We start from the raw sequence: 113467 nt of genomic DNA, 5'->3' as shown, positions 1-113467 counted from the left end.
GCCCGCCGCTCGCCGGAACTGGCCCTGGCGAATGCCCGCGCCCGGCTGGAACGGATCGACGACCGCGCCCACCGGGCCCTCGTCGTGGATCTGCGCCGCAAGGAAGATCACGTCGCGCAGTTGGCCCGCCGCCTCGTCGTGGCGAAGGAGACCGGGCTGGAACGCGCCCGCGCCCTCGAAGCCCGCCGCCGGGACCGCCTGAATGGCTTAGCCGCCCGCCTCGCGCAGGCGGGGTCACACGATATCGAGCGTCGCCACGCCCGGCTTCAGGCGTTCGGACAACTGCTCGGTAGCCTGAGCTATCGCGCCGTCCTCGACCGGGGCTTTGCCCTGGTCCGCGATGGCGAGGGTCAGCCACTACGCCGGGCTGAAGACGCCGAGGCCGCACAGCGCCTCAGCCTGCAATTCGCGGATGGCACGGTCGAAGCGTTGCCTGCCAAGACGAAGCGCGCGCCCCGTGCCAAGGCGAAGCCGCCAAGCCAAGCCTCGCTGTTCGAGGGCTAATCGCGCACGCGATAATGGTAGCGGTACAATTCCCTCTCGAAACCGAGGCCCGCGTAAAGGGCGACGGCAGGTGTGTTGTCGGCTTCGACCTGAAGGCAGACGGCCTTTGCCCCCGTCTCCGCGCCCCAGCGCATCAGCGCAGTGACCGCCCGGCGAGCCAGTCCGCGCTTGCGGAGATGGGACGGCACGGCCACCGACTCGATGACGAGGAGATCGCCGTCGCGCACACCGAAGCAGATGGCTCCGGCTTCGCCGGGGCCTGCTACCGAGACGAAGGCGCGGGGAAGGACGATGGCATCGGTCACTATGCGGAAGGTGCGAGCTGCCTCCAGATCGTTGTTGCTGACTGCATCACGAACCGCCAGCCAGGCCGCCGAGGGTGCGTCCGCAACGGTGATCCATGACTCGTCCGCCTGCGGGAGCCCCGTGATCTCACGGTAGAGGGTTCGCGTCTCACCGATGGCCCGGTAACCCCGGCGCTCAAGCCCCGGCAGCATCTGTGCCGCGATGTCCGACACCCGGAAGATCGGTCGCCGCCCGAGGTCGGCATAGATCGCTTCGCTGGCGAGGATCGCTGCCTCGGGATTGCCAGCCCCGCGTAAGGGATTGCACGAGTTAATTCGCTTCGACGGCCCGCCGGCCGCACGCAGCAGATAGCCATGGACGAGAATGTGACGCGGGCTCGGCCAAGCGTTGAGGCACGCTTCCTCGACCCGCCAGCACAACTTTTCCATGATTAACCTATTTTATTCCGTCCATAAGGTGTCGCACCTCATTGAACTAAGTTAATGCCGCGCGATGTCCGGCGCATGACCGGACAGCCCCCAGACATCCTGTTTTGCCTTCACTTTCTCGGTGGGAGTGCCGGGACCTGGGATTCTCTTGCCGGGGCTCTGGGCGGAACGCACCGGCTCATCCCGCTCGATCTGCCGGGCTTCGGCGCGGCGTGCGACAGCACGGGCTATTCCGTCGATGAGATGGCGGATGCGGTGAGCGCATCCATTGCGGGCATGGCTGCGGGACCATTCCGCATCGTAGGGCACAGTATGGGCGCGAAGGTCGCTCTGACCCTCGCCCGCCGGGCCGAGGATGGCGATGCCGTCCTGCGCGAACTCGCCGGTCTCGTGCTGATCTCGGGCTCGCCGCCGAGCCCGGAACCGATCCCCGAGGATCGCCGCGACCACATGCTCTCATGGATCGACGCTGATGAAGAAAGTCGGCGACGCGAGGCGCAGGCCTTCGTTCGCGCCAACGTCGCCAGTAATCTTGAGGCTGAGGTCGAGATTAAGGCCGTCGAGGATGTTTTGCGTGCCGCGCCTTCGGCATGGCGTGCGTGGCTGACCTCCGGCGCGAACGAAGATCTCTGCGAGCGGATCGGGGTGTTGCGCCTCCCCGTCCTGATGATTGCGGGTTCGGAAGACGCCGATCTCGGGCCTGATGCGCAAGCGGCACTGACGCTGCCGCATTGCCCGAACGGGCGCCTCGTCACGGTGAAGGGCGTCGCGCATCTCCTGCCGCTCGAACGGCCCGGTGAACTGGCGGACCTGATCCGCGAACCCGTGACGAGGGTGTCCGAGGCATTGCCCGGTCCCGAAATTCCTGCCGAATACGCCTCTCTGATTGCCTCCGACCGGGTGAATTCACGCTTGCGCGACGCGTTGCTCGACCGGGCGAAGCCCGACGATCCCGCCTACGCGCCGAAGGCGCTCGATGCGGTCGAACTCGCGATCCTGCGTGCCGTCTTCGCGCGCGTGCTGCCCGTGTCCGGCCTCGATGCGGCGGCGCGGCTCGATGCACGACTCGCCACCGGAAGCGGCGATGGCTGGCGTTTTGCCACCCTGCCGCCCGATGCGCAGGCCTATCGCGACGCCTCGCGCACGCTCGATGCGGCGGCCCGTGCCGCCCATGACCGTCCGTTTGTCGTGCTCGACGAGGCGCAGCAGGATGCGCTGCTCACCCTGGCGCAAAAGGGCGATTTGACCGTTGGGTCTTCCCTCGGCGGCCGCCTCGACGCTGCGCAGATTCGCTTCTGGTTCGAAGATGCCCGGTCCGACGCCGTGCGCCTCTACCTCGCCCATCCGGCCGCCCTGGCGCGGATCGGCTTTTCCGGCATCGGCGCAGGCGGCGATCGCCCCGAGCCGATCGCATCCGGCCTGCCGGGCTTCGTCCGCACCGGTCTCGATTCACCCGAACCCTGGGAGCCCCGCACCGGGGAGGCCGCACGATGAACCTCGACTTGATGCGGACCTACGCCGATGGCGACACGGTGGACGCCGTGGTGATCGGCACCGGGGCGGGCGGCGCCCCCGTCCTCGCCAAGCTCGCGGCGGCGGGCCTCTCAGTGGTCGCGCTCGAAGCCGGCCCGAATTTTCGGCCGGAAGGTTTCGCCTTCGACGAGACCCTGGCCGACGAGATCTACTGGACCGATGAGCGGCTCAGTGGCGGCGACACGCCGGAGGCGTTCGGCGGCAACAACAGTGGCACGGGCGTCGGCGGTTCGACGCTGCATTGGGGTGCTTTCGTGCCCCGCGCCGATGCGCGCGATCTACGCCTCTTCTCCGAGACCGGCGAGGGTTGTGACTGGCCGCTCTCGCACGCGGAGCTGGTCCCCTATTACGAGCAGGTCGAAGGCTATCTCGGCGTGTCCGGCGCGCAGAGCTATCCGTGGGATGCAGCCCGCCGCTATCCTCTGCCCCCCGTTCCACGCAATGGATCGGCCGAGTTGATGGCAGGAGCCTGCGAGGCTCGCGGCATTCGTTGGGCTGACGCGCCTGCCGCCCTCGTGTCGCGGGATTACGCTTCGGAAGGTGGGCCTCAGCGTCATGCCTGCATCAATTGCGGCTTTTGCCACCAGGGATGCCGGAACGGCTCCAAGGCGAGCATGGACGTCACCTACCTTCCACTCGCCGTGTCACACGCTGCCGAGATCCGGCCCGAAAGCTTCGTCACGGGCTTCGAGCGCAGCGGTGACGGGCGGATCACGGCGGTCATCTACAGCCAGGGCGGACGCGAGAAGCGCCAACGTTGCCGTGCGGTGTTTCTCTGTGCCGGGGCGGTGGAGACGCCGCGTCTCCTCCTGCACAACGGCCTCGCCAATGGCAGCGGACAGGTCGGCCGGAATTATATGGGCCATGTGGCGACGCAGGTCTGGGGCACCTTCGACCACGAAGTGCGGATGAATCGGGGCTACCCGTCCTCCCTCATTACCGAGGATTTCCTCCGGCCCGAGGGCGCGGATTTCGCGGGCGGCTACCTGATCCAGAGCCTCGGCGTCGTGCCGTTGACCTTCGGTAACTCCGTCGCTCGAGGGCGCGGGCTGTGGGGCAAGGCGCTCACCGATTACCTCGACCGCTATAACCATTTCGCGGGCATCGGCATCAATGGCGAGACGTTGCCGAGCGAAGCCAACGTTCTCACCTTGTCCGACGAGGTCGATGCGCGCGGGATGCGCAAGCCCCGGATCGACTTCGGCTACGACGGCAATGCCGACCGCCTCAACGCCCACGCCACGAAGGTGATGCGGGACCTGTGGGAGGCGGCGGGCGCCAAGGACATCTGGGTTCTGGAACGTGTCGCCCACACCCTCGGTACCTGCCGCATGGGCCATGATGCCGATAAGGCGGTGGTGGACCCATACGGCCGGAGCTTCGAGATCGACAATCTCTGGATCAGCGACGGCTCGACCTTCCCGAGTTCGCTTGCGGCCAACCCGGCGCTCACGATCATGGCGCTGGCGTTGCGGACGGCGGATCGGTTCTTGAACCAGCGGCCGTGAAGGCTTCGCAGTCCTTGCGGGCAACGCTCGCAGGGACTGATTGGGCTTCTAGCGCGCGATGCCTCCGCGTATCTCCGCCAAGCCGCGCCGCTGATTGCCCTGCGCGTCGAAATTCTCCGGCGCGAGCCAGGCTTGAAAGGCCTCACGCAGGCGAGGCCATTCGGCGTCCGTGACCGAGAACCAAGCGGTGTCGCGCGAACGGCCCTTCACGATCACCGCATTGCGAAAGATGCCTTCGAAGGTGAAGCCGTAGCGCAGGGCCGCTGCCCGCGAAGGCGCGTTGAGGCTGTCGCATTTCCACTCGTAGCGGCGATAGCCCAATTCATCGAAGGCGCGTGCCATCATCAGCGCCATGGCCTCGGTCGCGGCGGGCTTTCGCTGCAGGCTCGGCCCGAAATGAAGATGGCCGACCTCGATGACCCCGTGAACGGGCTCGATCCGCAGATACGAGGCAATGCCCAAAGGCGCGCCGGTTTCGGCGTCGAGGATGGTGTGGAACAGCGGGTCGTCCCCTGCCGCCTGCCGTTCCAGCCGCTCACGATAGGCGGCTTCCGTATCCGGCAGATCATCGATCAGATAGGTCCAGCTCCGACGATCGGGCGCGCCCGCGAAGAGCGCGTAAAGAGTGCTCGCATGGGCCGCCGGATCGAGCGGAACGACTTGGCAGAACCGGCCGCGCATGGGCGTGCGCGGCGGCCTCAGCCGGGGGGACCAATCGGGGAGATCCCGACCGATGGGTTGGCCATAGGCGTTCAGGCGCTGGGGCGAATCTGTCGAACTCATCCCAGCAGCTTAGCGCTTTCAGGCCATTTCGACTGCAACCGGTTGCGGCCCGGCGCGATAGGCGGCGGAGGCTTCATCCGTGAACCAGCAGGCCGCACGGTGGCCGGGGGCGATCTCGGCTTCCGGCGGCATCTCCATGCGGCAGCGATCCTCCGCAAGGAAGCAGCGCGGCGCGAAGGGGCAGCCCGGTGGGCGGTTGGCGAGGTCGGGCGGGCTGCCCGGGATGGTCTGAAGCCGGCTGCCCTTGTCCATGGCACCCTCGGCACGGCTGCGCAGCAAGCCGATCGTGTACGGATGGTGAGGATTGCGTACCACCTGCCGGGCAGTGCCGGTCTCCACGATCTTGCCAGCGTACATCACCGCGATCCGGTCCGCGACCTCCACCGCCGCCCCAAGATCATGCGTGACGATGACGATGGACAGGCCGAGATCCCGCTGCAACTCCCGCAGCAGAAGCAGCACCTGAATCTGCACCGTGGCATCGAGCGCGGTGGTCGGCTCATCGGCGAGCAGCACCTGGGGCCGGCAGGCCAGGGCCAGGGCGATCATCGCGCGCTGACGCATGCCCCCCGACATTTCGTGCGGGTAGTTATCGAGCCGCCGCTCGGGGCTCGGGATGCGCACCCGCTCGAACAAGGCGAGCGCCCGCGCCCGCGCATCGGCAGGCGAGATCTTTTCGTGGCGATGGATCGCCTCAGTGATCTGGCGGCCGACCGTGTAAACCGGATCGAAGGCCAGCAGCGGCTCCTGGAAGATCATCGAGACATCGCCGCCCCGGAAGTTGGCCAGCGCCTTCTTGTCGAGAGCGAGCACGTCCTGCCCCGCCGCGAGGATCTTGCCTTCGATCTTGCTGCGCCCGGCAGAGAACAGCCGGAGGATCGCGCGCAACGTCACGCTCTTGCCGGAGCCGGATTCGCCGATCAGCGCGAGGGCCTGACCGCGTTCGACCGTGAGATCGACGCCATCGACCACCTGCGTCTTGCCGAAGGCGACCCGCAGGCCGGACAATGCGACGGCCGGGCCGTCCTGTGTCTGTGCCGTACTCATGCCGCGATGGCCTCCGACGGGGCGGCCGAGTGGCCGGAGCCCGGCTGGCGGGCGAGGCATGCCACCCGGTGCAGGGGCATGACGGGGCCGAGCGGCGGCTCGATCGAGGAACAGACGCTTTCCGCCAGCGAGCAGCGTGGGTGAAAGCGGCAACCGGAGGGCGGATCGATCGGGTTCGGCGGATCGCCCACAAGCAGCGCCTCCTGCGTCCGGTTGTCGGGATCGAGGGAGGGCATCGAGGCGAGTAGCGCCTGCGTATACGGATGCGCGGGCGCGGCCAGAACCGAATCCGACGGGCCGATTTCGGCGACGCGGCCGAGATACATCACCATCACCCGGTCGGAGATGAACCGGACCACGTTCAGGTCGTGGCTGATGAAGATGTAGGTGAGGCCGAATTCGGCCTTGAGGTCGAGGAGCAGGTTCAGCACCTGCGCCTCGACCGATTTGTCGAGGGCCGACACAGCCTCGTCCAACAGGACGAGGCGTGGCTCCAGGGCGAGTGCCCGGGCGATGTTCACCCGCTGCCGCTGGCCGCCGGAGATCTCGTGCGGATAACGCCCCGCGAAGCGCTTCGGCTCCAGGCCGACGCGGGCGAGAAGGGCGCGGGCGCGCTCGATCGCCTGACGACCGGGCACGCCATTCACCTTCGGGCCGAAGGCGATGGATTGCTCCACTGTCATGCGCGGATTGAGGGAGGCGTAGGAGTCTTGGAAGACCATCTGCGCCTGCCGCCGGTAGTTGCGCCAGGGCATGGCGCGCCCGCCGATCGGCTGGCCATCGTAGAGCATCTCGCCTGAATCGTGCTCGATCAGGCCCATAATGAGCTTGGCCGTCGTGGACTTGCCGCAACCGGATTCCCCGACGATGCCGAGGGTCTCGCCCTTCAGCACGTCGAAATCGACACCATCGACGGCGCGCACGACGCGCTTCGGCCCGGTGCCCTTGCGGACGGGGAAGTGCTTGATGAGTCCAGACACTGAAAGCAATGGCTGAGCGGGGCCGCCGCGATCTGCGGCGAAGGGATCGGGGCCGTTCGGGATGACGCTCACTGGCGGATCTCCATGGCGCTGCGCAGCCCGTCTGAGAACAGGTTGAACGAGATCGAGACGATGAAGATCGCCAAGCCGGGCAAAGCCGCGACAAGGGGGTTCACGTAGATCGCCGTGCGCAGAGTGTTGAGCATGAGGCCCCATTCCGGCTCCGGCGGGCGCACGCCCAGACCGAGGAACGACAGGCCCGAGGCGAGGATCATCGAGACGGAGATGAGGCTGGTCGAATAGACGAAGATCGGCCCCACCACGTTGCCGAGCACCTGCACCCGCATGATCGTCAACGCGGATGCGCCGGAGAGCTTGGCGGCGTCGATATAGTCGCGCCGCCTGATGCCGGTGGTGACGCTCTCCGCCACGCGGGCGATCTGCGGGACGAACACGCAGGTCAGGGACACGATGGAGTTGAAGATGCCCGCCCCCAGTGCCCCCGACAGGGCGATGGCGAGAAGCACCGAGGGGAAGGCGAAGAATACGTCGATGGTGCGCATTAGAATCGTGTTCGTCCACCCGCCGACATAGCCGGCGAGGATGCCGATGCTCGACCCGATGACGAAGGCGATGAGCACGGGCGTGACGCCCATGAACAGCGACAGGCGGGAGCCGAGCATCAGGCGGCTGATCATGTCGCGGCCGAGCTCGTCGGACCCTAGCCAGTAGGTGGCATCACCCACAGGCTTGAGGCGGCGCAGCATGGAGCCCTTGTACGGGTCCATAGGCGTGATCCACGGCGACAGGATCGCGATGGCGACGACGATCAGGATGATCGCGCCCGCGGTCATCGCCACGGGATCGCGGACGAGCCGGTGGCCGACATGGCCCCAGAAGCCCCGCGAAGGCGCGTAGACCTCCTCCGGGGTCGGTTGGCCGGTCGCGAGGGAGCCGTCGAGGGAGGCGGTGATCGGTGTGGTCATGGCCATGCCTCTGTTCAGCCGCGCTCGATGCGCGGATCGAGGGCGGTCTGCATCACGTCCACGATGAGGTTGAGGGCGACGAAGAACATCGCGAGCACGAGGATCGAGCCCTGCAGCAGGGGTAGGTCGCGCTGGAAGATCGCCGCGTTGAGAAGGAAGCCGGTGCCCGGCCACGCGAACACCGTCTCGATCAGGATCGAGCCGCCGAGCAGATAGCCGAGCTGAAGGCCCATGATGGCGAGAGCTGTCGGCGCGGCGTTGCGGACGACGTGTTTGAACACGCCCCACTCGCCGAGCCCCTTGGCCCGCAGCGCCTCCACGAAATCCTGGCTGAGGATATCGGCGACGAGCGCCCGCACCGTACGCGCGATGATGCCCATGGGGATCACGGCCATGGTTATGGCGGGGAGCGCGATGTAGCGCAGGTGCTCGAGGTCCGGGCGCCAATTGCCCGATCCATCGGGTCCGGCGCCCGTGGGCGGAAGCCAGCCGAGTGTCGCGGAGAACACGATCACCAGCACCATGCCGAGCCAGTAATGCGGCACGCTCACGCCGAAGACCGACAGGGCCGAGGCGATACGGTCGAGCAGCGAATTGCGCTTGTAGCCCGCCACGAAGCCGAAGAACGTGCCGAAGGTGAAGCCGATCAGCGTGGCGACGCTCGCCAGGATGAGCGAGTTCACCACTGCCCGCGCTACCTCCTGTGCCACGGGACGCCCGGTGGCGATGGAGACGCCGAGATCGCCCTGGAGCACGTGCCACAGCCAGATCGCGTACTGGACCGGCAGCGGCTTATCGAACCCGTAGGCCGCACGCATCTCATCGATGGTGGCTTGTGTGGCATCGGCCGGGAGCACGGCGCTCAGCGGATCCCCGGGCGCGAGATGCACGAGAAGGAAGCACACCACGCTGACGCCGAAGGCGACCGGGGTGACGGTGACAAGACGTTTTAAGATGTAGAGAAGCATCGGCCTTACATTCGATGATCGAACTTCTGAAATCCTCCGCCGTCATTGCGGGCGCCAGCGAAGCCATCCAGGTCGGCGGGACGTCGAAAGATCGTGGCAGATCCCTGGATGACTTCGCTTTGCTCGCAATGACGGCGAGGGTTTTTAGGATTGCGCGGTGTTACTTGCCCGCCGTCGCAATCGTGATCTTCGAAAAGTCCTGGAACCAGTTCTGGGCCTGCACGAAGCCTTTCACCTTCGGGCTCATGGCGCGGGGGTTCACATCGTGGGTGATCATCACGAAGAGCGCGTCATCCACGTATTTCTCGTGGACCTTCTGCAGCACCTTCAGCTGAGCGTCCTTGTCGAAGGTGTTGCGCACCTCATCGAACAGCTTGTCCATCGCCGGGTCGCAGTAATAGCCCCAGTTGGTTCCATTCGGCGGAGCGAGGTTGCATTGCAGATGGCGGATGAAGCCGGTGAAGGGATCCTGGATGAAGTAGGAATAGTTGATCGCAGAGACACCGCGGGAGATGTCGGCCTTGGCACCCGCACGCCAGATGTTGATCAGCGTGTTCCACTCCACGACCTGATATTCGACCTGCACGCCGACATCGGCGAGGTTCTGCTGGACGAACTCATTCATCGGCAGCGGCTGCATCTGGCCGGAGCCCGAGGCAGAGATGGCAACCTTGAGCTTCAAGGGCTTTGCGGTGCTGTAGCCCGCTTCCGCAAGCAGCTTCTTGGCTGCCTCGGGATCGTACTTGATGTCGAAGGTCGGGTGGCCGAACCATTGGTGCTTCGGCGGCATGAAGCCCTTGGCCGGGATAGCTAGGCCGCCGAGCAGTTCCTTAAGGCCGTCGCGGTCGATGGCGAGGTTCACTGCCTTGCGTACTCTCACGTCGTTCCAGGGCGAGCCCTCGACGCGCGAGAGGTGCCACGTCCAGTTATGCGGATAGGCGTTCGTGACGATGGTAAAGCCTGCGCCCTTGAGCGAGGCGACGGCATCCGGGGCGGGGGCCTCGATCCAATCGACCTGGCCCGAGCGTAGGGCGGCGACGCGAGCATTGGCCTCCGGCAGCGGCACGAGCACGAGCTTGTCGAGCTTGGGGACCCGGTTCTTGTCCCAGTAGGCCGGGTTCGGCACCATCTCCGCGCGCTCACGGGGAGCGAACAGGGTCAGCTTCCAGGGGCCGGTGCCGGAGGGATGCTTGGCGAACTCGTCCCAGGACCTGCCGAGCTTCTCCCATTGCGCGGGTGAGGACATCATCACCCAGGCGATCTGATAGGGCAGCGTCGCGTCGGGCGCCTTCGTGACGAGTTCGACCGTCAGCGGGTCGATGACCTTGTAGCTCGCGACGGCGGGGATACGCGTCTTGCCCTGCGCGGACTGGCGCGGATCGTATTGCGGAGCGTCGCTCTTCAGCAGCTTGTCGAGGTTCCAGACCACCGCGTCGGCCGTGAAGTCCGACCCATCATGAAATTTCACCCCAGGGCGGAGCTTGAATGTCCACTTGGTCTTGTCGTTCGGATCAACGGTCCAGCTTTCGGCGAGGCCGGGCACGAGGTCCGAAGCGAGCTCGGCGCTCGACAGATCCCAATTGATGAGGCCGTCATAGACCGTATAGCCCATGAACCGCATGCCCTCGCCGCCATTGTCGGTCTGGCCGGTGGTGAGTGGGATATCGGAGGCGGTCATGCCGATGCGCAGCACGCCTTGCGCGAGAGCCCGGAGGTCGCGGCGAGCAGAGCGATGCTGGCCAGCGCCGCACGGGCGCCGAGTCGAGGAAAAACAGCGGACATGGATTTCGGGCTTGCTCCTGGCCCCGGGCATGTCGCGCCCGGTCGGGACAGTCCCAATGCAAGCCCGCGGCCAACCCGCAGCTTCCGAAATTCCAGACCTTTAACTGCCTAAAGCGCAGGCAACAGCATCTATGCCTAAATAATAGGCATTCTGCTGGCCTTTTACGCCGGCGACGGTCGTGTCAGCTGACTCTCAAAGGGGCGTGCTGTAACATTGCGCACAGTTCGAAGTTTCCATCGAGGAACTGATGCAATTCGAAGGCGGCTCACAACGTCTTCGTCTTGCTTCGCAACCATCCAACTCCTATTTCTCACCCACCGGCCGTGCTGCCGGCTTCCTGTTCGATTTTACCTTCATACCCCTGGCTTACAGGCGAGCCTGAGGCTTTTCGGCATCTGGCGGCGAAACTTTTTCTGATTTTACGACATTTGTTGCGAGTTAGCGCCGCATTGCTTGATTGTCCCGTTGCATTGCCGGACGTGGCCGTGCCATGGGCTCGCTACTCCCTATCGTGGTTCGACCCGAGCGCTCTCTTCCGCGCGAGCGCTCGGGTCGAACCATCGGCAAGTTCGATGGTTTGAAAGGGTCCCATGCCTCGGGGACGGCATGAGGATCAGTCACCAGCTTTCGCTGACCGGCCGACAAGCCGGCCGTCCCCGCGAGACGCGTGACGCACCTACGAGAAAGGCCAGATGAGCGCATTCGACTACAGGAACTTCAACGACCGTCGCGACAACTCCGCCGCTGCCAAGGCGGCCTTGTTGGCCAAGTTCAAGGCCCGCCCTCCGGCGGATGATCCCGAGGTCCAGGCCCGCGCCCAGCGAGCGCGCCGAAGTAGCCCGCGCCCGCGACGAGCGCGCCCGCGAGCGCGAAGCCGCCCGCATCGAGGCCGAGCGTAAGGCCGCCGAGGAGAAGCGTCTCCGCGAAGAGAACGAGCTTGCTGCCCGTCTCGCCCGCGAAGCTGCCGAACTGGCGGCTGCGCAGGAGCGCAAGTCGGCCGAACTCGAAGCCAAGAAGGCCCTGCGCGATGCGCGCTATGCGGCCCGTAAGGCGAAGGCCAAGGTCAAGCGCTGAGAGGCATGGCCTGCCCGGTCCAATCGGACCGGGCTCGGTACAATCCAAGCCTATCCGAGACCAGAACGCCGCCCGCTTTGCGGGCGGTTTTCTTTGCGCGATAGGCGGCGACTGACATTCGCCTGTCCGCGCAATTTTTTCGTTTCGGAAAGCTTCACCGTTCCGCAGACTGGACTATCTACCCATTCACAGGGAGCGGCCGGCAAGCGACATGAAGCGCATCGGACAAGGGATTGGCATCATCATCGGCCTTATGGCCTTCGGCATGACCGCCGCCCAGGCCGAGCCGCCCATCCGCAGCGCCGAGGATGCTGTCTGCCGCGCAGAAGCGAAAGCGCGCGTGTTTGCAGCGCCCAACCCTCGCAACCTCCCCCTCGAGGAGGTTGGCAAAGGCATCTACTACAAATGCATGGAGCGCATTGGCGGTAAGCCCGCGCGAAAGCGCGGACGCCGCCACCACGCGGGGTAGAGAATCGTCAGGCGTCGAGCGGCGCGCCAATCCGGGTACGAAGGATCTGCTTCAGGCTGCGGTCGCCGCCCTCCTTGTCCACGGCTGCCATGAGCCGCAGCAATTGGCTGAGGGGAGTCGTCCGGCTGCGGACGGCCTCGGCGATCTGATCGGCGAGGCTTTTTCCGCGGAAGCTGAAGCATGGCTCGCTCGCGAAGTCGCGGGTCTGAAGCATGCGCGGCGGTCCTTCGAAGGATTCCAGGGGCGGGCGGGTCGCTAAACCTTTCGGCCGCTCTCGGCTAGCCCTTTCCCGAGTTTTCCATAGCCGGCGTTTTAGGCCGTCACTGCGAAGGCACAGGGTCGCTTGCTGTCGCGAACACCTGTCGCGACGCGATAAACACTCGCATTGTCAGCAGTTTGGTCGGCCTCGCGCTTCGCACGCGAGGCACCACGACGCGCGAAATCGGCCTGCGCCGGACGCGGGACAAGCGCGCGAAAATCGCACTACTTCTGCGACAGGAATGTGTCGTCGAACGACTCTAGCAGGTGTTTTGGGTCGCGAAGGACGGCGATGCAGCCTGCCGCTTTCAGGTCGGATTCGGGGAAACCGCCGCACAGGACGCCGATCGTGCGCAGGCCTGCCTTCCCCGCCGCCTCCGCATCGTAGGGCGTATCGCCCACCACGATCATCTCGCCGGGCGCGATACCCGGCAGCTTCTCGATGGCTGCTTGAAAGATGTCCGGATGCGGCTTCGAGCGATCGGCATCGTCCGAACTCGTCGCGACATCGACGAGGTCAGCGATTCCGAGAAGATCCTGATAATGCTCAACCTCATCCTTTTTGCCGGAAGAGGCCAGCGCGATCGTAAGGCCTGCCTGCCGCATCCTCTCGAAGAGCGGACGCACGCCCGGGAAGGGCCTGACTTTGTCGAGGTAATTGCGTTTGAACAAATCCGAGCGGTAGGACTCGATTTCCTTGCCCTCGCGCTCGATGCGCTCTTTCGGGAGAAAGACGGGCATAAGCTGATCACCACCCTTGCCGATCTGGCGGCGAACCTCCGGCTCCGCCGTCTCGACGCCGAAATGTTGGAAAGCCTCCACCCAGGCTTTGGCGTGGAGATCGACGCTGTCCAGCAGCGTCCCGTCGATATCGAAGATTATCGCCCGCATTCGTGCCACCACCCTCACCAGCGCGGACAACCCCAGGTGAAGCGGCGGTGTTCCTGCCACACAACGACGGAGGCCCGCCCCTATACAGGGCGGGCCTCGCGAAACCGTCGGTTCGTCAGGGTGACTAGTGGAGCGCAGCGCGGCTGCGCGCGGGCTTCGCCTTGACCGATGCAGCGGCGACGGCAGCGCCAGCAGTGGCCTTCGGCTTGGTCAGCTTGGCGGCGGGCGTCGCGGGCGCGGCGGCCTCGACGGTCTTCGCCTTAGCAGCGGCGGGCTTGGCGACAGCGGGCTTAGCAGTCTTGGCCGCAGAAGGCTTGGCAGCTGCCTTGCGAACAGGCTTCGCAGCGGACTCGGCTACGGGCTGCTCCACTACGGCGAGTTCGGCCTCGGCGCGGATCCAATGAAGCTCGGCGCGGCCGTGAACCCGGCCCTCGCCTTCCCAAATGTAGTAGGCGCGCTCGCGCACGGCCTGTTCGTTGATCTGCATGTCGGTCTCCAGACGGACCCGGCACCCACGCGACCGCTCGGGTCGTTCGAGACGGCGGCTCCGCGTTCCTGCGCTCTCTCCCGCCGGGCCGGTGCCGATCCGCCGGAGAGCGCCATGCCCCGACGATCCCGCCCGTTGGTTAAGGGGCCGTTAAGCCCGCGCCGTCGCACCGCCGGGCATACGCCCGAGGCGCGGTTGTGAAATTTGGGCCGGCGGTCCACATGGAGGTCGTGCGTCCGCGACGCGCGACACCACTTTCCCCGCCGGCCTTGAACCGGCGCAGCGGAGCCCGCTCATGTTCATTCAGACTGAAGCCACGCCGAACCCCGCCACCCTGAAGTTCCTGCCGGGCCGGGTCGTGATGCCCGAATCGACCTTCGAGGCGCGCGATGCCGATTCCGCCACCCGCTCGCCGCTGGCCTCCGCGCTGTTCGCAGTGCCGGGCGTGTCAGGCGTCTATTTCGGGCACGATTTCATCTCGGTGACCAAGGCCGAGGACGGCTCCGAATGGCCGCAGGTGAAGCCCGCTGTGCTCGGCGCGATCATGGAGCATTTTCAGTCCGGCGCCCCGGTCATGAACGAGGGCGCAGCCGGTGATGCCGACGACGCTGGCGAAGAATTCTACGACGAGGCCGACCACGACACCGTCGTGACGATCAAGGACTTGCTGGAGACGCGCGTGCGCCCGGCCGTGGCCGGCGACGGCGGCGACATCACCTTCCGTGGCTTCAAGGACGGCGTCGTCTACCTGGAGATGAAGGGCGCTTGCTCGGGCTGCCCGTCCTCCACCGCCACCTTGCGTCACGGCGTGCAGAACCTGTTCAAGCACTTCCTGCCGAGCGTGCGCGAGGTTCAGGCGGTCTGAGACGTTTTGCCGGGGCAACCCGGCAAAACGGACGATCCGACAGGGGACAGAGCCGGTCGACGGCGCTGACGGTAGGGCGGTTCTGTTCTATGCCATACCATCCGCGCCCTACGGCGCGATGGGAGTTGGCGTGCGAGTACTGGCCATCGATACGGCGCTGGATGTCTGCGCCGCCTGCGTGATGAGGGGCAGCGAGGCCGAACCATCGGCGTCGGAATCGTTGCCGATGGTGCGCGGACATGCCGAAGCGCTGTTGCCGCTGATCGAACGCGTGCTTGCCCGCAGCGAGGGCGGCTTCGCGGGGTTGGACCGCATCGCCGTCACGGTCGGCCCCGGCAGCTACACGGGCCTACGTGTCGGCCTGTCGGCGGCACGGGCCATCGGCCTCGCCACCGGTCGCCCGGTGGTCGGCGTCGGCACGCTCTCCGCCCTCCTTGCGCCGCTTCTGGCCGATCCCGGCGAGGGTACGCTCGCCGCCGCCATCGATGCCCGCCACGGCGCGGTCTACGTCCAGGCGCTGACGGCGACGACGGGCGAGACACTCGCGCCGGTCTACCTCCCGGTCGAGGAGGCTGCCGCGCGGCTCGGGACCGGGCCCGTCACCCTTATCGGATCCGGCGCCCCGCTGGTCGCCCAGGCGCTCGCCGCACGGGGTATCCCCGCCAGCATCGCGGGCACGGGGGCGCCCGACATCGCTGCCGTGGCGCAGCTCGGCATGGTGGCCGATCCCGGACACGCCCTCCCCCGTCCCCTCTATCTCCGTGGGCCGGATGCGCGCCCGCAGGATCATGCCCGGGTCGCACGACAATGAGCCGCCCTGCTTCTCCGTTCTGGCCGCTGGAATGGTGGATGGCGTGGTGGGACGCGCTGACGCCTCCGCCGAGCGTGGCACCCCTTAGTGACGCCGCCCAGGCAGGCGCGCTTTCCCGCCTTCATGCCACCGCCTTCGCAAGGCCGTGGGAGGCTCATGAGTTCGAACGCATCCTCTGCGAGCGGTCGAGCTTCGCCCATGGGCTCTTTCGCGGAGGAACGTTGCAGGGCTTCGTCCTGTCGCGGCGCGCCGCCGACGAGGCCGAGATCCTGACCGTTGTGGTCGCCCCGCCGCTGCGGGGCGGCGGCCATTCCCGCAGCCTCTTGCGCGAGCACCTGAACGGCCTTGCCCTCACCGGCACGACCCGAGTGCATCTCGAAGTCGATGAGGGCAACGAGCCCGCCCTGAAGCTCTACCGGCGAATGGGCTTCAAGCAGGTCGGTGCGCGGACGGGCTATTACGCCAAGGCTGATGGAAGCCGCGCCACGGCGCTCACCATGTCGGCCGAGCAGTGAGCGCGTGAGCCGCCTGGGCCTCGCATTGCGGCTTGCTGGCCTCGCCCTCGCCTTCCTGGTGCTGGCGCCGCTGCACCTCGTGGCGTTGCGGGTGCTGAAGCGCCGCAGCGGGCTTGCGCCTGTTTTGTTCCACCGCACGTTCCTGTGGCTGTTCTCGGTACGCGTGATCGAGAGCGGCACGCCGCCCGCCCCCGGCGAGGCCGCGCTCGTGTTGTCGAACCACGTCTCGTGGCTCGACATCATCGCCATCGGCGCTCTGCGCCCCTTGTCCTTCGTGGCGAAATCCGAGATTCGCGGCTGGCCGGTGATCGGGCTTTTGGCGATTCTCCAGCGAACCCTGTTCATCGACCGTGCGCGCCGGGCTGCCACCGCGACAGTGAGCGCCGCCATGGGGCATCGTCTCGCGAACGGCGAACTCGTCGTGCTGTTCGCGGAGGGTACGACCGGCGACGGAACGAGGCTCCTGCCGTTCCGCTCGTCCCTGGTCGGCGCCGCAAGGGCCGCGCTTCAGGCCGAAGGCGACCGGGGCCGGGTCAGGCTTCAGCCGCTCGCCATCACGTACCCCCGCCGCAATGGCTTGCCGGTGGTTCGCTCCGAGCGCTCGGAGATTGCATGGTACGGCGACATGGAACTGGCGCCGCACCTCGCAGCCTTCGTACAGGGCGGGCCGATCGACGTTCACGTTGTCTGGGGTGCGCCGATCCTGTTCGATGCCGAGAGCGATCGGAAGGTCGCTACCGCCGCCGCCGAGGCGGAGGTCCGCCGGGCGATCCAGGGGGTCGTGACCGGGCGCACCGGTCGGGAGCCTGTGACCGTCCCGGCGCCCGCGTCGGATCTCGGCACGATGGGCGGGCTGTCCGCCGCCTGACCGGCCGCGTTTTCTGTGCTAGAGCCCGGCCGACAGAAACCCGCCCCGAACCGGAAATCGGCCCGTTGAAGAAAGCCTACGTCAAGTCCTACGGCTGCCAGATGAACGCCTACGACGCGGCCCGCATGGCCGATGTGCTGGGCGCCGAGGGCTATGCCGCCACCGACAGCGTCGATGATGCGGATGTCGTGGTGCTGAACACCTGCCACATCCGAGAGAAGGCGGCGGAGAAGGTCTATTCCGAACTCGGCCGCCTGCGGGTGTTGAAGCAGGAGCGCAAGGCGCAGGGGCTCGACACGCGCATCGTCGTCGCGGGATGCGTCGCCCAGGCAGAGGGCGCCGAGATTCAAGCGCGCCAGCCCGCCGTGGACGTGGTGGTGGGGCCACAGAGCTATCACCGCCTGCCGGATCTGCTGGCCCGCTCGGCCGGGGGCGCGTGGTCGATACGGAATTCCCGATCGAGGACAAGTTCAACCACCTGCCCGCTCGGCGGAGCCTCGGCTCGTCGGCGTTTCTCACCGTGCAGGAAGGCTGCGACAAGTTCTGCGCCTTCTGCGTGGTGCCCTATACCCGCGGGGCCGAAGTGTCCCGTCCGGTGGCCGCCATCCTCGCCGAGGCGCAGCGCCTCGCGGCGGGCGGGGTGCGTGAGGTGACGCTGATCGGCCAGAACGTGAACGCCTACCATGGCGAGGGTGCGGACGGCGCGCCGGTCGGCCTCGCTGCGCTGGTGCGCGACGTGTCGCGCATCCCCGGCATCGCACGCATCCGCTACACGACGAGCCACCCTAACGATTTCGACGACGATCTCGTGCGCGCCCATGCCGAGGTGCCCGCGCTGATGCCCTACCTCCACCTGCCGGTGCAGTCAGGCTCGGACAGGATCCTCGCGGCCATGAACCGCAAGCACACGGCGGACGCGTATCGCCGTCTGGTCGATCGCGTGCGCGCCGCAAGGCCCGACATCGCCCTGTCGTCGGACTTCATCGTCGGCTTTCCCGGCGAGACGGATGAGGATTTCGCCGATACCCTCGCCCTGGTGCGGGATATCGGCTTCGAGAGCGCTTTCTCATTCAAGTACAGCCCCCGCCCCGGCACTCCGGCGGCGGATCGTGCGGACCATGTGCCCGAGGCCGTGATGTCCGAGCGGCTGGCCGAGTTGCAGCGTCTGCTCGATACCCGCCGCCATGCCTACCAGCAGGCCGCCGTGGGGCAGGTCTTCGACGTTCTGGTCGAGAAGGCCGGTCGCTATCCCGGACAGGTGGCAGGCAAGACGCCGCACCTCCTGGCAGTGCAGTTCGACGCTCCGCAGGACCATATCGGTCGGATCGTACCGGTTCGGATCACCGAGGCCGGGGCCAATAGCCTGTTCGGCGAGTGCCTTCCGGAGGCTGCCGCCGCGTGAGGATGCCAAACGTGAGAATGTGCGCTTGAGTGCGGCTGATGGTGGACGCGGGGGCATGCCCCCGCGCGGACGGCCCCCGGATTGGGGCGGCCCGGCCAGGATGAAGCGGTCGAAGTGCCGCTGACCTTCGACGATAACCGGCTCGCAAGCCTCGTCTTCGGCCAGTACGACCAGAACGTCGCGCATATCGAGCGACGCCTCGGCATCACTGCGACGGCGCTCGGCAACCATCTCGTCATCAAGGGCCCGGCCGATGCGGCTGAGAAGGCCCGGCGGGTCTTCCAGAAGCTTTACGCGCGCGTGCGCGCCGGAGGCAGCACCTTGAGCCTCGGTGATGTCGATGGCGCGATCCGCGAATCGACGGCACAGGCGAACCTGTTCCCGGCGGCCGAACTCGCCGCGGAAGCGGACAAGCCGCATTTCGACCAGATCGCCACGCGCCGCCGCGGTGCGGTTCGGGCGCGTAACCCGGCTCAGGACGCCTACATCAAGGCCCTTCGCAGCAACGAACTCGTCTTTGCCGAGGGGCCTGCGGGCACGGGTAAGACTTGGCTCGCTGTGGGCCATGCCGTGTCGCTGCTGGAACAGGGCCACGCCGAAAAGCTGATTCTCTCGCGACCGGCCGTCGAGGCGGGCGAGCGGCTGGGCTTTCTGCCCGGCGACATGCGCGAGAAGGTCGATCCCTATCTGCGCCCGATCTACGATGCGCTCTACGACTTCATGGAAGCGCGCCACGTCGACCGTGGCCTGCAGACCGGCCAGATCGAAATCGCACCGTTGGCCTTCATGCGCGGGCGCACGCTCACCAACGCGGTGGTGCTGCTCGATGAGGCGCAGAACACCACCTCCATGCAGATGAAGATGTTCCTGACCCGTCTGGGCGAGGGATCGCGCATGATCGTGACCGGCGACCCGAGCCAGATCGATCTGCCGCCGGGCCAGAAATCCGGCCTCGTGGAGGCGGTGAATGTCCTCAATGGTGTCGAGGGCATCGGCCGCGTGGTGTTCAAGGACGTGGACGTGGTGCGCCACGACCTCGTTCGCCGCATCGTCACCGCCTACGAGCGCGCCTCCCACGGCGAGGCCGAGGCCGACCGCAACCCAAATCCCCGCCGCCGGCCCCTCGCCTGATGAACGACCATGACATCGACCTCGCGGTCGAGGACGACCGGTGGGACGAAGCCATTCCCGACCTCGAATCGCTCGTGATCCGCGCGGTCGAGGCGGGGCTCGCGATCGCCCCGGAGAAGCCGAAGGGGAGCCTTGAGGTCAGCGTGCTGCTTGCGGACGACCCGACGGTTCAGGATCTCAATAAGACCTGGCGCGGCAAGGATAAGTCCACGAACGTGCTGTCTTTTCCGGCTGCGCCGCAGCCCCTGCCGCCGGGGGCGCCGACACCCTTGGGTGATGTGGTCCTTGCCTATGAGACGATGGTGCGCGAAAGTGCCGAGCAGGGAAAGCCGCTCCAGAATCACCTCGCCCACCTCCTCGTCCATGGGACCTTGCACCTTGTCGGACAGGACCACGAACTCGGCGAGGCCGAGGCCGAGGCGATGGAAGCCCTCGAAATCGCAGCCCTCGCGACTCTGGGCATCCCAGACCCCTATGCCGACTGAGCGGGTAACCACCCTCCCTTCCTTGATCCGAGAGACATGAGCAACGATCGAAGTCGCGGCGCGGCCCAGGCCGCGCTGAATGCCCCCGAGGTTGACGCCCCTCAGCGTGAGCCCTGGTACGACCGCCTGCTGCAGGCCCTGCACCTGAAGCCGCGGGAAACGCTCCGCGAGGGGCTGGAAGAGGCCCTGGCCGACACGGACCAGAGCGAGACCGGCCTGTCGCCCCTGGAGCGGGCGATGCTCAAGAACGTGCTCGGCCTGCACAAGGTGCGCGTCGATGACGTGATGATCCCGCGAGCGGATATCGTCGCCGTCTCCAATGACACCAATCTGAGCGATTTGCTGAAACTGTTCCGCACGGCGGGGCATTCCCGCCTGCCGGTCTACGGCGAGACCTTGGACGACCCGCGCGGCATGGTGCACATCCGCGACCTCGTGGATTTCATCGCCGCCAAGGCCGAGCCCTCGGCTCGCCGCCCGGCCGCGTCGCGCGTGGCCACCCCACCCGCAGAGACCCAGACCGGCGAAGACGCCGCGCCTCCGCCGCGTCCCCGCCGCCCGGCCGTTCGGGTGCCGCGCTCGCTCGATCTCGGCAAGGTCGAGCTCGCCACGACGCTTGCCGCCGCGCGAATTCAGCGGCCGGTCCTGTTCGTGCCGCCGTCCATGCCCGCGATCGACCTGCTGGTTCGCATGCAGGCGACCCGCACCCACATGGCGCTCGTCATCGATGAGTACGGCGGCACCGACGGACTCATCTCCATCGAGGATCTGATCGAAGTCGTCGTCGGCGACATCGAGGACGAGCACGACGTGGCTGAGGCCAAGCAGGTCCAGCGCGTCGAGGGCGAAGGTGACGTGTTCGTGGCCGATGCCCGCACGCCGCTGGCCGAAGTGTCCGAGGCGACTGGCATCGATCTCGCGGCGGCTGTCGGCGACATGGCCGAGGAGATCGACACGCTGGGCGGCATGATCGTGACGCTGGCCGGGCGTGTGCCCTCGCGCGGTGAACTGATCACCGGGCCGGGCGACCTCGAATTCGAGGTATTGGATGCCGATCCGCGCCGTTTGAAGCGCCTGCGCTTCCATAAGGGTCCTGCTCGCATCGCGGCGGTGGTGCCGCTCGCCCTGCCGCCGCCCTCATCCCCGCCGACCGCAGAGCCGCCGCGCCCGTGATCGGGCGGGCGGACGGTCTGGCCCGCGACGCTGTGCTTTCCGACAGCCCTTCCCGCCCCCGGTTCGCCGGGGGCGTCGGCCGTTTGCGCGGATGGCGGCTCCTCGCCTGTGCCTGGGGCGCGGGAGCTATCGGGGCTCTGGCGATGCCGCCCTATGGTTTCCTCCCGGCACTCGCCGTGTCGCTCACTTTGGCTGTCTGGATGATGGATGGCGCGGGGCTTGGTCGGAGCCGGAAGGGACGGCTCGGTCCGGCCTTCCTGCTCGGCTGGGCCTGGGGGTTCGGTTTCCTCACGGCGGGCCTGTGGTGGCTCGGCAAGGCCTTCCTCGTCGAGGCTGACGAATTCCTTTGGGCGCTGCCGCTCGGCGTGATCGGGCTGCCCTTCGGACTTGGGCTGTTCTACGGGGCAGGGTTTTCGTTCGCGGGAATCCTCTGGTCGCGCGGCCCTTCGCGGATCGCCGCCCTCGCCCTTGGGCTCAGCGGCTTGGAATGGCTGCGTGGCCATGTGCTCACGGGGTTTCCGTGGAACGTGCTCGGTATGGCGCTCGGCCAGAGCCTGTGGCTCATGCAGAGCGCGGCCTACCTTGGTCTGTATGGCCTGACAGTCCTGGCGGTGCTGATCGCCGCCGCACCTGCGACGCTGTTCGACGGTGGCTCTGCGCTGCGCCGTTTCGGCCCAACGGTCGCTGCGGTCGCCGTCTTAGCCGGGCTCGGCTTTGCGGGCTTCGAGCGGCTTCGCGCCCCCGATCCCACCGTGCCCGCCGTCAGGCTACGCCTCGTCCAGCCGAACTTGCAGCAGGACGCGAAATTCCGCCCGGAGAACCGGGACGACATCGTCGATCGCTACATCGAACTCAGCGAGCGTCCGCCAGAACCCGGTGATCCGGCACCGACGCATATCGTCTGGCCCGAATCGGCTTTACCCTTCCTGATTCAGCGGGAAGCGGACACGCGCGAGCGCATCGCCGCCGGTCTGAAGCCTCATCGCGTGTTGATGACCGGCGCCGCCCGCACGGACGAACCGCTGCCGGGCGAACGTCCGCGCATCTACAACGCGATCATGGTGATCGAGGCCGATGGCACGATCACCGACACCTACGACAAGGTGCATCTGGTCCCCTTTGGCGAGTATCTGCCGGGCTTCCTCGATGAAACTTTGAGAGCGCTGGGGTTGAGGCAATTCGTGGCGATTCCCGGCGGCTTCACCGCGGGCAATCCGGCGACACAGCGCATTCTCACCGTGCCGGGTCTGCCGCCCGTCGTCGGGACGATCTGCTACGAAGCGATCTTTCCCGCTGCGATCCGCCCCGTGGGCCAGCCGGTCGATGCGGCCAAGCCCCCGGGCCTGATCTTGAACGTCACCAACGACGGCTGGTTCGGCGATACGCCGGGGCCACGTCAGCACCTCGCTCAGGCCCGCCTGCGGGCCGTCGAGGAAGGGCTACCGATGGTGCGCGATGCCAACACCGGCATCTCCGCGGTGATCGATCCGCATGGTCGCATCCTCGGCCAAACGAAGATCGACGTCGAAACCTATCTCGATGCTGATCTGCCGGGGCGGATCGAAGGCGGGACGCCCTACGCCCGGTACGGCGATTGGCTGTTTGCCGGGATGTTGGTGATCTGCGCGGGGCTCTCCCTCGCGGGAAGGGAGAGGGTGTGACGACAGGTCGTCGAGTCGGCGTGGGCGGCTTCGTGCTGGGCCTCGCGATGATGCTGGTTGCCTTCAATCTACGGCCCGCGCTGAGCACGGTGGGGCCGCTGCTCGGCTTGATCCGCGAGACGACCGGGCTGACCGCTGGCGGGGCGGCCACGCTCACTACCCTCCCCGTTTTGTGTCTTGGCCTCGCCTGCGCCCTCGCCGCCCCGGTGATCCGCCGCCTCGGGCCGGATCTCGGCGTGCTGACGGGCACGCTGCTCGTCGCCATCGGCCTGGCGCTGCGCGGCTTCGGCACGCTGCCGTTCCTGTTCCTTGGAACCGCGATCGCTGCGACGGGAATCGGCTTCGCGAATGTGCTGCTTCCGGCCCTGGTGAAGCGGGACTTCCCGAACAGCGGTGGGTCGATGACCGGCCTCTACACCATGACCCTCTGCCTCGGCGCGGCTGCGGGCGCGGGCGCAGCGGTGCCGGTCGAACGGGCGCTCGACGGCTGGCCCGCTGCCCTCGCCGTCTGGTCGATTCCCGCCATGCTGGCGGCCATCGCGTGGTGGCCCTATGCCCGCCGCAGCGGCCCGGCCAAGCCGCCGCAGGTCGGTCGGCTTCTGCGGAACCCGCTGGCATGGCGGGTGACGGCCTTCATGGGCCTGCAGTCCTCCCTCGCCTACATCCTGTTCGGCTGGTTGCCGCTTCTTCTGCAGGGACGCGGGCTCGATCCGCTCCATGCGGGGCTGTACGCTTCCCTCGTCACCCTGTGCCAAGCACCCGGCGCCCTCATCACCGCCACGCTCGCCGCGCGGGCGCGGGATCAGCGCGGTTGGATCGTCGGCATTCCCGGCATCACCGGCCTCGCCTTCCTCGTTCTCGCCTTCGGAGCGGATGGCTTGCGCATCCCGGCGGCCTGCCTTCTGGGTTTCGGCGTGGGCGGCTGCTTCGGGTTGGCGCTGACGCTGATCGTGCTTCGCGCCGCCGACGCGGGCACCGCCGCAGGCTTATCGGCGATGGCTCAGGGCATCGGCTACCTTTTCGCGGCGTTGGGCCCTCTCGCCTTCGGTTTGGCCCACGAAGCAACGGACGATTGGGGCGTCGCCGGGCTGCTGTTCTTCGGAATTTGTGTTAGCGCCATCCTCGCGGGCTTACCGGCTGGGCGAGCGAAGACGGTCTCCGCCACGGGCTGAGGCAAGCTTTGCCGTAATTGTCTGTGCGTTTTGTCGCTTTGGTCTCAATTGCGCGTGATCGATTCAGGTCGTGGCACGTTCATGGGTCAGGAAACACTTTTACAGGGTGGACTGAATGACTCGCGGAACTTACGGCCTCGCTTTCGCCTCGGCGCTCGCGCTTGGCCTGACGATGATGCCGGTGGGCGCGCAGGCACAGGGTCGCGGTAACGCCTTGTCGGGCGGCGGCGTCTCGGCCGGCGGCTACGGTGCCAACCAGATCGGAATGGGCACCGGTGGCGTGAACAATGGCGTTGGGATCGGCGGCAACGCCATTAGCGGCGGCCTGAACCGCGGCGGCTTCAACGGCGGTCTCGCCGGTCGCGGCTTCAACAATGGCGGATTTGGGCGTGGCGCCGGGATCGTCGGCGGTGGCGGCTACAACCGCGGCGGCTACGGCTTCAACCGTGGTGGGTATGCCTACAATCGTGGCGGTTATGGCTACAACCGCGGCTACTATGGCCGTGGCTACGGCCGCAGCGGTCTCGGCCTTGCGGCAGGGATCGGCCTCGGGACCGGTATCGGCCTCGCGGCGGGCGGTCTTTACGGCGGCGGGTACGGCTATGGCTACCCGGCCTACGGCTACAACGACGGGTATTACGGCTACGATTACGGTCCGTCCTACGGCACGGTCGGCTACGCGCCGGTCGCGACGGAAACAGTGGGTGCGGACGACGATTCGGCGATCGAGGCCTGCGCCCGCCGCTTCAAGACCTACGATCCGCAGAGCCAGACCTACATCGCTCGCAAGGGTGTGCGTCGCTCCTGCCCGTAAGCTGACAGCATAATTCAAAAAAGCCCCGCGCGGTTCGACCGCGCGGGGCTTTCTTTCGCGAAGGGCGTCGACGATCGGCAGATCGTTGATGCCCTTCCGCTACTTACTCCGCAGCGACCCGCGGGGCGTTCTCGGTGTAGGTCTCGGGCGCCAGGCGCTTGCCCGGAGCGGCCCGGCCCGGCAGCGGCGGAAGGGCCTTGGCCTTCTCCAGGTCGATGCCCGCGCCCTCGGCGACGCGACGGCCGTAATCCTCGTCGGCATGCCAGAAGTGCCAGACCATCCGAAGCTGGATCGGCTCGGGGCACTGCTTCATGTCGTTGACGAGGTTGGCGATCAGGTCCTCACGCTCCCAATCTTCGAAGGACCGGTAGCGCACACCCGCCTGGGTGTAGTCGTCCTCGGTGCGCGACGTCTGATAGCGGCCGAGACGGCCCTCGACCGGCTGGTGGTACTCGGTCGTCTTCGGCGCCTCGCGCAGGCCCTCGGCCAGAGTCGACGGCTCGTAGTTGATGTGCCGGTTCGGACCGGTGCCATCGACACCGTAGGTCATCTGACCGTCCCGCTGGTTCGAATAGACCTTCACGCCGGGCTGCGGCGCGTTGATCGGCAGCTGGAGATAGTTGGCACCCACGCGGTACCGCTGCGTGTCCGAGTAGGACAGCGTCCGACCTTGGAGCATCTTGTCGTCGGAGAAATCGACGCCATCCACGAGCACGCCCGTGCCGAAGGCCGACTGCTCGACTTCCGCGAAGAAGTTATCCGGCACCCGGTCGAGCACCATGCGGCCGACGGGGAGCAGCGGGAAATCCTCGACGGGCCAAAGCTTGGTGTCGTCGAGCGGATCGAACGACAGGTGATCGTTCGGGCCGTCCGGCATGATCTGCACGCAGAATTCCCACTCGGGGAAATTGCCCGCCTTGATGTTGTCGTACAGGTCGCGGGTCGCGTGGCCGACATCCTTCGCCTGGATCTCAGAAGCCTGCTGCGAGGTCAGGTTGCGGACGCCCTGCTTCGGCTGCCAGTGGAACTTGCAGAGGACGGCCTCGCCCTTGTCGTTCACCAGCTTGTAGGTGTTGACGCCAGAGCCTTCCATCTCGCGATAGTTGGCCGGGATGCCCCACGGCGACTTCAGGTGCGTCACCATGTGGATGGCTTCGGGATGCTGGGCCACGAAGTCGAAGAAGCGCCACGCCTCCTGCCGGTTGGTCACCGGATCGGGCTTGAACGCGTGGATCATGTCGGGGAACTTGATCGCGTCGCGGATGAAGAAAACCTTCAGGTTGTTACCTACGAGGTCCCAGTTACCATCGACGGTCTTGAACTTCACCGCGAAGCCGCGCGGGTCGCGCTCGGTCTCCGGAGATTCCTTGGCGCCTGCCACGGTGGAGAAGCGCACGAACATCGGCGTCTTCACGCCGGTCTCGTTCAGCACGCGGGCGCGGGTGTACTTCGAGGCCGGCTCGTCACCGATCTTGCCGTAGGCCTCGAACCAGCCGTGAGCGCCTGCACCGCGCGCGTGAACGACGCGCTCCGGGATCCGCTCGCGGTCGAAGTGGGTGATCTTTTCGATGAACTGGTAGTTCTCGAGGGTCGCCGGGCCGCGCTCCCCGACCGTGCGGGTGCTCTGGTTGTCGCGGACCGGATGGCCCTGGCGGGTCGTCAGGATCGGGCGTTGATCGCTCATGCGTCTCGTCTTTCCTTGGGCCGAACCGAGCCGGCTGTGCAGATGCCGTCTCAAACTGGAACCGTTCCGGGGAGGTTATGTACCCGGCGGGACGATCTGACAAATGCATCGTCGCAAACGCTGTGATAGACGCTGTCTATGAACCTTTCAGGACTGTCCCTGCGCGACTTGGAATATGTGGTCGCCGTCGCGGATGAGAGCCACTTCGGCAGGGCGGCAGAACGCTGCAACGTCAGCCAGCCGACACTCAGCGTACAAATTCGCAAACTTGAGGACGCCCTGGGTCTTGCGCTGTTCGAGAGATCGAACCGGCGCGTTCTTCTGACCGAGGCCGGGCAGGCCATCGTGCGGCAGGCGCGGACGGTGCTGGCCGAGGCGCAACGTCTGCTCGCCCTGGCATCCGAGGGTCGCGGTGCGCCGCTCACCGGGCGGCTTTCGCTCGCCGCGATCCAGACGTTGGGGCCATATTTCTTTCCGCTGGTCATGCGGTCGCTGCGCGAGGCCTTCCCTCTCCTCAGCCTGTCCCTGTCCGAATCGCGCACCGCCGACATCGTCGAGGGGCTGCGCGAGGGCCGCATCGACGCCGCCCTGGTTTCCCTCCCGCTCACACAGGCACGGCTGACGCTCTCGCCGCTGTTCATCGAGCCGTTCTTGCTGGCCTGCCCGGCGGAGCACGCGCTGGCACAGGGCGGCGCCCTCTCGGCAGGCTCCGTGGCCGGGCCCGACCTGCTCCTGCTCGATGAAGGCAACTGCCTGCGCGACCAGACCATCGCGGCCTGCGGCGCGGGGTCTTCGGCCGGGCGACATGCCACCAGCCTTGAGACACTCCGCTCGATGGTGGCCGCCGGGGCGGGCTACACCCTTCTGCCTGCGCTCGCGGTGCCGTCGATGCCCGACCCTAGCGGCCTGACCGTGATCCGCAGTTTCGACGTGGACGGCCCGGGCCGCACCATCGCGCTGGCGTGGCGAACGAGCGACCCGCGCTCGGCGGGGCTTGCAAGCTTGGCCGCCTTCTTCCGCGCCCACGCCCCACCGAGGACAGCGGCCTGCCGCGACGCGGCTGCTTGAACGCGAGAGCCGCAGGGCTCTATCTCCCCATCGCCGGAAGGGGCGGGAGGATATCGATGCGGCTAGTTTTGACAGCGCTCCTCGCGACGGTGAGTTGGGGCGCAACCGCCCTCGCCGCGAACCACGATTCGGCCCCGGACGTGTTCGCACGCATCGATGAGATCGACCGCGCCTCGCTAGTGATGACGGTGGAGACCGGCATCGTTCCACGCCCGCTGGGTCATACGATCGCTCTGGCGCTGGATCGTGTCGCGTCCGATGCGGAGAAACCCGGCGCGTCCAGGCCGGACGACTACCTGCGCATCGAGCCGCTGATCATCGCCATCGCCGGTCCCGACGCCACGCGGATGCATGCGGGACGCAGCCGCCAGGACATCATCCCCACCGTTCTGAAGCTTGAACAGCGCGACCGGTTGCTGGACCTCGCCGCGGCTCTGGCCGACGCGCGGGCGAGCCTTCTCGCCTTGGCCGAGCGGGAAGCCGCGACCATCGTTCCGGCCTACACGAACGGCGTCCAGGCGCAGCCGACGACCTACGGGCATGTCCTGCTCGCCTACGCAGCCGCAATGGCCCGCGATTCGGACCGCCTGAGGGAAGCCTGGGCCCGCACCAATCTCTCGCCCTTGGGCGCGGCGGCCCTCGGCACGTCGAGCTTCCCCGTGGATCGCAAACGTCTCGCAGCACTCCTCGGCTTCGATGCGCCCGTCGAGAATAGCTATGACGCGGGACAGCTCGCGCCGATGGATCTCGGCTTGGAACTGACTGGCATCGCGGCCAACCTCGCGACCACGGCCGGAAGCTTCGCGCAGGATCTCTATGCGCAGTACCACCAGACCAAGCCGTGGATCCTGCTCCGTGAGGGTGCCCTGACCGGGCCGAGCAGCATCATGCCGCAAAAGCGGAATCCGGTTGCGCTCTACAGCCTGCGGATGAATGCGAGCGATGTGGTCGGTGGCGCGATGGCCTTCACCGTAATGGCGCACAACGTCGATTCCGGGATGCCGGACTACAAGCGCAACCAGACGATTCCGCCCGCGCGGACGCTGGCCCTCGCGACCGAGATGTGCCGCCGCTGGGTGTCGGTACTCGATGGACTCGTCGTGGACCGGGATCGCGCGGCGGCGGAAGTCGCTGCGGATTACTCCACCACCACCGAGCTCGCCGACACGCTCCAACGGGAAGCAAACGTCCCATTCCGCCTCGGCCACCATTTCGCTTCCGAACTCGTCACCTACGGGCGCGGCCGCGATCTGCGCCCGGCCGACCTTCCCTTCGACGAGGTGCAGCGGATCTATGCGGACGCCGCCCAGGCGCCCGGCCTTCCTCAGGACATGCCGAAGACGCTTCCGCTGACCGAGGCGCGCTTCCGCGAGGCCCTGTCGGCCTCGGGCATGATCGCCGCGGCCAAGGGGTTGGGAGGACCGCAGCAAGCCGAGGTGACGCGCATGCTAGGCGAAGCCCGCGACAGGCTCGCCACCGACCGCACTTGGCTGGCCGATAAGCGCAACGGTCTCGCCAAGGCACGCTCTGGGCTCGACACGGCCTTCGCGGCTCTCGCGAATGGCGGGTGACAGGGGGCGCGCGGCGGTGTAGCGGGCGGGACGCCCGTCCGATCCGGCGGGATTGCCTCCCCCGATTGCCGTGCCCTCCCTCCGCACCATCGGCCTCTGGCTCGCGCTCGTCGCGGCCTCGGCCCTCATCGCCTACGGCCTGACGGTCGCGCGGTTTCCCGCTGCCCTGCTCCTCGGTCCCATGATCGCGGCCATCGCCTTCGGCGTCGGGGGCTCGCATCTGAATGTCCCGCGCAGCGGCTTCCTCGCGGCCCAGGCGATGATCGGCTGTCTCGTCGCCCATGCGGTGACGGGGCAGATCGCCCAGACACTCTACGAGGACGGCTTCGTGATCGTCGCCGTGGTGCTGGTGACGGTCGCCTTTTCCGGCCTCGTCGGCTGGGTGCTGACGCGCCTGCGCGTCCTGCCCGGCACGACAGCGGCCTGGGGGTCTTCACCGGGCGGCGCCTCGGCGATGGTCGCCATGGCCGAGGATTTCGGGGCGGATCCCCGCCTCGTCGCCTTCATGCAATATGTCCGCGTCGCGGCCGTGGTCTTCTCGGCTTCGCTGGCGGCGCGGTTCCTGATGCACGATGCCCCGCTCGGCGCGGCGGCGGGTGCGGGCGATGCCTCGGAATTGAGTTCCGTCGCTGCGACGCTCCTCGTGGCGGCCGTCGGCGCCTTCGTCGCGCTGAAGCTGAAAGTCCCCGCAGGGGCGCAGATCGGACCGATGGTGCTGGGCTCCGTGCTCCACGCCACCGGGCTCGTGCGCATGGCGCTGCCGGTGACGATCCTCGAACTCGCCTATGCCTGCATCGGTTGGTATGTCGGCCTGCGCTTCACCCGCGAGACCCTGCGGATGACCTTCACCGCGCTGCCCGGCATCCTCGTGGCGACCTTCACGGTCATCCTGCTCTGCGCGGGCTGGGCCTTCCTGCTGACGCTGATCCTGCCTATCGACCTGCTCACCGCCGTCCTGGCGACCAGCCCCGGCGGTCTCGACTCGGTAGCGATCATCGCCGTAGGCTCGCAGGCCGACGTCTCGTTCGTGCTGGCGGTGCAGACCCTGCGGCTCTTCGTGGTGCTGCTGACCGGGCCGCTTCTCGCGAAATGGATCAGCCGTTCGGTGAATGAGGACGCGGCCCCGTGAATGCCCTTAGGCTGGCCTTCCTCAACTCCTGGCGAGGGCTGATCCACGGCGCGCGCACCGAGCGGGCCGTGCGTCAGGAATTGCTGCTGCTCGCCGTCGGCGCGCCCCTGGCCCTGGCGCTTGGCAGCACGCTCTGGGTTCGTGTCGCCCTGCTGGCGAGCCTGCTCCTGATGCTCGCCGCCGAATACCTGAACACGGCGATCGAGAAACTATGCGACCATCTTCACCCTGACCGTCATCCCCGGATCGGCACGGTGAAGGATCTCGCCTCGGCGGGCGCGTTTCTGGCGCAGATGACGGCCCTGCTCGTCTGGGCGGCCGCGCTGATGGAACGTCTGGTCTGAGCGGGACGGCCTCGCCTCATCGGACGTAAGGGTCTATGCCGCGTGGCTCGGAACCGAACCGCAGCCGATGACCGACTACATCAAGAAGATCCTCACCGCCCGCGTCTACGACGTGGCGATCGAGAGCCCCCTCGACCCGATGCCGCGCCTGTCGCGCCGCCTCGACCGTCCGGTGCTGCTGAAGCGCGAGGACCTGCAACCGGTCTTCTCGTTCAAGCTGCGGGGCGCCTACAACAAGCTCTCGGGCCTCTCGCCCGATCAGGTCGCCCGCGGCGTGGTCTGCGCCTCGGCGGGAAACCATGCCCAGGGCGTTGCGCTCGCAGCGGCCAAGCTCGGCGCCCGCGCGGTGATCGTGATGCCGCGCACCACCCCCTCCATCAAGGTCGATGCCTGCCGGGCGCGCGGCGCCGAGGTGGTGCTTCATGGCGATGCCTTCGATGAGGCGCTGGCCGAGGCCCGCCGCCGGGAGCACGAGGACGGGCTCACCTTCCTTCACCCGTTCGACGACGAGGACGTGATCGCGGGCCAGGGGACCATCGGCAAGGAGATCCTGCAGCAGCATACCGGCCCGATCGAGGCGATCTTCGTGCCCGTGGGCGGGGGCGGCCTCGCAGCGGGCATTGCGACCTTCGTGAAGTACCTGCGGCCTGAGACGAAGGTGATCGGGGTCGAGCCAGAGGACGCGGCCTGCATGAAGGCGGCCCTGGAAGCGGGCGGCCTCGTGGACCTGCCCTCGGTCGGCCTGTTCGCGGACGGCGTCGCCGTGCGCCGGGCGGGCGAGGAGACTTTCCGCCTGTGCCGGGCGCATCTCGACGGGGTCATCACCGTCGATACCGACGCCATGTGCGCGGCCGTGAAGGACATCTTCGACGACACCCGCGCCGTGTCCGAGCCCTCCGGGGCGCTCAGCCTCGCGGGTGCCAAGCTCTATGCCGAGCGAGAAGGTGGGACCGGCACGCTGGTGGCCGTGTCCTCGGGCGCGAATCTCAATTTCGACCGTCTGCGCCACATCGCCGAGCGTGCCGAGATCGGCGAGCAGCGGGAAGTGTTGCTCGGTGTCACGATCCCGGAACGGCCGGGCGCCTATCGCGACTTCATCAAGGCGCTGGGCCCGCGCGCCATCACCGAGTTCAACTATCGCCAAGCCCCCGCCTCCGATGCGCAGATCTTCGTCGGCATCAACCTCGCGGGGGGCAAGCGGGAGAAGCAGGAGTTGATGGGCGCGCTGCGCGAGGCTGGCTATCGGGTGCTCGACATGAGCGACAACGAGATGGCCAAGGTCCATGTGCGCTACATGGTCGGCGGTCGCAGCCCCGGCCTCGGCCACGAGCGGCTGTTCCGGTTCCAGTTCCCGGAGCGGCCTGGCGCGTTGATGAAGTTCCTCGACGCCCTCGGGCCGGGCTTCGACATCACCCTGTTCCACTACCGCAACCACGGCGCCGATTACGGTCGCGTGCTCGCGGGAATCGACGTGCCGCCCGGCGACCGTTCGCGCTTCGACGCGGCGATCGAGTCGTTGGGCTATCCGGCCACGGACGAGACCGACAACCCCGCCTACCGGCTGTTTCTCGACGGGGGCGCGTGAGGATCCCTCACTCGTTCTTGGTCTCGACGGACACTACACCGCCCGCCTCGCTTAGCTTGCGCTCGATGAGAGCCAGCGCCGAGGGTGGGAGGGCGGCGAATTGGATCGTCACCACCTCGTGGTCGGCATCCTCCGAGGGCAGCATGACGAACTGGCGGATGCGGGACGCGTAGTCGCCCGTGATCGCGTGGAGCGCGTCCAACGACATGGTGCCCCGCTTCACCGTCAGGCGCAGGCGGTGGCCGCGCATCCGGTCGCGCCAGCGCTCCTCGATCGGCTTCACCCCCGCCAGGATGCCGACCACGATCGTCGTCGCTGCGAGCGCGGGCACATAGAGCCCCGCCCCGACCGCAAGCCCGATAGCCGCCACCGCCCAGAGGCTCGCGGCAGTGGTGAGGCCCTTCACCACTTCGCCCTTCAGCAAAATCGTCCCCGCGCCGAGGAAGCCGATTCCCGACACGACCTGCGCTGCGATTCGCGAGGGATCGAGCACGACGTTGTGGGTGCCGAGCACGTCTGCGAAGCCGAAGGCCGAAACGAGCATGATCAGGCACGAGCCGGTGCAGACCAGCATGTGCGTGCGCAGGCCCGCCGCCCAAAGGAGGCGCTCGCGCTCAAGCCCGACCACGCTGCCGAAGGCGGCCGCAGCCGCCAGCCGCACGATCATCTCTCCATTGCCGATCACGGGCGCGCTCCTCGAACGATCAAGCCGGGCCGAGGGCGGCCTTCTCGATCTCGTAGGCGGCGCGTACAGCCGGCGCGCCGTAACGGCGTTCCAGACGGCGGATGGTGAAATGAGCACGCGCCGTCGCCTGAAAATGGTTCATGAAGACGGTGTTCACCGCCGCGCCACCCACGGCACCGAGCACCGGCACCGCCTGCGCAGCGACCTTCTCGGAGACGACGATGCCGAACCGGGCGGCGACCTGCGCCGCAAAGCGCATCAGCGCCGGTCCGGACTGATCGGCCAGCGTGATGGTGCCAGCGTATTTGGCGGCTTCGGCCATCGTCTTGGCGAGGGCTGCCCGAACCGCGAAGTAGCCGCTCTCGGTCAGGGTCGAACCAGCCTCAGACGCGGCCAGCTTGCCGCCGCCGAGGGCGAAGACCTGGATGCAGGCGAGCGCGCCCTCCGGCGTGTCAATGTCCTCACCCTCTTCCCGCGCGATTTCCGCGATGGAGCGGAGCATGATCGTGGTGGAGACCGGGGCTCGACGGCGATGGTCGCGATGCCGAAAGCGCCGCCGAGGGCGCCTGACATGGCTGCGAGAGCGCGGTGGCGCCCCTCGCCCGAGCCCATGATGCGCTTGAGAAGCCCCTCATCGGTGCTGCGCGGCACGGGCAGGCCGTTCGCGGCGAGCGTGGGGGCGTTCTTGGGCAACGTTGCGAGGGCGACGCGGATCGCGGTCCGCAATGCCGCTTCGGTACCTTTGGCCACCGCATCCATGACCGGAGTGGGCAGCGAGCGGCCCAGCATCTCGATCGGCGTTCCCGCCGCGGCTGAGAGCCGCGCCGCGAGACCCGGCCGCTCCAGCGCCTGTACCGCCTTCCGCAGGGCGGCGAGGTCTTCTTCGAGCATCACCGGAGCCGCCGTATCGGCGGGTGGAAGGATCTCGCCAGAGAGGATCACATCGCCGCTCGTCATGGCACCACCGCTCAAGTCCAGGCCCCTCGGTTAACGCGCCTACGCGGTCTTCGGCTCACCGGCCTGCGGTCCCGCGGGGGATGGAAGCGGGGAGACGCCATGCGGGTTCCCTTCCGCCTCGGGCTCTTTCGGGCCCGTGCGGCGTCCGACTGCGACGCACAGGGCCAGCACCGGAATCCCGATCAGCGACGTGAAGACGAAGAAGGCCGGGTAGCCGATGGAAGCGACAATGAAGCCCGAGGCGCCCGCGATGAGCTTCCCCGGCAGGGCGTAGAGCGAGGAAAACAGGGCATATTGCGTGGCCGCATAGGCCGGGCTCGTGAGGCTCGACATGTAGGCGATGAGGACGATCCCGGCGAAGGACCCGCAGAAGTTCTCGACCGAGATCGCTACGATCAGCCGCCAGATCTCCGGCGCACCCGCCGACAGCCATGCAAAGGAGAGGTGCGAGGCCGCCGCCAGGAACCCGCCGAGCAGCAGCGTCGGGAACAGGCCGAGCCGCGACAGCGCCCAGCCGCCGACGAAACCACCTGCGATCCCGACCCAGACTCCGTAGAGCTTCGTGACGGTTGCAATCTCCTTCAGATCGAAGCCGAGATGCCGGTAGAGCGGGCTTGCCATGACGCCCGAGAGGAAGTCCGGCAGGCGGAACAGCGCGACGAGGAGTAGAATGGCGTAGAGCGCCGGGCCGAAGCGGCCATGCAACTCGGACAGAGGCTCCACAAGGGCGCGGCGGGCCGACCAGAAACGCGAGACGGGCTTCGGCTCAGCGGCGGCGGCGGCAACCTTACGATCATAGGGCGGGGCCAGCAGCGCGGCGGTCAGCCCGACCAGCATCAGGCCGGCCATTGTCAAGTAGGCGACCTGCCAGCCCCCGAGGCGGCAATGAACAGGGCGCCCGCCCCAGCGGTGATCAGTCCGAGCCGGTAGCCGAGATTGGAGGTGGCGGCGAGAATGCCCTGCATGTCGCTGCCCGCCGCGTCGATGCGCCAGCCGTCGATCACGACGTCCTGGCTCGCCGCGCAGAAGGAGACGAGGAAGGCCCCTAGGCCGAGCAGGGCGAGGTCGGTCTTCGGATCCGCGAAGGCCATCACGAACAGGCTGAGTGCCGTGGCGATCTGCGTCGCCACCATCCAGGCGCGGCGGCGGCCGAGATGGCGCGCGAGGACCGGCACATCCGTCCTGTCGATCAATGGAGCCCACAGGAACTTCAGCGAATAGGGCAATGCGACGTAGCTGAAGAGACCGATGGTCTTCACATCGATGTCGGAGAAGGCCAGCCGCAGGGTGAACGTGCTGAGCACCAGCAGAAGGGGCAGGCCGGACGAGAAGCCGAGCGCCAGCATTAGCAGGATGCGCTTGTCCTCAACGATGTCGCGCAGCCGAAAGCGGCGCGTTTGCTTGTGAGCGGCAACGGGCATTCGCTGGAACTCCTCGACCTGCTCGCTCTTATCAGGCAAAATCGTGGCGACGTTGCGCCGAGCGTGTTTTGCCCGGAAGGCTGGCCGCGCCATCATGGTCAACGCCTGCTTAACGGGCCTTTTACTTCGGAGCGGCATCACCGGGTGATGGGGCGAAGTGGATGAGGCGTTGAGTAACGGGTCCGAGCGCGGTCCACCTATCGTGAGCCTTTCGGCGGCATTCGCTGCGTCGCCTTCGCCGATGCTGGTTGCCGATGCGCGCGCGCCCGACCACCCGATCCTCTGGGCAAACGATGCGTTCCTGCGCCAGACCGGCTATCCCGCCGACGAGGTGCTTGGCCGCAATTGCCGCTTTCTCCAGGGGCCGGATACCGACCGCAGCAGCGTCGAGGAAATCCGCCAAGCCATCGCAGCGGGCCGCGCCGTCTCTGTCGAGCTTCTGAACTACCGTAAAGACGGTACGCCGTTCTGGAACTCGTTCACGCTCACGCCCGTGAACGACGAACAGGGCTTAGCGTTCTTTGTCGGTGCCCAGGTGGATACGACCCTGGCGCATACGAATGCCGAGCGCACCATTGCCCTCGGCACCGCGCTCGACCGTAAGACGGCGATGATCCACGAGATCGACCATCGGGCGAAGAACAATCTGCAGGTCATCTCCTCACTGCTCCTGCTGAAGGCCCGCCGAACGGTCGGGGGAGAGACCCGCGAAGCCCTGGAAGGCATGGCCGAGCGCATCGGGGCGCTGTCCGTCGCCCATCGTCTGCTCTGCGCGGGCGAGGATGGCAGCCATTTCGAGCTGACCGAGTTCGTCAGCGAACTCGTGTCGGAATTCGAAGCCGGCATGGCCGATGATCGCGTTCGAATCGATAGCGACGTCGATACCGTCACGCTCCCCGCCTCCATGGCAGCGCCGCTCGCTTTGATGCTGCACGAACTCGTGGCCAATGCCCTTCGCCACGCCTTCCCCGGCGGCCGACACGGACGGATTTCGATCTTCGCCAAGCGTGCCGAAGTCGGCCTCTCGATCGCGATCAGCGACGACGGCATCGGGTTCGACGTGGCGGCGCAGAACGAAACCGGCTTCGGCCGCAGCCTCGTAGAGATGGTCTCCCGGCAATTGCGCGGCACCGTCCGCTGGCTACCCATGGGCAGCGGCACGCGGGTGGAGATCGCCATCCCCCTCCGCGTCGCCTGAGATCAGCCCGAGACGAGCCGTTCCGCCCGTTCCCGCTTCAGCCGGTACAAGGCCTCCAGGGCCTCGCGCGGGGTCAGTGAGTCGGGGTCGATCCCATCGAGCATCAGCGCAACGGAATCGTCGACCGGTTCGGGCGTGGGTTCCGGTGGGGGTGGCGGCGAGAGAGTCGCGAAGAGCGGCAGATCGTCGATCCGCGCCCGAGCCGAGCGCCCGCCCTGCGACTTCTCCAGGCTCTTGAGGATAGCGCCCGCGCGCGACACGACGCTCGCCGGCAATCCGGCAAGGCGGGCGACCTGAAGGCCGTAACTGCGCTCGGCGATGCCGGGCACGACCTCGTGCAGGAACACGACCCCGCCCCGGTGCTCCGCAACTTTGAGCGTTGCGTTGTCGATCCGCGCCAGCCGGTCGCCGAGGGCGGTCAGCTCGTGGAAGTGTGTCGCGAATAGAGCCCGGCAGGCATTGGCCTCGTGCAGATGTTCGAGACAGGCCCAGGCGATGGAAAGACCATCGAACGTCGCCGTGCCGCGCCCGATCTCGTCGAGGATCACCAGGGATCGCCGGGTGGCCTGATTCAGAATCGCGGCGGTCTCGACCATCTCAACCATGAAGGTCGATTGCCCCCGCGCGAGGTCGTCGGCCGCGCCGACGCGGGAGAATAGCCGGTCGACACGACCGATCTGCGCGGACGTGGCAGGTACGAAGGCACCCATCTGCGCCAGCACGACGATCAGCGCGTTCTGGCGTAGGAAGGTCGACTTGCCGCCCATGTTGGGTCCGGTGATGAGCCGGATGCGGCCCCTCCCCTCGCCGGACAGGTCGCAATCGTTCGCGATGAACGGCTCGCCCGTGCGGCGAAGGGCGGCTTCCACCACCGGATGGCGACCGCCGGAAATCGCGAAACTGAGGGAATCGTCTACGACCGGCCGCCGCCAATCGCCTTCCACCGCCATCGCCGCGTGGCTCTGCGCCACATCGAGAGAGGCAAGCGCCTCCGCCACAGCGCCGAGGCTCGCCGAAGCCGAGACGACGGCGCCCGCGAGATCGTCGAACACCTCGCTTTCCAGGGCGAGCGCCCGGTCTGCGGCACCGGAGATCTTACGCTCCAGCTCGCCGAGTTCGACGCTGGTGAAGCGCATGGCGTCCACCATCGTCTGCCGGTGCACGAACTCCTTCTGGAGCCCCTTCAAGCAGGCCTCACCGATGGATTGCGGCACCTCGATGAAATAGCCGAGCAGATTGTTGTGCTTGATCCGGAGGGTGCGGCAACCGGTCTCCTCGGCGTAGCGGGCCTGAAGGGCCGCCACGACCTTGCGCGAATCCTGGCCGAGCAGACGCGCCTCATCGATCTCCGCGAGGAAGCCCTGCCTGACGAAGCCACCATCGCGGCGCGACAGGGGGAGTTCGTCGGCGAGCGCGGCGGTCAGAGTCCGCGCGAGTTCGGGATCGACGCCTGATAGGGCACGGCCGATCTCCGCGAGGGCCGCCGGAAGTTCGGGCGCGGCGCTCAAGGTCTCGGCGATGGTCGAAGCCGCCGCGAGACTGTCGCGGATCGCGGCGAGATCACGCGGCCCGGCCCGCCCGAGCCCGATGCGCGACAGGGCACGCGGCAGGTCGGGGGCGGATGCCAAGGCCTCGCGGCAGGATTGTCGCAGGGCCGGATCCTCCACGAGCCGCGCCACGGCCTCCTGTCGCCGCGCGATGCGTGTGAGGTCGGTGAGCGGCCCGGCAAGATGCTCCGCAAGGAGCCGCGCGCCGTTCGCCGTAACCGTCCGGTCGATGGTGGCGAGCAAGCTGCCAGTCCGCTCGCCCGAAAGGGTGCGGGTCAGTTCGAGGTTTGCGCGGGTGGCGGCATCGATGGCGAGGGTCGCGCCAGTTTCCCCACGGCTTGGCACCGCGAGCGGCGCGCGGGCGGCGAGCTGCGTCCGTGCGATGTAGAGCAGCCCCGTTCCCGCCGCTGCGATCTCCGCGCGGGTGAACCGGCCGAATCCGTCGAGGGTCGAGACGCCGTATTGATCGCGGATGCGCCGCTCGGCCGCCGCCGGTTCGAGCTCCGCCTGCGCCAGCGGGACAATGGCCGCCCGCGTGTCCTGCCACAATCGAGCTAGAGCCGGGTCGGCGTGGATCGCCTCGGACAACACGATCTCGCGGGGATCGTGCCGTGCGATGGCGCCGGGTAGCTCGCCCGCCGGAACCTCGCTCAGGGAGAAGCGGCCGGTCGAGATGTCGATGGCAGCAAGCCCGTAGACGAAGCCGCTCTCGGACGCCTTCTGCCGGCCGATGGCCAGGAGCAGGTTGGCGCTTGCCGGATCGAGCAGCCGGTCCTCGGTGATGGTGCCGGGCGTGACGAGGCGGACCACCTCCCGCCTCACGACCGATTTCGGGCCGCGCTTCTTCGCTTCAGCGGGATCCTCGGTCTGCTCGCATACAGCGACCCGGTGGCCGAGGGCGATCAGTCGACTGAGATAATCGTCCGCCCGATCCACCGGCACGCCGCACATCGGGATCTCCGACCCTGCATGCTTGCCGCGCTTGGTGAGGACGATGCCGAGCGCCCGCGATGCGATCTCCGCATCGGCGAAGAACAGCTCGTAGAAATCGCCCATCCGGTAGAACAGGAGGCAATCGGGGTTGGCCGCCTTGATCTCGATGTACTGCGCCATCATCGGCGTGGCGCCGACCGGGTCGAGACCGCCCGTTTCCTGCGGTGCTTGAGGGAGACGAGATGTGCGGCCCATGCCGCGCTTCTATCAGAGCGCTGGCTGCGAATCAGTCCCGACGCCGCGCTTGGCTGGGGACGTTGTGGCCCGGCACCCTCGGCGCCGGGCCTGTCTTACGAAAAACTCAGTAGCGCGGGCCACCCGTGGTGTTGCCGAGCTGCTGCTTGTAGCCGGGCTGCTGCGGGTTACGGGCATTCGGATCGCCATGGCGCATGGTGTTCATGCGGCGCATCCGGCGCTGGTGCCGCGTCGAGTGATGGCGGTGCATGTGGTAGTGATGACGGCGCATCGCGGCCTGCTCCACAATACCGTCCTGGGTGAGGCCCGTCTGGACCGGCACCGGCGCGGCCTGGGCTGATCCGGCGAAAAGCGCACCGAGGACGAGCCCGGCGGCGAGAGAGGTACGAAGAGAGATCACGGTGGTCCTCCGGACGAGAATGTCTGGCGGCGGCGTAAGGCCCCGGGATCGCTGTAAGTTCCCTCGCTGCGAGCAAAAAGAAATATGATTTTCTTATACTTAGGCAGGGATTAATCGAGAACGAGCCTATCCAGATCCCGATCCAAGGTCCTCCCCCTTGAAGAAGGCGGCGAGCGCGATCGAGACAGCTTCGAAATCTTCGTGCTGAATCCAATGCGTGGTATCGGGAAACCAGCGTATCCGGCCACGATCGCACAGATGCAGGCTCGCTTCCGCCAGGCCGGGTTGAAGGGCGTGATCGCGTTGGCCCCAGAGAATCAGGGTCGGCATCGTCACGCGGGCCGGATCGCGGCGGGGTAGCCTGACGAGCGCACGGTACCACGCCAGCATGGCCGTCATCGCGCCCGGCCGTGTCCAATCCCGCGCATAGGCGTCGAGTTCGGCCTTTGTGAACGTGCCTGGCTTGCTGGTCTGATCGAGCGCCCGGCGCAGCGCCTTCGCGTTATCAGCCACGAGCCAGCGTTCGGCGAAGCCCTGCATCTGAAAGAAGCCGACATAGAGGCTGCGTAGCCACTGGCCGGGATGCCGCCGGATGTAATCGCGCACGATGCCCGGATGCGGAGCGTTGAGAATTGCGAGTCGGACAACGTGTTCGGGAAAATGGCTCGCGACCCACCACGCGACGAGGCCGCCCCAATCGTGCCCCGCCAGATGGAATCGCTCCGCGCCGCAGGCCGCCCGAGGGCGACGACATCCTCGGCCAGACGATCAAGATGATAGGGCTCGATGCCCCCCGGCTTGTCACTGAGACCGTAACCCCGTTGATCGGGCACGATCACCCGGAAACCCGCCTTCGCCAGCGGACCGATCTGCTTCTTCCAGCCCACCCAACTCTCCGGGAAGCCGTGAAGCAGGATTACGACCGGCCCGTCTGCGGGCCCAGCTTCGGCCACATGCAGATTCACCTCGCCCAGATCGATCTGGCGGAAGGCAATCTCGGGAGGGTGGGACGGATCGTGAGGCATCACCTATCTCGACGCCCATGCCGCTCTGAGCGTTCCCTTTGCGACAATCGCGGGCTTTCCCGCTCGTCTCTGGAACACGGCCGATTGCGTGCCGCGCGAGCCTCGCACTACAGCCTGTCACCAAAGAGCCCAGGGAGGACATCATGAGCGGGACGGGCAAAATCGCGATTGTCACCGGCGCCGGAACCGGTGTCGGAAAGGCTGCGGCCGTGGCGCTTGCGGGCGCGGGTTGGAAGGTCGTGCTCTCCGGCCGCCGTCGAGAATTGTTGGACGAAGTCGCCTCCGCGATCGGCGCGGAGAACACGCTCGTCGTGCCGACCGACGTGACCGATCCCGAATCGATCCGCGCCCTGTTCGACACGACCGTGCAGACATTCGGCCGCCTCGACATGCTGTTCAACAATGCCGGGATCGGCGCACCGGCCGTGCCGCTGGAGGATCTCCCTCTCGAAACGTGGCGTCAGGTTGTGGACACGAACCTGACAGCGATCTTCCTGTGTACGCAGCATGCCTTCCGCGTCATGCGCGACCAGAATCCGCGCGGCGGTCGCATCATCAATAACGGGTCGATCTCGGCGCATGCGCCGCGCCCGAACTCGATCGCCTACACGGCCACGAAGCACGCGGTGACCGGCATCACCAAGTCGACCTCCCTCGACGGTCGCGCCTACGACATCGCCTGCGGCCAGATCGATATCGGCAATGCCGACACGCCTATGGGCGGCCGAATGAAGGAGGGCGTGCCTCAGGCAGACGGCAGCATCCGCGCCGAGGCTGTGATGGACCCGCTTCACGTCGGCGAGGCCATCCTCATGATGGCGAACCTGCCGATCGAGGCGAACGTGCAGTTCATGACCGTCATGGCCACAAAGATGCCGTTCGTCGGGCGGGGATAGGCATTCTCGTCGCGTACCCCGGGAAACAATCCAGAGCGGCGGCGCGGATCCAAAACGCGCGCCTCCCTGATTTGCTTCGCTTTGCTCGCAAAGACGGCGGCGAGGTCGGGGAAGCCCCTCAGGTCTTCCGCGCCACCGTGAACCGCGCCGCATCGCGCAGGATGCGGGCCCCCTCGCCCCATTGCGACACGGCATCTTCGCACTCGGCGACCAAGCGGTCGCATTCGGCGCGGGCGCCATCGAGGCCGAGGCGGTCGACCAGGGTCGCCTTGCCCGCGTCCTTGTCCTTGCCGGTGGCCTTGCCCATCGCTTCCGGGGATGCCTCGCGGTCGAGGATGTCGTCGGCGATCTGGAAGGCTTGGCCCAGCGCATGGCCGTAGCGCAGCAGCGCGGCCCGCTGGTCCTTGTCGGCCCCGCCGACGAGAGCACCGGCTTCCACCGAGAAGGCGAGAATGGCGCCGGTCTTCATCGCCTGCATGCGGAGGGTGTCATCGACGCCGAGATCGACCGCACCGAACCGGCCCTCGGCGGTGAGATCGAGAAGCTGGCCGCCGACCATCCCCCCGAGTCCGGAGGAGCGGGCGAGCCCGAGCACGAGGTCGGCGCGGATCGCCGGATCCGGCTGCCAAGTCGGGTCGGCAACGACCTCGAAGGCCAGCGTCTGGAGGGCATCGCCCACCAGGATCGCGGTGGCCTCGTCATAGGCCTTGTGCACCGTCGGCTTGCCGCGGCGCATGTCGTCGTTGTCCATGGCCGGAAGATCGTCGTGGACGAGCGAGTAGCAATGCACCAGCTCGACGCCCGCGCCCGCCGCCAGTGCCGCCGCCTCGGCACCGCCGAGCATCCGGGCCGTCTCGATGGCGAGGAACGGCCTCAGGCGCTTGCCGCCTCCGAGCACTGCGTGGCGCATCGCCTCCATCAGGCGCGGGGGGCGCGTGATCTCACCCGGGCCGGTCTGCTCGCCGAGACGTTCCACGAGGAAGGTCTCGACCTGCTGCGCAACCTGCGCGAGCCTGTGGGAAAAGTCATACGCGGAAGAGTTCGTCTTGACCGGACTGGCTTCCGACTGCGTTGAGGAGTTCAGGTTCATCGGGCGCTGCGTCCGGATCTGGCCGTGCGGGGTAAGTTGAGCATCGGCGTGAGGGAGGATGACATCAGAGCCGGGGCCGAAGAGGGGCATCCGGAACGGCTTGCGCAGCCGCGACCGGCGACCCGAACCCGACGGTCGGGGCCGTTTCGGCGGGCGGTCGGGCTGATTCTGCTCGTTCCCGCGGTGATTGTCGTCATTTTGCTCACGTTGGCGCTCGTCTATAGCGCAGTGACGCCGCCGTCGACTCTGATGCTTGGCCGTTGGTTGACGCTGCAGCCCGTCGAGCGTCAGGCCGTGCCCCTGTCGCGGATCGCCCCGGCGTTGCAACTCGCGGTGCTGACCTCAGAGGACCAGCGCTTCTGCCTCGACAATGGTGTCGATTTCGGCGCCCTCCGCGACGTGGTGGAGGATGAGGATTCGCCCTCGCGCGGCGCGTCGACCATCGCCATGCAAACGGTGAAGAACGTCTTCCTGTGGCCAGGGCGGTCCTACATCCGCAAGGCGATCGAGATTCCTTTGGCGCTCACGCTCGACACGCTGTGGGGCAAGCGCCGGATGATGGAGATCTACCTCAACGTCGCCGAATGGGGCGAGGGCATCTATGGGGCGCAGGCGGCGAGCCGCCACTGGTTCCATAAGGACGCCGCCGATCTCACGCGCTCCGAGGCGGCGTTGCTCGCCGCCGTCCTGCCGAATCCCATCGTCCGCAGTGCCGGCCGCCCCTCCCCCGGAGTGCGTCGCCGGGCGGCGCAGATCCAGGGGATGATGGGGCGGACGGAAGGGTTGGGCGCCTGCCTGAGGCGATGATTAGCCTTCGCGCTTCTTGCGCTGGGCGAGCGTACGCAGCCGCAGGGCGTTGAGCTTGATGAAGCCCGCCGCATCGCGGTGGTCGTAGGCGACGGCGCCTTCCTCGAAGGTCACGAGGTCCTGGTCGTAGAGCGAATTCGGGCTCTCCCGGCCGATGACATGGACGCCGCCCTTGTACAGCTTGAGCCGGACGGTGCCGGTGACCTTCTCCTGGCTCTTGTCGATCAGCGCCTGGATCATTTCCCGCTCCGGCGAGAACCAGAAGCCGTTGTAGATCAGCTCCGCGTATTGCGGCATGAGCTGGTCCTTCAGGTGGGCCGCACCCCGGTCCAGGGTGATCGACTCGATGGCGCGGTGGGCCGGCAGCAGGATCGTGCCGCCGGGCGTCTCGTACATGCCGCGGCTCTTCATGCCGACGAAGCGGTTCTCGACGAGGTCAAGCCGGCCGATCCCGTTGGCGTGGCCGAGTTCGTTGAGCTTGGCCAGCAGGCTCGCGGGCGAGAGCTTTTCGCCGTCGATCGAGACCGCGTCGCCCCGCTCGAAGCCGATGGTGATGATGGTCGGCTGGTCAGGCGCCTCTTCGGGTGAAAGCGTACGCGAGTAGACGTAATCCGGCACCTCGACCGCCGGATCCTCAAGCACCTTCCCTTCGGATGAGGCGTGCAGCAGGTTGGCGTCGACGGAGAACGGGCTTTCGCCGCGCTTGTCCTTGGCGATCGGAATCTGATGCTGCTCGGCGAAGGCGATCAGCTGCTCGCGCGAGCGCAGATCCCATTCGCGCCAGGGGGCGATGACGGTCACGTCCGGCTTCAGGGCATAGTAGCCGAGTTCGAACCGGACCTGATCGTTCCCCTTGCCGGTGGCGCCGTGGCACACCGCATCAGCGCCCACGCGCTCGGCGATCTCGATCTGCTTCTTAGCGATCAGCGGGCGGGCGATGGATGTGCCCAGCAGGTACACGCCCTCGTAGACGGCGTTCGCCCGGAACATCGGGAACACGTAATCGCGAACGAACTCCTCGCGAAGGTCCTCGATGTAAATGTTCTCCGGCTTGATGCCGAGGAGTTCGGCCTTGCGCCGCGCGGGCTCCAACTCCTCGCCCTGGCCGAGGTCGGCGGTGAACGTCACCACCTCGCAGCCATAGGTGGTTTGCAGCCATTTCAGGATGATCGAGGTGTCGAGGCCGCCGGAATAGGCGAGCACGACCTTCTTCACGGGGGGCTTGGCGAGATCGGTCATGCGACGTCCGGTAACAGGAGGGCCTGGAAGGCGGCGGCTTATCGCGGGCAACACCGACCTGCAACCGGCATGCCGCCTTGAGCGTATGCCCCTGTGAGGATGGGCCCGAATCGACAGGTCGGACGCCTTGAGCCCTGGCGTCGGCGGCCCAACTTGGCCAGACCGAACCTGTGAGACGATTACCGAGAGGCCGAACAGATGGCGCGCCAGCCCACATTGGAGTTCTGGTACGAATTTGCATCGACCTATTCGCACCTCGCGGCGCACCGCATCGAGGCAGCGGCAGAGGCGGCGGGTGTGAGCGTGCGCTGGCGGCCCTTCCTCGTTGGCCCGCTCTTCGCTTCGCAGGGCTGGACGACCTCGCCGTTCAACCTGTTCCCGGCCAAGGGCAGGAACATGTGGCGCGATCTCGAACGGCAGGCCGCGAGTTATGGTCTGCCACCGATCACCAAGCCCGATCCCTTCCCGCAGAACAGCCTGAATGCCGTTCGGGTCGCGTTGTTCGGACAGGATCAGGAGTGGCTGGTGCCGTTCTCCAAGGCGGTCTTTTCCGCGAGCTTCTCGCAGGGGCGCTCCATCTCGGAGCCATCGGCGGTCGTCGCGATCCTCGATTCGCTCGGTCTCGACGGGACACAGGTGCTGAAGGCAGCCGCGTCCGACGCCAACAAGACGAAGCTGCGGGTCGCCGTCGAGGAAGCGCGGTCTCGTGGGATCTACGGGGCCCCGACTTTCCTCACGGACGATGGCGAATTGTTCTGGGGTAACGACCGGCTGGAACAGGCCCTCGCCTGGGCGAGTGGAGACCGCCCCCGGGCTTAAGATGACGACAACCGGGGGCAGCCATAAAAGCGCCATCTGACGCCGCACGGGTTCCCCCATGATGTTGTCCCGCCGCCGCCTCCTCGCGGCCTCCGCCGGTCTCGCCCTTGCGGGGCCGGCCGCCGCCCAATCCTACGGCCAACGCGTTGCCGTGACCGGCGACGACGGCAAGGCGGTAGCGAATTCCGTCCTCCCCGGTGAGATCACGGGACAGATCCCCGCCCTGCGCGGCGTCACCTATGCCGGGCCGAAGGACGGCGAGACGGTTCTCTACGAGTTTTTCGACTTCAACTGCCCCTGGTGCCGGAAGGCCGCCGCCGACGTCGTGGCCCTGCACGAGTCGGACGCGGCCCTGCGCATCGGGCTCGTCCAAAATCCAATCCTCTCGCCGGAATCGGCGCAGGCGGCGAAGGTGATGCTCGCCGTTCAACGCAAGCTGGGCTCGGCGGCGGCGTTCGGCTTCTACCGTACCCTCCTGTCGAAGCCCGGCCGCATCGACGGCCCCGGCGCTTTGACCGCAGCCGCCGCGCTGGGCGTGCCGCAGGACGAGATCGAGCAGATCGCCGACAGCGACGAGGTCAGGCTGGCCCTGAAGAGCCATATGCGCATGGCGGCCGACCTCGGGCTCTACGCCACGCCGTCCTACGTACTCGGCAATGCGGGAGTTCTCGGCCATCCCGGCGCGAAGTCCATGGCCAAGATGATCAGCAGCATGCGCCGATGTGACCGGCTGGCCTGTTGAGAAAGCGCGAATTTGGTGGCGTCACACTTCTGCCGCCCTGTCGAGCAGCACGCCACCTCGCCTTGCGCCCATCGGTCCAGCCATGCTAGGCGGTCGCCGCGCCGGACGGGGGCGGCAACTGCCTTGCCCGACCCCGGCGCGATCCAAAAACCTTTGCCCAGGGCCGAAAGGCCTTGCGCAGCGCACGAGCGGGTTCCAAAGACCTGATCGGCGGGCAACGAGAGAAGAGAGCGACGGGTGGCGCAGAACGGTTCCGAGGCTGGTCCCCTGATCTCAGGCGTGGCAGGCCGGTACGCTTCCGCTCTTTTCGAGCTCGCGCGGGACGAGCGCCAGCTCGACTCCGTGGCCGAGGGCCTCAATCAATTCGACGGGCTGCTGAAAGAGAGCGCTGACCTGCGCCGTCTCGTGCGCAGCCCGGTCTTCAGCGCCGAGGAGCAGGAAGCCGCCGTCGGCGCCATCCTCGAGAAGGCCGGCATCACCGGCCTTGCTGCCAATTTCATCCGTCTCGCGGCGTCGAACCGGCGTCTCTTCGCTCTTCCCGGCATGATCGCGGCGTTCCGCGCCCTCGTGCGGGAGTCGAAGGGTATCGTCCGCGCCGAAGTGCGGGTAGCCGAGAAGCCTTCGGACGCGCTGATCGAGGAGATCAAGGCGTCGCTGAAGGACATCGCGAAGGCGGATGTCGACATCGACCTCGTGGTCGACCCGAGCCTGATCGGCGGCCTCGTCGTGAAGATGGGCTCCCGCATGGTCGACGCCTCGCTCAAGACCAAGCTCAACGGTATCCGCCTCGCGATGAGGGCTGCGCGCTAAGGCGCCACTCCGCGACCCGTAATTCGACCAGACGCTAACGCCACAGGGGCACCCATGGACATCCGCGCCGCCGAGATCTCCGCGATCCTCAAGGACCAGATCAAGAACTTCGGCGAAGAGGCCGAGGTCTCCGAGGTCGGTCAGGTTCTTTCCGTTGGTGACGGCATCGCCCGCGCCTACGGCCTCGACAACGTTCAGGCCGGTGAAATGGTCGAGTTCGAGTCGGGCGTGCGCGGCATGGCCCTGAACCTCGAGCAGGACAACGTCGGCATCGTGATCTTCGGCTCCGACCGTGAGATCAAGGAAGGCCAGACCGTCAAGCGCACGGGCGCCATCGTGGACGTGCCGGTTGGCAAGGGTCTGCTCGGCCGCGTCGTCGACGCCCTCGGCAACCCGATCGACGGCAAGGGTCCGATCCAGTCGACCGAGCGTCGCCGCGTCGACGTGAAGGCCCCGGGCATCATCCCGCGCAAGTCGGTGCACGAGCCGATGGCCACGGGCCTCAAGGCCATCGACGCCCTGATCCCGGTGGGCCGCGGCCAGCGCGAGCTGATCATCGGCGATCGCCAGACCGGCAAGACCGCCATCGCGCTCGACACGATCCTCAACCAGAAGCCCGGCCATGCTGCTGGCGGCGATGAGAAGGCCAAGCTCTTCTGCATCTACGTCGCCATCGGTCAGAAGCGCTCGACCGTCGCCCAGTTCGTGAAGGTCCTCGAGGACCAGGGTGCGCTTGAGTACTCGATCGTTATCGCCGCCACCGCCTCGGACGCCGCGCCGATGCAGTTCATCGCGCCGTTCGCCGGCTGCGCCATGGGCGAGTACTTCCGCGACAACGGCATGCATGCCGTGATCGTGTACGACGATCTGTCCAAGCAGGCCGTCGCCTACCGCCAGATGTCCCTGCTGCTGCGCCGCCCGCCGGGCCGCGAGGCTTACCCGGGCGACGTGTTCTACCTGCACAGCCGTTTGCTCGAGCGCGCCGCCAAGATGGGCGACGCTGCCGGCAACGGCTCGCTGACCGCCCTCCCGGTCATCGAAACCCAGGCCAACGACGTGTCGGCCTACATCCCGACCAACGTGATCTCGATCACCGACGGCCAGATCTTCCTCGAGACGGACCTGTTCTACCAGGGCATCCGCCCGGCGGTGAACGTCGGCCTTTCGGTGTCGCGCGTGGGCTCCTCGGCTCAGACCAAGGCGATGAAAAAGGTCGCCGGCAAGATCAAGGGCGAGCTGGCGCAGTACCGCGAGATGGCGGCCTTCGCTCAGTTCGGTTCAGATCTCGACGCCTCGACCCAGCAGCTGCTGAACCGCGGCTCGCGCCTTACCGAGCCCTGAAGCAGCCGCAGTTCTCGCCGCTGAAGATGGAAGAGCAGGTTGCGGTGATCTACGCTGGCGTGAACGGCTACCTCGACAAGCTCCCGCTCGCGAAGGTCCGCCCGTTCGAGGACCAGCTCCTCGCCACCCTGCGCAGCAAGCACAAGGACCTGCTCGACTCGATCGCCGCCTCGAAGGACCTGTCGGACGAGAACGCCGGCAAGCTCAAGACCGTCGTCGAGGGCGTGGCCAAGGCCATCGCCTGAACCGAGCCCTCCTGATCCCGGGACCGCCCGGGATCAGGCTTGCGCTTGCCTGAACCGGGCGAGCACCATCCGCCTCCTCTCGATCCGCGGGAGGAGAGGCCCCTAGGAACGGACCTGGACCTCACTCGATGGCGAGCTTGAAGGACCTGCGGAACCGCATCACCTCGGTGAAGGCGACGCAGAAGATCACCAAGGCCATGCAGATGGTCGCCGCAGCCAAGCTGCGCCGCGCCCAGATGGCCGCTGAAGCGGGCCGGCCCTTCGCCGAGAAGATGGCTGGCGTGCTGGCTAATCTCGCTGGCAACATGGTCGGCGGCGCTGGCGCCCCGAAGCTGCTGTCCGGCACGGGCTCAGAGCAGGTGCACCTGTTGGTCATCTGCACCGGCGACCGTGGCCTCTGCGGCGCGTTCAACTCCTCGATCGTCCGCATGGCCCTTCGTGAGCATGTCACGAAGCTTCAGGCCGCCGGGAAGACGGTCAAGTTCATGACCGTGGGTAAGAAGGGCTACGACCTTCTCCGCCGTCAGTACCGCGACCAGATTGTCGAGAACATGGACATCCGCGGTAACAAGCCGGTGGATTACGCCTTCGCGACCGAGATCGCCCAGAAGATCGTCGCGCGCTTCGATGCGGGCGAGTTCGATGTGGCGACGTTGTTCTTCTCCGAGTTCCGCTCGGTGATCTCGCAGGTTCCGACCGCGCAGCGCCTGATCCCGGCGGAGCTTCCGGCCACGACCGACAGCACGGCCAAGCCCGGAGGCGAAGCATCGCTCGAGTTCGAGCCCTCCGAGGAGGCGATCCTGGAGACCCTGCTGCCGCAGAACCTCGCAGTGCAGGTGTACCGGGCGCTTCTCGAGAACGCCGCTTCCGAGCAGGGCGCGCGCATGAGCGCGATGGATTCCGCCACGCGCAACGCGGGCGAGATGATCAAGAAGCAGACGCTGGTCTACAACCGGACCCGTCAGGCGATGATCACCAAGGAGCCATCGAAATCATCTCCGGCGCAGAGGCCCTCTAAGGGTATCGGCACCGTCCGCACAGATTGAAGGGTCAGCAGACAATGGCGAACACCGCACTCCCCGGCGCCGGCTCCAACAAGACCGGCAAGATCACCCAGGTCATCGGCCCCGTGGTCGACGTGCAGTTCGAGGGCCACCTGCCCGAGATCCTGAACGCTCTGGAGACCAAGAACAACGGCGCCCGCCTCGTCCTCGAGGTCGCTCAGCAGCTCGGTGAGAACACCGTCCGCTGCATCGCCATGGACACGTCCGAGGGTCTGACCCGCGGGCAGGAGTGCACCGACACCGGCGAGCCGATCAAGGTTCCGGTGGGCATGAACACCCTCGGCCGCATCATGAACGTCATCGGCGAGCCGATCGACGAGCTCGGCCCGGTCGTCACGGACACTTACCGCGCCATCCACCAGCCGGCTCCCTCCTACGCCGAGCAGTCGACCGAGGCGCAGATCCTCGTCACCGGCATCAAGGTGGTGGACCTGCTCGCTCCCTACGCCAAGGGCGGTAAGATCGGCCTGTTCGGCGGCGCCGGCGTCGGTAAGACCGTGCTGATCATGGAGCTGATCAACAACATCGCGAAGGTGCACTCCGGTTACTCGGTGTTCGCCGGCGTGGGTGAGCGTACCCGTGAGGGCAACGATCTCTATCACGAGATGATCGAGTCCAACGTGAATAAGAACCCGAAGGAGAACGGCGGTTCGGCCGAGGGTTCGAAGTGCGCGCTGGTCTATGGCCAGATGAACGAGTCCCCCGGCGCCCGCTCCCGCGTGGCCCTGACCGGCCTGACCATCGCGGAGCAGTTCCGTGACGAGGGCCAGGACGTGCTGTTCTTCGTGGACAACATCTTCCGCTTCACCCAGGCGGGCTCCGAGGTGTCGGCGCTTCTCGGTCGTATCCCCTCGGCCGTGGGTTACCAGCCGACGCTGGCCACCGACATGGGCGCCCTGCAGGAGCGCATCACCACCACGAACAAGGGTTCCATCACCTCGGTGCAGGCCGTGTACGTGCCGGCCGACGATCTGACCGACCCGGCGCCCGCCGCCTCGTTCGCCCACCTAGACGCCACGACCGTGCTGTCCCGCTCCATCGCCGAGAAGGGCATCTACCCGGCCGTGGATCCGCTGGACTCCACCTCGCGCATGCTGTCGCCGACCATCCTCGGCGAAGAGCACTACGACGTGGCCCGCCGCGTGCAGCAGACCCTGCAGCGCTACAAGGCCCTGCAAGACATCATCGCGATCCTGGGCATGGACGAGCCTGTCCGAAGAGGATAAGCTCACCGTGACCCGCGCCCGCAAGATCGAGCGCTTCTTCTCGCAGCCCTTCTCGGTGGCCGAAGTGTTCACCGGCTCGCCGGGCAAGCAGGTTGCCCTGGAAGACACGATCAAGGGCTTCAAGGGCCTCGTGAACGGCGACTACGACGACCTCCCCGAGGCGGCCTTCTACATGGTCGGCACCATCGAGGAGGCCCAGGAGAAGGCCAAGAAGCTCAAGGCGGCGTAAGCCGGCTATAGCCCCTCCCCTTACCGGGGAGGGGCCATACTTCCCTCCGGGAAGAGAGCTTGAGGCGGGAATTCTGAGACGATGGCCACCTTCCATTTCGATTTCGTCGGCCCCGAGCGGACGCTGTATTCCGGCGAGGTGAACGCCGTTCAGTTGCCCGGTATTGAGGGCGAGATGACCGTGATGGCGGGTCACGCCCCGGTCGTCACGTCGCTGCGCGTCGGCGTCATCGTCGTCACCGAGAGCGCCGGTGCGGGCAAGCGCATCTATGTCCGCGGTGGCTTCGCCGATATCGGTCCGCAGGGCGTCACTGTCCTGGCCGAGCGCGCGGCCCCGATCGAGGAGCTAAACGCGGCTTCCCTCGACCGCGACATCGAGGCAATTCAACTGCAGTACGACATGGCCGAGGATCCGCAGAAGCGCGAGGAGCCAATGCTCAGATCGTGCAGCTGCGTGAGACCAAGGAACTGCTGAAGCTCTAAGCTTCATAGCCTTGTCCAACGACACGGCGTCCCCGACCGAAAGGCGCGGGGACGTTTTCGTTTCGAGAGCCGGGCTCTGCCCTATTGGCTTGCAGCGACAAAGGCCTTCGCCAGAAGGTCGCCGCGCGAAACTTCATCCATTGGACAGCCGCGAGCGAGCCATTCGGCTTTCGCCACCGCCAACCCGTGTCCAATATGGCGGCCGGGCTTCAAGCCAGCGTCGATGAGGTCGCTCCCCGCCAGGGGAAAGACCGGATCGTTCTTCCCACCGGCCAGATCATTGGCCTCGGCAAGTGCATCGGCATCCGGCTGCGGACGAGGCTCTGCCGACAGGATCGCCAGGGTCTGCGCGACCATCGCCCCACCATGCCGGGCTGCTAGAGCCCTGACGTCCCCGCGACCAATCCGCTCTCGACCGTGGAGAACTTCAAGTAGGCGAGCATAGGTCGCGAGTTGCGCAGCTTCGTTGTTGGCGAGGCGCAAGTCCTCGCGCAGGCGAGGCTCGTCATGAGCGGCATGGACGCAAAGGGCTGCGAGCCGCATTGCAGCGCCCTGCCCTGCCTCCGCGCTGCGGGCGAGGCGTCCGAGTTCAGGCACGCCGCCGCTGATCCGCTGTAGCAGCCCGGTCGTTGCAAGAAGGGCTGCCACGGGCACGCAGCCCGGCGCGAGCAGAAGCTTCATGAACTCGCTACGCACCCGCTCGCGGGACAGGCCGTCGAGGGCATCGCGCGCGGCGATGCAGGCGGATAGCGCTTCCGCATCGGGCTCGCCGGAAGCGAAGCGCGCGTGGAAACGGAAGAACCGCAAGATGCGCAGGGCATCCTCGCGAATGCGGGTTGCGGCCTCACCGATGAAGCGGACACGGCCCGCATGCAAATCGTCCACGCCCCCGACCGTATCGTGCACAATGCCATCGGCACCGACAGAGAGAGCGTTGATCGTGAAGTCGCGCCGGGCCGCATCCTGCGCGAAGTCGCCGCCGAATCGCACCACGGCATGGCGACCATCCGTTTCGACATCCTCACGAAGCGTCGTGACTTCCAGCGGTTCCTGCGGCGTGACCACGGTGATGGTGCCATGCTCGATGCCGGTCGGCACGGCTTTCAAACCTGCCGCCCTTGCCCGCTCCATCACAGCTTCCGGGCGAAGCGTCGTGGCGAGGTCGATATCGGACGCGGAATGGCCCAGCAGCGCATCGCGCACGCAGCCGCCGACGAGGCGCGTTTCCTCTCCTGGAACAGACAGCGCCGCGAAAGCCGCGCGCACGCCGGGGCGGGCGAGGAGCGCCGCCGGGCCAGCCCGATCGAGCGTGCGGCTCACCGGAACTGTCCCGGAACGAGGCGGCCGTTTTCCATGTGCGGCGGCACATAGCCCGTGGAACGGCGCTCGGAGAACAGGCCCTCGTACACGAGGGACATGATGACCACGAACAGTCCGGCGAGCACGAGCCGGAAGCCCTGCTTGCTCCAGTGATGGAACTGGAAAGGATTGCGTCCCGTGACGACGAGCAACACGAGGAACAGGCCGAAGGGTATCAGGAAGAGGCCGAACTCTTCGATGAAGCGGCGAAGCATGATGATGCCGGCTTGAGGACGAGACGCGGAGGCTGGCGCCCGTCAGACTAACGCGTCGCGTCCGCGCTGTCGTCCGGATAGAGCCGTTCGCGCAGATTGTTCAGAATTCCGGCGGTCACGCCCCAGATCAGCCGCTCGCCGAAATGCATCGCGTAGAAGTAGCGCAGCCGTCCCTGCCATTCCCGCGAGCGTAGGGCGTAGCGCTCCCGGTCCATGAGGAAGGCGAGTGGCACTTCGAACACCTCTGCTACCTCTGTCGGGTTTGGCTGGAAGGGCACGGTGGGCTCGGCCAAACCGATCACGGGGGTCACGAGGAAGCCCGTGCCCGAGAGGTAGGGGTCCAGATAGCCGAGCACCCGCACTTCGTGCGGCGCCAGGGCGATCTCCTCCTGCGCCTCGCGCAAAGCCGCCTCGGCGGGGCCAGGATCGGACGGGTCGATCTTGCCGCCCGGCAGGGCGACCTGCCCGGAATGGTCGCGCAGCCCCATAGCGCGCTGGGTCAGCACCAGGGCAGGACCGTCCGGCCGGTGCAGGATCGGCAACAGCACGGCGGCCCGGCGATGGGGCGGCGGCGGAATCACAGCCGACCCGTCCGGATCGATGCTGTGGTCGCCGCGCGGGTTCGAGGTCGGATCGTCCGGACCCGGTGGGTGGCGCGACAGACCCGCCTCGGCACGGGCGAGAAAATCGGCGAGCGACGCGCTCACGCGTCGAAAGCCGGGGCGATCATGTGGAAGATCCCGCCCGCCTCGATCCCGAGCCAGGTTTCCCCGTCGATCTCGCGTTCTTCCGCGAGGTCCACGAGTTCATAGGTCAGGGCTCGGGTCACCAAGGCCCATAGGCCCCGTCGGACGTGGAGATAGGGTTTCAGACCGCCCTGCGGATCCTGCTCGAAGCGAAGGCCGTGCTCGGCATCGACGCTCACGAGGTCATCGACATTGGTGCGGAAGGCGATCGTCCTGTCCGCGCCCTCTCCCTCCACGGCCATCTCGACGGCGAGGAACGGCGCGTCCTCCACGGCGATGCCGACGCATTCCGCCGGGGTGACGAGCACCGTTCGCCCATCCGGCTCGCGCCGCAGGATGGTCGAGAACAGGCGAACCAACTTCTCGCGGCGGATCGGCGAGCCGTTATGGTGCCACGTGCCATCAGCAGCAATGCGGATATCGATCTCGCCGCAATAGGGCGGGTTCCAGGCCTCGACCGGCGGAAGTCCCCGTTTCGGAAGGGCGCCGAGGGCCGCGCTCAGGCGGCTCAGGGCCGGGTCGGTGGCGTCGTCGCTCATGGCCGGAAGATAGCGCCGCCTCGCCCCCTCAGCCATGGGCGGATCAACCTTTCCGGCCTCTCAGAATCTTCCAGACCCCGTCCGCCGTGGCGACGAGGCGCTCACCATCGCGGACCTCGCCTCGCAGGAAAGCCATGGACCCGGTACGCTTCATCAGAAACGGCTCGCAGGTCAGCCAATCGCCGATCCGGCCCGCATCGAGAAACTTCATCTCGAGTTGGATCGTGACGCAATTCGCCCCATCGGCCGCCGCCATGGCTGCGACGCCCATGGCCCGGTCGGCGAAGCTCATCAGCATGCCGCCATGCACGACACGGATGAGATTGGCGTGTTTCTGCGCGGCGCGGAAGCCGTAGACGCTGCCCCGGGCATAGAGCGGGCCGACCAGGGCAATGAAGCCTTCGTCCTCGATGGGCAGCCACTCGGCGCTTGGGGGATCGTCGTGCTCTGGTTCAGGCGTCATCGAGGGCAAACGTCCATCTAGGGATCAGGTACCGCGGGGCTTGGCCCGGCGGGTCGGCGCCTCGGCCAGGGGATCGTCCGGCCAGGGATGGCGAGGATAGCGCCCCCGCATTTCGGCGCGGACGGCGGCCCAGGAGCCGCGCCAGAAGCCCGGCAGGTCACGGGTGATCTGGATCGGCCTCTGGGCGGGCGAGAGCAGATGCAGCACGAGGGGCCGACCTCCCGCGCTCGGGTGGCTGTCGAGGCCGAACAATTCCTGCACCCGCACCGACAGGGCGGGTTCCTCGGCGGCGTAATCGACCGGGATGCGCGAGCCTGTCGGCACCTCGACATGGGTCGGCGCGGCCTTGTCGAGGCGCGCGCGCATCTCCCACGGCAGGAGCGCGTGGAGGGCGTTGGCGAGGTCGTCGGCCGTGATCGCGGCGAGGCTGGTTCGGCCTTGGATCGACGGAGCGAGCCAGTCAGCCGCCTTCTCCGCGAGCGCGGCATCGGAGAGGTCCGGCCAGGGCTCACCTTCGGCAGCGCGCATGAAGTTTACGCGGGCACGCCATTGGGCGATAGCGGCCGTCCAGGGCAACCGGTCGAGGCCGAGTTTGGCGATGCCCTCGGCCAGGATCGCGGCGGACCTCTCGTCGCCCGGTACCGGCAGGGTCTTCTCACCGAGATTGACCGCACCCAGGCGGCGCACCGCGCGGGCGCGCAGGGCAGCCGCCTGCGGATCGAAGGTGACCTGCGTGACCGATTCGATGCGATCGGCAAACAGGGCCTCGATCGTCTCCGCACCGATGGCGGCGGCTGCAAGGATGCGCGCGTTGGCGGCGCTGCCCGCGAGGTCCGCGATGACGATGAAAGTTTCCCGCGCGAGGGGGCTCGCGGCGTCGAGCCGCCCGGCCCGGCCGCTGGCCATCACGAACTCGCCCTCCTTCCCCCGGGCGCGAGCGACGCGATCCGGGAAGGCGAGCGCTAGAAGTGGGCCAGCGGGTGACGGCTCGGCTGGGCCCGTGGCGCCCGCGATGCGCGCCCAGTTCTCGGCGAGACGCCGCATGTCGGCGGCTCGTCCACCCCGATCGCGGCTGAAGCGCTCGACGCGCTCATCGAGATCGACGCTATCCCCACCAAGGCCTCGCTCCACCAGGACGGCAGCGAGGTTGGCCGCGGCCCGGCCGCGCCCGTCGAGGGCGGCGCTTGCCACCATGCGCGCAAGGCGCGGGGGCAGCGGCAGGGCGCGCAGGCGGCGGCCCGTCTCGGTTAGTCGCCCCTCCGCATCCAGGGCGCCGAGCCCTTCAAGCATCGCGCGCGCCTCGGCGAGCGCTGGGGCCGGGGGCGAATCGAGGAAGGCGAGCGTGCGCGGATCGGTGACACCCCAAGCGGCGCAATCCAGCAGCATCCCGGCGAGGTCGCTCGACAGGATCTCGGGACGGGCAAAGGCATCGAGCGCACCGGTCGCTGCGTCCGGCCACAGACGCCAGCAGATGCCGGGCTCCGTGCGTCCCGCGCGGCCTCGGCGCTGATCCACCGCCGCCCGTGAAGCTCGTGCCGTGACAAGTCGCGTGAGCCCAAGGCCGGGCTCGTAGACCGGCACCCGCGCGAGCCCGGAATCGACCACGATGCGCACACCCTCGATGGTGAGCGAGGTTTCGGCGATAGAGGTCGCGAGCACCACCTTGCGCTGGCCGGGCGGCGGCGGGCTAACCGCCCTGTCCTGCTCGGCGGGGGTGAGCGCGCCGTAAAGGGGGGCGATGATTATGTCCGGCCCGACCTTTCCGGCCAGCGCCTCGGCGGTGCGGCGGATCTCGGCCTGCCCCGGGAGGAAGACCAGCACCGAGCCGGGATCGGCCCGAAGTGCACGCAGCACGGCGTCGGTGACGCTGTCTTCGAGGCGCTTGTTCGGGTCGCGATCGAGGTGGCGCGTCTCCACCGGAAAGGCGCGCCCCTCCGAGGCGACGACCGGCGCATCGCCGAGCAGGGCCGCCACCCGCGCCCCGTCGAGGGTCGCGGACATGACGAGGATCCGCAGATCCTCCCGCAGGCCGCCCTGTGCGTCGAGGGCGAGCGCGAGCCCGAGATCGGCGTCGAGGGAGCGCTCGTGAAACTCATCGAACAGCACGGCGCCGATGCCGGTGAGTTCGGGGTCATCGAGGATCATGCGCGTGAACACGCCCTCGGTGACGACCTCGATCCGGGTCCGCGCAGAAATCTTCGAGCCGAGCCGAACCCGCAGCCCGACCGTTCCGCCGACCTCTTCGTTCAGAGTGCGCGCCATCCGCGCTGCGGCGGCACGGGCCGCGAGGCGACGGGGCTCCAGCAGAATCACCTTGCCGTCGCCGAGCCAGGGGGCAGCCAGCAGGTCGAGGGGGACGCGGGTGGTCTTACCCGCGCCAGGCGGCGCCACGAGCACGGCGGTGTTGCGGGCTTCGAGCGCCCGGCGAAGTTCGGGAAGCGCCGCCTCGATCGGGAGGCTGGCATGGGGATCGGCGGCCATCACCGTCGCTGATGGCGCGGCGGCGGCGATGACGCAACAGGCCGCGCTCAGGCCGTGGTTACGGCCACGGAGAGCGCCGGCTTGTGGTTCAGCGTCTGGAACACAACGCAATACCGCTCGGTGAGCTTCAGGAGTTGGGCCAGCTTCTCCTCGGACGCATCGGTATCGAGTTTGAACGAGAGGCGGATGTCGCGGAAGCCGACCGGGGCTTCCTTATCGACGCCGAGCGTGCCGCGGAAATCCAGGTCGCCCTCGGCCGATACGGTTCCGGAGCGAAGCGGAATTTCCAGGGCGGTCGCCACCGCCTTTACGGTCACGCCCGCACAGGCGACGAGGGCCTCAAGCAGCATATCCCCGGAGCAGAGTTCGGCGCCGGAGCCGCCGGTCGCCGGATGGAGGCCCGCCACGGCCAGGGCCCGGCCGGTCTCGACCTTGCAGGCGATCTTGCTGTCATCGAGCGTGCCGTTCGCCTTGAGGGTGATGACGGCCGAATCGGGGGCGTTCCGATACTGGTCCTTCAGCGGGGCCTGTAGGCTGCGCAGGGTGGTGGCGTCCATGATCGTCCTGTCCTCCGGTTCGTTGTTGTGGCTGGGCCTAACCTCTTGGGCCGCCCGGCTCAACCGGCGGTGAGGCGCGCTACGGCCTCGGACAGGGCATCGACCTGCGATTCGCTGTGAGCCGCCGAGAAGGCGACCCGCAGGCGCGCGGTCCCGGCGGGCACCGTCGGCGGGCGGATCGCCACGACGAGGAAGCCCTCCGCTTCGAGCTGCGCCGAGAGGTCGAGCGCCTGCTGCGCCTCACCCACCAGCACGGGCACCACGGCGCTCTCGGCTTCGGGCAGTCCCAATCGGGCGGTGAAGCGCCGGGCCAGGGCCAGCGGCCGGGCGCAGCGATCCGGCTCTTCCTCGAGGATGACCAGCGCTTCGAGGGCTGCAGCGGCCGAGGCTGGAGGCAGGCCCGTCGTGTAGATGAAGCTGCGCGCGCGGCTGGTCAGCAGGTCGATGACCGCGCGAGAGGCGCACAGATAGCCGCCATAGGAGCCGAGAGACTTCGACAGCGTGCCCATTTCGAGGGGCGCGCGCGGCCCATCCTCGATCACGCCGAGGCCGTGGGCGTCGTCTACCAGCGTCCAGGCGTCGAAATCCCTGGCGATGGACAGAATGTCGTCCATCGGCGCGCGGTCTCCGTCCATGGAGAAGATGCGCTCGGTGAGGAGGAGCGCCCGGCCATGCCCCGCGCGGTTGGCCGCGAGCACGGATCGCAGATCGTCCATGTCGTTATGGCGGAAGGTGAGCACGCGGGCGCCGGACAGCCGCGCCCCCGCCCACATGCAGGCGTGGGACAGGTCATCAAGCAGGACGAGATCGCCGGACCCGGCCAGGGCCGGCGTGATGCCGAGATTGGCGAGGTAGCCGCTGCCGAACACCATGGCCGCTTCCTTGCCCTTATGGGCCGCGAGCCGCGTTTCGAGTTCGCCCAGGATCGCGTGGTTGCCCGTCACAAGGCGAGAGCCGCCCGCGCCCGCGCCATGGGCGGCGACCGCTGCCTGCGCCGCCGCGATGACGCGCGGATGCTGCGACAGGCCGAGGTAATCGTTGCAAGAGAATGAGACCATCGCCCGCCCGCCGCGCGTTGCGGCGGAATCCGGCCCGCGCCCGGTGGTCGTGAGCCGCCGACGCAGGGCGCCGGCTTCGAGGGCGGCGAGCTTCTGCTCCGCGAAGGCATCGAGGCTGTTCATGGCAGCGAGAAGCCAGGGGCGCGACAGGCCGTCAAGAGCGCCCCGCCGACGGTTGACCGGGGCGGCGCCTCTCTCCATCCCCCATGGCATGAGCGAGGCACGATCCACCCACCTCTGGCGCCCCTATACGCAGATGAAGCACGCCGCCCCTCCCCTGGAGGCGGTGGCGACGACGGGCACGCGCATCCGCCTCGCGGACGGACGTGAACTCGTGGATGGCATCGCCTCGTGGTGGACGGCCGTGCACGGCTACAACCATCCCCACATTGCTGGGGCCGTGGCGGCCCAACTCGCGGCCATGCCTCACATCATGTTCGGGGGTCTGACCCACGCTTCAGCCGAAAGGCTGGCGGCGCGGCTCGCCGCCCTCCTGCCCGGCGATCTCGACCACGTCTTCTTCAGCGATTCGGGATCGGTCGCCGTGGAAGTCGCGCTGAAGATGGCGGCGCAGCTCTGGATCAACCGGGGCGTCGCGGGGCGGACGAAGGTGCTCGCCTTCCGGGGCGGCTACCACGGCGACACGATGGGGGCGATGTCGGTCTGCGACCCCGAGGAGGGCATGCATCGGCGCTTCGGCGCGTGGTTGCCCGAACAGATCTTTTGCGATCTGCCCCGGACCGAGGCCGAGACAAATACCCTCGACGCCGCCCTGACACACAATCGCGACCGGCTCGCCGCCCTGATCGTGGAGCCCCTGGTGCAGGGCGCGGGCGGGATGCTGATGCATCCTCCGGAGGTCCTGGCGCGCATCGCCACTCTCGCCCGGCGAAACGGCCTGCCGCTCATCGTGGACGAGATCTTCACCGGCTTCGGCCGCACCGGCACGATGTTCGCCTGCGAGCAGGCAGGCATCGTCCCCGACATCGTGTGCCTGTCCAAGGCGCTGACCGGTGGGACCCTGACCCTGGCCGCCACCGTGGCGCGGACGGAGATCTTCTCGGCCTTCTGGTCGGACGATCCGGCGGCGGCGCTGATGCATGGGCCGACCTTCATGGCCAATCCCCTCGCCTGCGCCGCCGCCAATGCCAGCCTCGACCTGTTCGAGCGCGAACCTCGTCTCGAGCAGGCTCGCGCCATCGAGAGCCGTCTCACCGACGGCCTCGCGGACCTTCGCGGCCTGCCCGGCGTGGCGGATGTACGGGTGCTCGGCGCCATCGGCTGCTTGCAATTCGCAAACACGCCGGATCTCGCGGCGCTCAAGGAGCGGCTCGTGGCCCGTGGTGTCTGGGTGCGCCCCTTCGGCGACATCCTCTACCTCACGCCTGCGCTGTCGATCGAAGCGGCCGACCTCACCCGGCTGATCGACGCCGTGACGGACACCGTCCGAGAAGAAGCCCAGCGCTTAAATCCGTGAGCGCGTGCGCGAGAGGTACGCACTACGCTGCAACTCCGTCGCGTTTCTCCCGTTGGGCTTAGGGCTGGAGACGCCGCAAACCGGCTATGCCGGAAGGGAGTGCGGCGGGGGAGGAGCATGACGTGACGAGCGAGCAGACGAGAGCGGACGATCGGCCGGTGATCCTCCTCGTCGAGGACGAGGCGCTCACCATCATGGACCTCGGCGACGTCCTCGAAGAAGGCGGCTACGACACCATTCAATGCGCCTCGGCGGAGCGCGCCCTGAGCATCCTGCAGACACGGCCCGATATCTGCGGGCTCGTTACCGACGTTCAGCTTTCGGGTAAGACCGACGGGTTCGATCTCGCCGCCTCGGTGGCCGAGGCGCGCCCGCAACTGCCGATTCTCATCGTGTCGGGCCGTGCCGCGCCCGATCCCGAGCGCATGCCGGGGCACGCGGAATTCATTGCGCGGCCGTGCAGCGGTGAAGACATCCTGCAGCGCTTGCGTCATCTGATGGATTGCTGATCCGCAAGCCATCTTGGCCTTTGTCATCCGACCGTCACCGGTCTTCCCCCATGAGCCTCGTGCCGGGAGAAGGACGGGAATCGAAGGGTGCAGGTCTACGATCTTCCGGTGGTTGCCGCCGGATCCGACTCAGGCTCGCCAATGGGCGACAAAGCGAAGCTCGATCACGGGGCGGGGGTGGATAACACCGTTTTCGATCCCGGATCGAAGAAGCTGCGGCCTCCGGGCTCTCGCAGCGTCGGCTGGGCGCTGATTCAGGCGGCCCGCCTCCACCGCGCCCGCACGGGCGACAGGCTGGCCAAGATCGGCCTGTTCGCCGGGCAGGAGCAGGTCGTGCAGGTGTTGGCTGCCGCTGGCACGATGACCATGGGCGACCTCGCCGCGCTGCTGCGCGTGCGCCCGCCCACCGCCTCCAAGACCGTGACGCGGCTCGCCGCCCTCGGCATCGTCGAGCGCCGTGCCGAGGCAGGAGACGGGCGCGTGGTTCGCGTGCGCCTGACCGAGGCTGGGCTCGCCAAGGCTCAGGCGATTGAGGCAATCCAGGAAGAGGTCGAGGCGGAATTGCTCGATCATCTCGACAAGGGTGATCGCCGCCGCCTGAGGAAGCTTCTGCGCAAGGCCGCCAAGGGCCTCGCCGAAGCCGCCGGCGCGGCTGGACCTGCCTCCGATATGGATGCCGAGATGGAAGGCGAAGACGAGACCGACGCCCTCGAACCGTAGGCTCGGCGTCCACGCGGACAGTTGCAACTTTGTAACGTTTCACATTCTTGGCGCTGTCGAGCGTCGGCCCCCCTTGCGGGGTGCGACCGCAGCGCGGCATTGAAACGTTATAACAAGTTGCGAGAGCCGATGTCGTCCGCGCGCCACCCCGCCGTGCCCCTCCTCGCCTGCGCTGCCTTCCTCGGCGCAGGCCCGGCGCTGAGCCAGAGCGCGGTCACCCTTGACCAGATCAGCGTCACGAGCCCGACCCCGGTGCAACCGATCCGGCCCGTAACGGTGGCCACACCGGCACTCCCGACCGGCATCCTTCCCGTGGCGACGGACACCTTCTCGCCGGTCACGGTGGTGACCGGGGAGCAGATCGCCCGCGATCAGCCTCGCACCCTTGGAGATGCCCTGTTCGACCGGCCCGGCATCTCGGGCACGACTTATGCCCCAGGCGCCGCCTCCCGCCCGATCATCCGTGGCCTGGACAATGCGCGGGTGCGCATCCAGGAAAACGGTATCGGCAATGGCGGCGTGTCCGATCTGGGCGAGGATCACACCGTCCCGGTCAATCCGCTGGTGGCGGACCGGATCGAGGTGATCCGCGGCCCGGCGACGTTGCGCTACGGCTCCGGCGCGATCGGCGGGGTGGTCTCGGCGGACAACAATCGCGTACCGACCTTCATTCCGGCCAATGGCGTGCAGGGTCAGGTGACGACGGGCTATTCCACCGTCGATAACGGGAGGCTCGGCGCGGCCACTGTCGATGCGGGCGGCGACGGGATCGCGGTCCACGCGGACGGGTTTAAGACCGCCGCCGACAATTACGCCATCCCCGGTGGCATCCAGCGCAACTCCTACAACGAGTCACAGGGCGGGGCGTTCGGCATCTCCGCGATCGGCGACCGTGGCTTCGCGGGAATCTCGTTCAGCCATTACGACGCGGTCTACGCCATTCCCGGCGACGTCTCGGCGGATGCCCGTACTCGTCTCACGCCGAATCAGGACCGCGTGCTCAGCCGGGGCGAGTACCGCCCCGTGGACGGGCCGATCGAGGTCATCCGGTACTGGGCGGGCTACTCGGTCTACAAACACAACGAGGTCGGCATTGGCGGCGACGGGATCGAGGGGATCCAGGCGACCTTCAAGAATCGCGAAGCCGAGGCGCGGGTCGAATTCCAGCATGTCCCGGTCTTCACCGCGCTCGGCAAGCTGACCGGCGCCCTCGGCTTCCAGTCCGACCGGCGTGTCATCAACACCGCCCTCGAATCCTTCCTGCCCAAGACCGAGTCGCGCGCCAACGCGGTGTACCTGTTCGAGGAACTCGAACTGCGCCCGGGCACCCGCCTTCAGGCGGCGGGCCGCTACGAGGTCGACCGCGTGTCGGGCACGGCGGCGATCTTCCCTGACAACTTTCTGCCGGAGAACGGTGCGGAGCCCTTCCAGTTTGCCCGCACGCGTCGCTTCGCGCCCAAAAGCGTGAGCCTCGGCGCCCTACAGGATCTGCCCTTCGATTTCGTAGCGAGCCTCACAGGCTCCTATGTCGAGCGAGGCCCGAGCGGCTACGAGCTATTCTCACAGGGCCCGCACGATGCCACGGCAACGTTCGAGATCGGCAACCCGAACCTCAAGCGCGAGCGCGCCCGGACCATCGAGGCCAGCATCCGCCGGGCTGTCGGACCGCTGCGCATCGACGCCACCGGATATTACACGCGCTACACGGGCTTCATCTACCGCAACTATACGGGCCTGTTCTGCGACGACGACTTCGCCTCCTGTGGCACGGGCAAGGAAAACCGGCAGATCGTCTACCAGCAGCAGAATGCGACGTTCTACGGCGCGGAGATCATCGGCCAGTACGACATCCTGCCCATCGGCGATGGCTTCGCGGGCGTGGAAGGGCAGTTCGATTTCGTGCGGGCTCAGTTCGATGACGGCACCAACGTGCCGCGCATTCCGCCTTACCGCGTCGGCGGCGGCGTCTATGTGCGCGCTGATGGCTGGTTCGCCCGGGTGAACCTGCTCCATGCCTTCGACCACCGGAACATCGCACCGTTCGAGACGCCCACTGCGGGCTACGACGACCTCCGTGCCGAGGTGAGCTACACCAAACCGCTGGATCCGAAGCTCTACGGGGCGAGCTCGGTGACGCTTGGCGTCCAGGGTCGCAACCTGCTCGATGCGGACATCCGCAACTCGGCTTCGTTCAAGAAGGACGAGATCCTCCTGCCGGGCCGCAATGTCCGCCTATTCCTCACCGCCCGGTTCTAAGGGAAAAAACCGACTCTTCGCCATGCGCGCGGGCCGGCGTCACACCGTTGTCCTATCGCGGATGAGGCGTCCGTGATCGTGCGAGGCGCCGCACCCCCGCGACGAGCCCGGTCAGCGCGATCCCACCGCCGAGCAGGTTCAGCAACCATTGGCTCGCCTGCCGGGCCGAGGGGCGCAGGGTCAGGCCGGGAATGTCGAGCCTGTGCGGGGCGGAGAACAGCCAACGGTTGATCCGACCCGAGCGGTCGAGCCGGTTGAGGAGCGCACCGTCGCGCGGATCGACATGCAGCCACGTGGCGGCGGGGTCATCGAAGATCAGGCGCAGCACCGGCAGGGGGCGCTCGTCACCCTGCGGATACCAGTAGGTATCGTAGGCCGAGAGCCGTTCGACAGAGGCGAGCCGCCCGCCCGGAACGCGCGCGGCGGCTTCGATGGTGGAAGGATCGAGGCCGGTCGTCTGCGGGCTATCCCGCGTCTCGCGGATGACGACCCAGCGCCCGCCGATGGAGGCAAAGCGCATGAGCTTGAGATCCGGCCCGCCGATCCGGCGAAGATCGGCAGGCCAGAGGCCGACGGCGCCGGGCCTACCCGCATAGGCGGCCCGTATGGTCTCGGGGGGCGTGAGCGAGGAGAACCAGCGGTTGGGATTCATGGAGAGCCAGCCGCTAACAATGAATCCGATGAGCGCGGCTCCCCCGGCGAGGCCGAACGCGTGGTGCCACAGGGCAAGGCCGCGATACGGGCTGACCGCACCGCCGCGATAGCGATGCCGCAAACGCATCCGCCAGATGCCGATGATAATGCCGGTGATGGCCGCGAGGCTCGCCACGCCGGAGAGCCATAGAACCACCTGTCGCCACGCCTCCGGTGCCGCCCGCAAGGGCGTGAGATAGACCCAGTGAATGACCGAGCCCGCCCAGTTCCAAGCCCTTTGCCAGCGGGTGGTGACGAGGGCGATCTCCCCCGTGGCCACGGAGATGTAGGTTTCGGTGCCGATTGGGTCCCCGGCAATGACCTTCAGGAACGGCCGCAGGGGATCGTAGCGAGCCGTGACGGTCCACTGGTCGCGTTCGACCGATCGGACCTCGCCGCCCCCCGCGATTCGCCGCGCGCCTTCTTCATCGACCGGCCCAAGCTTTTCGCCACTCTCGGCAGAGACCGTGATGCGGGCGCCGTCCGAATTGGCGAAGCGATAGACCGGCGCTCCGTCCCGCATCTCCAGCCGAAGGCCCGATGCGGCATCCACCGGGCCGGGTCCGGTCATCGCGCCATCGGGGCCGACTCGGACACTGTCCCAATCGAGGTCCGTGAGCCGGGCCAACGTGTCCGCGCGGCTTAGCGAGGGAAACGGCACGTAGAGCATGACCAGCCCGGAGCCGATCCACAGGGTGAAGAGCAGTGCCGTGCCGATCCCGAGCCAGCGGTGGCTCAGGAGAAGCCAGCGCCGCGCCGCCTTCCCCGCGATGCTCACCACGCCACCGTGTAGGCGACCTCGACCGAACGGGGGCGACCGAGGAGCCAGTTCGTGCCGACACCATCCACGGCGTTGCCGTTGATGGCGTAGACCTTGTCGAACAGGTTGTAGACCCGCAGCGACAGGCGCGAATCCGCCGTCACCTGCCGGTCGAGCGCAAGGTTCACGAGGGTATAGGCCGGGCGACGCGCCGTGTTGCCGAAGTCGCTATAGACCTGCCCGATATTCTGCAGGCCGATGCGGGCCGCCCAGTCCCGGCTCGGTTCCCAGGTGAGCCAGAGGTTGGCCACCCGCTCCGGCACGTCGATGGGTTGCTTGCCCGCGTAGGAGATGGCGGCGCCGTTCACCACCTGGGTGAAGCTGTCGTACTGTGCGTGAAGCAGGGCGAGGTTGCCGTCGATCCGCCATCCGGGCGCGACGCGCCAGCCGAGGGCCAATTCCACGCCCTGCGAGGATTGGCTGCCCACTTGAATGCCCGCGGCAGGCGAGTTCGGCAGCCGCGAGATCAGGTTGTCCTTCACGATGCGATAGCCCGCGAGCGTCCATTCGAGCTGGCCGTCGAAGGCGAGGCCCTTCGCCCCCACTTCGATCTGGTCGCCGGTCGCGAGCTTGAAGCCCGCCAGCGACTGCGACAGCGTGATCAGGCTCCCCACCGGATCGGTGGCGTAGCTGTACTGGGCATAGAGCGCGCTGTCGGGCGTCGGGTTGTAGACGAGCCCGAACCGGTAGCCGAGAGCATTGAACGTGCGTTCGAACTGCGCCCCCGTCTGGAGGTCCGTCCGCCGCAGCGTCGGCACATCGAGCCGGGCGCCGGTGAGGAAGGAGAGCTTGTCCGTGATGACCAGACGATCCTCGGCGAAGACCGAGGCTTGGCTCGTCTGGGTCGCATAGGCCGGGCGCGCCCGCCCGTCCTGCGGGAACAGGCCGGGATCATAGCCGGTGAGCGGCACCGAGGTGGTCTGGTCGAAGTAGAAATTGTTCGTGTGCCGGAAATCGATGTGATTCACATCGAAGCCTGCCGCGAAGACATTCGGCAAGCCAAGCACATCGCCCCGGAAGGTGGCGTTGAGCCGGTTACCGACCTGCTCCTGATTGTGGTAGATTTCGAGATAGTTGCCGCGGTCGACCAATCCTGTGGCGCGGTTGAACGCGTATTGCTCCACGTCGAGCCAGTGCCGACGTGACGTCAAACGGTAGGCCGTATTCCGGATGGTGATATCGGCGCTGGGCGACCATTCGGCCTTCAGCTGGGTCCAGTTGTCGGCCCAAGTGATTTTCGCGTCGCGGACATTGTAATTGTTGAAGCGGATCAGGTCGGGGATCCGCCCCTCCACGAGTGGCGTGCCCCAGTAGCGCGCGGGCTCCTGGTAGCCGAGATCGTGCGAGAGGGTGATCGCGAGATCGGGGCTCGGCTGGAACAGCAGGGCTGCCGACACGGCGAGGTTGCGGAAATCCCCTCCGGTCGCAACCAGCCATCGGCCCGGTTGCCGCTGACGTTGAAGCGGTAGGCGAACGTATCGCCATACTCGGCCTGCGCGATGCCGCCCCCCGAATCGAAGGCGAGCCGGGCCAAGCCATTGGAGCCCACCACGGCGCGGGCGGTGTTGATGGGCACGAAAACCGGCTTCTTTGGCACTACATTGATGATGCCGCCGATCGCCCCGTCGCCATAGAGAACGGAGGATGGGCCGCGCAGCACCTCGATCCGCTCGACGTTCCACGTGTCGAACGGGAAGGTCACGGTGCCCGCGCCCACGTAGAAGCGCGTGCCGTCATAGAGTTGCTGGATCGAGTTCGGCCCGGCGAAGCCCCGGCTGGTGAAAGCTCCGTTGCCGTTGCCGGGATCGGCAATGGTGGTGATGCCGGTAGCATCCTGCGTCACCGCTTCGGCGATGGATGTCTGGCCGCGCAGGCGAGCCGCCTCCCCCGACACGATGTCGATGCTGGCGGGCGTCTCCAGCGGAGTCAGGCCGATGCGGCTCGCCGTGCGATCAGGCGTGCGCAGGTTGAGACCAACCGGCGCGGCACGGGTGAGGCTGACCCCGCTATCCCCCTCGACTGACAATTGTTCGAGGGTCACGACCTCCTGCGCCAGGGCGGGCGGCGCGACGAGGATGAGCGGAGCATGGGCTAAAGCCGCGAGCAGTGGCTTGCGACTGGCAGGATGACGGGCAGACATGAGACGGCGGACTCCGGCGCGGCGAAGACCGGCCTCGCTCCCATTGCAATGTAACAACATTACATGTCCAGGGCCGCGCAGACGTGTTCCTGCGAAGGGGTCGGGCAGACGGGACGGGAACATGGCGGTCGCGGGCGCGCTTGCTGTGGCACGTCACCGCGAACGAGGCCTTGGCACGCCCGTGGGCAGTGCCTCGACACCCGCCGGGGCACCCCGCCCAGCGCGTTTCGCGTGTGACCACGGCTGACGGCAGGTCTCCTGGCTCGCGGGTCATCGCCCTCGCACCGTCTTCCCGGATGACATGCATCCAGTGACGCGGTGGTGCTGGGCTCGCCGCTTACAGTTGCGGGGGCAGCCGCGGCTTCGGAGCAAGCCCCTCACCGCGTTCCCTTTTGATCCCCGTGAGGGGGAACCGTCACGGCTAAGCTAGGCCAGGGTAGCGCCACGCGTCAACGCGGGCGTGGCCCTTATCGGCCCTCATCCAAGGGGAAGACTTTGCCGGGTGGCTCCCGCGATGCTATGCGGCGGGCATTCCAGGAAGATCATGACCACACGACCTCCCCGCCGCGGCGGCCCTTCCGGCGGCAATGGCCGCCCTGACGGACGGCCCGGCCGCAAGCCCCCCTACGGCGCGGATCGCGCCCGTACGGGTCCGCGCACCAGCGCCAAGGACGCCGCCGAACGCGCCGCACGGGCGCGGGGCGACGATGCGGGCGAGCGCGCCCCGTGGATTCCCGCCGCCGCGCCTGAGCCGCGCGAGAAGGCGCCTCCGCGCAAGCCTGCCAAGCCGAAGGCCGTAGCCGAGGCGTCCGCTCCCGGACCGACGCGCCGCGAGCAGCGCGCCGAAGCCTCGGCGACGCTGGCCTCCGGCGTTCAGACGCTGACGGTCGAGGCGGACGAGGCGGGCATGCGCATCGATCGCTTCCTGACTGCCCGCTTTCCGCAACTGCCCTTCACCCGCGTGCAGAGCATCGTCCGCAAGGGTGAGTTGCGTGTGGATGGCAAGCGCGCGAAGCCCAACGACCGGTTGGAGCCGGGGATGAGCGTGCGCGTGCCGCCGCTGCGCCTCGACCAGCCGAATGAGCGTCCGCGCAATCCCGCCCGCGAATCCGACGACGCGGCCTTCATCCGCAGCCTCATCCTCTACGAGGACGCGGAGATGATGATTCTGAACAAGCCGTTCGGCCTCGCGGTCCAGGGTGGTTCGGGCACCGTGCGCCATGTCGATGGCCTGCTCGAATCGATGATCGGGCCGGACGGGCAGAAGCCGCGCCTCGTGCACCGGCTCGACAAGGACACGGCGGGCTGCCTCATCATCGCCAAGACACGGCTCGCCGCCTCGACGCTTGCCAAGAGCTTCCGTTCTCGCGCTGCCCGCAAGATCTACTGGGCGCTGTGCGCGGGCGTTCCGCGCGTACGCCAAGGCCGGGTTTCGACCTACCTCGCGAAGGACGAGCCGACCGATGCCGACGCGCGGATGCGCATCGCCAAGCACGGCGAGGAGGGCGCAAGCCACGCGCTGACCTATTACGCCATGGTCGATCAGGCGGCGCAGAAGCTGTCTTGGCTGTCGTTCAAGCCGGTTACCGGCCGGACTCACCAGTTGCGTGCTCATGCGGCGCATATCGGCCATCCGATCGTCGGCGACCCGAAATACTTCTCGGTCGAGAACTGGGAGTTGCCCGGCGGTATTCAGAACCGCCTGCATCTTCTGGCTCGGCGGATCGTGATTCCTCATCCGCGCACGGGCAAGCCCGTGGACGTGAGCGCCCCTCTGCCGCAACACATGGCGCAGAGCGGAATCTTCTCGGCTTCGACGCGGGCCGCTATGATCCGGTGGTGGACGCACCCGAAGATTGAACGGGTCGTGAGAGCCCAACCGGCGCCGATGCCTTGGCAACGGCGCTGACCGCCTCATATGCTGCGTTGCTCGGCCGTGCGCCTACCTGCCGGGTAATCCGACGGTCGAGACCCTGGGATATGAAGCTCGCGATTCTGGCCTGCCTCGCCGCCCTCTGCCTGACGGCACCCCTCGCCCAGGCGGCGCCGGGCGATGCCGCACAACAGAAGCCCACCTCCGCGCGGCAGGAGGCTCCGAAGGCCGATACGGCGAAAGCCGAACCGCCCAAGACCGAAGCCCGCGCTCCCGGCGCGCCCGTCGTGGTAGGGCGGGACAAAAGGCGTCGCTCCTATGCAGCCTGCAACCGTGCCTCGCATCAGCGCGGCTACCGCGGCGGGAAGCGGCGGCGTTTTCTGATCCGCTGCCGTCTCGGCTACGAGCGCACCCGCGCACATCAGCAACAACAGCAGCAGCAACAGGCGCCTGTCGCGCCTGCGCCTGCGCCGGCCCGTAAGCCATGACGAAGCGAGGCCGTAGATGAGGCTCGTCGTCTTCGATGTGGACGGGACGCTCGTCGACAGCCAGCACCTGATCGTCGCCGCGCAGGCCGTGGCCTTCAACGAGGTCGGCCTTCCGGCGCCGGAGCGGAGGATCGCGCTCTCCGTTGTCGGGCTGTCGCTGCCGCAGGCTTTCCGGCGCCTCGTCGGCGAAGACGGGCCGGTGGCCGAACTCTCCGAGGCCTACAAGAACGCCTATAACCGTTTGCGGCTCGACCCCGATCACGAGGAACCGCTGTTCCCCGGCATGGGCGATCTCCTCGACCGGCTCCATGCCCGGCCGGGCGTTGTCCTCGGTATCGCGACGGGGAAGTCGCGCCGGGGCGTCGACCGGTTGATCGAGCATTACGGTTGGGAGGACCGCTTCGTCACCACGCAGTCGGCCGACGATGCGCCCTCGAAGCCGGACCCGGCCATGCTGCTGCAAGCCATGGAAGAGGCGGGCACCACGCCGGACTCGACCGTGATGATCGGCGACACGACCTTCGACATCACCATGGCGGTGAATGCGGGCGTCGCGCCCATTGGCGTTGCCTGGGGATACCATCCGCCCGGCACACTTCTGCGCGCCGGAGCGGTGTCGGTGGTTGAAAATGCACTGGCCCTGGAAGGCTTGATCGGCGGCGGCGCGGCCTGAAACCCTCTCGCGCGGCGCGGCTCGAACGCCTATGTCCCTCCCATGAGCGACGTGACGCGAGACTGGCTCGGTGAACCGGGCGATGAGGGCAAGCCGGATCCCATGCGGGCCGCCCGGACGGGGGCGAAACCCGCCCTACCCCGGCGCTTCTACAAGGAAGCCGGATTTGCCCCTGCGGAGGGCGGGTTCCGCCTGACTCTTGATGGTCGCTCGGCCAACACACCCGCCCGCAACCCGCTTGTGCTGCCGACCGAGGCGCTGGCTGGCGCCGTCGCGGCGGAATGGGGCGCACAGGACACATCGATCGATCCGGCGACGATGCCGCTCACACGTCTGGCCAATACCGCCATCGACGGCGTAGCGACCCGGATCGATGCGGTCGCCGACGACCTCTGCGCCTATGCTCAGACCGATCTGCTGGCCTATCGCGCCGCCGAGCCGGATCGCCTCGTCACCGCGCAAGCCAAGGCGTGGGACCCCGTGCTCGATTGGGCCTACGAAACGTTCGGGGCAAAGCTGATTCTCAGCGAGGGCGTGATGCCCGTCACTCAGCCTCCGCAGGCGATACAGGCCCTCACCGAGGCGGTGCGGCGGGTGGACGACCCGTTCCGCCTCGCGGCCCTGCACACCCTCACCACCCTTACCGGCTCCCTGATCCTGGCGCTCGCCGTTCTGCATGGGCGCCTCGACCCCGGCGCCGCGTGGGAGGCGGCGCATGTGGATGAGACCTATCAGGCCGCTGTCTGGGGTCGGGACGAGGAGGCCGAGGCGCGTCTGGCCGTCCGCCGGGCCGAGTTCGACGCTGCGGCGAAGACGATCTCATCGCTACCCTGACGGTGTGGCGCCGATGCAAGCCAGCAACATCCCGGCGCCATTTTCACCACAATCCTCGGTCCGCAAAACGCCCTATGGCGGAACCAGCCGGAATGCTATTAGCGTCGGCATCGAAAGGTTTCGGCCGCCCGATGTCCGCGCAAAGCACTGACGAAAACTCTATTGCCGATGAATTGAGAGCGATTTTCCGCGCCTCGCGTGAGCATCGTGATCGCGATTCGCGCATCGCGTTGTTCGACTCGCTGGCGAATCTGGAACGATCATTGACATCGCGCGGCGCACCCGAGGCCTTCCTGCGCCGTGTCGCCGAATGCCGGTTCCTGGCGGGCATCCTGCGCGAGTCGGTGACGCCCGCGCATCATCAGGCCATGCGGGCCACCCGCAGGATTTGGACGGCTCCCCTGGAAGCGGTCGAAGTACGCTAACCCTTCAGGGCGTTCTCGACGGCGCCGCGCAGCTTCGCAGGGCGGTCTGTTGGCGCAAAACGCTTGAGCGGGATGCCGTCTCGCCCGATCAGGAACTTGGTGAAGTTCCACTTGATGTTGGATGAGCCGAACAGCCCCCGCTTGGCGCGGCTGAGATAGGCGAAGAGCGGGTCCGCACCCGAGCCGTTCACTTCGACCTTGGCGAGAACGGGGAAGGTCACGTCGTAAGTCAACGAGCAGAACTTCGCGATTTCCTGCGCATCGCCGGGCTCCTGCTTGCCGAACTGGTTACACGGGAAGCCGAGCACGGTGAGCCCGTCGTCCTGCTTCTCCCGCCACAAGTCCTCCAGCCCCGCATATTGCGGCGTGAAACCGCAACGCGATGCCGTGTTGACGATGAGAAGCGCTCGGCCGCGATACTGATCCAGGGGATGGGGGCTGCCGTCGGCGGCGCGGACGGTGAAATCATGGACAGTCGTCATGCCCACTCGAATCCCACGGCGCGGCCACGCTGCATAGAGCCCCCGGCCAGCGGGTGGGGCTATCCCCACCGGATCGTTCGCCTCAGGCGGCGGATTTCACCTTTTCCACGTCGAAGGTCAGGCCCTGGGGCGTCATGCGGCTGCGGGTGACGATGCGCTCGTCCGGGGCGACCGTTCCGAGAGCAACGTCCCTGTCAGGCAGAACCAGCGTCGTCGTCTTGTTCACATGGACGAGGACGTGCCTGCCTTTGTCGGCCGAGGCTACGGCCCAGCGGCGCAACTGGCCGTAATACGGCTCGCGCTTCCATGCGTTCGCCTGTCCGGGATCGACTTGCACGTTCATGTTGCGGCTGACCGGGTCGAGGGTCAGCACCATCTTCGCGCGGTCGGGCTTCCATTCCGGGCCGAGCCAGCCCTCCGTCATCCAGAGACAGTGGAAGGCGCGGCAATGGTCCGGCCGTGTCGCGTGGATCGCGCAGCCCCGACCGGAGACGGTATGACGGCACCATTGCCCGGCGATGCTCTCGACCGCCGGAACGTCGTAGACCTTGCAGCACAGGGTGCAGGTGCCGCAGGCGCGACCGGGCGCAGGATGCGCGACGAAACTCTCTGGGCTCTGCATCGGCTGTCCGGCATGCATCCGGGGCGGAGGGATCCACGGATGGCGGACCTTTCTGCGAGCCCATCGTGCCGGTAGTGTGGCACGGTCTCCGCCCAAGGAACGTTCGCATGCTCTCGAACCTCGCGACCCGCGACGTCGAAACCCTGCTTCACCCCTATACCCATCTGTCGAATCATCGCCGCACCGGCCCGCTCGTGCTGGAGCGCGGCGAGGGCGTGCATGTCTTCGACACGGAGGGCCGCCCCTACATCGAAGGCATGGCGGGGCTGTGGTGCACGGCGCTGGGCTATTCGAATGCGGAGCTCGTGGATGCGGCCGCGGCGCAGATGGGGCGGCTGCCCTTCACGCATCTCTTCTCCGGCCGCAGCCACGATCCGGCGATCGAGCTCGCGGAGACGCTGAAGGAGTTGATGCCGATCCCGACCTCGAAGATCTTTTTCTGTTCGTCGGGCTCGGAGGCGAACGACACGCAGGTCAAGCTGGCGTGGTACTACAACAACGCGGTGGGACGCCCGAACAAGAAGAAGATCATCGCCCGCAAGAAGGGCTATCACGGCGTGACCATCGCCAGCGCCTCCATGACCGGCTTGCCCGCCAACCACATGGATTGGGATCTGCCGCTTCCGGGCTTTCTCCATGTTTCCACGCCGCACCATTACCGGGGCGCCGAGGCGGGCGAGAGCGAGGAGGCCTATTCGGCCCGCCTCGCGGCGGAGCTGGAAGAGACCATCCTGCGAGAGGGGCCGGAGACGTTCGCCGCTTTCATCGCCGAGCCGGTGATGGGTGCGGGCGGGGCCATCATCCCGCCGAAGGGCTACTTCCCGGCGATCCAGGCCGTGCTTGCCAAATACGACGTGCGGCTCATCGCCGACGAGGTGATCTGCGGCTTCGGTCGCCTCGGCACGTGGTTCGGCGGGCAGGCCCTCGATATGCGGCCCGACACCCTGTCCTTCGCCAAGGCGGTCACCTCGGGCTACGTGCCGCTCGGCGGCATCACCATCGATCCGGCGATGTACGACGTGCTTGTCGGGCAGAGCGAGAAACTCGGCGGCTTCGGCCACGGCACCACCTATTCCGGTCACCCGGTCGCCTGCGCCGTGGCGATCAAGGCGATCGAGATCTATAGGCGAGACCGCATCATCGAGGGCGCGGCCGAGAAGGCCCTCACTTTCAGCGGCGGCTCTCCGCGCTGGTGGAGCACGACATCGTCGGCGAGGCGAAGGGCATCGGCCTGATCGGCGGGCTGGAGATCGTCGCGGATAAGGCAAGCCGCCGCCAATACGATCCGAAGGCAGGCGTGGCCGCGCGCTGCGTCGCCTACGCCCAAGAGGAGGGTCTGATCGTCCGCTTCCTCGCAGGCGACCGCGTGGCGGTGTGCCCGCCGCTGATCATCACGCCGAGCGAGATCGATGACCTCTTCGACCGCCTGACCCGGGCGCTCGACCGGACACGGGATTGGATCCGCTCCGAAGGCTTTACGGCAGTGTAACCTTCGCGCTTCTTCACGAGGGACAAGAACTCGATCATGCTGTGAGCTTGAGTGTGGGCTGACCCAAGCGATCAGCGATGGCCTTGACTTACGTACCCCGAGCGCATTTCTCGACCGACGCCCTGCCGGAGCGAGAACGTCTGGACGCGTGGCGCTCCTTGTTTTCGGCCCATGATCTCGCGGCCGAGGCTGAGGGGTTTTCCGCGCGGATCGAGACGGCGCAAGTGGGTCCGATGTCCCTCCGCGTCATGAATGCGGTCAGCCAGGGTCCGGCGCGGAGCCGTCTGCAGACCCGGCGTGACGGCCTCGATTCCTTCGTGCTGCACCTGAGCCGTCACGGCTACAGCGCCGATACCGAACGCGGCATGGTGGATGTGCCGGCTGGCTCGGTCAGCTTCAACGACATGTCGCAGAGTTACCGGCGCAGCCTCGTGCCGGAGACGGATTCGGTGATCCTCGTGCTTCCGCGGGCGTCGGTGACCTCCGTGATGCCCAATGAAGATGGGTTGCATGGGCTGGTTCTCCAGGGCGGCACGGGCCTGCTCCTGGCGGATCACCTGCGTTCGCTGGCCAGGAACAGCCATACGATCACCACGGCCGATTCCGGCCACATCGCGCAGGCCACGTTGCACATGCTCGCGGCCTGCGTCCGCCCGAGCCTCGCAACCTTCGCCGAGGCGAGCGCGCCGATCAACGACGCCCGGCTCCGGGCCGCGAAGCGCTTCGTGAGGGACCACCTGAATTCACCGCTGAAGATCGACGCGATGTCGAAGGCGCTGGGTATGTCGCGCTCCCAGGCTCTACCGACTGTTCGAGCAGGAGGGTGGCGTGGCGCGCTACCTCGCACGGCAACGGCTTTCAGCCATTCGCGTCGCACTGGAAGATCCGCTCGAACGGCGCACGATCAGCGAGTTGAGCGAGGCATTCGGCTTCGGCAGCACGGCCGCCCTGTCCCACGCCTTCCGGCAAGCATACGGCCTGACCCCGCGCGACTACCGGGCGAGTGCGCGGGGCTTTTGACTCGATTCAGGCCTTGTGGATCACCGGCACGGCAGGAGCGCCTTCCCATTCGGTGTTGGCGGGTATCGACTCGCCCTTCATCACGATGGTGAGGGGGCGCAGCCGGGCGTAGTCGCCGACCTTGGTATCGTAGAGCACCGTCGAGAAGGCACCGATCGACACGCCGCGACCGACCACAACCCGGCCGACCTTCATGATCCGATCCTCGTAGAGGTGGGTCTGTAGGGCGGAGACGCGATTGATGGTGCAGAAATCGCCGATCTCGACACAATCGAATTCGGTGATGTCGGTGGTGAGCATGCACACCCCCTGCCCCACCTTCACGCCGAACAGGCGCAGTGCCCAGGGCAGGAACGGCGTGCCCTGAAGGTGTTCGAGCAGCACCTTTCCGGCGAGGCCCCAATAGGCCACTGCGATGGCCTCGGTGCGCATGGCCCACCACGACCACATCGGCCGCATGCCGGGGCGATAGACACCCATCAGCGCCCATTTCATCGCGATGACGGCCGAGGACTGGATCAGCGCGATGACGACGCTGATCGTCACGAAGCTGACGGCAAGGCCCGACCAGTCGCGTTCGAGGATCGCTGGGTAGAAGTACCAATCGATCGCCGTGATCGCGAGCGTGATGTAGAGCATCGGCGAGAACGAGGTCGAAAACGCCTCGAACACGCCGCGCCGCACCTTCGGCCACAGGCCGGGCTCGTAGGTCTGGGCGGCTGAGCCGAGATCGACCTTCTGGCGGGCGGGCAAGCGGATCGGCGGCGAGCCGAACCACGTCTCCCCCGGCGCCATCTTGTCGTTGGCCGGCGGCTTCGACTTGATGCCGATCAGCACATCATCGGGGATTACGGCGCCCGGCGGCACCACTGCGTCGTTGCCGACGAAGACCCGCTTGCCGGTCTGGACCGGATCGAGATGCATCCAGCCCCGCCGGATCTCCTCCTCGCCGAACACCACCTCGTCGGCGATGAAGTTGCGCGCCCCGACCTCCGCGAGGTCATAGCGCCCCGCGAGGTTCGTCGAGATCTCGGCTCCCTCGCCCATCTGGGCGCCCATCAGCCGGTACCAAGCGCGCATGTAGACGGTGGCGAAGAGCGAGGCCAACGTCTCCAGCGTCACCTCGACGGCCAGCGCCAGAGACCACTTCCGCAGATAGAACAGGGAGTGGATCGAGTAGGTCCCGTGGCGGGTGCGGGGCAGGATCAGCCAGCGCAGGCCGGTGATCAGCAGCACCGTTCCGGCGGTCATCAGCATGGCGGTCGGCCATGTGAGGATCGGCAGGTAGAAGTGATAGTCGATGTCGGTGATGTCGGAGAGCGAATCCGAGATCTGGTCGAAGATGAAGAAGGCCGGGAAGATCGGCAGTAGACCAACGGCCGGAATGGCGCCGAGCAGCAACACGTAGACGATGCCGAAGGCCATGCGGCGGCCGGGCGAGGCATCCGATTGCGGCGGCAGATCGCTCGTGTCGGCCGTGCCGACCTTGCGGCCGGGCGAGCCGTCCCACCGCTCGGCGGCGCCGACGCGGCTGCCGGCCGGGATCGTGGTGAGGTCGGCCACCTCGGCCTGCGCACCGATGACCGTGTCGTGGGAGATGACGCAGGATGTGCCGATGCTGGCATCCGCGCCGATCTCGACCTTGCCGATGACGAGTTCGTTGCCGACGATTTCCGCGTTGGCAATCACGAGCCGCCCGCCGAGCGAGGCACCGTCACCGACATGGAGGAGGTCCGGCGCGCCGATCTCGATATCGGAGATGAGCGCATCCTTGCCGATCCGCGCGCCCATGAGGCGCAGGTAGGTCGCGATGGCGGGCGAGCCCTGGAGCCACTTCACGTGGACCAGGGGCGCGAGCCGCTGCGCCAGCCACCAGCGATAGTAATAGACGCCCCAGAGCGGATAGCGGCCGGGCTTGGTCCGCCCGAGCACCAGCCATTTGCCGACGACTGCAATGGCCGCGGTCACCGCGTTGATCGCGATATAGACGAGGAGCAGCACGCCGAGTTCGGCGAAGAAGCTCAATCCGCCGCCCGTCAGAAGCAGGTAGGTGACGAAGATACCGAGCCACTGCACCGTGGCGAGCGCAATGAGGAACGGCAGCGCGACCGCCTGGGCGAGCCCGCATAGGGCGCGACGCAGGAGAGGCGGCGGCGCGAAACTGAGATCGCGCACGGCTGCTTCCGCGCCGACGCCACCGGTCCGCTCGATCAACGTGCTGGCCATCGCCCGAAGGGTGCGCTGGGCATAGACGTCGGGCAGCGTGATCCCGGCGAGGGCCGGTGTCTCGCGCACGGCCGAGACGAAGCGCGCGGCCAGCAACGAATGGCCGCCGAGATCGGCGAAGAAGTCGCCCTCGAAGGGGATCGGCTGCGCGCCGAAGACCTGCTTGGCGGCGGCGAGCAATGCGGCTTCGGTATCGTTGTCCGGCGGCTCCTGCTCGCCATCGGCGGCGACCACGGTCAACGGGGCCACCTTCAGCGCCTTGCGATCGACCTTGCCGGAGGTGAGGCGCGGCAGCGTTTCGGCCACCTCGAAATGGCCGGGCACCATGTAGGGCGGCATTTCGGCGGCGAGGCGCTTGCGCAGGGCGGGCGTATCGAGGGGCTGTCCGCGCTCGGGGATGAGGAAGGCGACGAGGCGGTCGACCCCGTCGTCGGAGCGCAGAACCACCGCCGCCTGATTGATCTCGGGCACGGCGCGGATGCGGGATTCGATTTCGCCCAGTTCCACGCGGAAGCCGCGGATCTTCACTTGGTCGTCGATGCGCCCGTGAAAGACGATGCGTCCGTCCGCATCGAGGGAGACCGCATCGCCCGAGCGATAGAGCACGGGGTCCGACCCATCGGACGGGAACGGGTTCTCGATGAACTTCTCGGCCGTCAGTTCCGGCCGCTGGAGATAGCCTGCCGCGACGCCGGGTCCGCCGATCAGCAACTCGCCCTGCTCGTCGCGCCCGAGCAGGCGAAGCTCCTCACTCGCTACATAGACCGAATAATTCGGGATCGGCCCACCGATCGTCACCGGCTCGCCGGGGCGCATCTCGGCGGCGGTCGCCACCACCGTCGCCTCGGTCGGCCCGTAGGTGTTGAAGAGTTGGCGGGTCGCCGTCGCCCATTTGGCGATCAGCGGCTCGGGCAGCGCCTCGCCGCCGAGCAGCACGAGCCGGACCTTCGGCAGGTCTCCCGTGATCATGGCGAGCAGCGTCGGAACCGTGTCCAGCACCGTGATGCCGTTCGCCGCGATGATGCCGGGCAGCGCTTCCACGTCGCCCATCATCGACGGGCTCGCCACGAACAGCGTCGCGCCTACGAGATAGGGAACCCAGATCTCCTCCATCGAGAGATCGAAGGCGACGGAGGCGCCCTGGAAAACCACGTCGTCGGCGCGCATCCCGTAGAGCGCGTTCCCCGAGCGGAGGAAGTGGCAGATGTTGGCGTGACTGATGACGATGCCCTTCGGCACGCCCGTCGAGCCGGAGGTGTAGATCAGGTAAGCGGGATGGCCGGGGGTCAGGCCCTTGGCCCTGGCATCGGGCAGGGGCGCGTTGGCCGGGGTATCCCTGTCGAGAGCGGCCTGTGTCAGGGCCGGCGTGTTCGCGGGCGCCTGGGCTTCGAGGGCGGGCGAGACGAGGAGCGCCTTGGCCGCCGCATCCCCGAGACAGATGCCGACGCGGTCCGCGGGTGCCTCGGCATCGAAGGGCAGCCATGCCGCGCCTGACAGGGTGATGCCGATCTGCGCGACCAAGAGGTCCGGCCCCCGAGCCATCCAGAGGCCGACCACGTCGCCGGGGCCGATGCCCCGATGCGCCAACCCGGCGGCGATCCGCTGGGCCTTGGCCACGACCTGCGCGTAGCTCAAATGCGGATGCAGCCCGCCTGCGCCGAGGGTCGCGCCGTCGATGAGGCAGGGGTGATCGGGCCGCGCCTGCGCGGAGGCGAGGAAGATCTCACCGAGCACTTCATTGCGGATCAGGTCGGGCCGCCGGTCTCCGTAGAGAACCGCCCCACCGTCCGACGGCCGCGCGTCCCGCGCCGCCGATGCGGGCAAGGACTTCTCGGCGAGGTCGCTCATGCGCTGCTCCGCTGCCGGCTACACCCGCCGGCGCTCAACATCCCAGCGCCCTATAGCCCGTGGATCGTGCCGTTAGCGAGGCGGCTTTGCACGCGAGCGCCTCAGAGGCGTTGACGAAGTCACGACCGTGGCTTGCAGGTCATCAGGCCCAGCGCCAACCGGTCTCGTCCACGACCAGAACCTCGCCCTGGCGAATGCCGAGACGCGGGGCGGCGTAGATGTCGAGTTGGCCGAGGGCCACGAGCATGGCACGCGCCACTCCGCCATGGGCGACCACGACGGAGACCGGGCCGAGCTCGGCGAAGAACGGCGAGACGCGCTCGGCGAGCATCGCATAGCTTTCCCCGCCCTGCCCCGGCGGCTGATATTGCCAGCGGTTGCGGTCGCGCTGATGCGCTCCGGCCGGATCTCGGCGGCGGATCTCGGCCCAGGTCGAACCTTCCCAGGCGCCGAAGCCGATCTCCCGCAGGCGCGGATCGACGGCGTAGTCCTTTGGCGGCAGGCCGAGGGCTGCGCGCATGATCTGCATGGTCCGGCGCGTCCGGATCAACGGACTCGCGAAGAAGGCCGCCTCGGCGAGTGAGTGGCCCGCGACGGCGGCGAGACGCGGGGCGACCGATGCCGCCTGCTCCTCGCCGATGCCGTTCAGATCGATATCATGGGCTCCCTGGAGCCGACCTTCCGCATTCCAGCCCGTCTGGCCGTGGCGGATGAAATAGATAGTCCGCAAACTCAACGTTCCTTACGAGGAACACGACACGCGGAACGAGCCGACGTCCCGGCCGTTCCGAAGCCGCACAGCAAAGCCCCCCACAGGCGTCACCGGATGTCCAAGAAAAACGGCAAGCACGAAAGCGGCCAATCCGTCCCAGGCAGCGAGGTAGCAGACCGGGACGATCTCTCACACGGGCAATTGAACCCACCCTCGACATCCCTGTGGGCGAACGCGGCCGGGGTGATCGCCGGAGTGAAGCCCGGCGCCATCGCGGGGCACACCCCCTCCCCGATCGTAGCCGCACCTGGACTGATCGCGGCAAAGCCCGGCGATGTCGTGGATCTTGCGCGCATCGACACCCGCGCCGATGGCGGTTTGGACAAGGCCTGGGCAGAGGCAGAGCTTCGCACGCTCCGCGACCGGATTTCCGACCAGCAGGAGAAACTCTACGCCGAGCGTCGCCGCAGCCTGCTCATCGTGCTGCAGGCGATCGACACGGGCGGCAAGGATGGCACGGTGCGCGCTGTCTTGAAGGGCGTGAACCCTCAGGGCTGCACCGTGTCCTCGTTCAAGGTGCCCTCGGCCGAAGAGATGGATCACGATTTTCTGTGGCGCTACCATCGCCGCGTCCCCGGACGGGGGATGATCGGCGTGTTCAACCGCAGCCATTACGAGGATGTCCTCGTGGTGCGGGTGAAGAACCTCGTGCCCGAAGACGTCTGGCGCGCTCGTTACGAGCTCATCAATGATTTCGAGCGTTTGCTCAGTGAGAGCGGCACGACGATCCTGAAATTCTTCCTGCACATCTCCAAGGACGAGCAGAAGAAGCGACTCGAACAGCGCATCGCGGACCCAGCCAAACACTGGAAGTTCGATCCGTCCGACTTGGTCGAGCGCAAATCCTGGGACCGGTATCAGGAGGCCTTCGCCGACGCGCTCGGCCGGTGTTCGACGCCCCATGCGCCTTGGTTGATCGTCCCTGCGGATCGCAAGTGGTTCCGCAATTACGTGGTGGCCAAGACCGTGGCCGATACGCTCGACGCCATGAACCCGCAATTCCCCGAGGCCTCGAAAGACATCGCGTCTCTCAAGGTCGAGGATTGATGACGGCGTGGGCGAGCCTCGTTTGAATCAGTCAACCAGCGCTGCGTAGGTGAGGACCCGCAATTCCTTCCGGATCGGCAAGGCCGAGGAGGGAACGAGCTGGGTCATCAGCACCACGGCCAGATCCTCGGCGGGGTCGATCCAGAAGGCGGTAGAGGCCATGCCACCCCAGGCGATTTCACCCGGTGTGCCGACGATCTGCGCTTTGGCCGGATCGAGCATCACCGAGAAGCCGAGGCCGAAGCCGATGCCGGTATAGGTCGTCTCGGCGAAGCGCGGTGTGCCCATTGCGGCGAGATCACCATCCAGGTGGTTCGACGCCATCAGCGCCACGGTCTTGCGCCCGAGGAGGCGCCGCCCGTCGAGTTCGCCGCCGTTGAGAATCATCCGGCAGAATCGATGGTAATCCGCCGCTGTCGAGACGAGGCCGCCGCCGCCGGAGGGAATGGCGGGCGGGCGGGCATAGGCGGTCTCAACGGAATCGTCGAAGGGACGCAGCTTGCGCTCCCGGTCGAAGACGTAGCAGGCGCAAAACCGGTCCATCAGATCCGGGCGGAGGTGGAAGTCGGTATCGACCATGCCGAGCGGCGCGATCACCTCGTCCCGCAGATAATCGGCGAAGGGGCGGCCGGACACGACCTCCACGAAATAGCCGAGCACGTCGGTGGCGACGCTGTAGTTCCACGCTTCGCCGGGCTGGGCGAGGAGGGGCGCCGAGGCCGTGCGCGCCGTCATCTCGGCGAGCGTGCCCTCGCGTGCCAGGAAGTCGATGCCCTTCTCGCGATAGACGGCATCGACCAACGTGGCATCCATGAAGCCGTAGGTCAGCCCCGCCGTGTGGGTCAGCAGATCGCGGATGGTGATCGGGCGGCGAGCCGGCTCGGTCTCGATCTTCGCCCGGTTGCCGCCCACCGCAACCCGCATCTCCGCGAATTCCGGCAGGAACCGCGATACCGGATCATCGAGCTGGAACAGGCCCTGCTCGTAGAGCTGCATCACCGCCACAGAGGTGAGCGGCTTCGTCATCGAATAGATGCGCGTCACCGTATCGAGGGTGAACGGGGTGCCACGCGCCATGTCGGCCTGTCCGCAAGCCCGGGCGAAGACCGTCTTGCCGCGCCTCTGCACGCTGACCGATAGGCCCGCGAGGCGACCGTCGGCGACGAGGCGATCCATCCACGGCTCGATCCGCGCGAGACGCTGCGGGCACAGGCCCACTTCACGCGGATCCGCATTGAGGGTCACGCCCATCGGCTACTCCTTCGCCCAACGGTTTGCGAAGGACGCTGTACGCGCTCCGGCGCTCAGGCGCGAGCGGGGCTCAGGCCTCAGTGCTCCGCGATGAGGGGCGGATAGACGACACGCACCGCGCGACGGGTCGCGGATGTGTCGATCGGCGTCTGGATGGCCTCGCCCGGGCGAAGGGTCCAGCGCAGCTCGGACCCCAAAGCATTGCGGTGAGGGACGTCGTCGGCGGCGCCGGTCGGGATGGCGGCAAGACCACCAAGCGTGATCGTGACGAGGAGAGCGAAGCGCAGGCGGGTCAACATCGGGAGAGACTTTACGATCACACGTTGTGAGTGCGCTCACGATGAAGCCTGGGAGTGAAAACGGGATCGAACCGAATCGAGCGGGCAACTGTTGCGAACAGCAAGTCGGCGGCGCGGTTTATCGCGCCTCACGATTCGTGGTGAACGGAGGATGGGGCTGCATGGCAACCAAGGTGGAGGGGGTGGCCACTACGCCCGAGCGCGCCGAAATCGGCAGCGTCGTCGATACGGATATCGCGGGGCGCCTCGACCGGCTGCCCTGGGGCCGCTTCCACGTTCTGGTCATCGTGGCACTCGGGATCACCTGGGTGCTCGACGGTCTCGAAGTGACCCTCGCGGGCTCTCTCGTCGGCGCCCTCCGGCAACCGCCCATGGCCTTCTCCGAGTTCGATGTCGGTCTCGCCGCCTCGTCCTACCTTGTCGGCGCGGTGACCGGCGCGGTGGGCTTCGGCTGGCTGACCGACCGGATCGGCCGCAAGAAGCTCTTCTTCATCACGCTGGCGCTCTACCTCGTGGCCACGGCGGCCACCGGTCTCTCCTGGAACGTGGTGAGCTTCTGCTTCTTCCGCTTCCTCACCGGCGCGGGGATCGGCGGCGAATACACCGCCATCAATTCGACGATCCAGGAACTGGTCCCGGCGAGTGCGCGCGGCTGGACGAACCTCGTGATCAACGGCTCTTTCTGGATCGGCGCCGCCTTGGGTTCGTTCATGTCGATCGTGCTGCTGAAGCCGGAGGTGATCGATCCGGCCTGGGGCTGGCGGATCGCCTTCCTGACCGGCGGCGCCATCGGCCTCGTCATCCTGTTCCTGCGGCGATGGATTCCCGAGAGCCCGCGCTGGCTCGCGACCCACGGCTACACGGCGGAGGCCGACCGGGTGGTCTCGCAGATCGAGAAGCGGTTCACGGATGCGGGCGTCACCCTTCCCCCGCCGGACCCGAAGAAGCACACCAAGATCCGGGTCCGCCACCACACGCCCCTGTCCGAGGTGGCGCGTGCGATGTTCGTGACGAGCCGCAAGGAGACCATCGTCGGCCTGTGCCTGATGGTCGGGCAGGCGTTCTTCTACAACGCCCTGTTCTTCACCTATGCCCTGGTTCTGGAGAAGTTCTACGACGTGCCCGGCGGGCAGGTCGGCTGGTACCTGTTGCCCTTCGCCCTCGGCTCGTTCCTCGGCCCGGTGGCGCTGGGACGCCTGTTCGACACGGTCGGTCGGCGGCCGATGATCGCCTTCACCTACGGCATCTCGGCCGTGATGCTGGCCGGCGCGGGCTACCTGTTCCTCATCGACGCGTTCGGCGCCGTGGGCCAGACGGCCGTGTGGATGGCGGTGTTCTTCTTCGCCAGCGCGGCAGCCTCGTCGGCCTATCTCACCGTGGCGGAAACCTTCCCGCTGGAGATCCGAGCGCTCGCCATCGCGGCCTTCTACGCCATCGGTACGGGCGTCGGCGGCGTGTCGGGACCGCTCCTGTTCGGCACGCTCGTGGAAAGCGGTTCGCGCGAATACGTCTTCGCGGGCTACCTGCTCGGGGCGGTGCTGATGGGCATCGCGAGCATCGTCGGAGGCATCTGGGGGACCGCCGCTGAAGGGCGATCCCTTGAGGATGTGTCGAAGCCGCTGGCTTCGGTGTGAGGCGAAACCTCAGCGGTTGGCGACGTCGATCCGGGACGTGGCGGCCGACACCTGACGCGGCGCGTCCGTCGACAGGACGGGCTGCGGCGTTACGGTGAGGTCGCTCGCCGGGTGGGCGGCCTGGATCGCGCGGGCATGCTCGCGGCTGATCGGGGGGTGACATGAATCCGGTCGTCGGCCGAGGCAAAGCCGGCGGCGAGGGTCGCCGCGGCGAGGGCGGACGACGCAAGAACGAGGATCGTGCGCATTGTGTGCTCCGATGCGGCGCCGGAACATCCCGGCCCGCAAAAGAAAACACAAAATTGGTGCGTTGCGGTTTGAAAATTTCGCATTGCAACAAAACGCGAGAGGTCAAGCGGGGCTGCGCTATTATGCCCGATGCGAAGGGAAACAAACGATTACCGCTGTCACTCGCCATGCGCTGCACGCATGAGATATTGAAATACCCGGCATTCCCATGAAGAAAGCACCTGACTGGATCAGGCCGGGCGGCGCCAGACCTGCCCGTGATAGACGAACTTTCGCCCATTGCTCGCCAGCGCCGACAGGCCGTTGAAGGCCGGGTCCTGAACGGTGATGACGCCGGTTGGGATGTCCCGCATCATCGCGGCGAAGGGCGCCTTGCGCTCGAAAGCGTCGCGAAAGCCGCTCTGCTCCAGCACCCGTAGGATGCGGGGAGCGATACCACCACCGATATAGACGCCGCTCGTGGCGAGGAACGTCAGGGCGAGGTCGCCGCAAACCCGGCCCAGCAGCCGTGCGAACAGGGCTAGCGTTTCCACGGCATGCGGGTCGGAGGCGTTCAACCCGGCTTCCGTCACGGCGGCAGGATCGATCTTCTCGTGGGGACGCCCGGTGCGGACATGGGCGACCGCCGCATGAAGCCTCGCGAGGCCTGGCCCAGAGAGGACCGTCTCGACGGTGATGCGGTCCTCAACGCGTTCCAGCGCGTGCCAGACCTTTTCCTCGAAGGCGTCGGCCGGGCCGATATCGGTGTGCCCTGCTTCCGTCGACACGATCGCGAGGTGAGCGGAATAGGGGACGAGGGCCGCGGCGCCGAAACCCGTGCCGGGGCCCAGCACGACGCGGGCGCCCCCGGGCACTGGCGGGCACCGCCCGACCGGCGTGAGGTCATGCGGTTCGATATCGGCCGCACCGGCGGCGACCGGCACGTAGTCGTTCACGATCACGGTCGAGGATAGACCGAAATCCCCGGCGATGCGCTCGCCGCACACGACCCAATCGGCATTAGTGAGCCGGATCTCGGGACCATCCACCCGCCCGGCGATGGCGAGGATGGCCGAGCGCGGCGGCGGTGCGCCGTCCCCCGCCTTCGCCAAAGAGGCGCGTATTGCCGAGGACGGATCGGGATGCCGCGCCGTGGCCTCATGCGAGACCAGGCGCGGTTTGGCGCCCTGACGGTCTATGAGGCCAAAGCGAGCATTCGTGCCGCCGATGTCGCCGATAAGGACCGGGAACTCGAACATCGACGCTAGCCTCCTCGCCCCTGCCGCACGGGCCCGAGTGCCCTGTGTGGCAAATGGCGGGAGCTACGGGAAGAGCGCCTTAGCTCACCCGGCCATTCGCGTCAGTTCTGCACCCGACGCGCCCCCCGATGCAAGCGCACAGGCTTGAGCACTGGCCGCTCCGTGTCGCATCAACCGCCGTAAATTTTGTTTCGCCATTCGACAAATATAATTTTGCAACTTGGGGCTGATCCTTCCCGATGATCGACGCTGACGACTGCTATCCGACCCTTAATGCGCACGATAATTCCGGCAACGTGAATCGTCGGCAACTTATCGGTACTGCCCTGACCGGCGCGGCGGTCGCCGCCCTCCCCTCGACGATTGCAGACGCGGCGGCGGATACTCGCAAGGTCGATGTCTTGCTGATCGGCGGCGGCATCATGAGCGCCTCCCTCGGCATCTGGCTGCGCGAGTTGGAGCCGGACTGGTCGATGGAAATGGTCGAGCGTCTGGACGGCGTCGCCCTGGAAAGCTCGAACGGCTGGAACAATGCCGGGACCGGGCATTCCGCCCTGGCCGAGCTGAATTACACGCCCGAGGACACGAAGGGCCGGGTGACGATCGACAAGGCCGTTGCGATCAACGAGTCCTTCCAGATCTCCCGTCAGTTCTGGTCCTGGCAGGTAAAGAACGGCGTTCTCAAGAACCCGCGCAGCTTCATCAATTCCACCCCGCACATGAGCTTCGTGTGGGGCGACGAGAACGTGGATTTCCTGAAGCGCCGTCATGAGGCGTTGAAGGTCAGCCCGCTCTTCTCCAGCATGCAGTTTTCCAGCGATCCGGAGCGCATCAAGTCCTGGGTACCGCTGATGATGGAGGGTCGCGACCCCAAGCAGAAGGTTGCCGCGACCTGGACTCCCATCGGCACGGACGTGGATTTTGGCGAGATCACCCGCCAGTTCGTCGGCCATCTGAAGAGCCAGCCGAAGTTCGACCTGAAGACCGGCACCGAGGTCGAGGGACTGACCCGCAACGGCGACGGCTCCTGGCGCGTGTCGATCCGTAATGTGAAGAGCGGCGCGGTCGAGGCGATCGACGCCAAGTTCGTCTTCATCGGCGCCGGTGGCCGGGCCCTTCACCTGCTCCAGAAGTCCGGCATTCCGGAAGCTGACGATTACGCGGGCTTCCCCGTGGGCGGCTCGTTCCTCGTGAACGACAATCCCGACACGACCTCGCTCCACCTCGCGAAAGCCTATGGCAAGGCCTCGGTCGGCGCACCGCCGATGTCGGTGCCGCATCTCGACACCCGGATGCTCGGCGGCAAGCGCGTGATTCTGTTCGGGCCGTTCGCCACCTTCTCGACCAAGTTCCTGAAGGAAGGCTCGTATTTCGATCTGCTGTCCTCGACCACGACCAGCAACATCTGGCCGATGATGCGGGTCGGCATCGATCAATATCCGCTGGTGGAATACCTCGCTGGGCGGCTGATGCTCTCCGACGAGGATCGCTATCAGGCCCTGCGCGAGTACTTCCCCAATGCCAAGAAGGGCGAATGGCGCCTGTGGCAGGCGGGCCAGCGCGTGCAGATCATCAAGCGTGATGCCGAGAAGGGCGGCGTGCTGAAGCTCGGCACCGAGATCGTCGCGTCGAAGGACGGCAGCATCGCCGGCCTGCTCGGAGCCTCGCCCGGCGCCTCGACCGCCGCGCCGATCATGCTGTCGGTCCTCGAGAAGGTCTTCGCCAAGAAGGTCGCGACGCCCGAGTGGCAGGAGAAGATCCGCCGCATCGTCCCGAGCTACGGCACGAAGCTCAACGACAATCCGCAACGAGCCTTCGAATCCCTGGCCATGACCAGCGAGACGCTTCAGCTGACCCCGCCCCCGCGGATCGAGGCCTCCATGCCGACTCCGGAAGCCCCGGCGGATTCGGTCGTGAAGCCCGTTCCGGACATGGCTCCCTAAGGATGCCGAAGGGCCGAAACGCGGCCTAAGCGGGCGGCAAAGCGTCCGGGTCAATCGGTTCTCCGGCGGCCCAGGACGCGATGAGTGCCCGCACGGCGGCGGGGTCCGGCAAGCGGCGGGCGGCGGCGGTGTCCCCGTCGCCCACGCGGATCGCGACGCCGCCATCCTCCGCGACGCTGACGAAAGCGATCTCGTCGGTCTTGTCGTCGCCCAGGAAAACAGCCCGGCGCCCGGCATAGGGCGACTCGGCCATGAAGGCGCGAATGGCGACGGCCTTCGTCGCCTTGGCGGGGACGATCTCACCCACCGCCTTACCGAGTTGCAGACGGTACTCCACGCCGAGCGTCTCGGCCGCCTGTTTCACCAGCGCCTCCGCGCGCTCCGCATCCGCCGGGCTGGCGAGCCGCCAATGCACGGCGACGGAGGCGCCCTTGTCCTCAATGAGCACCTGAGCGAGCGACGCGGATTCCGCGTGCAGCCGCTCGACCTGAGCCCGTAGAGCTGGGTGATCCTCCGGCCGCCCCCTTTGAGGTCGCCGTCGCGCCGCCGCTCGACCCCGTGCAGTCCGGCCGCATCGAGCAGGCTCGGCGCCAGAAAGCCGTCGATCTGCGCGATCGGCCGCCCGCTCACGATGGCGAGCGCACCGCCAAGGCGCCGCCGCAGCGTTTCGAGATTCTCGATCAGCCCCGCCTCCACCTTCACCGCATCGGGCGTGGGCGCGATGTCGACGAGGGTGCCGTCGAAATCGAGAAAGAGAGCGCAATCCATCGCGGCGATCCTGGCGGCATGAGGGCGCCTCGGCGAGCGAGGCAGCCGGTGGCGGAGGTAGCGCACGGGCCGGTGTGCGCAACGGGAAGCGTGGTTAAGCGGGCGATCCACTCAATCCACAGCCTTTCACCGGCCGAAGATACGTCATGGTAACTCGACCGGCCGAACCTGCCGCCATTCCTTCGCCGGACAGCGGACATGATGACAAGCCAGCAACTTGCCGAGGAACTGAAGCGCATCGCAACGGCGCAGGTGAGTGACATCACGCGGGCCGTGAAGGAAGGCCAGAAGTCCATCGCCCTCAACGAGGTCCGCGACATGGCCCGTCGCATCAGCCTGCTCGCGGATGCCTTCGATCCGAAGTCGGCTGCCGAACCCCCGTCCAGCGTCGAAGCGGCCTGATCCCCAGGCCACGCCTTACTCGCAAGAAAGCCTCGCCACTCATGCGTGCCTTCTTCAACATCATCGTGAACGGACAAGTCGTGCCGGATCGCGTCGGCCAGGAGGTCGGCGATGCGGCGGCTTTGCGCCTCGTCGCGTCGACCGTCGTGCGCGGAATTGTCCAGCGCCACGGGGGCGAGGCGAAGCTTCTGGATGCGTCCCTCGTCGTCACGAACGAGGCGGGCGAGAACCTGATGGAGATCTCCTTCTTCGAGGCGCTCTACCTGCCCGTCGCGCCCGTGGCCGACCCGGCGCGTCGTCGGCCCGAAGAGCGTACGGAACGACCCTCTGCCTTCCTCGGTGCGGCCCTGAAGCCGATGCGGCGCATCGCTGGGGCGGTGAGCGCCCGCGTCCAGGCTATCGCGCAGCCCTGACAGGCGGCGTCAGCCGAACAGATCGGTGACGGCGAAGCCGCGCGGCGCCAGCCGCTCGGCGAGCAGGCGGCGATGGCAGCGGGCCGGATCGCGCTCGAAGCACAGGAGACAGGTCGGCGCCTCCGCGGCGAGAGCCTCCAGTTCATCGAGGGCCGCGATGCCACCCGCCGTCTCCAGAACCTCCTCGCAATAGATCCGCTTCAGCAGCGTGGCGTCATCCGCCCGCGCGGCCTCGCGCCCGGATTTCGGCGTGCCGAGCGCACGCAGATGGGCATAGCCGAGCCCGGCCTCCTCAAGCCCCGCCTTCAGAGCGTTTTTCGAGAAGCCGCGCTTGCGCGAGTGGCCACCGCCCGGACATCGGCCAGCACGGATACGCCCGCCGCGCGAAGCGCGCCTGTGAGTCTCTCTGGATCGAGGCCTTCGTAGCCGATGGTAAACAGTGTCTTGCTCACGCGCGCTCGACCCGACTTCCCTTGCTCCGCCGGGACTTAGCCGCTGCCGCCGCTCTCTCCAACCCTGCGATGAAGCGGCCATGTCACTGGCAGGACACGCTTCCCGGAATTCCGCCGTAATGATCGCAAAGGTCCGTTAACTGAGCAGGGGTCATCGAATACGCCTGTCTTTGGCGCTTTTCTGAGAAACGGGCGGTGGCGCTGATGTTGGGGGATCGAGTGTCTTCATCGCTCTGCGAGGGCGCCCTGGCTGCGTCTCTCTCGGCGGTGATCCGGATGTCGCGCCGCGTTGTCGCCGTGGCTGCCCTAGCCGGGCTGGCGGCGTGTTCCAACAGCACCGACTTCTATCCGACCAAGGGTGATGTGAAGCCCCATCCGGGCGTGGCCAAGGCCAAGCTTCATCCAATTCAGGGCATCGATATCTCGAAGTGGCAGGGCCCGGTTGATTGGGCCTCCGTGCGCGCGGCCGGCACTCAGTTCGCCTTCATCAAGGCCACCGAGGGCGGCGACCACGTGGACGAGCGGTTCCGCGCGAACTGGGACGGCGCCGCGGCGGCAGGCGTTCCGCGTGGGGCCTACCACTTCGTGTTCTGGTGCCGCTCCGCCCGCGACCAGATGAATTGGTTTAAGAAGAACGTTCCCAACGATCCGACCGCCCTGCCCCCGGTGCTGGATGTCGAATGGAACGGCCACTCGCAAACCTGCCCGCGCAAGCTCCCAAAGGAGCAAGCCCTCGCCATGGTGCGGGAAATGCTCGACGAGATGGAGCGCTATACGGGCAAGCGTCCGATCATCTACACCGACATCACCTTCCACAAGGATGTGCTGGAAGGCGAATTGCCCGATTACCCGCACTGGCTGCGATCGACCGCGGCCGAGCCTGAGCAACGCTTCGTGAACCGGCGCTGGATGCTTTGGCAATTTACGTCAACCGGTCGTGTTCCTGGTGTACGGGGCGACGTTGACCGTAACGCCTTCTATGGCACCCCCTCGGATTGGGCGTCCTTCTTGACGACGGATTGTGATCCGAGAGATCACAAGCGCCTGTCATCGCAGGGGATTTGCACCGATAAATAAGTCGATACTCAAACACGCATAAGAAATTCTCCGAGAGTCAGGAATTTCTCCAATTTCGGTCTATTGGTGAACAGACGGGCGCATTTAAAGTGGGTAGGGAGTAGGACGAAAAACGACGCTTTTACCGACCTATGCCTCCCGAATCCGCTGCACGCCTCGAAACGAATCTTCTGCTAAAGGCGCTTCGCGGCCCCGACCGAGAACTTCTGCTGCCTCATCTTGAACCGTTGAACTACGGGAAGGGGGCGACGATCTTCGAGGCGGGGTCGCCGGTCACGCACATCGCCTTCCCTTGCGAGCATGCGGTGGTGACGCTGGTGATTACCACCAGCGATGGCCGTAGCGCTGAGACGGCCACGATCGGCCACGAGGGCGCTGTCGGCGGTGTGGTGAGTCAGGGTTACGTGCCCGCCTCGACCCACGCCGTGGTGCAGATCGCCGGGCCGGTGCTGCGGATGGACTCCCTTGCCCTTCAGGAGGCCAAGCGGCAGTCGCGCCATGTGCGCGATCTCTTCGCCCGCTATTCGGATTGTATGCTTGCCCAGGTGCTTCAATCCTCGGCCTGCAACGCCCTGCACCCGATCGAACAACGCTGCCTGCGCTGGCTCCAGACCCTTCACGACCGGATCGGCTCACCCGTCCTGCCGATCACCCACGAATTGCTCGCCGCGATGCTGGGCGTACAGCGGACCTACCTGACGCGCATTCTGCGGATCTTGCAGGATCAGGGACTGATCAAGGTAGGCCGAGGCAGGATTACGATCCTGAACCGCCCAGGAATGGAGGCGGCTTCCTGCGATTGCCATGCGCGGGTGCGCGATCATTACCGCACCGTGCTCGGCGCCGTGTACGACGATCACGGGCTGATCGCGATCGACCAGCCCCAACCGCGCTTCATCGCGACAGATCCCGAGGCCGAGGCCCGGCGGCGCATCGACCGCTGGACCGGCAAAGGCTCTGGCACTCGCGTGGATCCTTAAGGCTCAGGCGTCGCGCTGGAGCAACTCGATCACCGCGCCGTCAGGCCCGTCGAGGAAAACGATACGCAGGGTCGGGCCACGCGCGATGATCTCGGTCCTGAAGGAAACTCCCTTACCCTTCAGCTCCGCGACGGCAGCTTCGATATCTTCCACGGCCAGGCCGATATGCTCGAGGCCGAGACAGGGCGTCGTCAACGGCGGATGCGCCTCCTCTGGGGCCTGCTCGATGAAGACGGCCAAGCCCCCCAAATCGAGAATCACCCGCTGGACGATCTCCCCGCCGACACGGCCCGTTTCGCGGGCACCGAACATCTCGACGTAGAACGCAGCGGCAGCGACGGGATCGCGGCTGCGCAAATGGACGTGATCGCAACGATAGGTCATGGGATCCGCTCGGCTTCGGGCTCAATCAGTTTAGGTCGATGGCTACGCCCTGGCGATGCATCGAATGACGGATGGCCCCGATGAGTCTGCGCTTGACGGCGGCCCCGTTCGCGCAGACTTTTGCCGATGAGACCGTTGCAGAGATGCAACAGAGCTCCCACATGGAAGCCACTCCCGCTTCGCCGAAAGCTACTTACGACCGATGCGCAACCCATACGACGTTCTGGGCGTGCCCAAGGCTGCGAGCGAGGCCGACATCAAGAAGGCCTATCGCAAGCTCGCCAAGGAATTCCACCCCGACCGCAACAAGACCGACGCCAAAGCCAAGGATCGCTTCTCGGAAGTGAACTCGGCCTACGAGATCCTGGGCGATGCCGACAAGCGCAAGCAGTTCGACCGCGGCGAGATCGACGCCGACGGTCGCCCGCGCGCGACCGGCTTCGAGGGGTTCGGCGGCTTCGGCGGTGGCGGCGGCGGTGCCCGTGGCTTCGACTTCGAATCCATGGCTCGCGGCGGACGCGGCGGGCCCGGTGGCGGCATGGGCGAGGATATCTTCTCGCACATCTTCGGGGAGGCCTTTCGCGCCGGCGGTGCAGGGCCCGGCGCCCGTCAGGCCGCCAAGGGCGAGGATGTCGCCGCTGAACTGATCGTGACGCTGGAGCAGGTCGGCGGCGAGGAGAAGCTGCGCCTCAACCTTCCGACCGGTCGCGAGGTCGATGTGATGATCCCGAAGGGCGTCGTGGACGGGCAGACGATCCGCCTGCGCGGCCTCGGTCATCCGGGCGGCATGCGCACGGAGCCGGGCGACGCGCTGCTCACGATCCGCATCCAGCCGCATCCACGCTTCAAGGTCGAGGGTGCCGACCTGCGGGCCAGTGTCGAGGTCCCCCTCGACGATGCAATCCTCGGCGGGACGATCCGCGTGCCGACCCTGACCGGGGCGGTCGAGATGAAGATGCCGCCTATGACGAGTTCGGGCCGCACTTTCCGCCTGCGCGGCAAGGGTCTGCCCAAGAAGGACGGGACGCGCGGCGACCTCTTCGCCGTCACGGCCATCGTCCTTCCCGCAGGCGATGACGAGGCATTGGCCGAATTCGCCCGCGCCCGCCGGGCCGCCCGCGTCGGCTGAGGTCGCTTTCCGGCCTGCACACCCGCGGGCCGGACTTCCGTCCTCGACGCGCCTCCGGTAAGGGAACCCCCGGCGCTACCGGCGCCGCGTTACACCGGGAAGCGTCATGGCGGAACACGGGCACGGGATTCTGGCGGGCAAACGGGGGATTGTCCTCGGGGTTGCTAACAACCGGTCGATCGCCTGGGGTATCGCCAAGAGCGCCCGCGCCCACGGCGCCGAGCTGGCCTTCACCTATCAGGGCGATGCCCTGCGCAAGCGCGTGGAGCCGCTAGCCAAGGAGCTCGACGCTCAAGTCATCGGCCATTGCGACGTCACGGATGCGGCCTCCATCGATGCCGTGTTCGCTGAGGCGGCGCGGATCTTCCCGGAGGGAATCGATTTCGTCGTCCACTGCATCGCCTTCTCCGACAAGGACGAGCTCGACGGGGCGCTACCTCGAAACCTCCGAGGAGAACTTCACCAAGTCTCTTCTGATCTCCTGCTATTCGTTCACGGCGGTGGCGCAGCGGGCGGAGAAGATCATGCGGCCGGGTGGCTCGCTGTTGACGCTGACCTATTACGGCGCCGAGAAGTGGATGCCCCATTACAACGTGATGGGCGTGGCCAAGGCGGCCCTCGAAGCGTCCGTCCGCTACCTCGCCGCCGATCTGGGCCCGAAGGACATCCGGGTCAACGCGATCTCGGCCGGGCCGATCAAGACGCTCGCCGCCTCGGGCATCGGCGACTTCCGCTACATATTGAAGTGGAACGAGTACAACGCCCCGCTGCGCCGTACGGTGACGATCGGCGAAGTCGGCGAGACTGCGGCCTACCTCATCTCCGGCATGGCCGCTGGCATGACCGGCGAGATCCTGCATGTCGATGCAGGCTACCACGTCGTCGGCATGAAGAATCCCGAGGCGCCGGATCTCTCCCTCGACCGGGACTGACCGGCCGAACGCCTCCGAAACGAAAAAGGGCTGCCCCGAGGGGCAGCCCTTTTTCGTGAGCCTCTAAGCCAAACTACTCGTCGGCAGCGGGAGCCTGAGCCGCCGGAGCGTGCGGCGCGGCGCTGCCGGTCGCGGGCTTGGCGGGCGCCTTTGCCGACGGCTTCTGCGCGGTCGTCGCGGCGGGCTTCGGCATGTATTCCGGATCGGTGCGCGGGCCATTGGGGCCGTTGGTCGGGCCACCGAGCTGGCCGGCGACGAGATCCGTCACCTTGTTCCATGTCTGCGACTTGCAGAGGAAGGCGATCAGGCAGCCCTTCACGGTCAACTCGCCGGGCGTCTCCGTCCAGATCGTCACCTTGTAGAACTTGCCGTCCTCGGAATTGTAGATCTGCCCCTCGTAGCGGGCCTCGTCATTGGGCTTCAAACCCATGATGAGCTGGTGGCCGAGCGAGGGCCGGGCCTGCTTCTTGGGATCGGGGTTCTTGAAGTCGGTCCGGGGCTCACCCTTGTCGTTCAACGGAACCTTCAGCCACACGACGTAGCCGCACAGCTTATCGTTGGCGGCACCGCACTTCTCCAGGCGGACGCGGGCGCGCCCATCCTCGGTGAGGTAGGTGCCGCTGGGGTCGGTCGGTGTAGCGGCGCGGGCCGGACCAGCGAGGGCCGCGAGCGCGAACAGCGCCAGCGGCGCAGCGCGGCGACCGAGCAAGCGAAACATCATCCCTGAACTCTCCTCCATCGCGCGCCGCAGGCCGTGACCAGGCCCTGCCTTCGTCGACGGGCCTCATGCCACTCCCGACGGGCGGCACCGATGCTGCCGTGAGCCGTCTCACGCCCGATGGTGGCCGGATGATGACAGCGCGCCCTTCGAACACCGCCTTTTGCGTCGGATGCATTGGTGCCGGAAAAACGAAGGGGCCGGTGCATGGCACCAGCCCCTCCGAAACTCTCATGAGTTACGCCGGATCACTCCGCGGCGGTCATCTCGGCGGTGAAGTGGCCGCACCAATCCTGGGTGGCGACGACCGGCCATAGACCCTTGGAATCGGGACCCGGCTGGCTGATCGGCGGGTTGAAGCGGCAAAGGCCTTCATCGGCCTTCAGAGCAGCGCCGTTGCCCTTGTGCTCGTCGTAGAAGCGGCAGCTCTCGCAGGACGCGTTCGCGGTACCGGCCATGCTCGTTCTCCTCAAAGCTTGCGGCGGCAGCACGTCGACCCCGCCCGTAGTTCTTAATTAGAACAGCTCTAATGACGGGTCAATGACAGGCCAGCACGCAAAATGGCCCGAAGCGGCGAGCCCCGGGCCATCGGACATCGGTATTCTTGAGCGAGGATCGTTCAGGCAGCCGGGCGGGCGGCTTCGAGCGGGCGATCCTGGAACAAGGCGGTGCAGCCCGAGCCGCGATGCATGCTGAGGATCGAGGCGCGGTCGATATCGGAATGTCGCTCCAGCACCTTGCGAACGCAGGTCACGACCTTGTCGTACTGAACCGGATCAAAATTCGGCTCCAGCGGGCTCACCGCGATATAGGTCTCGACCACGAGGACCCGCTCCGCACGCTCCCGGCCGACTTCGACAGCGATCCACGACGACTTAATGAGGCTCGTGCTGGTGAGCATGAGAACGTCCTCCCGGTTGACCGCCGCTCTGCCACAGGCATGTGTGGTACGGCACTTACCGGTATAGTACGCCTCTCCGCCCGGCTAACAAGGGCGTCAGGCCTGAGCGCCTACTCCCAAAAATGCGGCCTGCTCTCTTCGAGGTTGGGGCCGATGCGGATTGCGGCGACCTTGATCGCGAGCCCATCCGCCCCCGTCTCGATGGCGATCCCGCTCAATGTCCCCGGCCCGCCAGCGACTTCCCACCGCGAGCCAGGTGTCTTCTGGATCAACCGGCGGATCGGCTCGTCCTTCTGCATGCCGATCACCGAATCGTAATCGCCGCACATCCCCGCATCGGACATGTAGGCGGTGCCGCCCGGCAGGATGCGATGGTCGGCGGTGGGCGTGTGCGTATGGGTGCCGACGACGAGGCTCACCCGACCATCGAGGTAGTGGCCGATCGCCTGCTTCTCGCTCGTCGCTTCGGCGTGGACATCGACCACGATGGCGTCCGCCGCCGCGCCGAGCGGACAGGCGGAAATCTCCCTTTCCACCGCCGCGAAGGGATCGTCCATCGGATCGAGGAAAACCCGACCCATCACGTTGACGACCAGCACCCGCGCGCCGGCCTGCGTCTCCACGATGGTGGCGCCCCGGCCCGGCGTCCCCGGCGGGTAATTGGCCGGGCGGATCAGCCGCTCCTGCCGCCCAATGAAAACCAGCGCCTCGCGCTGATCGAAGCTGTGATTGCCCAGCGTGACCGCGTCGGCACCCGCGCCGATCAACTCGTCGCAGATCGCCTCCGAGATGCCGAAGCCGCCCGCCGCGTTCTCGCCGTTGATCACCACGCAATCGAGCCGCCATTGCTCACGCAGATTGGGCAAACGGTCGAGCACCACCGAACGTCCGGGACGTCCCACCACGTCGCCGAGGAACAGGAGCCTCATACGCTCGGACCTTCGAACTGGAGTAGGCTGTCTTCGGTGACGATGGCCGAGAGCGACTTATCGTGCGGCTCCACAGGCACTTCGGGCACTTCCTGCGCCGCGTAACAGATACCGATCGTCAGCAGGGGTCGACCCTGCGAGAGCCGGGCAATGGCGCCGTCGTAATAGCCGCGCCCGTAGCCGAGGCGTCGTCCCGCGCGGTCAAAGGCGGCGAGCGGCACGAGAAGCGCGTCGGGCGCGACTTCCGGCAGGGAGGGGTCAGGCTCGCTTAAGCCGAAGCCGCCACGCACCAGCGTATCGCCAGGCTTCCACTCACGGAAGACGAGCCCGCCGGCCGTGACATGCGGCAGCGCGAGCCGGGTGCCACGTGCCGCCAGCGCCGTCATCACCGGACGGGGGTCGACCTCGCTGCGGATCGGCCAATAGCCAGCGACCAGTGGCGCCTCGAGAAGAGGTGGGATTGTCAGCAGCTTGCTGGCAATGGCGGAACAGGCCTCCCGCCGGGCATCGGCGTCGAGGGCATCGCGGGCGGCCAGGGCCGCGCGGCGGGTCTCGGCCTTGCGGGCCGCCAGCGAATGAGGATCAGGGTGCGGAGCCACGTGAGCCGTTGGAGGATCGATCCCGGGAAACCTACAGAGTAGGTGGGCGCCGTGTTGGCCAGGTCCAGGGACGAGGCCAGGGACAGCTCCCGAGGGAGTCGATAAGGCCCCGGGGATAGTGCTCCTGACGAACTCTGCAGCCCCGCCCCCACTATGTAGCCTCGCACCCATCTCCGCGCCAGGGTGATCCGCGAGAAAACGGCGGGGCTCATGCCCTAGTGGTGGATGGCGGGGAACAGCTCGGCGAGAGCGGCGAGGCAGGAATCGATATCGCCCTCCTCGACCCAGACGTGAGGGCTGAATCGCAGGCCCCCTCCCCGCTCGCTGGCGAAGATCTGCCGCTCGGCGAGTTTCGCGATGATGCCTTCCGGAAGCCCACCCGGATGCTTCACCCCGAGGACGTGCGGCACCCTCAGAGAGGGAGGCGCGACCTCCAGACCCAGAGCCGCGCATCCTTCCGCCAGACGGTCGGTGAGTGCCTTCAGGCGACGCGAGATGGCGGGCGCACCCCATTCCGCAATGAGCGACAGGCCCTCGGCCGCCATGGGTAGAGCGACGGGATCGTGTAGTTCGCCCCTGTCGTAACGCCGGGCTCCGACGGCCGAGGGACGGTTGCCGTTGTGCTCATCGAGCGGCAGCCCATCCTGCCGGTGGGGTGCCGCGTAGAGGAAGGCGACCCCATAAGGGCCGAGGGTCCACTTGTAGGTCGGGAAGGCGAGGTAATCCGGTCGCCAGCGCGTGACATCGACGGGCACGGCGCCGACCGCTTGAGTCGCGTCGATGACGAGAACGGCCCCTGCCGCGTGGACGGCGGGGGCGATGTGGTCGAGGTCAATGAGCGTGCCGTCCGTCCAGTGCAGCGGCGTCAGCGTCGCGATGGAGAGCGGCGGCGCGCCCGGTCGGGCGATGGCCGCGAGGAGCGCCGGCGTCCAACCACCATCCGCAGGCCGTTCGACCACCTCGACGATCAGCCCGCTCCGCGCGGCCAGCCGGTCAAAGGGCAGACAGAGGGAGGGAAACTCGTCCGCGATACGCAGGATGCGACCGCCCGGCGCGGGCGCGAGCTGATGAGCGACGATGCTCATCGCATGGCTCACCGCGCCGACGACGGCGATGTCGTCCGGGCAGGCGCCGATCAGCGCCGCAGCCAGTGACCGCGCCCGCTCGGTCTGCGGAGGGAAAGCCGTTCGTGGATGAGACCAGGGCTCGCTCTTGGCCCGGATGCCGGCTTCACCGGCCGCTCGCACCGTATGGGGCAACGGCGACCACGCGGCGGCGTCGAGGTAGCTCACGCCTGTGGGCAGTTCGAAGTGCCGACGCTGGCTCGGAAGGATCGTAAGCGATTCCATGGCATGAGCCTACGGGATCGTTCGCAGCGGGCGAAACCCGCGCCGGGCTTGATCCCCGCATGCGCATGCCGCATCCCGTGACGGTTCACAGCGACGATGAACCGACGCGTCCCAACTCGCCTTAGCCCTCTGCCATGAGCCTTCGGAGCTGCGACGCCCCTGCGAACGAGCCTGCACCGATGCGGGTCGCCGATGCCCTCGCGTTGATCCGTGGGCGGCTGCCGGTCTCGGCTGGTGTCGAACGCGTGGTCTTGGGCAACGCGCCGGGACGCATCCTGGCGGAGGACGTGGTTGCGCCGCTGTCGCTGCCGCCTTTCGATAATTCCGCCGTCGATGGCTACGCGTTCCGCCTCGACGATGGGATGAGTGGGCTGCTCCCGGTCGCCGCTCGCGTTCCGGCGGGGGCGCCTGTTCCCGCGGTTCCACCGGGCAGCGCCGTGCGCATCTTCACCGGCGCCCCCCTGCCCCCTGGTGCCGACACTGTCGCGATGCAGGAGGATGTCCGCGTCGAAGGCGGCGCGGTTCGGCTTCCCGGAGGTCTGGCCCGAGGCGCCAATTGCCGTCGCGAGGGCGAGGATGTGAAGGCAGGAAGCCTCGCCCTCCCGGCTGGACGTCGTCTGGGAGCTCGCGATATCGCCCTAGCCGCCGCCCTCGGACTGCGCGAACTCCCCGTACGGCATCGCCTGCGGGTTGGGCTGTTCTCGACGGGCGATGAGGTCACGGCGACCGGTGACGGACTCGCGCCCTCCGGCATCCACGATGCCAACGGGCCGATGCTCGCCGCCCTTTTGGCGCGCTGGGGCGCGGTTCCGCTCCCGCTCGGCATCCTGCGCGACGATCCTGTAAACGTCCGGGAACGGCTCGCGGAAGCAGCCTCCGGTTGCGATGTGATCGTCACCTCCGGCGGTGTGTCGGTGGGTGAGGAGGATCATGTTCGCGCTGCCGTGGGACAGGCGGGCGGCATCGCTTTGTGGCGCCTTGCCATCAAGCCGGGCCGCCCGCTGGCCTTCGGCGACGTCGCCGGCACGCCCTTCGTGGGCCTGCCGGGCAATCCAAGCGCCGCCTATGTGACCGCGCTCGCGATACTTTTGCCTGTCCTGTCGCAGCTCGGCGGCGGTGCGGAGGAAGCGCCCCTCCCATTGGTGCGCAGCGGCTTCACCATGACGAAGCGGCTCGGGCGGCGTGAGTACCTCCGCGTTTGCCTCCGGCCGGGCGACGACGGCCTGTCGGTGGCCAGCTTAGCGCCGAACGGCGCTCTGTTCGGCTTGGCCGCCAGCGATGGCTTCGCCGAACTCCATGAGGATTGCGAGGCGATCCGCCCCGGCGACCTCCTGCCCTTCCGGGCGCACCCGCTGGGCTGACGCGCCTTGCCGCGGACCGGCCCGGCCTGTAGGCCCGAGCCCGCCCGTCATCTAGCCGCGGACTCTCCGTGACCCTCCTGACAGATCGCGCGCCCGCCAAGGTGAACCTGACGCTGCACGTCCTCGGGCGGCGTCCGGCCGATGGCTATCACGTGCTCGAAAGTCTCGTCGCCTTCGCGGGCACTGCGGACCGCCTGACCCTGCGTGCCGGGGATACGCTTTCCCTGACGGTCAGCGGACCGACCGCAGGCCCGGCGGGGCCCGATGCGGACAACCTCGTGATCCGCGCAGCCCGGAAACTAGAAGCGAAGGTGCCCGGCCTGAAGCTCGGTGCCTTCCACCTCGTGAAGCGCCTTCCGGTGGCGGCGGGGATCGGCGGCGGCTCGTCCGACGCGGCGGCGGCCCTGCGCCTGCTCGCATGCCTCAATGGGCTGCGACTCGATGATCCCGCGATGGTGGAGGCCGCCCGCGAGACGGGGGCCGACGTGCCGGTCTGCCTCGACCCGCGCGGGCGGATGATGCGCGGCGCGGGTGAGGATGTCGGCCCGGCCCTGAACTTCCCTGCCCTGCCTGCGGTGTTGATCAATCCCGGTGTGCCGGTCCCGACCGCGCCGGTCTTCAAGGCCCTCGGCCTGACGGTCGGGCAAACCCTACCGGGGGCCTACCATCCTGAGATTCCAGCCGACCAGACGGGCGATACGTTGATTGCCGCGCTCGGCCCGGCCCGCAACGATCTCGAAGGCCCGGCTCTGACGGTCGCCCCGGTGATCGGTGAATGCCTCTCGGCCCTGCGCGGTCAGAAGAGCCGCCTCGCCCGCATGTCGGGCTCGGGCGCGACGGTGTTCGGCCTGTTCGAAGATCGTCACGCGGCGGTGGCGGCAGCCAAGCGTCTGCGCGCCGCCCATCCGGGCTGGTGGATCGCCCCGACCTTCCTGCGTTAACGATTGGCGGTGGTGACCGGCGAGGTCGCGCCGCCGAGCGACACCCAGGCCATCGCATCCTGGCTCTCGCGCTTGATGAAGACGTAGCCGGTGCGGTGCCAGGGCAGGATCGCGTTGGTCTTGTTGTCCAGCACGATGTCACCGCGATCGGTGATGAGCGTCAGGACCGCGTGGCCCTCACCCTTCTCATCGATGACGACCGTCATCCGCATGGCCCGGCGCGGCAATCCGGCTTCGGCCAGGAGATGGCGCTTCAGAAGCTGAAAATCCTCGCAATCGCCGATGCCGTCCTCGGCGAGGTCCCAGCGGTCGGCAACATGAAGATGATCCATGTCGGTCATCGGCTCGACCGACTTGTTGATGCGCTTGTTGACGGCGGTGATCGTGTTCCAGATCGCCGGGGTCAGGGTGATCCGGGTCGGCTCGCTACGGTCGATGGCGCATTCAGCCGCGTAATCCTGGCAGAAGGTGGTCCAGGCGGCGATCGGCTTGGCATCGCCGCGCACCTTGGCTCCCACATCAGACGACGGCAGGCTCGCCAGCGTCTGTGCGGCGGCCCCGCCCGTCATCGCGACGATGGCGACGGCGACAACGGCGAGCCCACGCCGCAGCGTGGAAACCGCATCCCGCATCTTGGAAGCCGCGAACAGCATCGCCGTGACCCAACCGTTTAGCTCTCGTTAACGAAAGCTCTCACGACGGAGGCCTGACCGCAATCGCCCCCTTAACAAAAGGTTAATGCTGTGAGGAGTGGGCAGCAATTTGGCCACTTCCGGCCACGTCGAACCAATTTTTCGCGAAGGTAAATCACTGGGCTTCGGAGCAAAGTCGTTATATACCAGGGTCTTACACGGTCGGAAACATGACGGGGATCTCGGCCCGCCGGGTGGAGGGACTTGATTAACGAAACGTTACCTGGGTCGGCCGACCTTCGGCGGAAAAGCCGAACCGTCAGGCTTTCTCTCGCCTGCGGCGTTCCGGCAGCGTACAGACGGCGCGACCCCTGAAGCAGCCGGAGCCGAGAGCGCGTGCGCCTGACCCAGATCACCCATCACGACCTCGACGGCTATGGCGCCTCGACCGTGGCCGCCGCCTGCGCCGAGGTGGAGCGCGTCATCCATGTCCCGCGCTACAGCGATGTCGGGCCGGTCTTCGAGGAGGAGGTGAAGCGCCTCGGCAAGGCACAGGAGTCGGAAACACTTCTGATGACCGATCTCGGCCTCGAGGAGCAGACCATCGCCGGGCTCAAGCGGTTCGCCACCATGAACCGCCGCCGGGACAGCGAGAAGCACCGCCTCGTCGTGCTCGACCACCACGCCTCATCAGTCGAGCAGGCTCGCTCGCCAGGGGCTGGAGCCCATGCCGGTCGCCGACCGGCCCGGCCTGTCTCGCTCGGAGTTTAACGATTCTGAGATCACGCTGCTGATCGAGGAGGATTCCTGCGCGACGGCGATGACGATGACTCATCGCGCCCTCTTCGCCACGCACGAGCCGGAGCGGGCCGAGGACCTGACGGCGTTGATCGCAGCCATCGACGCCCTCGACCTGTGGCGTAAGGAATCTCCCGCCTTCCCCGGCGGCATCGCCCTCGATGAAATCTTCTGGGAAAACGCCACGGGTCTGATCCCGCCCGGCCATCCCTGGCACGACTGGTTCGTTTCGGCGCTGCTGATGGCGGCGGGCGCCCGGCTGCGCGAAGGTGCAAGCCCGGCACATCTCGAACAGGATGCCGTCGCGATCCGGACGCGCATCGTCGATGACCTGCTCGCCAGCGAGCCCGACGACGATGCCGGTCTGACCACGCGCTCGCGGCTCGCTCGTGCGCTCGCCCGCTCGGATACGCTGTTCCGCCCGTTGAAGGACGGGACGCTTCTCTCCTTCGGTCTCGATTCCGGCATGTTCCAGCGGGTCTCGGACCGGATCATGGAAGCCGGGCGGACCAAGAGGGTCGTGAACGTGCAGCGCATGGGAACGCTCTCGTTCCGCTCGGTGGACGGCACTGCCCTCGACGGCGCTCGCCTGTTCCGGGGCGGCGGCCATCGCGATGCGGCGGGCGGCCGCCTGCAAAGTGGCTCGGCCTTCTCGCTGGCGGATGCCATTTCCCAGGTGGAGCCGGTGCTGAACCCGGAGAAGCCTGCCGGTTCGGATAGCCCCTTCGCGGCACTGAAGAACTGGAAGGGGTGAGGAACGGGCTTCCGGCCTTCGGCTCGCCCGCTCTGCACTAGAGCCGGAAATCCTCGCCGAGATACAGGCGTCGCGCTTCCGGGTCGGCCACGATCTGTTCGGGCGTACCCTCGGTGAGGATACGGCCCGAATGGGCGATGTAGGCGCGGTCGATTAGGCCGAGCGTTTCGCGCACATTGTGATCGGTGATGAGCACGCCGATTCCGCGCTGCTTCAGATGCTTCACCAGATCCTGGATATCGCCCACCGCAATGGGATCGATGCCCGCGAAAGGCTCATCGAGCAGCATGAAGGTCGGCGAGGAGGCGAGCGCGCGGGCGATCTCACAGCGCCGCCGCTCACCGCCCGACAATGCGATGGAAGGCGATTTGCGCAGGCGGGCGATATCGAACTCCTCCAGGAGGGATTCGAGCTTGCGCGCCCTCTCCTTCCGGTCGGGCTCGGCCACTTCCAGCACAGCGCGGATGTTGTCCTCGACGGACAGGCCCCGGAAAATCGACGCTTCCTGCGGCAGGTAGCCGATGCCGAGCCGCGCCCGCTGGTACATCGGCAGATGTGTGATCGGCAGGCCGTCGAGGGTGATCTGGCCCCGGTCGGCGGCGACGAGGCCGGTGATCATGTAGAAGATCGTGGTCTTGCCCGCACCGTTGGGCCCAAGCAGCCCGACCGCCTCACCGGTATGGACCGTCAGTCCCGCCTCATGGACGACCGTGCGCGCGCCATAGCTCTTGCGCAGGCCGCGCACGCAGAGGATCCCAGGACCGCCCTCTACTACTGCTTCAGAAGGCGATACCTCCTCCGAGGCGGCCGCGGTGGCGGTCGGCTTGGGCTTACGGCCGAACAGCCGCCCGAGCAGCGAGGGGCGGGCCGCCGCCGCCCCCGGCTCGGCCTGAAGAGCCACGGCGTCGCTCAATTGGCTTGCGCCCGCGGCTTCGCCGGCGGGACGCTACACCCCTTGGCTTTCGTGTCCTTCCCGTCGGACTTTTCGCCCGGCATGAACATGGCCGAGACGCGCCCGCCCGCCACCGGGTCCATGTTCGCCCGGCCGCTCGCCATGTCATAGACGAGGCGCTGGCCACGGGTGACGTTCTGGCATTGGCTGAGCACGACGTTGCCGGTCAGCACGATGCGCTTCGCATCTTGGTCGAACACGGCGTTGTCGCCGGTCGCAACCTGATCCTTCTGAGTCACCGTCACCGGCCCGGCGCACTCGACTTTCTTGATACCGTTCTCGGCCGGGTTCTTAGGGGCCTGGTCATCGCCGCCCTCGCCGGACTTGTCTTTTGAGGCGGCGTCTTTCCCACGCTTGTAATAGACGGTCATGGTCGTGCAGCGGATCGTGCTCTCGCCTTGAACCGCGACGACATTCCCGGCGAAGATCGCCTTGTTTTCCTTGTCGAAGACGTCGAGCCGGTCGGCGTCGATCTTGATCGGCTCCTTGCCGCTGCCGCCGATATTGCCGAAGGCCGAGGAGGAATCTCCCTTGGCCGCCTTCTCGGCATGAGCCGGGGCTACGAGAACGAGGCCGAGGGCCAGCCCGATCGCGCCAAAGCGAGCGACGCTCATGGCCGGGGCTCCGCAGCCGCGGCATCCGAGGTGAGAATCGGGCCCTTCAGCTTGTCCCCCTTCGCCGGGTCCGCGACTTCGGAATTGATCACGACGCGCACGTTGCCGATGAACGAGATGACCTTGCCGTTCTCCACGACGTCGAGCCCGTCCGCATCCACGGTGCCCTTGGGCGTCGTGACGGTCACGGGTTCCTTCGAAACGATGGAGCCGGTCTTAAAAGCGATGGCCGCCGTCTTGAGCCGCGCCTCCTCGCCCTTGTCGGTCCAGACGCGAATATTGTCCTTCAGATCAAGCGCCTCTCGGGCGCTGTCGAACAGGCCCGATGTCGCCGAGAGCCGGGCGATGCCACCCTTGTCATCGGTCGCGATATGACCGCGCATCTGCTGAAGTTCGATCTGGCTCGGCTTGCGGACATCCTGCATCGCTGCCTCGGCCGTCACCTCGTAGGCGCGATCGCCCTTGCGGAAGCCGGAAAGGCGCGGATTTTCCATCTTCACTTTGGTGCCCGCCAGCGTGACGGGACCGACGGAGACACCGGGCAGGCTCGCCGAGAATGGGTTGAACAGATAGGCGAGCAGAAGCACGGTGGCGCCGCCCGCCACCACGGGGATCACACGCCGCAGGCGGCGGACCCGACCGCTATGGCGGTAGGCATGGGCATGGACGCGCCTGCGCGTTGCCGCGACAGCCTGTCCATTGCCGGCTTCAGCCTCGACGAGATTCATGCCGCGTCCGATGGGCGAGACTTCTGGTTTCTCGCCATGCCAGTGAGTTTGCGCCTGCGGCCCCCACCGCGCCCGCGCATCCGGCCGGGATGACCCCGGCCGGTGGCGAAGTTATGACCCCCACGTTTCCGAATGATCAATCATTGCGGGGCGTGGCAGGTGCGCGCCGTCACTCTTTTGGTGTTTGGGATGCCTGTGCGAGGGCCGCAGCCACCTTTCTGGCAAAGGCGGCGGGATCGCGGGGGCTGTCGCCATCCTGAATCCGCGCGAGATCGAGAAGCATCCCGGCCGATTCCGGCACCTGTGATTCGGGCACCACCGACAGGGTGCGTATGAGCGCGTGGCGCGGGTTGATCTCGAGCGTCGGCTTGCCTGCCCCACCGGCGCGACCGGCCCGGCGCAGAAGCCGCTGCATCTGAAGGTCGGGACCGGCACCGCCCGCCGAGAGCACCACCGCGCTGTCGACGAGCCGGTCGGTGACGCGAACATCGGCCACCTCGTCGGCCAGCGCCGTCTTCACTGCCGCCACGAAGGCATCGAGCCCTTCGACAGGGTCGGCCTCTCCGCCCTCGGGGGCAAACTTCGACAGGTCGAGGCCGCCCTTCGTGACCGATTGAAGCTTCTTCTCCTCGAAGGCGCCGAGCTGGTCCGGCCAGAACGCATCGACATGATCGGACAGGAGCAGCACTTCGAGCCCGCGCGCGCGGAAACCCTCGAGTTGCGCGGAGGATTTCAGCGCCTCGGCATCGTCGGCGACGAGGTAGTAGATCGCCTCCTGACCGTCCTTCATCCGGGACACGTAGTCGGCCAGCGACGTCCAGCCCTCGACGGCGGAGGAGCGGAAGCGCAGCAGAGGGGCGATCTCCGAGCGGCGCTCGAAATCCTCGTAAATTCCTTCCTTCAGGACAGGGCCGAAATTCTCCCAGAACGCCTCGTAATCCTCGCCCCTCTTGGCGCGATTGCTCAGCTCCGTGATGACCCGGCCAGTCACCGCCTTGCGGATGCGGGCGAGTGCCGGGGTCGATTGCAGCATCTCGCGGGACACGTTGAGGGGCAGATCCTCGGTGTCGACCACGCCTTGCACGAAGCGCAGCCAGGACGGCAGCAACTCGGCTTCATCGGTGATGAACATGCGCCGGACATGCAGGCGCACCTTGCTCTGGCGCTCGTTCTCGATCGGCTGGAACGGCTTCGAGCCCGGCACGAAGAGCAGGGCCGAGAATTCGAGCTGCCCTTCAGCCCGCCAATGCAGCGTGGCCCAAGGCTTGTCGAAGTTCATGCCGAGCGCATGGTAAAACTCGGTGTACTGCTCTTCCGTGATCTCGGATTTGGACTTGCGCCACAGGGCGGTGCCCTGGTTGGCCGCCTCGTCCTTGCCGTCGCGCACGATGGCGACCGGCACGGTGATGAAGTCGGCCCACTTCCGCACGAGATGATCGAGCCGGTAGGGCTCCAGATACTCGTCAGCGTCCTCCTTGATGTGGAGGACGATGTCGGTGCCGGGCTCGGCACGCGTGCCGGGCTCCAGCGTATAGCTGCCCTGGCCCTCGGAGGCCCAGGTCCAGGCCTCGTCCGATCCGACCTTGCGGGAGGTGACGGTCACGCGGTCGGCCACCATGAAAGCCGAGTAGAACCCAACGCCGAATTGGCCGATCAGGCTCGGCCGGTCCTCGGCCTTGGCCGATTCGAGCGTCTGCGAGAAGGCGCGGGTGCCTGAGCGGGCGATGGTGCCGAGGCTCGACGCGAGGTCATCCTTGGCCATGCCGATGCCCGCATCGGAGATGGTGAGGGTGCGCGCCTCCTTGTCGGGGGCGATGCGGACCTTCGCATCCGGCGGGAGGGCGCTCGACTCGCTGGTCAGCGCCTCGAACCGGCGCCGGTCCATGGCGTCGGCGGCGTTGGCGACCAGCTCGCGCAGGAAGATTTCGCGGTCGGAGTAGAGCGCGTGCACCACGAGGTCGAGGAGGCGGCCTACCTCTGCCCCGAATTCGTGCCGCTCGATCGTCTCGCTCACGGAATGAACCTCCGGTTCAATTGAGGAAATAGCGCCGCGCATATGCGCGCGAGCGCGGCCGTTTTCAATGCGTTCGCAGTGAAGACAGAAGGCTCAAATCGCGTCCAGGCCGAGGTCGATGATGGCCGCTGAGTGAGTGATCCAGCCGCACGAGATCAGATCGACGCCGGAAGCTGCCACCGCGCCCACGGTCTCGACGGTGATACGCCCCGATGCCTCGGATAGGGCACGGCCATCGATGATCGACACGGCCTCCGCAAGCGTCGCCGGGCTCATATTGTCGAGGAGCACGGCATTGACGCCGACCGACAGGGCCTCCCGCAGCTGATCGAGCGTATCGACTTCGCATTCGATCTTTACGAGGTGGCCGGCGCGGGCTTTCGCCCGCCCGATCGCCTGCCTCACACCACCGGCCACGGCGATGTGGTTGTCCTTAATGAGCACCGCGTCATCGAGGCCGAACCGGTGGTTCGAGCCACCCCCGGCCCGCACCGCGTGTTTTCCAGGGAACGCAGGCCCGGCGTCGTCTTGCGGGTGCAGGCGATAGACGCCTTGCCGTGCGGCCGCGCCGCCTCGACCAGGCCGTTCGTGGCGGTCGCGACGCCGGACAGGCGGCAGAGCAGGTTCAGAGCCACCCGCTCGGCCGTGAGGATCGCCCGCGCGGGGCCATCAAGATGCAGCACCACATCGCCGGGGACGACGCGGGCACCGTCGCCCCGCTCGACGCTCACGCGCACTTCAGGATCAACCAAGGCGAAGGCGATGGCCGCCGCATCGGTTCCGGAAATCACCCCCGGCTGACGGGCGGCGATGGCACCGCGCATCCGCTCGCCGGGCGGGACGATGGCATCGGTGGTGATGTCGCCCGCCCGGCCGAGATCCTCGACAAGGGCCGCGCGCACGATCGGCTCCACGAGGAGCCGCGGCAGGGGAGAATGTCGGTCACGGGATGTCTCACTCTGCGAGCGCGGGCGCGGCGATGCCGGTGGGCGTCGTCTCGGTGTGGCGGGCTGGCGCCTGATGGGGATGATCGCTGCGCCAGTGAGCGCCGCGGCTCTCCTCACGCGACAGGGCGCTTCGCGCGATGTGCGAGGCCACGAGGGCGGCGTCGCAGGTCTGCGCGAGCGGGGTGAGAGTCTCGACCGCCTCGTTCAAGCCCTTTGCCTCCCGCACCACGCCGACATGGGTTTCCATGAGCGCGCGGATCGCGGGCAGATCGGAGGAGACGCGCAAGGTCGGCACGTCGGGTAGGATCCGGCGCGGCGACGGCGCATCGAGCCCATCCGCGATGAATCCGGCATAGGCCAGCCCTTCGAGGAGCGAGTTGCTGGCGAGGCGGTTCGCCCCGTGCAGCCCGGTCGAGGAAACCTCGCCGCAGGCATAGAGACCCGGCACGCTGGACGCGCCATGCGCATCCACCTTCACGCCGCCCATGTGGTAATGGGCCGCCGGGCGCACCGGAATGGGCTGCATGGCCGGATCGATCCCCGCCGAGGCGCAGAGCGCGGCCACGGTGGGAAAGCGCGTCGGCATCGCGGCGCCGAGCGCCCCGCGCGTGTCGAGATACACCGTGCGGCCCCGCTGCAGCGCCTGGAAGATGCCGCGAGCGACGACATCACGGGGGGCGAGGTCACCTCCGGCAATGCCCGCCATGACGGCGGCGCCGGTCTCGTCGATGAGCCGGGCGCCCTCCCCGCGCAGGGCCTCGGTGGCGAGCGGCATGGGATCGCGCCCGGCCGCAATGGCCGTCGGGTGGAACTGCACGAACTCCATGTCACGCAACACAGCGCCCGCCCGCGCCGCCAGTGCCAGGCCGCGCCCGGCGGCGCCGGGCGGGTTGGTGGTGGACGCATAGAGCCCGCCGAGCCCGCCCGTGGCGAGCACCACGGCCCGTGCCGGGATACGGAACCGCGCCCCATCGCTCTCGGCGACAATGCCCGCGACGGCCCCATGCTCGTCCCGCAGCAGGTCCGTGACGGCGGCCGTCACGACCTCGATCCACGGGGCGGCCTTCACGGCCGCGACAAGGGTCTCAAGCACCCGCGCGCCGGTGGCATCGCCGCCCGCCCGCACGATGCGTCGGCGGCTATGGGCAGCCTCCAGACCGAGAGCGAGCTCACCCTCGATCGTCCGGTCGAACGGCGCGCCGAGGCTCACCAGCCATTCGATCAGGCGCGGCCCCTCGGCGGCGATGCGCAGGGCGACGTCCGGCTCGGTGAGCCCGGCGCCCGCCGCTCCGGTATCCGCCGCGTGCAGGACGGCCGAATCGTCCTCGCCCATGGCGGCGGCAATGCCGCCCTGAGCCCAACCGGTCGCCGTGCCGGAGCCGAGTGGCGCTGCGGTCACCAGCGTGACCGGGCGCAGCGCGAGGCGCAGGGCCGTGCTGAGGCCTGCGACCCCGCCGCCGACCACGATCACGCGGTCGGCCGGGTTGCGGGAGAGAGCGTTCATCGCGTCTTGACCGCCAGCATGCGCTCCACGGCGGCCCGCGCCCGGTCGGCCAGGGCCGGATCCACCGTGACCTCGTGGGTCATCGTTTCGAGCGAGCGCCGGATATTGCGCAGGCTCATCCGCTTCATGTGGGGGCACATGTTGCAGGGCTTGATGAACTCGATATCCGGGTTCGCCGCCGCAATATTGTCGGCCATCGAGCATTCGGTGACGAGCACCACCTGCGCGGGCCGCTTCTCCACGACGAAATCCATCATCATCGCGGTCGAGCCGGAGAAATCCGATTCGGCCACGACATCCGGCGGGCATTCCGGGTGGGCGATAACCGTGACCCCGGGATAGCTCTCGCGCACGTCGCGGATATCGGCGGGCGTGAAGCGCTCGTGCACCTCGCAGTGCCCGGCCCAGGTCAGGATCTCGACCTCCGGCACTTCGGCCTGGACGTTCTGCGCCAGGAACTCGTCCGGGATCATCAGCACGCGCGGCGCATTCAGCGAGCGCACGACCTGCACGGCGTTGCCGCTGGTGCAGCAGAGATCGGACTCGGCCTTCACGGCAGCGGAGGTGTTCACGTAAGTCACCACCGGCACGCCGGGATACTTCCGGCGCAGGGCGCGAACGTCCTCGGCCGTGATCGAATCCGCCAATGAGCAGCCCGCGCCCATGTCCGGGATCAGCACCGTCTTCGACGGATTCAGAAGCTTGGCCGTCTCCGCCATGAAGTGGACGCCCGCGAGGACGATCACGTCCGCATCGACATTCACCGCCTCACGCGCCAAAGCGAGGCTGTCGCCGACGATATCCGCCACCGTGTGGAAGATCTCCGGCGCTTGATAGTTGTGCGCGAGGATGACGGCGTTCCTCTCGCGCTTCAGGCGCAGGATCGCTTCGATGTCCGGCGCAAGCGCGGGCCATTCGATCGCCGGAACGTGGCGGCTGACCTTCGCGTAAAGGTCTGGCAGCGGAAGGGCTCCCGGCATGCGGGAGACGGGCGCGATGGTCGCCGTCATGGCGTCCTCCAATTATGCTCACTTTGAGCATTGTGCCGTCTAACTTATGAGCCTCCAGAGCCTCTGTCTAGATATGCTAGGTTTGAGCATAAATTGTTTGCGGCGCATTTGTCAGGGTGCGCCGCAGCATAGCGGCCCGCCTTGGGCGGATGAGGCTGTCGCCAATCAGCAGAACGTCGCCGGATCGGGGCCGATGCGCCCGTTCGGATCGTCCAGGGCCTCAATCCTCTTCATCTCGTCGTCGCTCAACGTGAAGTCGAAGATCGAGATATTCTCTAGGATCCGCTGGGGGTTCGAGGTCTTCGGAATGGCGACATCGCCAATCTGCGTGTGCCATCGAAGCACCACTTGAGCCGGGCTTTTCCCGTGCGCCTTCGCGACGGCGGCAATCACTGGATCGTTGAGCTTGCCCTGGCCTAGAGGACTCCAAGCCTCGGTCACGATACCGCGAGCCGCGTTCGAGGCCCGCGCCTGCCGCCGCTGGAAGGATGGGTGAAGCTCGATCTGATTCACCGAAGGCGTCACGCCGGTCTCGCCGATCAGGGTCGCCAGGTGCTCGTCGGTGAAATTCGAGACGCCGATCGACTTGATCTTCCCTTCGTCGCGAAGCGCGATCATCGCCTTCCACGTCTGCACGAACAGGCGGCGCTGCGGGCAGGGCCAATGGATCAGATAGAGGTCGACGTAATCGAGCCCGAGCTTCTTGCGGCTTTCCTCGAACGCCTTGGCGGCCTCGGGCCCCTGCCGGTCGTTCCAAAGCTTCGTCGTGAGGAAGATCTCTTCGCGCGGTACGCCTGCTTCCCTGATGCCCCGGCCGACCCCCGCCTCGTTGCCATAGGCGGCAGCGGTGTCGATCAGCCGGTACCCGGCCTTGATCGCCTGGGTCACGAGGGCGGGGGCCTGATCCTCCGCGATCTGCCAGCAGCCATAGCCGACCTGCGGGATCGAGCGACCGTCGTTCAGGGCGAGCGTCGGGGTGGATGCCATTCCGGGGCCTCTCCTGCATCGGGGTAAGTCCCTCACCTGTGGCGGAGGCAGCATCGGCGCCAGCCCGAGCTTCAACCCCCGCGCGAATCGGGCGCAGTTTTGAGCGGATCCAGCGTGAGCGGTGGGACGTTTCCCCGGTGCTCCAGAACTTCGGCGCACCAGGATTTTTGCCGCGCGGTCGCGCAGGCCTGTCTCAACGGGATCGCAGCATGACTGACCACTCACCGGGGAAGGCGGGTGCTCCGACGCGCCGTGCCGTCGTGGAGGGGTGCGCCCTCATCGGTGCGCTCGGAATCGGCGGCCTCGGCTTTCGGCCGATGGAAGCCCGTGCCGAGGCTCCCGCGCCCGGTGACCCCGCGCCCCAGACCATGCCGGTGCGCCTGACCATCAACGGCAAGGCTCACGATCTCACCCTCGATACGCGCACGACGCTGCTCGATACGTTGCGCGAGCATCTCGCGCTCACCGGAACGAAGAAGGGTTGCGATCACGGGCAGTGCGGCGCCTGCACGGTCCTCGTGGACGGCCGCCGGATCAATTCCTGCCTCACCCTCGCAGCGATGCACGAGGGTGACGACATCACCACCATCGAGGGCTTGGCCGAGGGCGACACGCTGCATCCGATGCAGGCCGCCTTCATTCAGCATGATGGATTTCAGTGCGGCTACTGCACGCCGGGGCAGATCTGCTCGGCGGTCGGCATGCTGAACGAGGTGAAGGACGGTTTCCCAAGCCACGTCACCGACGACCTCGTGGGCAAGGCGTCGCTGAGCGAAGCCGAGATCCGCGAGAGGATGAGTGGCAACATCTGCCGCTGCTCGGCCTATCCGAACATCGTCGCGGCGATCCGCGACACCGCCGGCACGAAGCTGTGAGGGGCGCACGATGAAGGCCTTCACTTACGAGCGTCCGGCAACGGTGCAGGAGGCGGCGAAGATCGTCGCCGAGCGACCGAACGCCAAGTTCATCGCGGGAGGCACCAACCTCCTCGACCTGATGAAGCTTCAGGTCGAAACGCCTGCCACCCTCGTGGACGTAAACCGCCTACCGCT

General features: G+C 67.2%; 93 protein-coding genes, 1 other RNA gene, 19 pseudogenes and 1 riboswitch (2 of these 114 only partly in view). Of the genes and pseudogenes, 57 read left to right on the top strand and 56 right to left on the bottom strand.

The genetic code is table 11. The annotated features are described in order from the left end of the window. Positions 1–504: the 3' end of an exodeoxyribonuclease VII large subunit gene (xseA, locus tag ACFQE0_RS13305; RefSeq protein WP_378970301.1), read on the top strand. The gene continues 1119 nt to the left of window position 1, outside the view; only the last 504 of its 1623 coding nucleotides appear in the window; its start codon lies beyond the left edge, outside the window; it ends in the stop codon at positions 502–504. On the opposite strand, the gene ACFQE0_RS13300 is transcribed toward xseA, so the two are convergent. Continuing rightward, positions 501–1238, bottom strand: coding sequence for a GNAT family N-acetyltransferase (locus ACFQE0_RS13300; RefSeq protein ID WP_378970298.1), 738 nt, complete (start codon positions 1236–1238; stop codon positions 501–503). The two genes, xseA and ACFQE0_RS13300, sit on opposite strands and share 4 nt — an antisense overlap. A gap of 75 nt (positions 1239–1313) precedes the next feature. On the opposite strand from ACFQE0_RS13300, the gene ACFQE0_RS13295 reads away from it, so the two are divergent. Further along, positions 1314–2732, top strand: coding sequence for an alpha/beta hydrolase (locus tag ACFQE0_RS13295; RefSeq protein WP_378970296.1), 1419 nt, complete (start codon positions 1314–1316; stop codon positions 2730–2732). Further along, positions 2729–4279: a GMC family oxidoreductase gene (locus tag ACFQE0_RS13290; RefSeq protein ID WP_378970293.1), complete on the top strand. Its 1551-nt coding sequence runs from the start codon at positions 2729–2731 to the stop codon at positions 4277–4279. The genes ACFQE0_RS13295 and ACFQE0_RS13290 overlap by 4 nt, the downstream gene beginning before the upstream one ends. A gap of 48 nt (positions 4280–4327) precedes the next feature. Here the strand turns inward: ACFQE0_RS13290 and ACFQE0_RS13285 are convergent, their stop codons facing one another. The 6 genes and pseudogenes from ACFQE0_RS13285 to ACFQE0_RS13260 form a co-directional block, all read right to left on the bottom strand. Continuing rightward, a complete protein-coding gene (locus tag ACFQE0_RS13285) occupies positions 4328–5062 on the bottom strand; it encodes a GNAT family N-acetyltransferase (RefSeq protein ID WP_378970291.1) in 735 nt (244 codons plus the stop codon). Positions 5063–5080: 18 nt separating this feature from the next. Continuing rightward, positions 5081–6109, bottom strand: coding sequence for an ABC transporter ATP-binding protein (locus ACFQE0_RS13280; protein ID WP_378970288.1), 1029 nt, complete (start codon positions 6107–6109; stop codon positions 5081–5083). After that, a complete protein-coding gene (locus ACFQE0_RS13275; protein ID WP_378970286.1) occupies positions 6106–7161 on the bottom strand; it encodes an ABC transporter ATP-binding protein in 1056 nt (351 codons plus the stop codon). The genes ACFQE0_RS13280 and ACFQE0_RS13275 overlap by 4 nt, the downstream gene beginning before the upstream one ends. Then, entirely contained in the window at positions 7158–8075 is a 918-nt protein-coding gene (locus ACFQE0_RS13270; RefSeq protein WP_378970283.1) for an ABC transporter permease, read from the bottom strand. Before ACFQE0_RS13270 ends, ACFQE0_RS13275 begins: the two co-directional genes overlap by 4 nt. A gap of 14 nt (positions 8076–8089) precedes the next feature. Then, positions 8090–9043, bottom strand: coding sequence for an ABC transporter permease (locus tag ACFQE0_RS13265; RefSeq protein WP_378970280.1), 954 nt, complete (start codon positions 9041–9043; stop codon positions 8090–8092). Positions 9044–9203: 160 nt separating this feature from the next. Beyond that, positions 9204–10825, bottom strand: a pseudogene (locus ACFQE0_RS13260) (ABC transporter substrate-binding protein). Positions 10826–11518: 693 nt separating this feature from the next. Here ACFQE0_RS13260 and ACFQE0_RS13255 point away from each other — a divergent pair. Both ACFQE0_RS13255 and ACFQE0_RS13250 read left to right on the top strand, forming a co-directional pair. Continuing rightward, a pseudogene (locus ACFQE0_RS13255) lies at positions 11519–11900 on the top strand (DUF6481 family protein). A gap of 211 nt (positions 11901–12111) precedes the next feature. Then, on the top strand, positions 12112–12369 hold the full coding sequence (locus ACFQE0_RS13250) for a hypothetical protein (protein ID WP_378970278.1): 258 nt from the start codon (positions 12112–12114) through the stop codon (positions 12367–12369). A gap of 7 nt (positions 12370–12376) precedes the next feature. On the opposite strand, the gene ACFQE0_RS13245 is transcribed toward ACFQE0_RS13250, so the two are convergent. From ACFQE0_RS13245 to ACFQE0_RS13235, 3 genes are all read right to left on the bottom strand, one after another. Next, on the bottom strand, positions 12377–12583 hold the full coding sequence (locus tag ACFQE0_RS13245; RefSeq protein ID WP_378970275.1) for a hypothetical protein: 207 nt from the start codon (positions 12581–12583) through the stop codon (positions 12377–12379). 269 nt (positions 12584–12852) lie between these two features. Next, positions 12853–13518, bottom strand: coding sequence for an HAD family hydrolase (locus tag ACFQE0_RS13240; protein WP_378975468.1), 666 nt, complete (start codon positions 13516–13518; stop codon positions 12853–12855). A gap of 124 nt (positions 13519–13642) precedes the next feature. Then, positions 13643–14005 carry a DUF2934 domain-containing protein gene (locus ACFQE0_RS13235; protein WP_378970273.1) on the bottom strand — a complete coding sequence of 121 codons (363 nt, stop codon included), beginning with the start codon at positions 14003–14005 and terminating at the stop codon, positions 13643–13645. A gap of 295 nt (positions 14006–14300) precedes the next feature. On the opposite strand from ACFQE0_RS13235, the gene ACFQE0_RS13230 reads away from it, so the two are divergent. From ACFQE0_RS13230 to ACFQE0_RS13180, 11 genes and pseudogenes are all read left to right on the top strand, one after another. Next, positions 14301–14870: a NifU family protein gene (locus ACFQE0_RS13230; RefSeq protein WP_378970270.1), complete on the top strand. Its 570-nt coding sequence runs from the start codon at positions 14301–14303 to the stop codon at positions 14868–14870. A 130-nt stretch (positions 14871–15000) separates the two neighbouring features. Next, entirely contained in the window at positions 15001–15681 is a 681-nt protein-coding gene (gene tsaB / locus ACFQE0_RS13225) for a tRNA (adenosine(37)-N6)-threonylcarbamoyltransferase complex dimerization subunit type 1 TsaB (RefSeq protein ID WP_378970268.1), read from the top strand. Next, a complete protein-coding gene (locus ACFQE0_RS13220; protein WP_378970265.1) occupies positions 15678–16196 on the top strand; it encodes a GNAT family N-acetyltransferase in 519 nt (172 codons plus the stop codon). Before tsaB ends, ACFQE0_RS13220 begins: the two co-directional genes overlap by 4 nt. Before the next feature lie 4 nt (positions 16197–16200). Then, complete coding sequence (locus ACFQE0_RS13215; RefSeq protein ID WP_378970262.1) at positions 16201–17064, top strand: lysophospholipid acyltransferase family protein; 864 nt, start codon at positions 16201–16203, stop codon at positions 17062–17064. 65 nt (positions 17065–17129) lie between these two features. Then, a pseudogene (gene miaB, locus ACFQE0_RS13210) lies at positions 17130–18466 on the top strand (tRNA (N6-isopentenyl adenosine(37)-C2)-methylthiotransferase MiaB). Between the two features lie 114 nt (positions 18467–18580). Beyond that, positions 18581–19597 carry a PhoH family protein gene (locus ACFQE0_RS13205; RefSeq protein ID WP_378970259.1) on the top strand — a complete coding sequence of 339 codons (1017 nt, stop codon included), beginning with the start codon at positions 18581–18583 and terminating at the stop codon, positions 19595–19597. Then, positions 19597–20082: an rRNA maturation RNase YbeY gene (gene ybeY, locus ACFQE0_RS13200; RefSeq protein ID WP_378970257.1), complete on the top strand. Its 486-nt coding sequence runs from the start codon at positions 19597–19599 to the stop codon at positions 20080–20082. The genes ACFQE0_RS13205 and ybeY overlap by 1 nt, the downstream gene beginning before the upstream one ends. Before the next feature lie 36 nt (positions 20083–20118). Then, positions 20119–21255, top strand: a complete 1137-nt coding sequence (locus ACFQE0_RS13195; protein WP_378970254.1) for a hemolysin family protein — start codon at positions 20119–20121, stop codon at positions 21253–21255. Beyond that, the gene (gene lnt / locus ACFQE0_RS13190; protein WP_465264074.1) at positions 21252–22916 is read left to right on the top strand and encodes an apolipoprotein N-acyltransferase; all 1665 of its coding nucleotides are present in this window, start codon (positions 21252–21254) and stop codon (positions 22914–22916) included. The genes ACFQE0_RS13195 and lnt overlap by 4 nt, the downstream gene beginning before the upstream one ends. Continuing rightward, positions 22913–24088, top strand: coding sequence for a CynX/NimT family MFS transporter (locus ACFQE0_RS13185; protein WP_378970252.1), 1176 nt, complete (start codon positions 22913–22915; stop codon positions 24086–24088). Before lnt ends, ACFQE0_RS13185 begins: the two co-directional genes overlap by 4 nt. 115 nt (positions 24089–24203) lie before the next feature. Further along, positions 24204–24902, top strand: coding sequence for a BA14K family protein (locus ACFQE0_RS13180; RefSeq protein ID WP_378970250.1), 699 nt, complete (start codon positions 24204–24206; stop codon positions 24900–24902). A 103-nt stretch (positions 24903–25005) separates the two neighbouring features. Here ACFQE0_RS13180 and ACFQE0_RS13175 read toward each other — a convergent pair whose 3' ends face one another. Beyond that, positions 25006–26586, bottom strand: a complete 1581-nt coding sequence (locus ACFQE0_RS13175; protein WP_378970247.1) for a catalase — start codon at positions 26584–26586, stop codon at positions 25006–25008. A 138-nt stretch (positions 26587–26724) separates the two neighbouring features. Here ACFQE0_RS13175 and ACFQE0_RS13170 point away from each other — a divergent pair, with 138 nt between their 5' ends. From ACFQE0_RS13170 to ilvA, 5 genes and pseudogenes are all read left to right on the top strand, one after another. Further along, positions 26725–27654: a LysR substrate-binding domain-containing protein gene (locus ACFQE0_RS13170; RefSeq protein WP_378970245.1), complete on the top strand. Its 930-nt coding sequence runs from the start codon at positions 26725–26727 to the stop codon at positions 27652–27654. Between the two features lie 56 nt (positions 27655–27710). Then, positions 27711–29225, top strand: a complete 1515-nt coding sequence (locus tag ACFQE0_RS13165) for a lyase family protein (RefSeq protein WP_378970243.1) — start codon at positions 27711–27713, stop codon at positions 29223–29225. A 70-nt stretch (positions 29226–29295) separates the two neighbouring features. Further along, the gene (locus tag ACFQE0_RS13160; protein WP_378970241.1) at positions 29296–30354 is read left to right on the top strand and encodes an AbrB family transcriptional regulator; all 1059 of its coding nucleotides are present in this window, start codon (positions 29296–29298) and stop codon (positions 30352–30354) included. Then, positions 30351–30698, top strand: a complete 348-nt coding sequence (locus ACFQE0_RS13155; protein ID WP_378970238.1) for a diacylglycerol kinase — start codon at positions 30351–30353, stop codon at positions 30696–30698. The genes ACFQE0_RS13160 and ACFQE0_RS13155 overlap by 4 nt, the downstream gene beginning before the upstream one ends. Before the next feature lie 64 nt (positions 30699–30762). Next, positions 30763–32283: pseudogene (gene ilvA / locus ACFQE0_RS13150) on the top strand (threonine ammonia-lyase, biosynthetic); the annotation flags it as partial. 7 nt (positions 32284–32290) lie between these two features. On the opposite strand, the gene ACFQE0_RS13145 reads toward ilvA, so the two are convergent. The 3 genes and pseudogenes from ACFQE0_RS13145 to ACFQE0_RS13135 form a co-directional block, all read right to left on the bottom strand. Further along, on the bottom strand, positions 32291–32968 hold the full coding sequence (locus tag ACFQE0_RS13145; protein WP_378970236.1) for an MgtC/SapB family protein: 678 nt from the start codon (positions 32966–32968) through the stop codon (positions 32291–32293). A gap of 19 nt (positions 32969–32987) precedes the next feature. Continuing rightward, positions 32988–33925: pseudogene (locus ACFQE0_RS13140) on the bottom strand (EcsC family protein). Positions 33926–33964: 39 nt separating this feature from the next. Next, a pseudogene (locus ACFQE0_RS13135) lies at positions 33965–35346 on the bottom strand (AmpG family muropeptide MFS transporter). Between the two features lie 157 nt (positions 35347–35503). On the opposite strand from ACFQE0_RS13135, the gene ACFQE0_RS13130 reads away from it, so the two are divergent. Beyond that, positions 35504–36544, top strand: coding sequence for a PAS domain-containing protein (locus tag ACFQE0_RS13130; RefSeq protein ID WP_378970234.1), 1041 nt, complete (start codon positions 35504–35506; stop codon positions 36542–36544). A 2-nt stretch (positions 36545–36546) separates the two neighbouring features. On the opposite strand, the gene mutS is transcribed toward ACFQE0_RS13130, so the two are convergent. The 3 genes and pseudogenes from mutS to ACFQE0_RS13115 all read right to left on the bottom strand — a co-directional run bounded on the left by mutS (position 36547) and on the right by ACFQE0_RS13115 (position 40704). Then, positions 36547–39279 carry a DNA mismatch repair protein MutS gene (gene mutS, locus ACFQE0_RS13125; protein WP_378970232.1) on the bottom strand — a complete coding sequence of 911 codons (2733 nt, stop codon included), beginning with the start codon at positions 39277–39279 and terminating at the stop codon, positions 36547–36549. A gap of 106 nt (positions 39280–39385) precedes the next feature. Beyond that, positions 39386–39676, bottom strand: coding sequence for a hypothetical protein (locus ACFQE0_RS13120; protein ID WP_378975464.1), 291 nt, complete (start codon positions 39674–39676; stop codon positions 39386–39388). Positions 39677–39805: 129 nt separating this feature from the next. Beyond that, a pseudogene (locus ACFQE0_RS13115) lies at positions 39806–40704 on the bottom strand (alpha/beta fold hydrolase). Between the two features lie 143 nt (positions 40705–40847). Between ACFQE0_RS13115 and ACFQE0_RS13110 the strand changes: the two are divergent. Continuing rightward, positions 40848–41600, top strand: coding sequence for an SDR family oxidoreductase (locus tag ACFQE0_RS13110; RefSeq protein WP_378970228.1), 753 nt, complete (start codon positions 40848–40850; stop codon positions 41598–41600). 118 nt (positions 41601–41718) lie between these two features. Here ACFQE0_RS13110 and ACFQE0_RS13105 read toward each other — a convergent pair whose 3' ends face one another. Beyond that, entirely contained in the window at positions 41719–42690 is a 972-nt protein-coding gene (locus tag ACFQE0_RS13105) for a polyprenyl synthetase family protein (RefSeq protein ID WP_378970226.1), read from the bottom strand. Positions 42691–42753: 63 nt separating this feature from the next. Between ACFQE0_RS13105 and mtgA the strand changes: the two genes are divergently transcribed. Then, positions 42754–43497 (top strand): monofunctional biosynthetic peptidoglycan transglycosylase, encoded by a 744-nt coding sequence (mtgA, locus tag ACFQE0_RS13100; RefSeq protein ID WP_378975462.1) that lies wholly within the window; start codon positions 42754–42756, stop codon positions 43495–43497. Here mtgA and ACFQE0_RS13095 read toward each other — a convergent pair whose 3' ends face one another. After that, on the bottom strand, positions 43498–44736 hold the full coding sequence (locus ACFQE0_RS13095; RefSeq protein ID WP_378970223.1) for an argininosuccinate synthase: 1239 nt from the start codon (positions 44734–44736) through the stop codon (positions 43498–43500). Positions 44737–44934: 198 nt separating this feature from the next. Between ACFQE0_RS13095 and ACFQE0_RS13090 the strand changes: the two genes are divergently transcribed. The 7 genes and pseudogenes from ACFQE0_RS13090 to ACFQE0_RS13060 all read left to right on the top strand — a co-directional run bounded on the left by ACFQE0_RS13090 (position 44935) and on the right by ACFQE0_RS13060 (position 51694). After that, positions 44935–45555 carry a 2-hydroxychromene-2-carboxylate isomerase gene (locus tag ACFQE0_RS13090; protein ID WP_378970221.1) on the top strand — a complete coding sequence of 207 codons (621 nt, stop codon included), beginning with the start codon at positions 44935–44937 and terminating at the stop codon, positions 45553–45555. Between the two features lie 58 nt (positions 45556–45613). Beyond that, complete coding sequence (locus tag ACFQE0_RS13085; RefSeq protein WP_378970218.1) at positions 45614–46297, top strand: DsbA family protein; 684 nt, start codon at positions 45614–45616, stop codon at positions 46295–46297. A gap of 237 nt (positions 46298–46534) precedes the next feature. Further along, on the top strand, positions 46535–47107 hold the full coding sequence (locus ACFQE0_RS13080; protein WP_378970216.1) for a F0F1 ATP synthase subunit delta: 573 nt from the start codon (positions 46535–46537) through the stop codon (positions 47105–47107). Positions 47108–47161: 54 nt separating this feature from the next. Then, positions 47162–48693, top strand: a pseudogene (atpA, locus tag ACFQE0_RS13075) (F0F1 ATP synthase subunit alpha). A 128-nt stretch (positions 48694–48821) separates the two neighbouring features. Then, a pseudogene (locus ACFQE0_RS13070) lies at positions 48822–49711 on the top strand (F0F1 ATP synthase subunit gamma). 42 nt (positions 49712–49753) lie between these two features. Further along, a pseudogene (gene atpD / locus ACFQE0_RS13065) lies at positions 49754–51212 on the top strand (F0F1 ATP synthase subunit beta). Between the two features lie 81 nt (positions 51213–51293). Continuing rightward, positions 51294–51694: pseudogene (locus ACFQE0_RS13060) on the top strand (F0F1 ATP synthase subunit epsilon). Positions 51695–51775: 81 nt separating this feature from the next. On the opposite strand, the gene ACFQE0_RS13055 reads toward ACFQE0_RS13060, so the two are convergent. From ACFQE0_RS13055 to ACFQE0_RS13020, 8 genes are read right to left on the bottom strand one after another with little or no spacing between them, the layout of a single operon-like run. Next, positions 51776–53014, bottom strand: coding sequence for a CCA tRNA nucleotidyltransferase (locus ACFQE0_RS13055; RefSeq protein WP_378970214.1), 1239 nt, complete (start codon positions 53012–53014; stop codon positions 51776–51778). Then, on the bottom strand, positions 53011–53268 hold the full coding sequence (locus tag ACFQE0_RS13050) for a DUF6111 family protein (RefSeq protein ID WP_378970212.1): 258 nt from the start codon (positions 53266–53268) through the stop codon (positions 53011–53013). The genes ACFQE0_RS13055 and ACFQE0_RS13050 overlap by 4 nt, the downstream gene beginning before the upstream one ends. A gap of 47 nt (positions 53269–53315) precedes the next feature. After that, on the bottom strand, positions 53316–53975 hold the full coding sequence (locus tag ACFQE0_RS13045) for a CoA pyrophosphatase (protein WP_378970210.1): 660 nt from the start codon (positions 53973–53975) through the stop codon (positions 53316–53318). After that, positions 53972–54553: a DUF1285 domain-containing protein gene (locus ACFQE0_RS13040; protein WP_378970208.1), complete on the bottom strand. Its 582-nt coding sequence runs from the start codon at positions 54551–54553 to the stop codon at positions 53972–53974. Before ACFQE0_RS13040 ends, ACFQE0_RS13045 begins: the two co-directional genes overlap by 4 nt. Before the next feature lie 43 nt (positions 54554–54596). Then, positions 54597–55016, bottom strand: a complete 420-nt coding sequence (locus ACFQE0_RS13035) for a PaaI family thioesterase (protein WP_378970206.1) — start codon at positions 55014–55016, stop codon at positions 54597–54599. A 24-nt stretch (positions 55017–55040) separates the two neighbouring features. Then, positions 55041–57497: an ATP-dependent helicase HrpB gene (gene hrpB, locus ACFQE0_RS13030; protein ID WP_378970204.1), complete on the bottom strand. Its 2457-nt coding sequence runs from the start codon at positions 57495–57497 to the stop codon at positions 55041–55043. 47 nt (positions 57498–57544) lie between these two features. Further along, the gene (locus ACFQE0_RS13025) at positions 57545–58054 is read right to left on the bottom strand and encodes an OsmC family protein (RefSeq protein ID WP_378970202.1); all 510 of its coding nucleotides are present in this window, start codon (positions 58052–58054) and stop codon (positions 57545–57547) included. Between the two features lie 59 nt (positions 58055–58113). Then, complete coding sequence (locus tag ACFQE0_RS13020) at positions 58114–59235, bottom strand: aminotransferase class I/II-fold pyridoxal phosphate-dependent enzyme (RefSeq protein WP_378970200.1); 1122 nt, start codon at positions 59233–59235, stop codon at positions 58114–58116. 88 nt (positions 59236–59323) lie between these two features. Between ACFQE0_RS13020 and ACFQE0_RS13015 the strand changes: the two genes are divergently transcribed. The 4 genes from ACFQE0_RS13015 (at position 59324) to ACFQE0_RS13000 (ending at position 64074) form a co-directional block, all read left to right on the top strand. Then, entirely contained in the window at positions 59324–60589 is a 1266-nt protein-coding gene (locus tag ACFQE0_RS13015) for an adenosylmethionine--8-amino-7-oxononanoate transaminase (RefSeq protein WP_378970198.1), read from the top strand. Positions 60590–60711: 122 nt separating this feature from the next. Further along, complete coding sequence (locus tag ACFQE0_RS13010; protein WP_378970196.1) at positions 60712–61098, top strand: response regulator; 387 nt, start codon at positions 60712–60714, stop codon at positions 61096–61098. 141 nt (positions 61099–61239) lie between these two features. Then, positions 61240–61818, top strand: coding sequence for a MarR family winged helix-turn-helix transcriptional regulator (locus ACFQE0_RS13005; protein WP_378970194.1), 579 nt, complete (start codon positions 61240–61242; stop codon positions 61816–61818). Between the two features lie 129 nt (positions 61819–61947). Continuing rightward, the gene (locus tag ACFQE0_RS13000; protein ID WP_378970192.1) at positions 61948–64074 is read left to right on the top strand and encodes a TonB-dependent receptor; all 2127 of its coding nucleotides are present in this window, start codon (positions 61948–61950) and stop codon (positions 64072–64074) included. Between the two features lie 52 nt (positions 64075–64126). On the opposite strand, the gene ACFQE0_RS12995 is transcribed toward ACFQE0_RS13000, so the two are convergent. Both ACFQE0_RS12995 and ACFQE0_RS12990 read right to left on the bottom strand, forming a co-directional pair. After that, positions 64127–65545: a PepSY domain-containing protein gene (locus ACFQE0_RS12995; RefSeq protein WP_378970190.1), complete on the bottom strand. Its 1419-nt coding sequence runs from the start codon at positions 65543–65545 to the stop codon at positions 64127–64129. Beyond that, a pseudogene (locus ACFQE0_RS12990) lies at positions 65542–67727 on the bottom strand (TonB-dependent receptor). The gene ACFQE0_RS12995 and the pseudogene ACFQE0_RS12990 overlap by 4 nt, the downstream one beginning before the upstream one ends. A gap of 231 nt (positions 67728–67958) precedes the next feature. Further along, a riboswitch (cobalamin riboswitch) is annotated at positions 67959–68159 on the bottom strand. A 112-nt stretch (positions 68160–68271) separates the two neighbouring features. Here ACFQE0_RS12990 and ACFQE0_RS12985 point away from each other — a divergent pair. The 5 genes and pseudogenes from ACFQE0_RS12985 to ACFQE0_RS12965 all read left to right on the top strand — a co-directional run bounded on the left by ACFQE0_RS12985 (position 68272) and on the right by ACFQE0_RS12965 (position 72020). Next, positions 68272–69587, top strand: a pseudogene (locus tag ACFQE0_RS12985) (RluA family pseudouridine synthase). Positions 69588–69707: 120 nt separating this feature from the next. Continuing rightward, positions 69708–70088, top strand: coding sequence for a hypothetical protein (locus tag ACFQE0_RS12980; RefSeq protein WP_378970188.1), 381 nt, complete (start codon positions 69708–69710; stop codon positions 70086–70088). Between the two features lie 16 nt (positions 70089–70104). Then, complete coding sequence (locus ACFQE0_RS12975; RefSeq protein WP_378970186.1) at positions 70105–70761, top strand: HAD-IA family hydrolase; 657 nt, start codon at positions 70105–70107, stop codon at positions 70759–70761. Positions 70762–70803: 42 nt separating this feature from the next. After that, the gene (locus ACFQE0_RS12970; protein ID WP_378970184.1) at positions 70804–71595 is read left to right on the top strand and encodes an ATP12 family chaperone protein; all 792 of its coding nucleotides are present in this window, start codon (positions 70804–70806) and stop codon (positions 71593–71595) included. 131 nt (positions 71596–71726) lie between these two features. After that, the gene (locus ACFQE0_RS12965) at positions 71727–72020 is read left to right on the top strand and encodes a hypothetical protein (protein WP_378970182.1); all 294 of its coding nucleotides are present in this window, start codon (positions 71727–71729) and stop codon (positions 72018–72020) included. On the opposite strand, the gene ACFQE0_RS12960 is transcribed toward ACFQE0_RS12965, so the two are convergent. Next, positions 72017–72502 carry a glutathione peroxidase gene (locus tag ACFQE0_RS12960; RefSeq protein ID WP_378970180.1) on the bottom strand — a complete coding sequence of 162 codons (486 nt, stop codon included), beginning with the start codon at positions 72500–72502 and terminating at the stop codon, positions 72017–72019. The genes ACFQE0_RS12965 and ACFQE0_RS12960 overlap by 4 nt on opposite strands. Positions 72503–72584: 82 nt before the next feature. Further along, a complete protein-coding gene (locus tag ACFQE0_RS12955) occupies positions 72585–73124 on the bottom strand; it encodes a hypothetical protein (RefSeq protein ID WP_378970178.1) in 540 nt (179 codons plus the stop codon). Between the two features lie 107 nt (positions 73125–73231). Between ACFQE0_RS12955 and ACFQE0_RS12950 the strand changes: the two are divergent. Further along, positions 73232–74613 (top strand): annotated as a pseudogene (locus ACFQE0_RS12950) (aminotransferase). A gap of 553 nt (positions 74614–75166) precedes the next feature. On the opposite strand, the gene ACFQE0_RS12945 reads toward ACFQE0_RS12950, so the two are convergent. Beyond that, positions 75167–75307 carry a hypothetical protein gene (locus tag ACFQE0_RS12945; protein ID WP_378970176.1) on the bottom strand — a complete coding sequence of 47 codons (141 nt, stop codon included), beginning with the start codon at positions 75305–75307 and terminating at the stop codon, positions 75167–75169. A 134-nt stretch (positions 75308–75441) separates the two neighbouring features. On the opposite strand from ACFQE0_RS12945, the gene ACFQE0_RS12940 reads away from it, so the two are divergent. Then, entirely contained in the window at positions 75442–75633 is a 192-nt protein-coding gene (locus tag ACFQE0_RS12940; protein WP_378970174.1) for a helix-turn-helix domain-containing protein, read from the top strand. A 6-nt stretch (positions 75634–75639) separates the two neighbouring features. On the opposite strand, the gene ACFQE0_RS12935 is transcribed toward ACFQE0_RS12940, so the two are convergent. Further along, positions 75640–79707 (bottom strand): Pls/PosA family non-ribosomal peptide synthetase, encoded by a 4068-nt coding sequence (locus tag ACFQE0_RS12935; RefSeq protein ID WP_378970172.1) that lies wholly within the window; start codon positions 79705–79707, stop codon positions 75640–75642. A 142-nt stretch (positions 79708–79849) separates the two neighbouring features. Continuing rightward, on the bottom strand, positions 79850–80437 hold the full coding sequence (locus ACFQE0_RS12930; protein WP_378970170.1) for a histidine phosphatase family protein: 588 nt from the start codon (positions 80435–80437) through the stop codon (positions 79850–79852). Positions 80438–80533: 96 nt separating this feature from the next. On the opposite strand from ACFQE0_RS12930, the gene ACFQE0_RS12925 reads away from it, so the two are divergent. Next, the gene (locus tag ACFQE0_RS12925) at positions 80534–81526 is read left to right on the top strand and encodes a polyphosphate kinase 2 family protein (RefSeq protein ID WP_378970168.1); all 993 of its coding nucleotides are present in this window, start codon (positions 80534–80536) and stop codon (positions 81524–81526) included. A gap of 27 nt (positions 81527–81553) precedes the next feature. Here the strand turns inward: ACFQE0_RS12925 and ACFQE0_RS12920 are convergent, their stop codons facing one another. Then, positions 81554–82777 carry a serine hydrolase domain-containing protein gene (locus ACFQE0_RS12920; RefSeq protein WP_378970166.1) on the bottom strand — a complete coding sequence of 408 codons (1224 nt, stop codon included), beginning with the start codon at positions 82775–82777 and terminating at the stop codon, positions 81554–81556. A 77-nt stretch (positions 82778–82854) separates the two neighbouring features. After that, positions 82855–83076, bottom strand: coding sequence for a hypothetical protein (locus ACFQE0_RS12915; RefSeq protein WP_378970164.1), 222 nt, complete (start codon positions 83074–83076; stop codon positions 82855–82857). Between the two features lie 161 nt (positions 83077–83237). Between ACFQE0_RS12915 and ACFQE0_RS12910 the strand changes: the two genes are divergently transcribed. Together ACFQE0_RS12910 and ACFQE0_RS12905 are read left to right on the top strand one after the other, a co-directional pair. Further along, a complete protein-coding gene (locus ACFQE0_RS12910) occupies positions 83238–84710 on the top strand; it encodes an MFS transporter (protein WP_378970162.1) in 1473 nt (490 codons plus the stop codon). A gap of 161 nt (positions 84711–84871) precedes the next feature. Then, entirely contained in the window at positions 84872–85171 is a 300-nt protein-coding gene (locus tag ACFQE0_RS12905) for a hypothetical protein (protein ID WP_378970160.1), read from the top strand. Between the two features lie 18 nt (positions 85172–85189). On the opposite strand, the gene ACFQE0_RS12900 is transcribed toward ACFQE0_RS12905, so the two are convergent. Then, complete coding sequence (locus tag ACFQE0_RS12900) at positions 85190–86197, bottom strand: glucokinase (RefSeq protein WP_378970158.1); 1008 nt, start codon at positions 86195–86197, stop codon at positions 85190–85192. Positions 86198–86436: 239 nt separating this feature from the next. On the opposite strand from ACFQE0_RS12900, the gene mqo reads away from it, so the two are divergent. After that, positions 86437–88140, top strand: coding sequence for a malate dehydrogenase (quinone) (mqo, locus tag ACFQE0_RS12895; protein WP_378970156.1), 1704 nt, complete (start codon positions 86437–86439; stop codon positions 88138–88140). A 25-nt stretch (positions 88141–88165) separates the two neighbouring features. Here the strand turns inward: mqo and otsB are convergent. Beyond that, positions 88166–88908 (bottom strand): annotated as a pseudogene (gene otsB / locus ACFQE0_RS12890) (trehalose-phosphatase). A gap of 198 nt (positions 88909–89106) precedes the next feature. On the opposite strand from otsB, the gene ACFQE0_RS12885 reads away from it, so the two are divergent. Together ACFQE0_RS12885 and ACFQE0_RS12880 are read left to right on the top strand one after the other, a co-directional pair. After that, a complete protein-coding gene (locus ACFQE0_RS12885) occupies positions 89107–89310 on the top strand; it encodes a hypothetical protein (protein ID WP_378970154.1) in 204 nt (67 codons plus the stop codon). Positions 89311–89351: 41 nt separating this feature from the next. After that, complete coding sequence (locus tag ACFQE0_RS12880; RefSeq protein ID WP_378970152.1) at positions 89352–89723, top strand: DUF6894 family protein; 372 nt, start codon at positions 89352–89354, stop codon at positions 89721–89723. A 9-nt stretch (positions 89724–89732) separates the two neighbouring features. Here the strand turns inward: ACFQE0_RS12880 and ACFQE0_RS12875 are convergent. Then, positions 89733–90175, bottom strand: a pseudogene (locus ACFQE0_RS12875) (DUF488 domain-containing protein). A gap of 276 nt (positions 90176–90451) precedes the next feature. On the opposite strand from ACFQE0_RS12875, the gene ACFQE0_RS12870 reads away from it, so the two are divergent. Further along, on the top strand, positions 90452–91252 hold the full coding sequence (locus ACFQE0_RS12870; RefSeq protein ID WP_378975460.1) for a glycoside hydrolase family 25 protein: 801 nt from the start codon (positions 90452–90454) through the stop codon (positions 91250–91252). A gap of 131 nt (positions 91253–91383) precedes the next feature. After that, positions 91384–92232 (top strand): Crp/Fnr family transcriptional regulator, encoded by an 849-nt coding sequence (locus ACFQE0_RS12865; protein WP_378970150.1) that lies wholly within the window; start codon positions 91384–91386, stop codon positions 92230–92232. Positions 92233–92235: 3 nt separating this feature from the next. Here the strand turns inward: ACFQE0_RS12865 and ACFQE0_RS12860 are convergent, their stop codons facing one another. Beyond that, positions 92236–92616, bottom strand: coding sequence for a VOC family protein (locus tag ACFQE0_RS12860; RefSeq protein WP_378970148.1), 381 nt, complete (start codon positions 92614–92616; stop codon positions 92236–92238). A gap of 202 nt (positions 92617–92818) precedes the next feature. On the opposite strand from ACFQE0_RS12860, the gene ACFQE0_RS12855 reads away from it, so the two are divergent. Beyond that, complete coding sequence (locus ACFQE0_RS12855) at positions 92819–93745, top strand: DnaJ C-terminal domain-containing protein (RefSeq protein ID WP_378970146.1); 927 nt, start codon at positions 92819–92821, stop codon at positions 93743–93745. A 106-nt stretch (positions 93746–93851) separates the two neighbouring features. Beyond that, positions 93852–94677: pseudogene (gene fabI / locus ACFQE0_RS12850) on the top strand (enoyl-ACP reductase FabI). A 73-nt stretch (positions 94678–94750) separates the two neighbouring features. Here the strand turns inward: fabI and ACFQE0_RS12845 are convergent. From ACFQE0_RS12845 to ACFQE0_RS12815, 7 genes are all read right to left on the bottom strand, one after another. After that, the gene (locus ACFQE0_RS12845) at positions 94751–95398 is read right to left on the bottom strand and encodes a DUF2147 domain-containing protein (protein ID WP_378970144.1); all 648 of its coding nucleotides are present in this window, start codon (positions 95396–95398) and stop codon (positions 94751–94753) included. Between the two features lie 245 nt (positions 95399–95643). After that, positions 95644–95853, bottom strand: coding sequence for a hypothetical protein (locus tag ACFQE0_RS12840; RefSeq protein WP_378970142.1), 210 nt, complete (start codon positions 95851–95853; stop codon positions 95644–95646). Positions 95854–96014: 161 nt separating this feature from the next. Then, positions 96015–96296, bottom strand: coding sequence for a hypothetical protein (locus ACFQE0_RS12835; RefSeq protein WP_378970140.1), 282 nt, complete (start codon positions 96294–96296; stop codon positions 96015–96017). Between the two features lie 110 nt (positions 96297–96406). Further along, the gene (locus tag ACFQE0_RS12830) at positions 96407–97225 is read right to left on the bottom strand and encodes a TIGR00282 family metallophosphoesterase (RefSeq protein WP_378970138.1); all 819 of its coding nucleotides are present in this window, start codon (positions 97223–97225) and stop codon (positions 96407–96409) included. Further along, a complete protein-coding gene (locus ACFQE0_RS12825) occupies positions 97222–97824 on the bottom strand; it encodes a 5-formyltetrahydrofolate cyclo-ligase (protein ID WP_378970136.1) in 603 nt (200 codons plus the stop codon). Before ACFQE0_RS12825 ends, ACFQE0_RS12830 begins: the two co-directional genes overlap by 4 nt. Continuing rightward, positions 97814–97970, bottom strand: a non-coding RNA gene (gene ssrS / locus ACFQE0_RS12820) — 6S RNA. Before ssrS ends, ACFQE0_RS12825 begins: the two co-directional genes overlap by 11 nt. A gap of 69 nt (positions 97971–98039) precedes the next feature. Then, positions 98040–99173 (bottom strand): aminotransferase class V-fold PLP-dependent enzyme, encoded by a 1134-nt coding sequence (locus ACFQE0_RS12815; protein ID WP_378970134.1) that lies wholly within the window; start codon positions 99171–99173, stop codon positions 98040–98042. A 134-nt stretch (positions 99174–99307) separates the two neighbouring features. Between ACFQE0_RS12815 and ACFQE0_RS12810 the strand changes: the two genes are divergently transcribed. Together ACFQE0_RS12810 and ACFQE0_RS12805 are read left to right on the top strand one after the other, a co-directional pair. Next, positions 99308–100534 (top strand): molybdopterin molybdotransferase MoeA, encoded by a 1227-nt coding sequence (locus ACFQE0_RS12810; protein WP_378970132.1) that lies wholly within the window; start codon positions 99308–99310, stop codon positions 100532–100534. Between the two features lie 68 nt (positions 100535–100602). Continuing rightward, positions 100603–101475 (top strand): 4-(cytidine 5'-diphospho)-2-C-methyl-D-erythritol kinase, encoded by an 873-nt coding sequence (locus ACFQE0_RS12805; protein ID WP_378970130.1) that lies wholly within the window; start codon positions 100603–100605, stop codon positions 101473–101475. Here ACFQE0_RS12805 and ACFQE0_RS12800 read toward each other — a convergent pair. Continuing rightward, a complete protein-coding gene (locus ACFQE0_RS12800) occupies positions 101472–102044 on the bottom strand; it encodes a transglutaminase-like cysteine peptidase (RefSeq protein WP_378975458.1) in 573 nt (190 codons plus the stop codon). The two genes, ACFQE0_RS12805 and ACFQE0_RS12800, sit on opposite strands and share 4 nt — an antisense overlap. 459 nt (positions 102045–102503) lie before the next feature. On the opposite strand from ACFQE0_RS12800, the pseudogene ACFQE0_RS12795 reads away from it, so the two are divergent. Next, a pseudogene (locus ACFQE0_RS12795) lies at positions 102504–103659 on the top strand (dimethylmenaquinone methyltransferase). A 37-nt stretch (positions 103660–103696) separates the two neighbouring features. On the opposite strand, the gene lptB reads toward ACFQE0_RS12795, so the two are convergent. The 8 genes and pseudogenes from lptB to ACFQE0_RS12755 form a co-directional block, all read right to left on the bottom strand. Continuing rightward, the gene (lptB, locus tag ACFQE0_RS12790) at positions 103697–104572 is read right to left on the bottom strand and encodes an LPS export ABC transporter ATP-binding protein (RefSeq protein ID WP_378970128.1); all 876 of its coding nucleotides are present in this window, start codon (positions 104570–104572) and stop codon (positions 103697–103699) included. After that, positions 104569–105225 (bottom strand): LptA/OstA family protein, encoded by a 657-nt coding sequence (locus ACFQE0_RS12785; RefSeq protein WP_378970126.1) that lies wholly within the window; start codon positions 105223–105225, stop codon positions 104569–104571. Before ACFQE0_RS12785 ends, lptB begins: the two co-directional genes overlap by 4 nt. Beyond that, positions 105222–105953 carry an LPS export ABC transporter periplasmic protein LptC gene (gene lptC, locus ACFQE0_RS12780; RefSeq protein WP_378970124.1) on the bottom strand — a complete coding sequence of 244 codons (732 nt, stop codon included), beginning with the start codon at positions 105951–105953 and terminating at the stop codon, positions 105222–105224. The genes ACFQE0_RS12785 and lptC overlap by 4 nt, the downstream gene beginning before the upstream one ends. Before the next feature lie 169 nt (positions 105954–106122). Next, the gene (htpG, locus tag ACFQE0_RS12775; protein ID WP_378970122.1) at positions 106123–107967 is read right to left on the bottom strand and encodes a molecular chaperone HtpG; all 1845 of its coding nucleotides are present in this window, start codon (positions 107965–107967) and stop codon (positions 106123–106125) included. 93 nt (positions 107968–108060) lie between these two features. Beyond that, positions 108061–108896 (bottom strand): annotated as a pseudogene (nadC, locus tag ACFQE0_RS12770) (carboxylating nicotinate-nucleotide diphosphorylase). A gap of 25 nt (positions 108897–108921) precedes the next feature. Further along, positions 108922–110418, bottom strand: coding sequence for an L-aspartate oxidase (locus tag ACFQE0_RS12765; protein WP_378970120.1), 1497 nt, complete (start codon positions 110416–110418; stop codon positions 108922–108924). Then, on the bottom strand, positions 110415–111428 hold the full coding sequence (gene nadA / locus ACFQE0_RS12760; RefSeq protein WP_378970118.1) for a quinolinate synthase NadA: 1014 nt from the start codon (positions 111426–111428) through the stop codon (positions 110415–110417). The genes ACFQE0_RS12765 and nadA overlap by 4 nt, the downstream gene beginning before the upstream one ends. A gap of 165 nt (positions 111429–111593) precedes the next feature. After that, positions 111594–112415 (bottom strand): aldo/keto reductase, encoded by an 822-nt coding sequence (locus tag ACFQE0_RS12755; RefSeq protein ID WP_378970116.1) that lies wholly within the window; start codon positions 112413–112415, stop codon positions 111594–111596. Positions 112416–112624: 209 nt separating this feature from the next. Between ACFQE0_RS12755 and paoA the strand changes: the two genes are divergently transcribed. Then, entirely contained in the window at positions 112625–113290 is a 666-nt protein-coding gene (gene paoA, locus ACFQE0_RS12750) for an aldehyde dehydrogenase iron-sulfur subunit PaoA (RefSeq protein ID WP_378970114.1), read from the top strand. A 10-nt stretch (positions 113291–113300) separates the two neighbouring features. Next, on the top strand, positions 113301–113467 hold the start of the coding sequence (locus ACFQE0_RS12745) for an FAD binding domain-containing protein (protein WP_378970112.1). 808 nt of this gene lie beyond the right edge of the window; the window shows 167 of its 975 coding nt (coding positions 1–167); its start codon is at positions 113301–113303; its stop codon lies beyond the right edge, outside the window.

The sequence above is a fragment of the Methylobacterium komagatae genome, assembly GCF_042661665.1.
Taxonomy (GTDB): Bacteria; Pseudomonadota; Alphaproteobacteria; order Rhizobiales; family Beijerinckiaceae; genus Methylobacterium; species Methylobacterium komagatae.
Note: the sequence above shows the minus strand (reverse complement) of the source record. Positions and strands in the feature narration are given on the sequence as shown.

What these genes read in the sequence shown, in the direction of transcription:
- ACFQE0_RS13300 (WP_378970298.1), bottom strand. Translation starts at nt 1,238, where the DNA reads ATGGAAAAGTTGTGCTGGCGGGTCGAGGAAGCGTGCCTCAACGCTTGG.
- ACFQE0_RS13295 (WP_378970296.1), top strand. Translation starts at nt 1,314, where the DNA reads ATGACCGGACAGCCCCCAGACATCCTGTTTTGCCTTCACTTTCTCGGT.
- ACFQE0_RS13290 (WP_378970293.1), top strand. Translation starts at nt 2,729, where the DNA reads ATGAACCTCGACTTGATGCGGACCTACGCCGATGGCGACACGGTGGAC.
- ACFQE0_RS13285 (WP_378970291.1), bottom strand. Translation starts at nt 5,062, where the DNA reads ATGAGTTCGACAGATTCGCCCCAGCGCCTGAACGCCTATGGCCAACCC.
- ACFQE0_RS13280 (WP_378970288.1), bottom strand. Translation starts at nt 6,109, where the DNA reads ATGAGTACGGCACAGACACAGGACGGCCCGGCCGTCGCATTGTCCGGC.
- ACFQE0_RS13270 (WP_378970283.1), bottom strand. Translation starts at nt 8,075, where the DNA reads ATGACCACACCGATCACCGCCTCCCTCGACGGCTCCCTCGCGACCGGC.
- ACFQE0_RS13265 (WP_378970280.1), bottom strand. Translation starts at nt 9,043, where the DNA reads ATGCTTCTCTACATCTTAAAACGTCTTGTCACCGTCACCCCGGTCGCC.
- ACFQE0_RS13250 (WP_378970278.1), top strand. Translation starts at nt 12,112, where the DNA reads ATGAAGCGCATCGGACAAGGGATTGGCATCATCATCGGCCTTATGGCC.
- ACFQE0_RS13245 (WP_378970275.1), bottom strand. Translation starts at nt 12,583, where the DNA reads ATGCTTCAGACCCGCGACTTCGCGAGCGAGCCATGCTTCAGCTTCCGC.
- ACFQE0_RS13240 (WP_378975468.1), bottom strand. Translation starts at nt 13,518, where the DNA reads ATGCGGGCGATAATCTTCGATATCGACGGGACGCTGCTGGACAGCGTC.
- ACFQE0_RS13235 (WP_378970273.1), bottom strand. Translation starts at nt 14,005, where the DNA reads ATGCAGATCAACGAACAGGCCGTGCGCGAGCGCGCCTACTACATTTGG.
- ACFQE0_RS13230 (WP_378970270.1), top strand. Translation starts at nt 14,301, where the DNA reads ATGTTCATTCAGACTGAAGCCACGCCGAACCCCGCCACCCTGAAGTTC.
- ACFQE0_RS13220 (WP_378970265.1), top strand. Translation starts at nt 15,678, where the DNA reads ATGAGCCGCCCTGCTTCTCCGTTCTGGCCGCTGGAATGGTGGATGGCG.
- ybeY (WP_378970257.1), top strand. Translation starts at nt 19,597, where the DNA reads ATGAACGACCATGACATCGACCTCGCGGTCGAGGACGACCGGTGGGAC.
- ACFQE0_RS13195 (WP_378970254.1), top strand. Translation starts at nt 20,119, where the DNA reads ATGAGCAACGATCGAAGTCGCGGCGCGGCCCAGGCCGCGCTGAATGCC.
- ACFQE0_RS13180 (WP_378970250.1), top strand. Translation starts at nt 24,204, where the DNA reads ATGACTCGCGGAACTTACGGCCTCGCTTTCGCCTCGGCGCTCGCGCTT.
- ACFQE0_RS13175 (WP_378970247.1), bottom strand. Translation starts at nt 26,586, where the DNA reads ATGAGCGATCAACGCCCGATCCTGACGACCCGCCAGGGCCATCCGGTC.
- ACFQE0_RS13170 (WP_378970245.1), top strand. Translation starts at nt 26,725, where the DNA reads ATGAACCTTTCAGGACTGTCCCTGCGCGACTTGGAATATGTGGTCGCC.
- ACFQE0_RS13165 (WP_378970243.1), top strand. Translation starts at nt 27,711, where the DNA reads ATGCGGCTAGTTTTGACAGCGCTCCTCGCGACGGTGAGTTGGGGCGCA.
- mutS (WP_378970232.1), bottom strand. Translation starts at nt 39,279, where the DNA reads ATGGGCCGCACATCTCGTCTCCCTCAAGCACCGCAGGAAACGGGCGGT.
- ACFQE0_RS13110 (WP_378970228.1), top strand. Translation starts at nt 40,848, where the DNA reads ATGAGCGGGACGGGCAAAATCGCGATTGTCACCGGCGCCGGAACCGGT.
- ACFQE0_RS13105 (WP_378970226.1), bottom strand. Translation starts at nt 42,690, where the DNA reads ATGAACCTGAACTCCTCAACGCAGTCGGAAGCCAGTCCGGTCAAGACG.
- ACFQE0_RS13095 (WP_378970223.1), bottom strand. Translation starts at nt 44,736, where the DNA reads ATGACCGATCTCGCCAAGCCCCCCGTGAAGAAGGTCGTGCTCGCCTAT.
- ACFQE0_RS13090 (WP_378970221.1), top strand. Translation starts at nt 44,935, where the DNA reads ATGGCGCGCCAGCCCACATTGGAGTTCTGGTACGAATTTGCATCGACC.
- ACFQE0_RS13085 (WP_378970218.1), top strand. Translation starts at nt 45,614, where the DNA reads ATGATGTTGTCCCGCCGCCGCCTCCTCGCGGCCTCCGCCGGTCTCGCC.
- ACFQE0_RS13050 (WP_378970212.1), bottom strand. Translation starts at nt 53,268, where the DNA reads ATGCTTCGCCGCTTCATCGAAGAGTTCGGCCTCTTCCTGATACCCTTC.
- ACFQE0_RS13040 (WP_378970208.1), bottom strand. Translation starts at nt 54,553, where the DNA reads ATGAGCGACGACGCCACCGACCCGGCCCTGAGCCGCCTGAGCGCGGCC.
- ACFQE0_RS13035 (WP_378970206.1), bottom strand. Translation starts at nt 55,016, where the DNA reads ATGACGCCTGAACCAGAGCACGACGATCCCCCAAGCGCCGAGTGGCTG.
- hrpB (WP_378970204.1), bottom strand. Translation starts at nt 57,497, where the DNA reads ATGGCCGCCGATCCCCATGCCAGCCTCCCGATCGAGGCGGCGCTTCCC.
- ACFQE0_RS13025 (WP_378970202.1), bottom strand. Translation starts at nt 58,054, where the DNA reads ATGGACGCCACCACCCTGCGCAGCCTACAGGCCCCGCTGAAGGACCAG.
- ACFQE0_RS13020 (WP_378970200.1), bottom strand. Translation starts at nt 59,235, where the DNA reads ATGAACAGCCTCGATGCCTTCGCGGAGCAGAAGCTCGCCGCCCTCGAA.
- ACFQE0_RS13015 (WP_378970198.1), top strand. Translation starts at nt 59,324, where the DNA reads ATGAGCGAGGCACGATCCACCCACCTCTGGCGCCCCTATACGCAGATG.
- ACFQE0_RS13005 (WP_378970194.1), top strand. Translation starts at nt 61,240, where the DNA reads ATGGGCGACAAAGCGAAGCTCGATCACGGGGCGGGGGTGGATAACACC.
- ACFQE0_RS13000 (WP_378970192.1), top strand. Translation starts at nt 61,948, where the DNA reads ATGTCGTCCGCGCGCCACCCCGCCGTGCCCCTCCTCGCCTGCGCTGCC.
- ACFQE0_RS12980 (WP_378970188.1), top strand. Translation starts at nt 69,708, where the DNA reads ATGAAGCTCGCGATTCTGGCCTGCCTCGCCGCCCTCTGCCTGACGGCA.
- ACFQE0_RS12975 (WP_378970186.1), top strand. Translation starts at nt 70,105, where the DNA reads ATGAGGCTCGTCGTCTTCGATGTGGACGGGACGCTCGTCGACAGCCAG.
- ACFQE0_RS12970 (WP_378970184.1), top strand. Translation starts at nt 70,804, where the DNA reads ATGAGCGACGTGACGCGAGACTGGCTCGGTGAACCGGGCGATGAGGGC.
- ACFQE0_RS12965 (WP_378970182.1), top strand. Translation starts at nt 71,727, where the DNA reads ATGTCCGCGCAAAGCACTGACGAAAACTCTATTGCCGATGAATTGAGA.
- ACFQE0_RS12960 (WP_378970180.1), bottom strand. Translation starts at nt 72,502, where the DNA reads ATGACGACTGTCCATGATTTCACCGTCCGCGCCGCCGACGGCAGCCCC.
- ACFQE0_RS12955 (WP_378970178.1), bottom strand. Translation starts at nt 73,124, where the DNA reads ATGCAGAGCCCAGAGAGTTTCGTCGCGCATCCTGCGCCCGGTCGCGCC.
- ACFQE0_RS12935 (WP_378970172.1), bottom strand. Translation starts at nt 79,707, where the DNA reads ATGAGCGACCTCGCCGAGAAGTCCTTGCCCGCATCGGCGGCGCGGGAC.
- ACFQE0_RS12925 (WP_378970168.1), top strand. Translation starts at nt 80,534, where the DNA reads ATGTCCAAGAAAAACGGCAAGCACGAAAGCGGCCAATCCGTCCCAGGC.
- ACFQE0_RS12920 (WP_378970166.1), bottom strand. Translation starts at nt 82,777, where the DNA reads ATGGGCGTGACCCTCAATGCGGATCCGCGTGAAGTGGGCCTGTGCCCG.
- ACFQE0_RS12915 (WP_378970164.1), bottom strand. Translation starts at nt 83,076, where the DNA reads ATGTTGACCCGCCTGCGCTTCGCTCTCCTCGTCACGATCACGCTTGGT.
- ACFQE0_RS12910 (WP_378970162.1), top strand. Translation starts at nt 83,238, where the DNA reads ATGGCAACCAAGGTGGAGGGGGTGGCCACTACGCCCGAGCGCGCCGAA.
- ACFQE0_RS12905 (WP_378970160.1), top strand. Translation starts at nt 84,872, where the DNA reads ATGAATCCGGTCGTCGGCCGAGGCAAAGCCGGCGGCGAGGGTCGCCGC.
- ACFQE0_RS12900 (WP_378970158.1), bottom strand. Translation starts at nt 86,197, where the DNA reads ATGTTCGAGTTCCCGGTCCTTATCGGCGACATCGGCGGCACGAATGCT.
- mqo (WP_378970156.1), top strand. Translation starts at nt 86,437, where the DNA reads ATGATCGACGCTGACGACTGCTATCCGACCCTTAATGCGCACGATAAT.
- ACFQE0_RS12885 (WP_378970154.1), top strand. Translation starts at nt 89,107, where the DNA reads ATGATGACAAGCCAGCAACTTGCCGAGGAACTGAAGCGCATCGCAACG.
- ACFQE0_RS12880 (WP_378970152.1), top strand. Translation starts at nt 89,352, where the DNA reads ATGCGTGCCTTCTTCAACATCATCGTGAACGGACAAGTCGTGCCGGAT.
- ACFQE0_RS12870 (WP_378975460.1), top strand. Translation starts at nt 90,452, where the DNA reads ATGTCGCGCCGCGTTGTCGCCGTGGCTGCCCTAGCCGGGCTGGCGGCG.
- ACFQE0_RS12865 (WP_378970150.1), top strand. Translation starts at nt 91,384, where the DNA reads ATGCCTCCCGAATCCGCTGCACGCCTCGAAACGAATCTTCTGCTAAAG.
- ACFQE0_RS12860 (WP_378970148.1), bottom strand. Translation starts at nt 92,616, where the DNA reads ATGACCTATCGTTGCGATCACGTCCATTTGCGCAGCCGCGATCCCGTC.
- ACFQE0_RS12855 (WP_378970146.1), top strand. Translation starts at nt 92,819, where the DNA reads ATGCGCAACCCATACGACGTTCTGGGCGTGCCCAAGGCTGCGAGCGAG.
- ACFQE0_RS12845 (WP_378970144.1), bottom strand. Translation starts at nt 95,398, where the DNA reads ATGATGTTTCGCTTGCTCGGTCGCCGCGCTGCGCCGCTGGCGCTGTTC.
- ACFQE0_RS12840 (WP_378970142.1), bottom strand. Translation starts at nt 95,853, where the DNA reads ATGGCCGGTACCGCGAACGCGTCCTGCGAGAGCTGCCGCTTCTACGAC.
- ACFQE0_RS12835 (WP_378970140.1), bottom strand. Translation starts at nt 96,296, where the DNA reads ATGCTCACCAGCACGAGCCTCATTAAGTCGTCGTGGATCGCTGTCGAA.
- ACFQE0_RS12830 (WP_378970138.1), bottom strand. Translation starts at nt 97,225, where the DNA reads ATGAGGCTCCTGTTCCTCGGCGACGTGGTGGGACGTCCCGGACGTTCG.
- ACFQE0_RS12815 (WP_378970134.1), bottom strand. Translation starts at nt 99,173, where the DNA reads ATGGAATCGCTTACGATCCTTCCGAGCCAGCGTCGGCACTTCGAACTG.
- ACFQE0_RS12810 (WP_378970132.1), top strand. Translation starts at nt 99,308, where the DNA reads ATGAGCCTTCGGAGCTGCGACGCCCCTGCGAACGAGCCTGCACCGATG.
- ACFQE0_RS12800 (WP_378975458.1), bottom strand. Translation starts at nt 102,044, where the DNA reads ATGACGGGCGGGGCCGCCGCACAGACGCTGGCGAGCCTGCCGTCGTCT.
- ACFQE0_RS12785 (WP_378970126.1), bottom strand. Translation starts at nt 105,225, where the DNA reads ATGAGCGTCGCTCGCTTTGGCGCGATCGGGCTGGCCCTCGGCCTCGTT.
- lptC (WP_378970124.1), bottom strand. Translation starts at nt 105,953, where the DNA reads ATGAATCTCGTCGAGGCTGAAGCCGGCAATGGACAGGCTGTCGCGGCA.
- ACFQE0_RS12765 (WP_378970120.1), bottom strand. Translation starts at nt 110,418, where the DNA reads ATGAACGCTCTCTCCCGCAACCCGGCCGACCGCGTGATCGTGGTCGGC.
- nadA (WP_378970118.1), bottom strand. Translation starts at nt 111,428, where the DNA reads ATGACGGCGACCATCGCGCCCGTCTCCCGCATGCCGGGAGCCCTTCCG.
- ACFQE0_RS12755 (WP_378970116.1), bottom strand. Translation starts at nt 112,415, where the DNA reads ATGGCATCCACCCCGACGCTCGCCCTGAACGACGGTCGCTCGATCCCG.
- paoA (WP_378970114.1), top strand. Translation starts at nt 112,625, where the DNA reads ATGACTGACCACTCACCGGGGAAGGCGGGTGCTCCGACGCGCCGTGCC.